The sequence below is a fragment of the Providencia sp. PROV236 genome (assembly GCF_033676985.1).
Lineage (GTDB): Bacteria > Pseudomonadota > Gammaproteobacteria > Enterobacterales > Enterobacteriaceae > Providencia > Providencia manganoxydans.
This window is the reverse complement of the sequence record NZ_CP096298.1, coordinates 1-112,477: the sequence shown is the minus strand read 5'-3', so window position 1 is coordinate 112,477 and position 112,477 is coordinate 1. Positions and strand designations below refer to the sequence as shown.

General features: G+C 46.3%; 120 protein-coding genes and 12 pseudogenes (1 of these 132 cut by a window edge). 46 read left to right on the top strand and 86 right to left on the bottom strand.

Features of this window, described 5'->3' with window-relative positions:
• Positions 1 to 307: the 5' end (the start) of a hypothetical protein gene (locus tag M1E96_RS21370; protein WP_023159925.1), read on the bottom strand. Its footprint begins 422 nt before the window's first position; the window shows 307 of its 729 coding nt (coding positions 1–307); the start codon lies at positions 305 to 307; its stop codon lies off the left edge, out of view.
• Positions 308 to 590: 283 nt separating this feature from the next.
• Here M1E96_RS21370 and M1E96_RS21365 point away from each other — a divergent pair, with 283 nt between their 5' ends.
• The gene (locus tag M1E96_RS21365) at positions 591 to 1,253 is read left to right on the top strand and encodes a hypothetical protein (protein ID WP_109927598.1); all 663 of its coding nucleotides are present in this window, start codon (positions 591 to 593) and stop codon (positions 1,251 to 1,253) included.
• 64 nt (positions 1,254 to 1,317) lie between these two features.
• Here M1E96_RS21365 and M1E96_RS21360 read toward each other — a convergent pair whose 3' ends face one another.
• From M1E96_RS21360 to mobH, 18 genes are all read right to left on the bottom strand, one after another.
• Entirely contained in the window at positions 1,318 to 1,953 is a 636-nt protein-coding gene (locus M1E96_RS21360) for a hypothetical protein (protein WP_023159927.1), read from the bottom strand.
• Positions 1,954 to 2,006: 53 nt separating this feature from the next.
• Positions 2,007 to 3,062, bottom strand: a complete 1,056-nt coding sequence (locus M1E96_RS21355) for a TraU family protein (RefSeq protein ID WP_023159928.1) — start codon at positions 3,060 to 3,062, stop codon at positions 2,007 to 2,009.
• On the bottom strand, positions 3,062 to 4,282 hold the full coding sequence (locus tag M1E96_RS21350) for a TrbC family F-type conjugative pilus assembly protein (RefSeq protein ID WP_023159929.1): 1,221 nt from the start codon (positions 4,280 to 4,282) through the stop codon (positions 3,062 to 3,064). Before M1E96_RS21350 ends, M1E96_RS21355 begins: the two co-directional genes overlap by 1 nt.
• Positions 4,276 to 4,791, bottom strand: coding sequence for a signal peptidase I (gene lepB / locus M1E96_RS21345; protein ID WP_072070769.1), 516 nt, complete (start codon positions 4,789 to 4,791; stop codon positions 4,276 to 4,278). Before lepB (M1E96_RS21345) ends, M1E96_RS21350 begins: the two co-directional genes overlap by 7 nt.
• A gap of 1 nt (position 4,792) precedes the next feature.
• Positions 4,793 to 5,071: a hypothetical protein gene (locus M1E96_RS21340; protein WP_141240700.1), complete on the bottom strand. Its 279-nt coding sequence runs from the start codon at positions 5,069 to 5,071 to the stop codon at positions 4,793 to 4,795.
• On the bottom strand, positions 5,055 to 7,541 hold the full coding sequence (traC, locus tag M1E96_RS21335; protein ID WP_023159930.1) for a type IV secretion system protein TraC: 2,487 nt from the start codon (positions 7,539 to 7,541) through the stop codon (positions 5,055 to 5,057). Before traC ends, M1E96_RS21340 begins: the two co-directional genes overlap by 17 nt.
• Positions 7,541 to 8,356, bottom strand: a complete 816-nt coding sequence (locus M1E96_RS21330) for a DsbC family protein (RefSeq protein WP_235906220.1) — start codon at positions 8,354 to 8,356, stop codon at positions 7,541 to 7,543. Before M1E96_RS21330 ends, traC begins: the two co-directional genes overlap by 1 nt.
• A 79-nt stretch (positions 8,357 to 8,435) precedes the next feature.
• Positions 8,436 to 8,948: a type IV conjugative transfer system lipoprotein TraV gene (traV, locus tag M1E96_RS21325; protein ID WP_023159932.1), complete on the bottom strand. Its 513-nt coding sequence runs from the start codon at positions 8,946 to 8,948 to the stop codon at positions 8,436 to 8,438.
• Between the two features lie 16 nt (positions 8,949 to 8,964).
• Complete coding sequence (locus M1E96_RS21320; protein WP_023159933.1) at positions 8,965 to 10,257, bottom strand: TraB/VirB10 family protein; 1,293 nt, start codon at positions 10,255 to 10,257, stop codon at positions 8,965 to 8,967.
• Between the two features lie 3 nt (positions 10,258 to 10,260).
• On the bottom strand, positions 10,261 to 11,262 hold the full coding sequence (locus M1E96_RS21315; RefSeq protein ID WP_023159934.1) for a type-F conjugative transfer system secretin TraK: 1,002 nt from the start codon (positions 11,260 to 11,262) through the stop codon (positions 10,261 to 10,263).
• Positions 11,255 to 11,908, bottom strand: coding sequence for a TraE/TraK family type IV conjugative transfer system protein (locus tag M1E96_RS21310; protein WP_023159935.1), 654 nt, complete (start codon positions 11,906 to 11,908; stop codon positions 11,255 to 11,257). Before M1E96_RS21310 ends, M1E96_RS21315 begins: the two co-directional genes overlap by 8 nt.
• Positions 11,908 to 12,192 carry a type IV conjugative transfer system protein TraL gene (traL, locus tag M1E96_RS21305; RefSeq protein WP_023159936.1) on the bottom strand — a complete coding sequence of 95 codons (285 nt, stop codon included), beginning with the start codon at positions 12,190 to 12,192 and terminating at the stop codon, positions 11,908 to 11,910. Before traL ends, M1E96_RS21310 begins: the two co-directional genes overlap by 1 nt.
• A 21-nt stretch (positions 12,193 to 12,213) precedes the next feature.
• The gene (locus M1E96_RS21300) at positions 12,214 to 13,005 is read right to left on the bottom strand and encodes a thioredoxin domain-containing protein (RefSeq protein ID WP_023159937.1); all 792 of its coding nucleotides are present in this window, start codon (positions 13,003 to 13,005) and stop codon (positions 12,214 to 12,216) included.
• On the bottom strand, positions 13,002 to 13,283 hold the full coding sequence (locus tag M1E96_RS21295; protein ID WP_072070772.1) for a hypothetical protein: 282 nt from the start codon (positions 13,281 to 13,283) through the stop codon (positions 13,002 to 13,004). The genes M1E96_RS21300 and M1E96_RS21295 overlap by 4 nt, the downstream gene beginning before the upstream one ends.
• Positions 13,284 to 13,365: 82 nt before the next feature.
• Positions 13,366 to 14,025, bottom strand: a complete 660-nt coding sequence (locus M1E96_RS21290; protein WP_023159938.1) for a DUF4400 domain-containing protein — start codon at positions 14,023 to 14,025, stop codon at positions 13,366 to 13,368.
• 11 nt (positions 14,026 to 14,036) lie between these two features.
• Positions 14,037 to 14,387, bottom strand: coding sequence for a hypothetical protein (locus M1E96_RS21285; RefSeq protein WP_072070773.1), 351 nt, complete (start codon positions 14,385 to 14,387; stop codon positions 14,037 to 14,039).
• Positions 14,388 to 16,301 carry a conjugative transfer system coupling protein TraD gene (gene traD, locus M1E96_RS21280; protein ID WP_023159939.1) on the bottom strand — a complete coding sequence of 638 codons (1,914 nt, stop codon included), beginning with the start codon at positions 16,299 to 16,301 and terminating at the stop codon, positions 14,388 to 14,390. It abuts the gene before it with no gap.
• Positions 16,298 to 18,799 (bottom strand): MobH family relaxase, encoded by a 2,502-nt coding sequence (gene mobH / locus M1E96_RS21275; protein ID WP_072070774.1) that lies wholly within the window; start codon positions 18,797 to 18,799, stop codon positions 16,298 to 16,300. The genes traD and mobH overlap by 4 nt, the downstream gene beginning before the upstream one ends.
• Before the next feature lie 30 nt (positions 18,800 to 18,829).
• Here mobH and M1E96_RS21270 point away from each other — a divergent pair, with 30 nt between their 5' ends.
• From M1E96_RS21270 to M1E96_RS21250, 5 genes are all read left to right on the top strand, one after another.
• Positions 18,830 to 19,471 carry a hypothetical protein gene (locus M1E96_RS21270; RefSeq protein WP_048607622.1) on the top strand — a complete coding sequence of 214 codons (642 nt, stop codon included), beginning with the start codon at positions 18,830 to 18,832 and terminating at the stop codon, positions 19,469 to 19,471.
• Between the two features lie 16 nt (positions 19,472 to 19,487).
• Entirely contained in the window at positions 19,488 to 20,294 is an 807-nt protein-coding gene (locus tag M1E96_RS21265) for a thioredoxin domain-containing protein (protein ID WP_048607623.1), read from the top strand.
• Between the two features lie 137 nt (positions 20,295 to 20,431).
• Positions 20,432 to 20,767: a TraA family conjugative transfer protein gene (traA, locus tag M1E96_RS21260; protein WP_048607694.1), complete on the top strand. Its 336-nt coding sequence runs from the start codon at positions 20,432 to 20,434 to the stop codon at positions 20,765 to 20,767.
• 151 nt (positions 20,768 to 20,918) lie between these two features.
• Complete coding sequence (locus M1E96_RS21255; protein ID WP_159242426.1) at positions 20,919 to 22,448, top strand: UvrD-helicase domain-containing protein; 1,530 nt, start codon at positions 20,919 to 20,921, stop codon at positions 22,446 to 22,448.
• Between the two features lie 61 nt (positions 22,449 to 22,509).
• A complete protein-coding gene (locus tag M1E96_RS21250; RefSeq protein ID WP_072070776.1) occupies positions 22,510 to 22,938 on the top strand; it encodes a hypothetical protein in 429 nt (142 codons plus the stop codon).
• Positions 22,939 to 22,989: 51 nt separating this feature from the next.
• Here the strand turns inward: M1E96_RS21250 and M1E96_RS21245 are convergent, their stop codons facing one another.
• From M1E96_RS21245 to M1E96_RS21205, 9 genes are all read right to left on the bottom strand, one after another.
• The gene (locus tag M1E96_RS21245) at positions 22,990 to 23,304 is read right to left on the bottom strand and encodes a hypothetical protein (protein WP_072070777.1); all 315 of its coding nucleotides are present in this window, start codon (positions 23,302 to 23,304) and stop codon (positions 22,990 to 22,992) included.
• A gap of 46 nt (positions 23,305 to 23,350) precedes the next feature.
• Entirely contained in the window at positions 23,351 to 23,908 is a 558-nt protein-coding gene (locus M1E96_RS21240; RefSeq protein WP_072070778.1) for a hypothetical protein, read from the bottom strand.
• A gap of 79 nt (positions 23,909 to 23,987) precedes the next feature.
• Entirely contained in the window at positions 23,988 to 24,926 is a 939-nt protein-coding gene (locus M1E96_RS21235) for a hypothetical protein (RefSeq protein WP_072070779.1), read from the bottom strand.
• Positions 24,927 to 25,037: 111 nt separating this feature from the next.
• Positions 25,038 to 25,973 (bottom strand): restriction endonuclease, encoded by a 936-nt coding sequence (locus M1E96_RS21230; protein ID WP_023159951.1) that lies wholly within the window; start codon positions 25,971 to 25,973, stop codon positions 25,038 to 25,040.
• A 17-nt stretch (positions 25,974 to 25,990) separates the two neighbouring features.
• Positions 25,991 to 26,560: a GDSL-type esterase/lipase family protein gene (locus M1E96_RS21225; protein WP_072070780.1), complete on the bottom strand. Its 570-nt coding sequence runs from the start codon at positions 26,558 to 26,560 to the stop codon at positions 25,991 to 25,993.
• Positions 26,547 to 26,900 (bottom strand): hypothetical protein, encoded by a 354-nt coding sequence (locus M1E96_RS21220; protein ID WP_135017213.1) that lies wholly within the window; start codon positions 26,898 to 26,900, stop codon positions 26,547 to 26,549. The genes M1E96_RS21225 and M1E96_RS21220 overlap by 14 nt, the downstream gene beginning before the upstream one ends.
• Positions 26,884 to 27,633: a signal peptidase I gene (lepB, locus tag M1E96_RS21215; RefSeq protein WP_071547986.1), complete on the bottom strand. Its 750-nt coding sequence runs from the start codon at positions 27,631 to 27,633 to the stop codon at positions 26,884 to 26,886. Before lepB (M1E96_RS21215) ends, M1E96_RS21220 begins: the two co-directional genes overlap by 17 nt.
• Before the next feature lie 492 nt (positions 27,634 to 28,125).
• Positions 28,126 to 29,133 carry a hypothetical protein gene (locus M1E96_RS21210; protein ID WP_159242424.1) on the bottom strand — a complete coding sequence of 336 codons (1,008 nt, stop codon included), beginning with the start codon at positions 29,131 to 29,133 and terminating at the stop codon, positions 28,126 to 28,128.
• A 20-nt stretch (positions 29,134 to 29,153) separates the two neighbouring features.
• Entirely contained in the window at positions 29,154 to 29,852 is a 699-nt protein-coding gene (locus M1E96_RS21205; protein WP_072070783.1) for a DUF4365 domain-containing protein, read from the bottom strand.
• A 509-nt stretch (positions 29,853 to 30,361) separates the two neighbouring features.
• Between M1E96_RS21205 and M1E96_RS21200 the strand changes: the two genes are divergently transcribed.
• Positions 30,362 to 30,601: a BrxA family protein gene (locus M1E96_RS21200; protein WP_001353740.1), complete on the top strand. Its 240-nt coding sequence runs from the start codon at positions 30,362 to 30,364 to the stop codon at positions 30,599 to 30,601.
• Between the two features lie 187 nt (positions 30,602 to 30,788).
• Here the strand turns inward: M1E96_RS21200 and intI2 are convergent.
• A pseudogene (gene intI2, locus M1E96_RS21195) lies at positions 30,789 to 31,766 on the bottom strand (class 2 integron integrase IntI2).
• Between the two features lie 385 nt (positions 31,767 to 32,151).
• Here intI2 and lnu(F) point away from each other — a divergent pair.
• From lnu(F) to chrA, 7 genes and pseudogenes are all read left to right on the top strand, one after another.
• Positions 32,152 to 32,997, top strand: a complete 846-nt coding sequence (gene lnu(F) / locus M1E96_RS21190) for a lincosamide nucleotidyltransferase Lnu(F) (protein ID WP_070342364.1) — start codon at positions 32,152 to 32,154, stop codon at positions 32,995 to 32,997.
• Positions 32,994 to 33,467, top strand: a complete 474-nt coding sequence (dfrA1, locus tag M1E96_RS21185) for a trimethoprim-resistant dihydrofolate reductase DfrA1 (protein ID WP_000777554.1) — start codon at positions 32,994 to 32,996, stop codon at positions 33,465 to 33,467. The genes lnu(F) and dfrA1 overlap by 4 nt, the downstream gene beginning before the upstream one ends.
• A 16-nt stretch (positions 33,468 to 33,483) precedes the next feature.
• Positions 33,484 to 34,322 (top strand): annotated as a pseudogene (aadA1, locus tag M1E96_RS21180) (ANT(3'')-Ia family aminoglycoside nucleotidyltransferase AadA1).
• Between the two features lie 116 nt (positions 34,323 to 34,438).
• On the top strand, positions 34,439 to 34,786 hold the full coding sequence (locus M1E96_RS21175) for a quaternary ammonium compound efflux SMR transporter QacE delta 1 (RefSeq protein WP_000679427.1): 348 nt from the start codon (positions 34,439 to 34,441) through the stop codon (positions 34,784 to 34,786).
• On the top strand, positions 34,780 to 35,619 hold the full coding sequence (sul1, locus tag M1E96_RS21170; protein ID WP_000259031.1) for a sulfonamide-resistant dihydropteroate synthase Sul1: 840 nt from the start codon (positions 34,780 to 34,782) through the stop codon (positions 35,617 to 35,619). Before M1E96_RS21175 ends, sul1 (M1E96_RS21170) begins: the two co-directional genes overlap by 7 nt.
• A 127-nt stretch (positions 35,620 to 35,746) precedes the next feature.
• Positions 35,747 to 35,950, top strand: coding sequence for a hypothetical protein (locus tag M1E96_RS21165; RefSeq protein ID WP_000376616.1), 204 nt, complete (start codon positions 35,747 to 35,749; stop codon positions 35,948 to 35,950).
• A 155-nt stretch (positions 35,951 to 36,105) separates the two neighbouring features.
• A complete protein-coding gene (gene chrA / locus M1E96_RS21160) occupies positions 36,106 to 37,311 on the top strand; it encodes a chromate efflux transporter (RefSeq protein ID WP_000184001.1) in 1,206 nt (401 codons plus the stop codon).
• A 105-nt stretch (positions 37,312 to 37,416) separates the two neighbouring features.
• On the opposite strand, the gene M1E96_RS21155 is transcribed toward chrA, so the two are convergent.
• On the bottom strand, positions 37,417 to 38,121 hold the full coding sequence (locus tag M1E96_RS21155) for an IS6-like element IS26 family transposase (protein WP_001067855.1): 705 nt from the start codon (positions 38,119 to 38,121) through the stop codon (positions 37,417 to 37,419).
• Between the two features lie 113 nt (positions 38,122 to 38,234).
• On the opposite strand from M1E96_RS21155, the gene aac(3)-IVa reads away from it, so the two are divergent.
• The 4 genes and pseudogenes from aac(3)-IVa to M1E96_RS21135 all read left to right on the top strand — a co-directional run.
• Entirely contained in the window at positions 38,235 to 39,011 is a 777-nt protein-coding gene (gene aac(3)-IVa, locus M1E96_RS21150; RefSeq protein WP_001199192.1) for an aminoglycoside N-acetyltransferase AAC(3)-IVa, read from the top strand.
• A gap of 20 nt (positions 39,012 to 39,031) precedes the next feature.
• Positions 39,032 to 39,253: a hypothetical protein gene (locus M1E96_RS21145; protein ID WP_000171321.1), complete on the top strand. Its 222-nt coding sequence runs from the start codon at positions 39,032 to 39,034 to the stop codon at positions 39,251 to 39,253.
• A complete protein-coding gene (gene aph(4)-Ia, locus M1E96_RS21140) occupies positions 39,240 to 40,265 on the top strand; it encodes an aminoglycoside O-phosphotransferase APH(4)-Ia (RefSeq protein ID WP_000742814.1) in 1,026 nt (341 codons plus the stop codon). Before M1E96_RS21145 ends, aph(4)-Ia begins: the two co-directional genes overlap by 14 nt.
• A 5-nt stretch (positions 40,266 to 40,270) precedes the next feature.
• Positions 40,271 to 40,624, top strand: a pseudogene (locus M1E96_RS21135) (AAC(3) family N-acetyltransferase); the annotation flags it as partial.
• Positions 40,625 to 40,686: 62 nt separating this feature from the next.
• On the opposite strand, the gene M1E96_RS21130 reads toward M1E96_RS21135, so the two are convergent.
• Positions 40,687 to 41,439, bottom strand: coding sequence for an IS6 family transposase (locus tag M1E96_RS21130; protein ID WP_000602738.1), 753 nt, complete (start codon positions 41,437 to 41,439; stop codon positions 40,687 to 40,689).
• Between the two features lie 61 nt (positions 41,440 to 41,500).
• Between M1E96_RS21130 and M1E96_RS21125 the strand changes: the two are divergent.
• From M1E96_RS21125 to M1E96_RS21115, 3 genes and pseudogenes are all read left to right on the top strand, one after another.
• Positions 41,501 to 43,024: pseudogene (locus tag M1E96_RS21125) on the top strand (Tn3 family transposase); the annotation flags it as partial.
• Between the two features lie 59 nt (positions 43,025 to 43,083).
• Entirely contained in the window at positions 43,084 to 43,212 is a 129-nt protein-coding gene (locus M1E96_RS21120) for a hypothetical protein (protein WP_032073144.1), read from the top strand.
• 37 nt (positions 43,213 to 43,249) lie between these two features.
• Positions 43,250 to 43,735: a hypothetical protein gene (locus M1E96_RS21115; protein WP_006581703.1), complete on the top strand. Its 486-nt coding sequence runs from the start codon at positions 43,250 to 43,252 to the stop codon at positions 43,733 to 43,735.
• A gap of 196 nt (positions 43,736 to 43,931) precedes the next feature.
• Here M1E96_RS21115 and M1E96_RS21110 read toward each other — a convergent pair.
• Positions 43,932 to 45,022, bottom strand: a protein-coding gene (locus M1E96_RS21110; protein ID WP_085940648.1) for an IS4-like element ISAba1 family transposase whose coding sequence is annotated in 2 segments (ribosomal slippage) — positions 43,932 to 44,482 and positions 44,482 to 45,022 — 1,092 coding nt in all. Because the reading frame shifts where the segments join, the coding sequence is not laid out codon by codon here.
• 89 nt (positions 45,023 to 45,111) lie between these two features.
• Here M1E96_RS21110 and sul2 point away from each other — a divergent pair.
• Complete coding sequence (gene sul2 / locus M1E96_RS21105) at positions 45,112 to 45,927, top strand: sulfonamide-resistant dihydropteroate synthase Sul2 (RefSeq protein WP_001043260.1); 816 nt, start codon at positions 45,112 to 45,114, stop codon at positions 45,925 to 45,927.
• 86 nt (positions 45,928 to 46,013) lie between these two features.
• Positions 46,014 to 46,256, top strand: a pseudogene (gene glmM / locus M1E96_RS21100) (phosphoglucosamine mutase); the annotation flags it as partial.
• Positions 46,257 to 46,491: 235 nt separating this feature from the next.
• Here glmM and M1E96_RS21095 read toward each other — a convergent pair.
• From M1E96_RS21095 to floR, 3 genes are all read right to left on the bottom strand, one after another.
• Complete coding sequence (locus M1E96_RS21095; protein WP_015344975.1) at positions 46,492 to 47,985, bottom strand: IS91-like element ISVsa3 family transposase; 1,494 nt, start codon at positions 47,983 to 47,985, stop codon at positions 46,492 to 46,494.
• Positions 47,986 to 48,096: 111 nt separating this feature from the next.
• Entirely contained in the window at positions 48,097 to 48,402 is a 306-nt protein-coding gene (locus tag M1E96_RS21090) for a LysR family transcriptional regulator (protein WP_001255015.1), read from the bottom strand.
• A 27-nt stretch (positions 48,403 to 48,429) separates the two neighbouring features.
• Entirely contained in the window at positions 48,430 to 49,644 is a 1,215-nt protein-coding gene (floR, locus tag M1E96_RS21085) for a chloramphenicol/florfenicol efflux MFS transporter FloR (RefSeq protein WP_000214122.1), read from the bottom strand.
• Between floR and M1E96_RS21080 the strand changes: the two genes are divergently transcribed.
• A complete protein-coding gene (locus M1E96_RS21080) occupies positions 49,643 to 49,771 on the top strand; it encodes a hypothetical protein (protein WP_262961194.1) in 129 nt (42 codons plus the stop codon). The two genes, floR and M1E96_RS21080, sit on opposite strands and share 2 nt — an antisense overlap.
• 95 nt (positions 49,772 to 49,866) lie before the next feature.
• Here M1E96_RS21080 and M1E96_RS21075 read toward each other — a convergent pair whose 3' ends face one another.
• Both M1E96_RS21075 and M1E96_RS21070 read right to left on the bottom strand, forming a co-directional pair.
• On the bottom strand, positions 49,867 to 50,751 hold the full coding sequence (locus M1E96_RS21075) for a DUF3363 domain-containing protein (protein ID WP_001447541.1): 885 nt from the start codon (positions 50,749 to 50,751) through the stop codon (positions 49,867 to 49,869).
• 30 nt (positions 50,752 to 50,781) lie between these two features.
• Positions 50,782 to 51,612: pseudogene (locus tag M1E96_RS21070) on the bottom strand (IS91-like element ISVsa3 family transposase); the annotation flags it as partial.
• 63 nt (positions 51,613 to 51,675) lie between these two features.
• On the opposite strand from M1E96_RS21070, the gene M1E96_RS21065 reads away from it, so the two are divergent.
• Entirely contained in the window at positions 51,676 to 52,380 is a 705-nt protein-coding gene (locus tag M1E96_RS21065) for an IS6-like element IS1006 family transposase (protein ID WP_001067784.1), read from the top strand.
• An 84-nt stretch (positions 52,381 to 52,464) separates the two neighbouring features.
• Here M1E96_RS21065 and M1E96_RS21060 read toward each other — a convergent pair whose 3' ends face one another.
• The 5 genes and pseudogenes from M1E96_RS21060 to intI1 (M1E96_RS21040) all read right to left on the bottom strand — a co-directional run bounded on the left by M1E96_RS21060 (position 52,465) and on the right by intI1 (M1E96_RS21040) (position 58,081).
• Complete coding sequence (locus tag M1E96_RS21060) at positions 52,465 to 52,941, bottom strand: hypothetical protein (RefSeq protein WP_369427545.1); 477 nt, start codon at positions 52,939 to 52,941, stop codon at positions 52,465 to 52,467.
• The gene (locus M1E96_RS21055; protein ID WP_369427544.1) at positions 52,875 to 55,826 is read right to left on the bottom strand and encodes a Tn3-like element TnAs3 family transposase; all 2,952 of its coding nucleotides are present in this window, start codon (positions 55,824 to 55,826) and stop codon (positions 52,875 to 52,877) included. The genes M1E96_RS21060 and M1E96_RS21055 overlap by 67 nt, the downstream gene beginning before the upstream one ends.
• A 2-nt stretch (positions 55,827 to 55,828) precedes the next feature.
• Complete coding sequence (locus M1E96_RS21050; RefSeq protein WP_000147567.1) at positions 55,829 to 56,389, bottom strand: recombinase family protein; 561 nt, start codon at positions 56,387 to 56,389, stop codon at positions 55,829 to 55,831.
• Between the two features lie 125 nt (positions 56,390 to 56,514).
• Positions 56,515 to 56,865, bottom strand: a pseudogene (locus tag M1E96_RS21045) (DUF3330 domain-containing protein); the annotation flags it as partial.
• Positions 56,866 to 57,067: 202 nt separating this feature from the next.
• Positions 57,068 to 58,081, bottom strand: a complete 1,014-nt coding sequence (intI1, locus tag M1E96_RS21040; protein WP_000845039.1) for a class 1 integron integrase IntI1 — start codon at positions 58,079 to 58,081, stop codon at positions 57,068 to 57,070.
• Between the two features lie 144 nt (positions 58,082 to 58,225).
• Here intI1 (M1E96_RS21040) and dfrA12 point away from each other — a divergent pair, with 144 nt between their 5' ends.
• The 6 genes and pseudogenes from dfrA12 to M1E96_RS21010 all read left to right on the top strand — a co-directional run bounded on the left by dfrA12 (position 58,226) and on the right by M1E96_RS21010 (position 63,215).
• On the top strand, positions 58,226 to 58,723 hold the full coding sequence (gene dfrA12, locus M1E96_RS21035; RefSeq protein ID WP_001083725.1) for a trimethoprim-resistant dihydrofolate reductase DfrA12: 498 nt from the start codon (positions 58,226 to 58,228) through the stop codon (positions 58,721 to 58,723).
• Between the two features lie 111 nt (positions 58,724 to 58,834).
• Positions 58,835 to 59,125, top strand: coding sequence for a DUF1010 domain-containing protein (locus tag M1E96_RS21030; protein WP_001336345.1), 291 nt, complete (start codon positions 58,835 to 58,837; stop codon positions 59,123 to 59,125).
• Positions 59,126 to 59,130: 5 nt separating this feature from the next.
• A pseudogene (locus tag M1E96_RS21025) lies at positions 59,131 to 59,969 on the top strand (AadA family aminoglycoside 3''-O-nucleotidyltransferase).
• A 116-nt stretch (positions 59,970 to 60,085) separates the two neighbouring features.
• Positions 60,086 to 60,433 carry a quaternary ammonium compound efflux SMR transporter QacE delta 1 gene (locus M1E96_RS21020; protein ID WP_000679427.1) on the top strand — a complete coding sequence of 116 codons (348 nt, stop codon included), beginning with the start codon at positions 60,086 to 60,088 and terminating at the stop codon, positions 60,431 to 60,433.
• Positions 60,427 to 61,266 (top strand): sulfonamide-resistant dihydropteroate synthase Sul1, encoded by an 840-nt coding sequence (gene sul1 / locus M1E96_RS21015; protein ID WP_000259031.1) that lies wholly within the window; start codon positions 60,427 to 60,429, stop codon positions 61,264 to 61,266. Before M1E96_RS21020 ends, sul1 (M1E96_RS21015) begins: the two co-directional genes overlap by 7 nt.
• 404 nt (positions 61,267 to 61,670) lie before the next feature.
• Positions 61,671 to 63,215, top strand: coding sequence for an IS91-like element ISCR1 family transposase (locus tag M1E96_RS21010; RefSeq protein WP_369427542.1), 1,545 nt, complete (start codon positions 61,671 to 61,673; stop codon positions 63,213 to 63,215).
• A 177-nt stretch (positions 63,216 to 63,392) separates the two neighbouring features.
• Here M1E96_RS21010 and M1E96_RS21005 read toward each other — a convergent pair whose 3' ends face one another.
• Positions 63,393 to 63,833 carry a hypothetical protein gene (locus M1E96_RS21005; RefSeq protein ID WP_223672965.1) on the bottom strand — a complete coding sequence of 147 codons (441 nt, stop codon included), beginning with the start codon at positions 63,831 to 63,833 and terminating at the stop codon, positions 63,393 to 63,395.
• Positions 63,834 to 64,027: 194 nt separating this feature from the next.
• Positions 64,028 to 65,167 (bottom strand): extended-spectrum class C beta-lactamase DHA-1, encoded by a 1,140-nt coding sequence (locus M1E96_RS21000; RefSeq protein WP_004236386.1) that lies wholly within the window; start codon positions 65,165 to 65,167, stop codon positions 64,028 to 64,030.
• A gap of 110 nt (positions 65,168 to 65,277) precedes the next feature.
• On the opposite strand from M1E96_RS21000, the gene ampR reads away from it, so the two are divergent.
• Positions 65,278 to 66,153 (top strand): LysR family transcriptional regulator AmpR, encoded by an 876-nt coding sequence (gene ampR, locus M1E96_RS20995; protein ID WP_004193231.1) that lies wholly within the window; start codon positions 65,278 to 65,280, stop codon positions 66,151 to 66,153.
• A 3-nt stretch (positions 66,154 to 66,156) separates the two neighbouring features.
• Here the strand turns inward: ampR and hypA are convergent, their stop codons facing one another.
• Positions 66,157 to 66,522, bottom strand: coding sequence for a hydrogenase maturation nickel metallochaperone HypA (hypA, locus tag M1E96_RS20990; protein WP_025999322.1), 366 nt, complete (start codon positions 66,520 to 66,522; stop codon positions 66,157 to 66,159).
• On the opposite strand from hypA, the gene M1E96_RS20985 reads away from it, so the two are divergent.
• The 3 genes from M1E96_RS20985 to M1E96_RS20975 all read left to right on the top strand — a co-directional run bounded on the left by M1E96_RS20985 (position 66,415) and on the right by M1E96_RS20975 (position 68,211).
• Positions 66,415 to 66,750: a multidrug efflux SMR transporter gene (locus M1E96_RS20985; RefSeq protein ID WP_052238321.1), complete on the top strand. Its 336-nt coding sequence runs from the start codon at positions 66,415 to 66,417 to the stop codon at positions 66,748 to 66,750. The genes hypA and M1E96_RS20985 overlap by 108 nt on opposite strands.
• Entirely contained in the window at positions 66,744 to 67,583 is an 840-nt protein-coding gene (gene sul1, locus M1E96_RS20980; protein WP_000259031.1) for a sulfonamide-resistant dihydropteroate synthase Sul1, read from the top strand. The genes M1E96_RS20985 and sul1 (M1E96_RS20980) overlap by 7 nt, the downstream gene beginning before the upstream one ends.
• A 127-nt stretch (positions 67,584 to 67,710) precedes the next feature.
• Positions 67,711 to 68,211 (top strand): GNAT family N-acetyltransferase, encoded by a 501-nt coding sequence (locus M1E96_RS20975; protein ID WP_000376623.1) that lies wholly within the window; start codon positions 67,711 to 67,713, stop codon positions 68,209 to 68,211.
• A gap of 534 nt (positions 68,212 to 68,745) precedes the next feature.
• Here the strand turns inward: M1E96_RS20975 and istB are convergent.
• Together istB and istA are read right to left on the bottom strand one after the other, a co-directional pair.
• Entirely contained in the window at positions 68,746 to 69,531 is a 786-nt protein-coding gene (istB, locus tag M1E96_RS20970) for an IS21-like element IS1326 family helper ATPase IstB (RefSeq protein ID WP_000983249.1), read from the bottom strand.
• A complete protein-coding gene (gene istA / locus M1E96_RS20965) occupies positions 69,518 to 71,041 on the bottom strand; it encodes an IS21-like element IS1326 family transposase (protein WP_001324342.1) in 1,524 nt (507 codons plus the stop codon). Before istA ends, istB begins: the two co-directional genes overlap by 14 nt.
• A 122-nt stretch (positions 71,042 to 71,163) precedes the next feature.
• Here istA and M1E96_RS20960 point away from each other — a divergent pair, with 122 nt between their 5' ends.
• Positions 71,164 to 72,708, top strand: a complete 1,545-nt coding sequence (locus M1E96_RS20960; RefSeq protein ID WP_000287615.1) for an IS3 family transposase — start codon at positions 71,164 to 71,166, stop codon at positions 72,706 to 72,708.
• A 50-nt stretch (positions 72,709 to 72,758) separates the two neighbouring features.
• Here the strand turns inward: M1E96_RS20960 and M1E96_RS20955 are convergent, their stop codons facing one another.
• From M1E96_RS20955 to M1E96_RS20945, 3 genes and pseudogenes are all read right to left on the bottom strand, one after another.
• Positions 72,759 to 73,619, bottom strand: coding sequence for a TniB family NTP-binding protein (locus M1E96_RS20955; RefSeq protein WP_000344784.1), 861 nt, complete (start codon positions 73,617 to 73,619; stop codon positions 72,759 to 72,761).
• 2 nt (positions 73,620 to 73,621) lie between these two features.
• Positions 73,622 to 74,056: pseudogene (locus M1E96_RS20950) on the bottom strand (Mu transposase C-terminal domain-containing protein); the annotation flags it as partial.
• A 53-nt stretch (positions 74,057 to 74,109) separates the two neighbouring features.
• Positions 74,110 to 74,814, bottom strand: a complete 705-nt coding sequence (locus M1E96_RS20945) for an IS6-like element IS26 family transposase (protein WP_001067855.1) — start codon at positions 74,812 to 74,814, stop codon at positions 74,110 to 74,112.
• 150 nt (positions 74,815 to 74,964) lie between these two features.
• Here M1E96_RS20945 and M1E96_RS20940 point away from each other — a divergent pair, with 150 nt between their 5' ends.
• Positions 74,965 to 75,780, top strand: coding sequence for an aminoglycoside O-phosphotransferase APH(3')-Ia (locus M1E96_RS20940; RefSeq protein WP_000018329.1), 816 nt, complete (start codon positions 74,965 to 74,967; stop codon positions 75,778 to 75,780).
• A gap of 189 nt (positions 75,781 to 75,969) precedes the next feature.
• Here M1E96_RS20940 and M1E96_RS20935 read toward each other — a convergent pair whose 3' ends face one another.
• On the bottom strand, positions 75,970 to 76,674 hold the full coding sequence (locus M1E96_RS20935) for an IS6-like element IS26 family transposase (protein ID WP_001067855.1): 705 nt from the start codon (positions 76,672 to 76,674) through the stop codon (positions 75,970 to 75,972).
• Between the two features lie 62 nt (positions 76,675 to 76,736).
• On the opposite strand from M1E96_RS20935, the pseudogene M1E96_RS20930 reads away from it, so the two are divergent.
• Positions 76,737 to 77,021 (top strand): annotated as a pseudogene (locus M1E96_RS20930) (helix-turn-helix domain-containing protein); the annotation flags it as partial.
• Positions 77,022 to 77,210: 189 nt separating this feature from the next.
• On the opposite strand, the gene M1E96_RS20925 reads toward M1E96_RS20930, so the two are convergent.
• From M1E96_RS20925 to M1E96_RS20885, 9 genes are all read right to left on the bottom strand, one after another.
• A complete protein-coding gene (locus M1E96_RS20925) occupies positions 77,211 to 78,095 on the bottom strand; it encodes an Mph(E) family macrolide 2'-phosphotransferase (RefSeq protein WP_000155092.1) in 885 nt (294 codons plus the stop codon).
• Between the two features lie 55 nt (positions 78,096 to 78,150).
• Complete coding sequence (gene msr(E), locus M1E96_RS20920) at positions 78,151 to 79,626, bottom strand: ABC-F type ribosomal protection protein Msr(E) (RefSeq protein ID WP_000052512.1); 1,476 nt, start codon at positions 79,624 to 79,626, stop codon at positions 78,151 to 78,153.
• Positions 79,627 to 80,075: 449 nt separating this feature from the next.
• Complete coding sequence (locus M1E96_RS20915) at positions 80,076 to 80,780, bottom strand: IS6-like element IS26 family transposase (RefSeq protein WP_001067855.1); 705 nt, start codon at positions 80,778 to 80,780, stop codon at positions 80,076 to 80,078.
• 124 nt (positions 80,781 to 80,904) lie between these two features.
• Positions 80,905 to 81,561, bottom strand: coding sequence for a quinolone resistance pentapeptide repeat protein QnrA1 (locus tag M1E96_RS20910; RefSeq protein ID WP_012579084.1), 657 nt, complete (start codon positions 81,559 to 81,561; stop codon positions 80,905 to 80,907).
• A 263-nt stretch (positions 81,562 to 81,824) separates the two neighbouring features.
• On the bottom strand, positions 81,825 to 83,366 hold the full coding sequence (locus M1E96_RS20905) for an IS91-like element ISCR1 family transposase (RefSeq protein ID WP_000050481.1): 1,542 nt from the start codon (positions 83,364 to 83,366) through the stop codon (positions 81,825 to 81,827).
• Between the two features lie 404 nt (positions 83,367 to 83,770).
• A complete protein-coding gene (sul1, locus tag M1E96_RS20900) occupies positions 83,771 to 84,610 on the bottom strand; it encodes a sulfonamide-resistant dihydropteroate synthase Sul1 (RefSeq protein ID WP_000259031.1) in 840 nt (279 codons plus the stop codon).
• On the bottom strand, positions 84,604 to 84,951 hold the full coding sequence (locus tag M1E96_RS20895; RefSeq protein WP_000679427.1) for a quaternary ammonium compound efflux SMR transporter QacE delta 1: 348 nt from the start codon (positions 84,949 to 84,951) through the stop codon (positions 84,604 to 84,606). Before M1E96_RS20895 ends, sul1 (M1E96_RS20900) begins: the two co-directional genes overlap by 7 nt.
• 222 nt (positions 84,952 to 85,173) lie before the next feature.
• The gene (locus M1E96_RS20890; protein WP_001749986.1) at positions 85,174 to 85,626 is read right to left on the bottom strand and encodes an NAD(+)--rifampin ADP-ribosyltransferase Arr-3; all 453 of its coding nucleotides are present in this window, start codon (positions 85,624 to 85,626) and stop codon (positions 85,174 to 85,176) included.
• A 96-nt stretch (positions 85,627 to 85,722) separates the two neighbouring features.
• Positions 85,723 to 86,277 carry a fluoroquinolone-acetylating aminoglycoside 6'-N-acetyltransferase AAC(6')-Ib-cr5 gene (locus M1E96_RS20885; RefSeq protein ID WP_063840321.1) on the bottom strand — a complete coding sequence of 185 codons (555 nt, stop codon included), beginning with the start codon at positions 86,275 to 86,277 and terminating at the stop codon, positions 85,723 to 85,725.
• A 291-nt stretch (positions 86,278 to 86,568) separates the two neighbouring features.
• Here M1E96_RS20885 and intI1 (M1E96_RS20880) point away from each other — a divergent pair.
• Positions 86,569 to 87,581, top strand: a pseudogene (gene intI1 / locus M1E96_RS20880) (class 1 integron integrase IntI1).
• Between the two features lie 274 nt (positions 87,582 to 87,855).
• On the opposite strand, the gene M1E96_RS20875 reads toward intI1 (M1E96_RS20880), so the two are convergent.
• A complete protein-coding gene (locus M1E96_RS20875; protein ID WP_001067855.1) occupies positions 87,856 to 88,560 on the bottom strand; it encodes an IS6-like element IS26 family transposase in 705 nt (234 codons plus the stop codon).
• Positions 88,561 to 88,584: 24 nt separating this feature from the next.
• On the opposite strand from M1E96_RS20875, the gene M1E96_RS20870 reads away from it, so the two are divergent.
• A complete protein-coding gene (locus M1E96_RS20870; protein ID WP_071538080.1) occupies positions 88,585 to 90,159 on the top strand; it encodes a PAS domain-containing methyl-accepting chemotaxis protein in 1,575 nt (524 codons plus the stop codon).
• Between the two features lie 150 nt (positions 90,160 to 90,309).
• Here the strand turns inward: M1E96_RS20870 and M1E96_RS20865 are convergent.
• The 6 genes and pseudogenes from M1E96_RS20865 to M1E96_RS20840 form a co-directional block, all read right to left on the bottom strand.
• Positions 90,310 to 90,959 (bottom strand): annotated as a pseudogene (locus M1E96_RS20865) (TniQ family protein); the annotation flags it as partial.
• 2 nt (positions 90,960 to 90,961) lie between these two features.
• Positions 90,962 to 92,629: an AAA family ATPase gene (locus tag M1E96_RS20860; RefSeq protein ID WP_001276994.1), complete on the bottom strand. Its 1,668-nt coding sequence runs from the start codon at positions 92,627 to 92,629 to the stop codon at positions 90,962 to 90,964.
• Complete coding sequence (locus M1E96_RS20855) at positions 92,626 to 94,734, bottom strand: DDE-type integrase/transposase/recombinase (RefSeq protein ID WP_000267723.1); 2,109 nt, start codon at positions 94,732 to 94,734, stop codon at positions 92,626 to 92,628. The genes M1E96_RS20860 and M1E96_RS20855 overlap by 4 nt, the downstream gene beginning before the upstream one ends.
• On the bottom strand, positions 94,721 to 95,542 hold the full coding sequence (locus M1E96_RS20850; RefSeq protein ID WP_001029679.1) for a TnsA endonuclease N-terminal domain-containing protein: 822 nt from the start codon (positions 95,540 to 95,542) through the stop codon (positions 94,721 to 94,723). Before M1E96_RS20850 ends, M1E96_RS20855 begins: the two co-directional genes overlap by 14 nt.
• 118 nt (positions 95,543 to 95,660) lie before the next feature.
• Positions 95,661 to 95,795 (bottom strand): hypothetical protein, encoded by a 135-nt coding sequence (locus tag M1E96_RS20845; RefSeq protein ID WP_256326490.1) that lies wholly within the window; start codon positions 95,793 to 95,795, stop codon positions 95,661 to 95,663.
• Positions 95,796 to 95,810: 15 nt separating this feature from the next.
• Positions 95,811 to 96,764 (bottom strand): site-specific integrase, encoded by a 954-nt coding sequence (locus M1E96_RS20840; protein WP_048821757.1) that lies wholly within the window; start codon positions 96,762 to 96,764, stop codon positions 95,811 to 95,813.
• Positions 96,765 to 97,057: 293 nt separating this feature from the next.
• Between M1E96_RS20840 and M1E96_RS20835 the strand changes: the two genes are divergently transcribed.
• From M1E96_RS20835 to M1E96_RS20820, 4 genes are all read left to right on the top strand, one after another.
• The gene (locus M1E96_RS20835; protein ID WP_048821758.1) at positions 97,058 to 97,327 is read left to right on the top strand and encodes a hypothetical protein; all 270 of its coding nucleotides are present in this window, start codon (positions 97,058 to 97,060) and stop codon (positions 97,325 to 97,327) included.
• A 38-nt stretch (positions 97,328 to 97,365) separates the two neighbouring features.
• Positions 97,366 to 97,620, top strand: a complete 255-nt coding sequence (locus M1E96_RS20830) for a hypothetical protein (protein ID WP_048821760.1) — start codon at positions 97,366 to 97,368, stop codon at positions 97,618 to 97,620.
• 98 nt (positions 97,621 to 97,718) lie between these two features.
• A complete protein-coding gene (locus tag M1E96_RS20825; RefSeq protein ID WP_048821762.1) occupies positions 97,719 to 98,177 on the top strand; it encodes a hypothetical protein in 459 nt (152 codons plus the stop codon).
• Positions 98,178 to 98,496: 319 nt separating this feature from the next.
• The gene (locus M1E96_RS20820) at positions 98,497 to 98,637 is read left to right on the top strand and encodes a Hok/Gef family protein (RefSeq protein WP_072022937.1); all 141 of its coding nucleotides are present in this window, start codon (positions 98,497 to 98,499) and stop codon (positions 98,635 to 98,637) included.
• An 88-nt stretch (positions 98,638 to 98,725) separates the two neighbouring features.
• Here the strand turns inward: M1E96_RS20820 and M1E96_RS20815 are convergent, their stop codons facing one another.
• The 3 genes from M1E96_RS20815 to M1E96_RS20805 are packed head-to-tail and all read right to left on the bottom strand — an operon-like array spanning position 98,726 to position 99,714.
• Positions 98,726 to 99,106: a hypothetical protein gene (locus M1E96_RS20815; RefSeq protein WP_048821763.1), complete on the bottom strand. Its 381-nt coding sequence runs from the start codon at positions 99,104 to 99,106 to the stop codon at positions 98,726 to 98,728.
• A 30-nt stretch (positions 99,107 to 99,136) separates the two neighbouring features.
• Positions 99,137 to 99,469, bottom strand: a complete 333-nt coding sequence (mazF, locus tag M1E96_RS20810; RefSeq protein ID WP_023159957.1) for an endoribonuclease MazF — start codon at positions 99,467 to 99,469, stop codon at positions 99,137 to 99,139.
• On the bottom strand, positions 99,469 to 99,714 hold the full coding sequence (locus M1E96_RS20805) for an AbrB/MazE/SpoVT family DNA-binding domain-containing protein (RefSeq protein WP_023159984.1): 246 nt from the start codon (positions 99,712 to 99,714) through the stop codon (positions 99,469 to 99,471). The genes mazF and M1E96_RS20805 overlap by 1 nt, the downstream gene beginning before the upstream one ends.
• Positions 99,715 to 100,006: 292 nt before the next feature.
• On the opposite strand from M1E96_RS20805, the gene M1E96_RS20800 reads away from it, so the two are divergent.
• Both M1E96_RS20800 and M1E96_RS20795 read left to right on the top strand, forming a co-directional pair.
• Entirely contained in the window at positions 100,007 to 100,630 is a 624-nt protein-coding gene (locus M1E96_RS20800) for an AAA family ATPase (RefSeq protein WP_023159958.1), read from the top strand.
• A 116-nt stretch (positions 100,631 to 100,746) separates the two neighbouring features.
• Positions 100,747 to 100,974, top strand: a complete 228-nt coding sequence (locus tag M1E96_RS20795) for a plasmid partition protein ParG (protein ID WP_048821767.1) — start codon at positions 100,747 to 100,749, stop codon at positions 100,972 to 100,974.
• Positions 100,975 to 101,071: 97 nt separating this feature from the next.
• On the opposite strand, the gene M1E96_RS20790 is transcribed toward M1E96_RS20795, so the two are convergent.
• From M1E96_RS20790 to M1E96_RS20715, 16 genes are all read right to left on the bottom strand, one after another.
• Positions 101,072 to 101,440 carry a hypothetical protein gene (locus M1E96_RS20790; protein WP_048821769.1) on the bottom strand — a complete coding sequence of 123 codons (369 nt, stop codon included), beginning with the start codon at positions 101,438 to 101,440 and terminating at the stop codon, positions 101,072 to 101,074.
• Positions 101,441 to 102,200: 760 nt separating this feature from the next.
• A complete protein-coding gene (locus M1E96_RS20785; RefSeq protein ID WP_048822182.1) occupies positions 102,201 to 102,779 on the bottom strand; it encodes a hypothetical protein in 579 nt (192 codons plus the stop codon).
• Positions 102,780 to 102,787: 8 nt separating this feature from the next.
• A complete protein-coding gene (locus tag M1E96_RS20780) occupies positions 102,788 to 103,267 on the bottom strand; it encodes an Hcp family type VI secretion system effector (RefSeq protein WP_159242433.1) in 480 nt (159 codons plus the stop codon).
• Between the two features lie 280 nt (positions 103,268 to 103,547).
• Entirely contained in the window at positions 103,548 to 103,940 is a 393-nt protein-coding gene (locus M1E96_RS20775) for a hypothetical protein (protein ID WP_048821774.1), read from the bottom strand.
• A gap of 9 nt (positions 103,941 to 103,949) precedes the next feature.
• Positions 103,950 to 104,372: a hypothetical protein gene (locus tag M1E96_RS20770; RefSeq protein ID WP_159242432.1), complete on the bottom strand. Its 423-nt coding sequence runs from the start codon at positions 104,370 to 104,372 to the stop codon at positions 103,950 to 103,952.
• Positions 104,365 to 104,709 (bottom strand): single-stranded DNA-binding protein, encoded by a 345-nt coding sequence (locus M1E96_RS20765; RefSeq protein ID WP_023159966.1) that lies wholly within the window; start codon positions 104,707 to 104,709, stop codon positions 104,365 to 104,367. The genes M1E96_RS20770 and M1E96_RS20765 overlap by 8 nt, the downstream gene beginning before the upstream one ends.
• Positions 104,710 to 104,711: 2 nt before the next feature.
• Positions 104,712 to 105,758 (bottom strand): ParB/RepB/Spo0J family partition protein, encoded by a 1,047-nt coding sequence (locus tag M1E96_RS20760; protein WP_072070749.1) that lies wholly within the window; start codon positions 105,756 to 105,758, stop codon positions 104,712 to 104,714.
• Positions 105,759 to 106,109: 351 nt separating this feature from the next.
• Complete coding sequence (umuC, locus tag M1E96_RS20755) at positions 106,110 to 107,372, bottom strand: translesion error-prone DNA polymerase V subunit UmuC (RefSeq protein WP_072070750.1); 1,263 nt, start codon at positions 107,370 to 107,372, stop codon at positions 106,110 to 106,112.
• Complete coding sequence (umuD, locus tag M1E96_RS20750) at positions 107,372 to 107,788, bottom strand: translesion error-prone DNA polymerase V autoproteolytic subunit (protein ID WP_072070751.1); 417 nt, start codon at positions 107,786 to 107,788, stop codon at positions 107,372 to 107,374. Before umuD ends, umuC begins: the two co-directional genes overlap by 1 nt.
• A gap of 223 nt (positions 107,789 to 108,011) precedes the next feature.
• Positions 108,012 to 109,064 (bottom strand): hypothetical protein, encoded by a 1,053-nt coding sequence (locus tag M1E96_RS20745; RefSeq protein WP_072070752.1) that lies wholly within the window; start codon positions 109,062 to 109,064, stop codon positions 108,012 to 108,014.
• 163 nt (positions 109,065 to 109,227) lie between these two features.
• The gene (locus M1E96_RS20740) at positions 109,228 to 109,584 is read right to left on the bottom strand and encodes a hypothetical protein (protein ID WP_072070753.1); all 357 of its coding nucleotides are present in this window, start codon (positions 109,582 to 109,584) and stop codon (positions 109,228 to 109,230) included.
• Between the two features lie 16 nt (positions 109,585 to 109,600).
• Positions 109,601 to 110,026 (bottom strand): hypothetical protein, encoded by a 426-nt coding sequence (locus tag M1E96_RS20735; RefSeq protein ID WP_072070754.1) that lies wholly within the window; start codon positions 110,024 to 110,026, stop codon positions 109,601 to 109,603.
• Complete coding sequence (locus M1E96_RS20730) at positions 110,023 to 110,316, bottom strand: hypothetical protein (protein ID WP_072070755.1); 294 nt, start codon at positions 110,314 to 110,316, stop codon at positions 110,023 to 110,025. Before M1E96_RS20730 ends, M1E96_RS20735 begins: the two co-directional genes overlap by 4 nt.
• A complete protein-coding gene (locus M1E96_RS20725) occupies positions 110,316 to 111,149 on the bottom strand; it encodes a DNA replication terminus site-binding protein (RefSeq protein WP_048609121.1) in 834 nt (277 codons plus the stop codon). The genes M1E96_RS20730 and M1E96_RS20725 overlap by 1 nt, the downstream gene beginning before the upstream one ends.
• A 261-nt stretch (positions 111,150 to 111,410) precedes the next feature.
• Entirely contained in the window at positions 111,411 to 111,638 is a 228-nt protein-coding gene (locus tag M1E96_RS20720) for a hypothetical protein (RefSeq protein WP_071547973.1), read from the bottom strand.
• A gap of 2 nt (positions 111,639 to 111,640) precedes the next feature.
• The gene (locus tag M1E96_RS20715; RefSeq protein ID WP_072070757.1) at positions 111,641 to 112,477 is read right to left on the bottom strand and encodes a replication initiation protein; all 837 of its coding nucleotides are present in this window, start codon (positions 112,475 to 112,477) and stop codon (positions 111,641 to 111,643) included.

The window sequence follows — 112,477 nt, the reverse complement described above, 5'->3', positions numbered from 1 at the left end:
TCATTAACTCGTGTGAAGTTGGAACTTCAGCGTTTGGATATAGGTTCACATCATCGGCATTGCGAAAATGTGCCTTTCGTCTATTAAGCTGATCTCTATTGCGTTTATTCAGATACAAAATCATGAAGATAGTTGTACTGATAGCAATCGAAACCAGATTTTTAGTGCTAAAACTTTCTACGTTTGGTAGTGATCCATCCCACAAAAACACAAGCGCAAACATTATTGAAGCGTATGCAACCGTGAATTTATAGTTCAGGCAGGCGTGAACAAGCACACCAATCACTAGTATTGATATGATTAACATATAATTTACCTTCGTAAACTTGGGTATTATTGGAGAGTTTAAAGCCGTTAGTAGTAAAAACTACTTCGGGGGAGAGAGGGATTATTGAGATCTCTCTGAATTGAACTATGAGTTAACATAGCTAGATGTAGTGTCAATCAGACACTTGTAACAGAACCATTTTGTTTCAAAAATAATAAGAATGCAAGTCCCTTTTTTGATTACAACTTTTATTGCTATCATGAAAAGTTCTTTTTTATTGGTACGTATAATGAAGGTCTTTGAAACCGGTTTTGGAGAAAACATGAGTCAGGATAAAGAAGTTGTCGATTCAGTAACTACACGAAAAACAAGACGGAAAAAAGTAACTTCTGTACCGTCGTCTGAATACCAAATGCATTTAGATACCACTATTGCGATTGATGCCTATCATCAACGGTTCTTTGTAGCAAGCCAAGCCGCCTATTTGTTGGAACAGCGCCTTGAACGCTGTCTTATGCATCGAGACAAAATTATGCGTGATCGAGCTGCTGCTATCATGAAGTCACTCAATCAGGCAGTTGATAGTAATTTTTCTGATATAGAAAACTATAAGCAGACATTGGCACAGGTCATAGCTGAAGTAGAGGCTGAACGGGGTACTAAATATGAGTTATTGAGTTACTCTACTCCCCGCGATATGACGATTGAAAACCGTACCTATCTGGCTACACGAATGTGCAGTGGTTTAGAAACACTGGATCTCATAATCAAGTACCTTGATGTTTGCCGACATTACTCGTTAGTACCATTGGCTGAAATACTGGAAACTCAAATCACTGCCGATAAGCGTATTCGCGGTATATTTAGTACGATTATTCGTCATGGCGAAACAATGAAGCGTTTAGAAATCGATCATTCGATAAATGCAAAAAATGCTAAAAATGAATTAAATAATAATGACAGCACTGGTGCTGAAGATAAATAATTTTTCTGTAAACTAAATGTATAAAGGTGGTCAGCTACGTGACCACCTAGTTAATATTTTAAATTTATAATTCATTACTATTTGGTGGAATAACTGTAAATTCTTTATCTTTTGCATTCGATTCTAGCAACATTATCTTTTCTCTCAACCTATAAATTTCAATATCTATTTTATATTGTTTATGTGCCTTTCTGTTAAGAATTGAGGGTTTTTTAGGCTCGGTATCTAAATTATAAATTGGATGTAGATACCAGTCTTTATTTCTAACCACAGTAGGGGATGGATTCCAGTCTACACCTTGAAAAATAAGCCCGCGAGTATTCGGATATACGACTGATTGCCAATGATTTAGTGTGCTAAATGTTGATATGTTATTTGGGTCATATTTTACTTCATCTGAAGTTATCAAGTGAAAAATACTATTTTCAAATTCTGGCGGGGGGAGGGGCTGATCAAATGTGTTACCAAATGCTAATTTATGAATCCCTTTAAACTTGAATATAAGTCGTATTTGCGCGTTTGTTTCGTAATCTTCTATTTTATCCTTTATGTGAAAATTAGCATGTCTGCCTACATCTTTATTACTATAAATATTTTCACTTTCTAAAATTGATATGGCTGATTTAATAGATGTCCAATGATATAACTTTTCAAATAAGTTTATTTTAATTTCAGGAACAGCATAAATTTTAGTTATCATATTACCCTTATTTTACGTAATGTACTCTCTGTTAAAGAGTACATTACATGCTTTTAAAGTATGATTCTACAACAATCCATCCACTGAAAGATCATATACGTACTTTCTTGTCCTGATCCCGTAGGGTATCTGAATGAGCCCCCCTGCCATTTGTAAGGTGTCTCACCAAGTACGTGTGAGCTTTTGGTCTCCGGTGTAGGAAACACCATATTGAACTTATATTGCTGTTTAGGGATAGTTGGGTAAACACGAGGCTTACAAGCCACTTCACGCCCCACGGTTAGACGTGCTAGCCCTCTGCGGTGTTCAAGTGATAATGATTTTGCTGCTGTCAGGCTGGTTGTCCGTGGTGTGTCTCTCGATGATGTAGAACCGGTTAATGGATATTGACCACCCCATGATCCGGCGCACCACCACAGCTTATTCATAGGCTTTCCTCCGCCAGTAATGGCAACGGATTCCATTGTACATGCTTGATGTGCAATTATATTTGCTACCGCAACAGACTCAGGATGTTGGAAAAAGGCTAGCGTGGCGCTATGCCAAGTTGGGTCAATCTCTGAAAAACTAATGATATCAAAGTCACTGTATGCGTCTGGTTGACAACCTTTTGGCAACCACAAATCTAATATACGTAACAGTGGAGCTGAGTAGTAATGATAGTGATAGAAACTGATACCAGAATTCGTGTCTATCTCATGACCTGTATCTGATACCTGTGTACCGTAACTGTATTTATTCCCCACATTGATTTTTAACCCGCCCATCGTAGAGAAGCAACCAGGAACTCGCGTAACTTCCATAATTTTGCGAGGTTCCCACACTCCAGTTAACAACCCTGCGTGATAAACCCCTAATCCGTCAGGACAGGCGCAGAATACGCCCTTTGCGGCATCATCAGGCATATCACCGCTAGGTCCAATATTAGCTCCTGATATCTTTATTGGAAAAATGCAACTCCAGCAAACATCAGTAAACATTTTGCCCTTTGTTAAAAATTCATTATCCTTGCATGTGAATGATGCAGTATTATTATTTTGTACACTTTCTGCATAGCTTAACGAAGTTAACAGGAGTGCAGATGATAATAACAATTTAAATTTGTTCATCAGTAATTCCTTTCTGCATATTCATTAACAATAAATTGCTTATCATCACCGGTTACAATGCTTGGAACATTACGAATCCCAAAACGTTCTTTCATACCTTCCTGTATAAAATATAAAGTGGCATTATCACCATACAAATTGCTATCTGAAAATGTTTCCCAACCATCCCCATATACGTCAGTTGCAATCAATGTAGGAATTAAATTTTCATCTTTGGCATTTTGATATTGTTGTTGTGCAAATATACGTTGCCATTCTGAAGCAGGATTGAAGAAAATTAACTTCAAGTTAAATGGGATAACGTCCATAGGGTTTACTCGCCCTTTTTTGGCAATTATGCGTCCATCTGGAGATAATATATCCTGTGGTATCACAACGCTTGGGTCTACATAGTGGGTGCTATCTTTTAGAGCTTCAGGGAATTTGTATATATCTTTATTCTTCCAGTATCGGTTATAGGCATCCTTTTTCATTTTTTCGAAATCTAGATTTTTAATACCTTCTTCAATTAAATCCAGCATATTACGTTCAATTACCTCAACAACTGGTCCTTGCACACCCATATTCCCTGTTTTGTTATCGAGATAATTAACATTGGAAATTCCATGTACCAGAGATACAAATTCACCGTCATTTTCATGAATGATAGTCGGAATGGTTCGCACACCATATTTAATAAAAATGTTCGGATCTATTGTGAAATTCACTTCTGACTTTGTATCGCGAATTAATTTATGCCAGTGATTTATTTCATCGACCAGTGAATCTTTATTTCTAACTCCCTGAACAACTAGGATTACATCATTACGACCTGATACTGACCGCATAATATCAATTACTTCAGTATCTTTAAGGCTTGCCGAAATCAATATGTAAAATACATTACCTTTTTGCTGTTGGTTGAAACTTTCACTTTCATTCTGGCTTTTGATCATCTCCTTTAGTATCTGCCCTTCATCAGTCGTTAGCTTGTTAATAGCCTGATTTGCCATAACGTTTTTATCTGCGATAAGCTGGCGCGTTGCCTCTCTGTGAACTTCAGCTTGTGCCGCTGCCACTGCTTTTAGTTTTTCCAAATCTGCCATGTCCGCATCAGTAGATCGTTCGACAGTAGGAATGGACTCTGTATATGGAGTAACCATATTTAATTTACTATTTGCACTGGATGTAATGGATAGTGTTAATAGAGAAATCAATAATGTAACTTTCTTTTTTACCATATCGGATATGCTCTCCCGATCACATTTTCTATGGGGAGTACGCCCCAATACCGTGAATCAAAACTGACCTTAGTGCGACCCATTAGCCAGATATGACCGGCAGGAATTATCCCCTCACGTTGTAATTCCTGCTCTGTATGACCAGATTCTCTTGCTAATAGAAGTCCTTCACCCACCATCAGATCATTGACCGTGGTTTCTTCAGGATTGACCCTAACCTTGTCACCAGCTACACCGTCTATAAATTTGATCGCAATGCTACTGATGTATTCAGACCGAAAAGCAAATGTTTTCCCTTTCTGAATATCTTTGTCCATTTTATCAATTAGATAAATTCGGTGTTCAGGGAGGCAGGGGTAATTTTGCGGATCAATCCCAATTGAAAAGCGATTAAGTACGTAATGGCTGGCAGGTGCGACAGTGACGACAATAACCAACATATAAAGAGATTGCCGCCCCCAACCTCGTTTTTTCCTTGAAATTCTTTTATAAAAATTCTTCAGGTGCATATCAGTTATCTTTTAGCTTTCCACTGATGTATACGCCGTCAGGAGCCGTATGAAGCGCTGATTGATTGAAAATGATGAATCCCTTATCTTTCAAAATATCAGCTCTATGCTGTATTACAGCGCGTTCTTGGGGCGACTTGATACTCCCGTCCGGATTGCTCATATTTATCACAGCAATTTGTGCCACTAGCGGTTTTGGTGGCTTTAAGTGCGAGTAAATACCCGCACCAATAAACCCGAACAAGATCGGTAATAAAACGGTTTTAATCATCGTTTCCATACCCTTGTTCTATTAAATATTGATCGATTGCATCAATGACGTCTTGTCCCTGTTTCAGACGATCCTCAATCGCCTGTACTTCAGAAGCTCTTGTTGTGTAAAGCATGTAAGAAAACTTATCAACGAGGAACCGGCAAATTCCGCCACCCATAGCACTCATAAAGTAGACTTCAGAATAGATCCCCGTTTGGCTTTTAACTGTTTTCAAAAATTCGTAACCGGCTTCGTCGAGCGGCAAACGTTCTTCCCTTCGTGCTTTATTCACCGCAGATTCGGTTTGTCCAAGCATGGCAAGAAATGCGGAATTATCAGTGATAGCAAGACCGACACGGTCCTTATACATATCATTGATAGATTGGGTAATCGTAATAGCACTGCCGTAATACTTACGGAACCGGCGGTAGCCTTTCTCAATAAATGCACCGATGTTCCCTGTCAGTAACGCCCATGCTTCATCTATGATCACAATTTTCATTTGATCACGATCACCAAGATACATATCTTGTTGAATCTGATAAATTAATTGCATCAAAATGATTTGTTTCAGGTGTTCGGATTTTTCAATACGACCCAACTCAAGTACAGTAAACGGATTATCAAAAGAGATGTTGTTTTTACCAGTAAAATATTTGCCGTATTGACCTTCTTTTGTGAAAGGATATAACTGCTCACCAATATCTTTAATGCGCTGATCAGGATCGCTTTTGCAGGAGTCTGCTACCATGTCGATAGTTGTTTCTTTACCGTGTTTCCTGACTAATTTGGCAACATGATTTTTCAAACGGGATGTTTCAAAATCCCCCAACCCGTCTTGTGGTGCAGCCATGACTGACAGCAAACCAATAACTAAATCTTCTTCACCGGTTCCTTCTTCAGCATCTTCATCCTCTCCAAAATAATCCTCAATAATTTCAAAGAAATTAAGACATGGTTTAGTCGATGGATGGAAATCTACATACGAACCATCAAACATCTGACACAATTTTTTATATGAGTCGCCAGCGTCAATTACCCATACCTTCGCGCCTAGTGAGCGGTATGCAGAGATAATATAGTTAGTTAAGAATGATTTACCTGAGCCGGATGATGCAGCAATACAAACGTTGTAGTTTGTATCGCTTTGGAAAAAGTCCATTGTCTGGACCTGACCATTTCGTGATGTAAGAGTTAGAACCGGATTACCAGTACCTTGCCAATCAGAGTAAAGTGGAGAAAGAACGAGAGCTTCCTCTACCGCAAGAGTTTTAGAACGACCTAAAACTTTGTCAGCATTTGCTTCATAAAATAATGGCAGCGTTCCTAAAAATATCGGTGCAACAAAATTGACATCGGGAATCATTTTGAAAGATAGATTGTTGAGGTAACTGGTTGCCTCTTGTACTGATTGATTAAGTTGTTGCACAGAGTTGGCAAAAATTGAAACAGTAAAAGCAGCTTTATAAATTGGCTGTCCATCATCAATTTTCTGTGCCAACACATCAAATCCCGCACTCGTAGTTTTCATTGATGGAACCCATCTGGAAGATGGTCCATCAGCGTTGCGCGTAGCAACTGTACGTTTTGATGTAAATGTACTTTTAGCATTCTGCTGGTCCGGATAAACCAGTGTCATTGTGATAATGCAAGGGTTTTTAATACCAGTTGCACCGTTCATCAAATCGCCTAAAAAATACTGAGCAGAACCTTCTTGAAATCTACGAGGTAACTTTTTAGCTGAAATTGTTCTTGCAAAAGTAGTGTTTGTCTCTGCCTTACTACTCTCATCTTCCGGATTGCCAAAACCGACATAATTAGAGCGAACGAAAAACAAACTATCCAGTTCTAGTAGCTGTTCCGAAATCATTTTGTCTTCATCAACTTCAATCGGCATTCTGTCGCGCCATGTCGCATTACTGCCTTGATTTATCATTGAAGTGATAGCGGTAAGATATATTTCTCTTGTTAGTTGCTGAGGTGCGAAACCCGTCATTCTAAGTGTGGTTTCAAAGTTACCCTGCATCTCTCTAACAGTGTTTAATTCATTCAGAGAAGGAGAAAGATCATTTTTAATAGGCACTTTAACTGTAAAGTATAATTCACAGTTACGAGCCTTTGTATTTGTGCCGTTAAACGCTTTCGATGTGTGAGCCAACAGAAAACGCGAGCGTTTTAAGCTCGTCGTTTTCATAACCTGATTCTGACAATTCATGCGTAAGAAATCAGATCTATTTGCAATGTGGCTGATATTTGGAGAGGCAAATAAAGATATCTGAATAACGGTACTATTTGGGAAATACCCAGATAAAAGTGTTTTTAATTGAGAGAGCTCTTTTCCGGTTGTACCAGACAAGGGAATACATTTAAATCCAAAACCAATATAGTTATTTTCACAAATAAAAATGTTTTCATCGTCATGAATAGCTAAAACTGGACATAAAGATGAAAAACGCTTAAAGGTTTGCATTTTTTTTAAGATAGAAGCTGTTGCCATTATTTACCACTCTCCAAAAATGACTTTAACCCTTCAACTGGTTTACCAACGTTGTAAGTACCATCGTCACGAATAATGAATGGAATCATGCTCACACCAAAAACTTGTGCGGTAATTTCCCTTTTCATCAAAGCCTCACGGTCACAGTTTTCAATTTGCTCGAAACGAACACTGTTATTCCCAGTAATGATTGCCCTGTCAGCTCTGTATCTGTCTTTTGCACAATACAATTCAAAATTGCGTTGCTGGCTATTACTGTTTAAAACGCCTACGGAAAGTACATGAACAGTGTATTTCTCAGGGTCAAGATCATTTAGTTGTTGTAAAGTTTCATGGCACTGAACGCAGAACGGGTCAGTGAAAATAATGGTCTGCTTTGGACCTTTTCCCCATGTTGCAGACTGCAAATCATCCATTTTAATATTGAGGTTCTTTACAGGAATAATTGAGCCGTACTTTTGAATTTCTTCAAACGAGGTTAAATCTTTTTTCGCCCATGTATCATATAAAGTTCCCTTGATAACAAAGCGCCCATTCGAGGTAAGAAGCTGTAAACTACCATTGTTATTTAGCGCAATTATCCCATTGCTTGGTAATAGAAATTTGGGAATATCAGGCGTTTTTGTGGGATGTGCTTTTAATGCTTCTTGATTGAAAACAGTCTGAGTATTTGTTTTTTCGATATCAGCATAGTTCGCATGAGCGTGTGCGGTTGTGAATGCTAAAGCTAATGAGATTAAACTAAGGTGTATCTTATTTTTCATTTTGAATCCTGCACCATCTGCGTATTTATCTGTGGATTGTGATTCTTTCACATCTGAAAAATTTCTTTTCTTGTCTGGTAATAAAAAAAGGACTTAAAAAGTCCTTTTTAAAATTGTTGCTGACCACTAGCTATTTTCGGTTATCTGGTGTTTGTAGTGGTTTGAGAACCGCATTGTGCTTGCGATCTGGACGAGAAACACCGACTTCCCATTTACGAGGCGATATCTCTGTGTAGACATACCCTGTGATGATAAGATCTCCATCTGTGTTTTCGTATGGGTCGATTAAAACACGCATTACCATCGACTCGCTTCTAATGGGTTGTGGGTTTGCCGCAGGTTTTGGCACAGGCACATATTGTCCAGACTCCGTACCAACCCATTTACTATTTTCTGATTTGAGTATGTTATCCATATCGCTTTTGCTTACTACTTCTCCGTTGAGCTGCATTTGAGAAACCGTATCAATTTTTTCTTGATAGTTTTCACCATCAGTCAATTTGTGTACGTCACGAACACTCATACACGTTACTGAATTAGGCATACCTTTACAGCCAAACTCTGTTTCACCGACCATAAGAGATGAACAGGCGGTTAATGAAAGGGTAGTTAAAACCATCAGTGGCAATAGTAAAAATTTCATAGAGTAAGTCCGTATTTTAATTAGTTTGTCTGAATTGAAGTTGAACGCCTTTTGTGACAACAAAATCTATTGATCTGGCAGGGTCAATTTCAATTACAGGGAACAGGTCTTGTGCCATATCCATGTAAAAGTCAGCTAACCGATTGAGTGCGCTGCCTACGCCTTTCATTGCTGCACCTTGTACCTTATTGCTGTTAATTTGTTGATAAGGTGACTGTGTTGGTCCTATTCCGTCCTGTGTTAACGTGATAGACGGAATTTGCTGAACACTGAACATTTCCGAGCCAGCTTGAAGAAATCCTGCAATAAGCGCTTTCGCAAGATATTGCCCCTGTTTTGTTACTAAGCGCCCACGAATACCGATTTTCCCATCCTCTCCGACGGCATACGAATCAAAGGTTGCTTCAATAACTGCCCCATCTTCTCTGATGCAGGAGATCGTGTTACTGCGTAAGTAGGCACGTTCTGATGATAGCTCGCCATAGCCACTGCTAATAATTGCACAATCACGAATATCCGCAGTGTAGTTATTAGGTAAAATGGCTTCTCTTTTCACTCGCACTAACATTGGATAAGGGTGTTCTCTTGCCGCTTTCGCTGTGGGTGCATCCATCCCTGACAAAGCAACTGTGGAAATAATAGAGCCAGCCGGTAAGTACGTTCCTTCCAGCTCAGGGCTCACATTTGCATCCGTTTCGGATTTTGATAATGTATTATTCGCTTTGGATTCTGAGTCGTGATTATTTGTACCATCATAGGTCGTCAGCTCAGGGTATTCTTCATCTGATCCGGACGTATTTGCTTCCTGTGTTGTGTTCGGACTGTACGGTATATCATTTTCATAAACATCATTCAGATTACGACCACCTCCCACCTGATTTGATGATCTGCCGGTATTGGAGAAACTATTCGTATAATCCGGTGTGTTCATCTTCTCTTTTACTTGCTTATCAAGCTGTTCTTTTAGCTCAGTAGCAAGATCATTTTTTTGATTCTCTAATATTTTTTGTTGAGCATACAGTTGTGTAACTTCCTTTTTATACGATTCTTGTACTGATAACAGGCTATCAATTCTGTCATCAATTCGTCGCAAATCAGCGGCGATTGATTCTTGGCTAACGCCCTGCGTGTCAGCATTAGTGAGTAAATTTGTCACTGGTTTATTATTCACAGCCGATACAGCAGTTGGATAATCAGGTTCACTGGTTAAAAAATACAAAGCAGTTACCAGTAATAACCCTCCCCCACCCCATAAGACTATTTTTTTCTGTTTGGGGCTCAGGTTTTCGTATTGGTCTTTGATAGACATGCATTACTCCGCTAAACGAGGGCGAGAATTTTCAGAACGTGTTTCCTCTGCCGTATTAGATTTACGAATTACAAAATAAGCCTCAGTAGATTGCTGTGGTTCTAACGTGTTATTACTCCAAAGTGCTCTTGCCGCTAATCTTGGGTGCGTACACAGTGACTCATCAACAGTGACAGTTGTGTTACCAACGTTTTTCGCTACACCAATTATTACGCCGAAATTACTGCCGGACAGATACTGCCCTTCGCTGAAGGTGTATTTGATATTATCTTGTGGGCTATTTGTTCTGAACGCGCAATTAGGTATAGAAATGCCAGCATTATTGATCCCCATAATTTCATAGCCAGCGGGTACATCACCTAATGCAACACTCCTGAGTAATTTAGTAATGGTACGAGTGTATGAGTCACTTTTTTCCCATTTATCCGCCACGTCCTTATTACCCGAGGCTGTGGGGGTGTAATACTTACCGCTGTTATATACAGCCATGTTTCCATCATCTTTTTCTAAAAGAAGGGTTGCTTCAACAGGTGGTCTTTTTTGTGGGTGAAGGGATAATGAGATTGCTTTACTTTCATCACCTTTATTCGTGATGTACATAGCAACAGGGTTATCTTTGAATGCAGTAAAGTAAATTACATTACCCTCCTGTCTTATTTTTATTTCATTCTTTTTTATCGTTTGAACAACCGGTTCTGAAAACGGTGTAACAATTCTGTTAGGTTGTCCTAACGAGACTGGAATTAACGTGTTTTCACCTGAACGAATTGTGTATGTCATACGGGAATTAGTTTTAGCTTTTGATGAAATGACAGACGATGGCACCGGTTGAATATTTAGGTCGTCTGAAGCAATCTCTTTAATCGAGCTGGATTGATTCTCAGCACCGCCTGAAGGTTGTTGATCCTGACCATAGACAGAAATAGTTTTCGCTGAAGCGAATGAGCTCAAAGCTAGTGAAAGAAGCAAAACCTTACAATTGAACTTCGCCTGATAATTAATCATTTATTCTACTTCCTTCGATAATTTCTTTAGACTGTGAATCATCTGGTAACACACCGCCGTTTGCTTCCTGCTCATAAGTCGGCAAATATGCATCCCCATTCTTTAATTGAATATCTTCGATAACGGGCTTATAGCCACGAATATAAACTGTGACAATGTAATGAACTGTCTTAGTCGTAGTTCTCCCTGTCACACTTTTAACTTCTTGTGAACCCTCGACAAAGTAGACGCCCTTCGCTTTCGGGTCTGTTGAAATGCGAGTTGGTGTAAATGACAGTGATACACGGTCACGATTTATCTGACTGATTGCATCATCAATACTTAGCATGATCCGTTGGTAGCTATTGGGAGAAAGAAACGGCGCTAATGAGGATTTAACGAAATTTACTGATGAGGGATTAGTGTTGCCAAGTAACGTTGCGATATAACTCGCCCACGATTGCATATATGCCGTAGAACCTTCATTTTCATCAATCCAGCCAGTTGTTTGTAAGTTAGGCGGAACAATAATGATCTTTTCATTCTTTCCGTACAGAAGTAACAGTAACCCAATCGCAATGAAGCCAGTGCATAAATTAGATAGTGATAGGACTTTTGATGTTTCCTGTAATCTGGAAACTGTTTTTGTCATTTTGAAAAATTTCATCAGTAGAATTCTCTGTCAAATGAATCAGGAATAAATGTAATTTTGTTGTCACCGATGCCAAATCGCCAGTAGACCAAATGGGCTAAATATTTATCAGATGCTTTATCAAGAAAACGTCCATATATCTTGCTAAGAACAACGCCAACCGCGATCATGGTTAATAATTTTCCAGTAAAAACTCCAATACCGATCATGACCATGAATGGAAATAGCTCGTCAACGGTCCAGAAAAATAGCTTAGGTGGATCATCAACACTGTGAGATATATTTACTACCTTACTCATTTTAAATACCTTATATATCAACTAATTGACTTGTGTTAACTGTCCCATTACTGCTTTGATTTCGTTTAATGGAACTGCGCCTTGTAACGGAACCGCTTTTTCTTGATATGAAACGATAGTGCTTGGAGTTCGGTCAAAGTTAAGACCAATGGCTTCTTGTGTATCGAATAAAATTTTCGCGTTGCTGCTATTGCTGTTTACGCAGCTCTGAAACACTGTCTCATCGAGACTATAACTACTTGCTAATTGAGCAATAGGCGTGCTAAATCCGCCACTTCGTTGAGAATCGAAAATGAATTTCGCAACTTCAAAAAAACCATAATTACCCTTTTGCGCATATGCACACTCTGTCAACGTTGATAGATACAGCGAGCGTTGACCATGACCAAGTGTGTGTTTGAACACAAGAGCTACGTTACCGCCGGATGAATCAACGAAATCGAGTAATTCAGGAAACTCCTGACCGCAATACGGACACTCAAAATCAGAATAGTGAATCAATAAAAATGGTGCATTTATGTTCCCGTAAACGCGATCATTCGTTGGTGACGGTTGTTCGAGTGTACTTTTATTGCTCTCTGAGATTTGTTCAGGTGTTTTTAGAGTTGTTGGTTTATAACCAGTTGCAGCGATATACGTGCTAAAAAAGTTCGCCAAATCATCATCATTGGCTATTTTAGGTATTTCAATACTGTCAACTGCTATCTGAATTTCATTCATATCAGCATTTAAAAAGTATGTTTTCGTACCCGTAAAAGCAGTTAATGCTGCAAGAGCAACAACACTGACGTGTGTAAAAGTTATTTTTTTCATTTCTTCTGACCAAGTTCTATTAAATCGCTACGAGAAATCATTTTCCTTTGTGGCATTTGATTAGTCGCTTCGAGTTCATCTTTAGTGAGCTCAAATAACTTCAATACAAGTTCGCTTTCATCTTCAAGATAGACAGAGCTCAATGTGACTTTTGAAATATCGCTATTAAATGTTCTAAGCGTGTTAGACAAATGAAAATTGACAGCCAACGTAATGATATTGAAAACAAAAATACTCGCTAAAACTGACGTAATTAAATGACTGGATTTATTAAGCATAGGACCCCCCGACAGAGGCATAATGTACCAATCTATCGGGGTTTTTTTTGGCAGAAGGGTATTAAAACAATGATGATTGTTTTTAGATTTGCTTAGGGAGGTTACTGATCATTAAAATAATGGAAGTCGGTATAACAAATAATGTCATGACTGCATTTATAACTGGTGGTACGGGCAGTGGTATCAAAATTGATACTGCAACCAAGAAAACAGTCAACCCTATGAGCTTCATACTACGTCTGTTTAAAAAGGGTGATACATATGAGAAGTCGTATTGCTTCCGCTTCCATCTGCAAACACCGGCAATGAGTGAGGGTACTAAAATGATACAAAAGAACGGCAACCAAAATGATAAAAGAGCCATACGATATACAATCATATAGTTATGGTAATTTATCATTTTCGCTAAGTTAATGAAAAATGGATAGAAAATCCCACTTATATTGTTAAACGTTTGCTCCAGCGGATCAGCTGACACTGGCAATGGTGCATAGTAATTTGTTAACGCAGAGTTGATACCGGTTTGAACAAAAAAGTCATTATATAACTCATTGGCAAATGGGAGAATCTGGCTATGAAAACCACTTTTACCAGTAATCAATTCGCCCATTTTTAACTCGCTAACCATGTTTGATTTATACCATTCAGCAGGGATAAACAATGACATGATAATGAGTAAAACTGTTACCGTAAGTAACAGTTTTTTAATTGAGCTACCGTTAGATTGTGTATCGGCTGACATTAATAACCTCTTTAGAAACTGGAAATAACGCTATTATCTAACCTTTCAGGGAATTTATACTTGTGATATTCATCTAAAGGCGAAGTGTTATTTAACTTTGAAAGAAAAATTATGGATTTTGAAATGACTATTGCTAGATTGTCCCAATCTGAAATCTTCAAATCAGTTTTTTTTCTTTGATAATATTTCTCAATTTGTTCGTTGAAGTAGTCACAGAAAATGGTTTCAAATTCAGTGTCCTTCATAGATAGAAGCATCAATATGATCTGACGGCTACAAATATTCCACTGGAGAAGAAAACGAGCAAAATATATGTCGCTTGCATTGGATCTAAACTCATACTCTGGGACAATATTATCCATTTAACGTGCCTTATTAAATTCTTTGATTAGCATCTTTAACTTTAATACTTCTTTTTCGCTGGTTGGTAATTGTACAATTGGAATTTGACCTTTACATATATTCCCCGCTTTTAAAATAGCGCAAAACTCTAGATTTGGGAGGTTTCCTAATAGTTGTGGAGGAAATAACTCACTCTCAACCTCCATCAATCGCTCACCAATACTTCCGGTGATTTTTTCTGGATCTTCCCCCGAACTCGTACCATGCCCTCTTTGGATGTACTTGAAATTTGTAGTTGGTATTCTTTCTATTAAATCTTTTTGACCTTGAATATTGATAGTCCGTAATGCAATGTTATGGTTCGCATTTATACTAACTTGTTCTTTTTTCGCTTCAGAGCCAAGGGTAGCAACGTAGTCAGTGGTAGACTGTGAGGCAATGAATAACTTAAACCCTGCCCCTCTCCCTTTATTTTGAAGCCGAATAACCTGATCGTTGATAACTTCAGCAGCTTCATCAATAAGAATATTTGTATCGCGTTTCTTTTCACCGCGCGGTTTTGCATAGTTATAAATATCAGCCGCAACAGCAGTGATATCGCTTAGAAATATTGAGCCAACAGCGTTTCCTTTATCACCATCAGCAAGAGAATTAAGCCCTAAATACATCATCCCGTTTGTATTGATGATATCTTTCATATTAGTAATGACTCTTTCATCATCAATATTCTCACTGGACGGTGACAATACTTCATCTAACCCATCACTAGTTAACATGCTTAATACAGGTAGTGCCGTTAATATCATCTTTTGGAAATGTTCACGATTATGCTGAAATAGGTCAATTCCACTTTTAATGAATGTATATTCCTTAATTTTTGCAATATCATTCAGATAGATAGTGATTCTTATTCCGGCATGGTTCTCGATAGTTCCTGTCGTTCTAGTCATTGATTGATGTTCTAGTCTACGATCAAGAAGTGAGTCGTATACATCAGGAAATAGCTCATATCCTAATTTGTCGATTGCTTTAACAAGTAATTCAGCAAAATTACCCAAATTAGTACCAAGCTGTGCTTTTATATTTACAAGAGTAGGCTTTACGTTTGCGAAATTCATCAACTGCACAATAGTTGTCAACGTCATTGTCGCAAATGAAATAAATGGATCAGTTGTGTTATCAGCCTTCTGGATAACGGAAATAATACGGCTGGCTACTTCAGTTGAGTTGGAATAATTTGATATTGGTGAAATCCGGTTGGATTTATCCAAGTGTGCAATGGAAAGATAATAAAAATCATCTTCTCGTTCCATTAGTTTCATGCACTTGTACATATAATCAGCAAGTTCCTCATCATTTTTAGGGTCAATTAGAATAAGAGGTTGCCGTTTTAAAGCAGCTTGCAGAATAAGTAATTTGTAAAGAGTCGTTTTACCGGAACCCGTAGTACCAGTTAATGACGTATGTAGCGTCATTAAGTCGTCAGGTACGCTGATCCACTCATTTGAATTCCCTAATTTATGAATCCAACCGTGCCCCATGCTTTCATGATCATTAGGTAAAAACCTGTCAGCAACACCACTTTTTAAAATTTCATATGCCCGTTGTCCATGCTCATGCCGCCATGTAAAGCCTTTACCTATCAATGTCGTGTCGCGATTGTTCATCATTTCTTTGACAACATCATAGGCTGAAGTAAACGTAGGAGCCGGTCTGGTTTTTAGGTTTTTATGCAAGACTGCAATTTTAATTGCATTTGGCAATGATTTCATAGCGAAAATGCTTTGTATCGCAGCAGCAGATAGCGTAGCAGTTAGAGGCATTGATAGATATGTACCAACACCGACCGTAGCTAATACACCGGTTCCCCAACCACAAACTTCATACATCTCGTAGTTAGTACGAAATGGCATTAAATGTTTCCAATCACTCATTGTTTTTCTCGCATAAATTGAAGTCCAAAATGGCTGTTGTAGCTTTCAAACCTAACAGCCATGATTTGTTTGAATGTCGTTTGAGACACCCCCAACTTAGCAGATATTTCAATAAGTTCTGTCCGACTCAACTCTATATATTGAATCGTTTTAAATTGGTTTTCTGAAATGTCGTTTTCATTGTGAATAGAAAATATGACATCTTCAATTAATGAAGTTGCTAAGTCAGGAATGACTGGATTTAACATTTGTTCAATTTCAGAAAATCCAGTGATGATAAATACATCAATGAGTAATTCTTTTTTCAAAACAAGATAGAAATTTGATCTTAAAAGCACCAGCGCTTCATCATCTTTAGAACGCGATGCTTGAGGGCTTCTGGCTTTCCATGCCGAGGGTATTTCGAGTTTATCATCAACCAGTAAGTGATTTTGATTTATGTTGCTAATTAACTGTTTTTTTGAAAGCCCTAATAGATATATTTCAAAAGCCTCTCTGATATGAAGATCAGCTGTAATATAGATATCACTATGCATACCCTTTTGAGTTGTAATCTCTACGGAGTCGGTGTCATCAAGTTTCACGTCTGCAAACAATGATTTCTGCTCAGATAATTGAGTAGCTACTGGTATATCAGTCAGTGATTTCATTGGTAGTGCTACTGACGGTTTACTCATGGCAATAATCCGTTCTTTTAACCCTAGGCTGTGTTTATGGGTTATCTCAGAAGCAGGATTGCCTACTGGCAGTGTATCACCACCCTGTATCTTGAGATCACATGCTGCTATAACTTGAACTTCAGGTACTTCAACGGCTTGTTCATTACATACCGGCTCGATAATGGCTAGTTCTTCAAGCGTTTCCATTATGCTAGTTACATTATCAGATTCTGGAGGTGTATCATTTATTATTTTATCTACAATATCAATCGGTTGATGCTTAAAATCATTGTTTACGATAGTTGGTTCAGTTTTTTCACCTGTGATTTCTACATTAGTTCCTGTTTTTGGTTCAAAACTAACCCAACTCGTTTCGTTTTTGACATAAACAGATGCATGTGTTGGCTTTATATTTTCGCCAAATAGTAATTCGTCTGAAGCTAATTTCACGCAGTAAAAGAACGTGTCTGGATCTTTTATAAACGACGCTGATTTGAGTAACTTTTTTGGTGCAATCTTCCAATAGAGTGAACCTCTTGGCGCTTCAATGATTACATCATGAGCTAATAGTATCTCACCTAAACTATCTGCTGATTGTGGGATAAAAATTCCAAGGTTTTTTATCTCTTTGCATAATTCTTCAGCGGCACTAGCCCAAATAATGTAGACCCCATCTGGCGTTGACCAAATCGGACTAGGAGGAACGTTTGGGGTCCAACGACCTGATGATATAAATTGGCGCATAGTATCAACCAGACGCTGAATAGTTGATACACCAGAACCGGCAGCGCGTATCGCATCACCTGATGTCAATTTAAGGTCATTTGCAACAGAGGCTCGGTCTGCGAGTAACAGAATATTAAACAACTGATTGCCATTGATTGTTTTTTTATCCGCCAGTTCCATGTTATCGCTGTTAGAAATTGCCTCTATAACTTTGAAATATAGGTTTTTACTATTTTGCTGAAGTAGTTCTATCACTTTCGCAGGAACAATTTTTTCAATAAGCGAAGGTGCTATAATTCTATGATTGTTATGCCTTTTCTTGTTCCACTGTAAAAAATATCTTTCTATATCGTGTTCAACAGCCCAATGAAACAGGTTTTTTCCACTCGGTTTCCACTGATATACACCAGTCTGATCCCAAATTTCATAGTCAGACACTGGTTTACCAATGTCGTGCAGTAATGCTGTTACAGCCACTGCAAGACGCCATTTCAAAGCGTTAGCAGACCGTTCTTCAGGGGTTTCATTGCTATCAAAGTCAGTGGTCTTTGTGTGCTTAACTGCGATGTAACAGACTTCTAAACTGTGTCGTAAAAGCCCTCCTTGAGCTCTGTGGTGATGTGCTTCAGAAGCCGGTAGTAAGTGTATAAAATCAGCAGTATTACATAGTAGTGGCATGACCAATTCATCAAATAGCTCACCGATTTGCATTTCTCTTTTGATTTTTGTGATCATTTCCGCTTGGGTTTTAATCAGCAATTGTTTTCCGCTGATTCTTGCAGGATATCCTTCAATTTTTGGCGGATATCCAATCGGCATTTTGAATGTTTCTATTTGAGATTTAATATCATCCGGAATTTCAATCTCACCTTTTTGAAGTATGGAATGCTGTGAGTCCTGCATATCTGGCAATGTTGACACATCTACCGAGAAGGGATCTTTCCCTGATTTCAGTATGGATTTTAACCAATTTATAAACATTCGGTGAACCTGCTTCTCTAAATTTTTAGGATTTTTTGATGCAACAATGTTACCTGTTTTTAAATTTGCAATTTCATAATTAGAACCGTTTTGCATTGTTATATCGGGAAAAACTGCACCTAAATAGTTCATACTCACCACGATTTTCAGTGAGGAACTTAGATGAAAAAGTCATTTATATTTTGTTGTCTGCTTGCGACATCCTTATCAGGTTGCAGTAGCGCAGATAAGCCCATATTTGGGTGCGGAAATTATGTAAAAACATCCACAATTAGCATTGAATCGGGTTATGGCGGTACAGCCAATGACGTAATTGATAAGCGAATTGCCCGAAAAGCAGTAACAGCTACTTATCCTGCTGACTATACCTATCGTGAAAATTGGAAAGATACGAATAGGGGGGGAGCATCATTGCGACAACAAGGGTACAGGCACGTTATTGCATCACCATACGAGATCTACGACCAAGGCAAAAAGCATATTCCTGTGGACCGTAGCTTTCATACAGACCTATTAATAAGTAGTTTGGCTCGCAGTAGTTCATCGCACATATATGCCAAACCCGAATTACCATCGTTTTGCGGAGAAAATTCACGAAGCTATTTTCTGAAGGAAACACCTGAAAATAGAAATTCTCGAAATGAATATATTCGTATTAAAGAAAAATACTGTTCAGATCCGGAGCATAAATTAACTAATGAAGAATTGGCTATTTTGCAAAATGGAGAACCCGATTCTCTCAAAAACTACCGGATGAAAATCTATATTAATAACCAAAACGAACCATCACCTGCAATAAAGTAGAAAGGTATTTTTCATTATGAATAAATTATCAACGTATCAAAAATCAGTGATTGCGCTTTTAACTACAATGGTTGGCGTAGGAATAACCAGTACCTATTTAACCACAAGTGAGTTAAAGGAAACGAATGCACTATTGGCTTCGTCAATTACTATTCAAAATCATATAAAAACAGAAAGTGCGGGTGTAAATCAGTCTTTAAGCAAAATTTTGTCTCTGTCCGAAAATACTGAGCCGGTGCAACAGCCTGAAGCGCAACCTGAAGAACCAGATCTCAATCTTTCTCAGGTCCAGCTTGATTCCAACACACTAACGTATGGCAATGAAAACGCAAGATTTTCGCTTGTAACATATATGGATTTCCAATGTCCATATTGCCAACGTTTCGCGTCTACTCCTAAAACATTAGTTGATAAGGCGAACGGTGGCTTAGTCAATTGGAAATGGAAAAACAGCCCTCTACCATTCCACGAGCCGAATGCTACGGATTATGCCGTGAAAATGCTCTGCGCTGGCGCTCAAAACACTGACAATCACTGGAAGATCATTTCAATGTGGGGGAATCATGAAATTGATTTTGCTACCGCAGATATGGTCGGAATGTTTGAGTTAGACCCTGTTGCGTATAACACATGCCTTAAAACTGATTCTGTAAAGTTAACTTTAGATAAAGACAAGGCAGAAAGTCGAGCTCTTGGTGTTTCAGGCACTCCTACAACGGTAATAGTTGATAATAAAACAGGAGAAAAACGTGTGATAGAAGGTGCTGTACCAATGGATATGTTTGTAAACACCATCGAAGTCATGATGAAAAAATCACAATAAAACCAATTCGTTTTAGCAACCTTTCAAAAGATAAATATTAATTAGTAAATGTAAAATCCACGTTGATAGTAGTTTGCTGTCAATTTAATACTGTAAATATAGAAGGGTTAGATATGCAATTAGTAAAAACATGTGCCATGCCTAAAATTGATACCAAAAAACTGCTTTTCGTAGTTTTAGCTGTGTTGTGTGTAGCGGCATTGGCAGTTATGTTCGCCTATGGCAAAGGAACCGAACAGTCCGGTTTCAAAGAAGTATGGATGCAAATCACTGCATATATGCAGGGGTCATTAGGACGTGTGTTAGTGGGTCTGATTGTCGTTGTTGGTATTGCGGCGGCGGTTGTTCGTCAGTCGTTAATGACCTTTGCAGTGGCGGTTGGTGCGGCAATTGGTCTGTACTACGCACCGGATATCATCAACGGTATCATGACTTCATCAGTAGCAGTGACCACTGCACTGCCAGTTTTATAATTGGCAAATAAAATCTCGTTATACAGAAAGCCGTATTTATATACGGCTTTATTATTATAAATTTCGCTCCCTTAAGAATTTCATTACCCTCTAAAGTCGCTTCATTTCTATGATATTCTCCATTCCTGCGAATAGTAATGGATTGAAAGGTATGCCAAAAATCACTCTTTCTCAAGAACAAGAAGCAATTTTAGCCTCAGAAGAAAAGTATATTTGTTGTCAGGCTTATGCAGGTTCTGGAAAAACCTTCATATTGACTCAATTGGCAAAGCGTAATCCGGATAAACGTATTTTGTACTTAGCCTACAACAAAGGCATACAGACAGAAGCATCACAAAAATTTCCTTCTAATACCAAAGTGATCACCACTCATGCAATGGCATATCGGTATTTGAAGAATTTGAAATACAAAATGAAGTTTAATTTCAATGGATTCGATGTGGCAAGGCTACTAAACATTACATCTGTTCAATTGCAATTTCTCATAATCGAGACTTTAAATAAATTTTATAGGTCTGATGATTATTCTTTACAGATACATCACGTTCCAACAGAGAACACAAGCAATGGTAAAAAACATGCTGATAATGTTCGGAAAAGCGCTTTAGAAAATGCAAAACTCATTTTTGAATTACAGGCTGACCCTCAAAGTGATTTTCCTGCCCCCCCTGACTTTTACATAAAATATTTCCAGTTGGTCGCCCCTCCCCTGCATACATGGTTCGACATAATTTTGTTTGATGAAGCACAGGATGCCAACTTAGTAACGAAGGCAATGCTTGATAAATGTGAGTGCAAACGAATCTTTGTTGGTGATACGCACCAGATGATCAACCGGTGGCGTGGGGCAAATGATGCCCTAGATGCATCTGTACGTGATGGAGCTCAGATATTGCGTTTAACTACGTCCTATCGGTTTGGACGATGTGTAGCTGCTATAGCAAATGCCATACTGATGTTAAAAGGGGAGACTGTTAGCCTTAAAACGACCGGTATTACTGATAGGCTCATAAGTAAAGCTGAAGTCAAGAATATCTTCCCTAGAACAGTGATTTCACGCACCAATCTATCTGTGTTGATCAATGCAATTGAAGCTGGAAGATGTGGTAAAAAAGTGTTCTTCGTAGGTGGTATTGATAGGTATGCTTTAGACGATATTGCTGATTTTTACTATCTGTATATCGGCAATACTAAAATGATAAAGAGAAAAGCATTTTTATATGACTACCCCAATTGGAATCGCGTTGTAAGCGTTGCAGAGAACTCAGGCGACAATACATTGAAAAGGACGATACATCTAATTGAAAATGAGCCTGATATTCTAGAGCTGGTTGATAAAATTAAAGAAGCAGCAGTTAATAATTACAATGATGCTGATTTAACGCTTGTAACTGCACATTCATCGAAAGGACTTGAATGGGAATATATTGAGATTGATGATGATTATGTTTCATTAGTTGAATATATTGAGAAAACACCAAAACAAAAACAGAATCTAATATTTATTAATGATGAATTAAATTTGTTATATGTTGCAGTAACAAGAGCCACGAAAGCCTTATCTGTATCAATGGTAATTATGGAAATAATCTCATTAATAAAGTACAGAAAGGATAAAAAAAGAACTATTCCAATAGTTACACCGGATGAACTTCATTTGTTTTTAACTCAGACCAAGTAAATCTGACAACTATTTGATGATAATAAATCATAGCGAATCAAAACTAATAAAGGAGAGTATTATGTCAAAAACAAAGAAATCAAGCCTTATGCAGATTCAACGGTGCTTTGAACAAGATGAGGTGCAAGTTAATCGTGAATTGGCTAATTTAACATTTAGACCGGCTATTGCAGTATTTTTTATATTTCTGCTAGTTTTATCTATTAAGTTTGAGATAAGTTTATTTTTTTCTTTTCCTTTGTCAATTCTGGCTGGATATATTATTTATAGAATATATGGGGTAAGAGTTGCAAATAATAAAACGGAATATTTAGACCAACTCCTAACCAATTACACACCATATAATCAAGAGGCTTATGATTTATTAAAGGAAACGGTTAAAAAGAATCCGGAGGAATTTTATACCTTTTTAAGTGAGTTTATAGAGCAAGAAAAGAAGAAAATTATAAAAAAGGAAAGAAAAAATATTAATTTTAAATTTACAAAATAAATAATCAAATGCAGATATATTACACATATCTGCATGTAATCTCACGAGTAGTTATTTTATATATCCTGTTAGGCAGGACAAATGATTTTCGTTGTAATTAATCATTCTATCTTGGTTTACTTTTTCAGTTGTTGATATTTTACAAATATGCACATTTCGCCCCGAGTTAATTGCAATTTCAGCGGATTTTAATATTTCATCTCTTGAGTTCCAATATAATAAACTAATGTTTTTCTTGGGCGGAAAAGCACTCCAACGACCATTAGTATTCAAATATCGGTCTAACATTCTACCTGAATTTGCATGTTCATTTTCTACGCCTTTGTGTGAAGCAGGGGAAAGTAAGTAGTATTCTAAATCTGGCATGATTTACTCTTATATTGTTTTATTTTGCACGTGAACAAAGTCACAATTATTCGTTTATTAGGATTGATGTTAATTTGTGTTTAATAAAAAAATTCAAAATAATTCTATCATACCCTAGGTAATTGCACGTATGATAATTTGCTATATAAGCCGCTTCAGTCATTGTGATCCCATTGGGGTTTTGTTCTAGACCTAAAATTCGCCTCATAGCCTCTGATTCAGCTCCTCTCATGAGTGTAAACACTTCATCAGAGCAACGATGTTTTGGAAGTAATTCCTTCGTAATTTTCAAGGGATTTACGCCAGCATGATAATTTGCAGTTTTGCTTCTTTCGTTAAGGTTAACCGCTTGGTTTCCGGCGCGGAAATCAATTAAAGGGTCTATGATGGTATGAGCCTTTGTCTCGATCCATGAGTATTGCAAAATACTGTTCGTGTAAGCTAATTCTGTCTCCGGAGTTTGGACCAGTTCTTTCTTATAGATACCAATCACAGCCTCGCCCTCGATGTATTCCTCTTTTAATAATTGACGGCATAAAAGATATGAATATGGGTACATCTGAATATCGTCAGCTATTGTTCTCAGACTCGTGTATTTTTCCATTTTGAATCCAAAAAGCCCCAAAAGGGGCTGTAAGGTGGTTTTGGGAGAGTTAACGATCATTTACTGGTGGTGTGCGCGCTTACTTTTCATAGTGAATAGAATCAGTTCTTTCATCTGGGTTTTTCGCGCTCAGTAATATAAATGTATAATTTTGCTTACCGTGAGTGATGAATAAGTCTGTGCCGCCCCACACTTCAGAACTTGGTTTTTTCGATAAAAGCAAAATATTATTTGGTAATAATTTGATATCGAAATGATCGTCATGGTCAGAGCCATTGATGAAATAATTAAGCTCTTTCACGGCTTCGGGTTGTGCAGGTAGGAAAATTTTCACCGAAAAATTACGGTATAGATAAACTTTAGTTTGTGAATTTGGAGCGTAGGGGATCGTTAATTGCTTCCCTACATAGTCGAGGTTTTGGTCAATTTCAAGACGTTTGTTTCTTTCTTCCAACGCTGCATCGAATACGTTTTTAAAGTCTTGTTGCTGAGTAGGAGCCTGATTGCTGTAATACACATCACTGAGTTCCTGAGCTGCCGGTGCAGGTGGTTGACCTGTAAAATTGGTACTTAATGCCTGAGTGTGTTCCACTACTGAAGTAGCTGCTTCGCTAACATGCTCAAGCATGTCATTAATGCTTTGTTCGCTATCAGATGGATTCTGTTTTTCTGTATCGCCAGAATGTTCCTCTACTGCTTCTGAAAGCGTTTTAGCTACGTCACCTGTAACAGTGTCGGATTTAGCTTCAGATGTCGGAGAATCGGTTTTAGCTACGTTCTCGGCACTGTTCGATTCTGGTTCTGCCTCTTTTGGATTGTTAAAAACAGGAATAGAGGTTTCAACGTCACTATAATAATTAACATCAATTTCTGTCGCGTCTGTTGCTGGTTTTAGTAAAACAAATGCTGCTATTGCACCCGCTGAAACTGCAACTGCAATCATGGATTTTTTATTCAGAAGAAAACCAAGTCCTTTTTTACTTTCATTTTTTTTAGTATTGGAAGAAACATCCGTCATTTTGAGCCTCAATAATCTGTGTTACGTGTATCTGCTATATGTTATAGAATTACGCCCTACGAATAGGGCGCAATGGTTCTAAAAGCGGATTACTTTCTTAACAGCAATAAATTACTTTCTTAACAGCAATAATTTATCGGCTATCATTTTTCCATCCATGAGTGTCAGACGGTCGGATGTTCTGTGACTGTATAGAACTGCATCGTTAGAAAACTTACCTGATGTGACTAGAAATACATGCTTAAATTCGGGTTCTGCTTCTAGTACACCAACCATTTCACGAGCGATAGCAACACCTACATTGTCAGATTTCCAGTGTTTGCATTGAGCGAAAACTTTGATTCCATCACGTTCCATAATGATATCTTTCCCACCATCTGGACCATAATTAGTTACAGTAGCTCTGTACCCAAGGCTGTTGAATAACTCTCTTATAAATTCCTCAAATTCTCTCCATGATAGTTCTCGGATAAATTGCAATGCATCTTCATGATAGGTGGCGTTAAAAAGTACCTTTTTAAACATAGTTTGTTGTTTATAACGAAAATAGACACTTGCAGAATAAGCCACGAGCAGAAATGCAACGCACGAGCGTAATATATGGAATGTATAATATGTACAAACTGGGATATTCCTCAGAGAGAATAATTTATTCGCACTGCTTTTCCCGAAAATATCAGCATATGCTGTTTTAATATCTCCCCATATCAGTTGTATGATTTTCGTTGTTATCACATGATCATAACGAAGAAAAAATACAGTTATTGCGGTAACAGCAATTATCACTAATGCAACTTGAGGGTTTAATAGAGGGGCATTTCTTTTGATTCCCACTGAAGCCCATTCAGGTTTCTTTTTCTTGTGTAACCGCAATATTTTGCTGCTAGGTGACAATATATAAACAGCAAATAAAGGTATTACTAAAGTTAAAACTCTCGCAATAGAATCAAATCTAAGAAATACCAGAGTGGTCATATAGAATATAAAAGCAATATTCATATTAGTTACATAGGGATTTCGTTTCTTAAATCTACGCTTTCTTCTCATTACAACATTCCAATTTACTAAAATAGTAGCTGTGTCACAGTAAGTAAGGCTCCGTTCGGAGTGATATGTATTCCATCCTTTGTGCGAACTGTTGTCCCATCTATGACATCCTTGTATGTTTCACCAAGAACCGTTCGTGTATCTACGGTGGTGATCCCCTCTATCTGCGAAGCCGTCATTATGGCTTGCCGAGTGTTATCTAATAGTCTGTTTTTGGCGGGGTCTTTAAGGGTTGGAGGAAGTAACCAGATCACATTTTGGTTTCTGGCTTTTATGGTTTGGATAAAATGCCGAACTTTAGAGGTGTACTTTTCTTTTTCTGATATTTGAACATGGTCGTTAGTACCGAGAATCACATAAACGGTATCGTATTTTTCAAAACTGAATTGCTCTGCGTATCTCTGCCAATCAAGGATCTTCTTTGTGGATAATCCGCTACCTACTTTGTATCGAGCATCAACAGCTTGGATTGTGCTGTACCCTTTAGCTATCTCATAGGTAAGTGAATCTCCTATAAAAACAGGTTTGCTGTATGACATAGAAGAAAATAAAAGGGAGCTGATTACTGAGATTTTATAAATATTCATTGCAACCCATATCAGTTATAAGCCAAATCTCACTACTTTGACTTGTGTTCTTTTTAAGCAATATCGAGCATGGTATAGATGCCATATCAATTTTTATTAATGTGTTGCCACTCCCCTTCACCTCATAGAGTTGCTTTATTTCGTTGGATTCAAGACCAGTAATCTCTCTTGCCAGTACATAGGTATCAGCTACTCTGTCGAAGCCACCAGAACTGACATGCTTATCTTGTGCGGCTTGCGTCACAAGATGCTCGTGTGTAGTGATCGCCCCTGTGGTAGAACCACAAGAGGACAAGAAAAAGCAAACTAATGCGATACAGCTTCTATTTATCCCCATCATTCCCCTCTGCCGTTTGAGCTTCAGAAATTACTTTTAAGCTATTCTCCCCTATATCAAAATCGCTTTTCATAAACTCAAGTGTAAAAGCCGTGGCTAAATACCGGCTTATCAAAAGTTCCTTTTTAACAAGCCCTCGCAAATGCCGTGGAGTTCCAACCGCATTTTCAAAAAACCGTGAATCCCATGAGTGATCCCTGTTATCGCCAAGAACAAAAACATATCCATCAGGGATTACCCATTGTGTATAAATTGGCTTAACGAATGGTTTACGGTTATCAATGACGTACTCATATTGTTGCGCATTACGTTCCTGAAGCGCCTGATAGGTACTCGTATGGTCATTATGAAGGTTTAGCTGCCCGATCATCCTTCCGTTGATCTGGACCGACTTATCATCGGTATAAGTGACAGTATCGCCAGCCAATCCGATAATGCGTTTTACATAAATGAATGAAGGGAATGCAGGAGCTCGGAAAATCACGATATCCCCACGCATCAATTGCTCTTTTTGCGCATCAACCGGCTTTGCAAAAATGAGATCACCAGCTTTCAATGTCGGTGCCATAGAGGATGTAGGGATAATGTAATAGTCCAATAGGTAGGATTTAACGGACCATACAATAAGTGAAATTATTACCAAACTGACAGTATAAAAACTAGGCTTACGTTTACGATATACGAGGTAAAGAATTCGTAGGATAAGTGCAATAATAAGGGTACTTATGAAGTTCATGACCTTCAGCCTTCAGAAATCAAAAAGGCAATGTACCCGTTATGTAGTATCTTTTTTCTTAGTAAACAGTCATAAAAGTATCACTTTCTATTTTGGTGGTGCATGGTTATGGCTCTCAAATATCCATAAAACCATAACATATTAAAGTGGCTACTTATTTTTAAAGGCAAAAAATAACATATAGTGTCACTGGAAAAAACAAGATGTCCTATCTTATTATTAACTGTTTTAAAGCTGATTGAATCAATATGATTTTTAGAGTGTTCAAAATAGATATGATAGCAATATACATAAATTGTAAGAAGAAAGAATGATGCGAATACCTTAGACAATTCAATTAACGGAATAGATTCAACAAAATCGCCTACTAATGCAATTAAAACAGTTAATATTAATACTGAAATATCAATTATATTTCTTTTTCGAATTAACATATATGCTGGATATACACAAATGACGGTTAAAAAAATGATCCGAATGAATGTAGTGTATTTATTCTTCATTAGACCACCATTCAGGAGCTGCTAATGAATCCTCTGAAACTTTCCAACCAAAGTTAATCAACATTTTCTTTATATTATAAGGTTTATCCATAAAATAACTCATGTGGGTTTTATTGTTCCTTGTGAGCTGCCCTGCCCTAACTGAAGTAATACCAATGTAGGTTGTTAAGTCTGACAGTGTATAACCCAAATACGTGACATCTGACAATTCGTCGATACGCTTATTTTCATGAATAGTGTTTAGGATACCCTCTAATTCAGTTTTAACAAACATATACAATTGTCTGCTGTCACTACCGGTTATTTTTTCACTTTCATTGCAGTGGATATTATGGACATTCTCATTATCCTTGTTGTTTTCAAGCCACCAATTAGGCGCATGTAAATTATTGCTAGTAACAACCCATCCATGATTAATAAGAACAAGCGCATTATTAAATGTATACTTTGAAAGTTTCACTTCATTAACTTCAGACAAAAATATTTCTTGCTTGTCAATGCATTCCAAAATACCAAGATCCATTAACATTGTAGTTATAGATGATTGATTTCTATGTATCTTATCTGCGATTGAGCTTAGGTTCATCTTGTTTTGTATCATGGAGATAACTGTATGAATTTCTTCATTAACCCATACTGTTTCATTACGATTCAAATCGTTAGTGTTGCTCATAGGGAATTGATCATTACTTACCCACCACTTGGGGGCTTTAAGAGATTCCTCCCTGTTTGATAACTCATATATCCAACCAAGTTCTAATAATTTAGGAATAAATGATGAATGAGGAATGAGGTGATTTAAATTAGTATTCCTAGCCGTAGATATCTTATTATCCTTATAGTTTATTTCACACAACCCCATGTTCAATAATTTTGAGAGGACATCATTTACACTACGTCCGGTAAATCTGCATATCTTTTCGATGAAAAACGGCTCATTAATGGTTCCGAATAGTTTTGTTATTTCAGATAATGTCCATACCGTTAGATTTCGCATGTTTATTTCACTTGATGTAATTAAAATGGGAATAAACCGTAATTTTCACAGCCTAGTTCTTCTCTTGATTCTGTTGATATAATAATTTGTTTCAATTCGCTCAATAATTTTAATTGTTCAGTAATTACGTTCCTGTTTTCATTGTCAATAATATTTGTACTTGCAATTTCTTCAAATGCATCTTTCATATTGAAAATACTCATTCTTTCGATATTCACACAAGTATTAGATGCTAGATAATTAATTAACCAATTTAATTTTACTAATTTATAACAGTAAATAACACAAGTATGACCCACTCCAAATTCACCAGATAAAACATTTCTAGCGTGAAACACTAATTCTTCATATACTTTTAGAAATGCTAAACTTTGTGACGTTGCGCGGTGATTCGTTAATAGTTCATTTACTTTTTCAATATTCGAGGATAGATCATTTTCTTCAGGGAATGTGATTGTCACTGATTCTTGTTGCTGCCATTTTTGATTTTTATTATTAAGGTGTATTTCCACATACTTTTGTAACCATATGTATTTAGTTTCATTTGATGGTATGGATGTATAAAATATAAAAAAAGGAACGTTAAATAATAATGCGTATTTTATTGTTTTAACAGGAAAACTTAGTTTTACAGTTTCATCAAATGAACTGACAGTTCCTTTAGATTGTACAAAAAAACAATCACCCGTTGGATTACTGTTTTCAAATATTTCAATCATTGTGGGCGGACAAAATAGTTGGGAACTGGGAGGGGTGGAAATGGAGTTTTTAAGGATTATTTAGGGAAGAGTGACAAAATAGATGGGAACTGGGTGTAGCGTCGTAAGCTAATACGAAAATTAAAAATGACAAAATAGTTTGGAACTAGATTTCACTTATCTGGTTAACTAATCTAGCTAACCTGCCGCTCAGCTTAGTACGATCCTATATCCAACTGATCATAATCCTTTCATCAGTATCCCAAATTAAATCCCCCTCCTAGACTGCCTCACCAACACTTTACAGTGATCCCGTATTTCCGGACAGGTGATTGATTTTTTTCGCTTGTACAGGTGTTAAGCCACAGTTATCTTGATGTGGACATTATGCATTGTAATAGCCCATTAACATGCGCTAAGAGCATAAATTAATATACAGTAACAAGCATTACGAGGTGCTAATGTTTGGAAAGCAGCCTCTTCCAACTACAATAATAAGTTAACTATCCTCCACCCACAAATAATTACAAATGACCCCTTTCCGCTATAACTCCGATCTCACCAGCGGCTCGCTACAAACCCGAGAGTGTCGCATTATTACTGGCTTGTTACTCCAAGAGCTTGATGAAGCTGCCTGGGATAAAGCCATGTATAAGGAAAATGTGCTTCAGAAACGCACGCAATCTACGGTAAGACGTATTTCTTCAGCGCTTAGAAAACGCCTAGAACACCTAAGCTCTGACTTTTGGGCTTTTGCGTTTTTATGTTAGGCATTGTCTGGCAACTGGAGGAAGTGTAATGACCATGAATGGTCACTGTGATTGACAGTATCTTGCTTAAACTTATCTGAACAATGGTAGAACTGGCTCATATTTATCCCCTCTATGATTGTTTATCTTTTTCACCATAAAAAGTATCAGGGGCTACTCAGGGCTACATAAAGATATTTATCTACTTTTACTGATTGATAAGTAGCATCAGTCCATCCGCAGGACTGGTGGTGCCGGCAAAATGCTGACCCAACACATGCGTATAGATTTGCGTGGTCTTAACATCGTTATGCCCTAAGAGTTCTTGCACAGTGCGAATATCACGCCCCGCTTGTAATAGATGCGTAGCAAACGAGTGACGAAATGTATGACAAGTGACACGCTTGCTAACGATGCCTGCTTTTTGTACGGCTGCCTTCAATGCCTTTCGCGCAACGGAGTCATGCAGATGATGGCGGCATAATTTGCCGTTATACGGGTGGTTGCAGAGCGTGCTGGAGGGAAAGACAAACATCCACGCCGCTTGTCGATAAGCAGAAGGGTATTTGTGATCTAAAGCAAAAGGCAGCGATGGCCCTACGCCTTGTAAGTTGTCGTCTTGCTGAATAAGCCGCGCTTGCTCAATGAGTTATTTTATTGCTGGGATTAGGCGCGTGGGCAGTAGGCTGTTTCTGCTTTTCCCACCCTTACCGTCATGCACAGTGATGCAGCCATTATCAAAATCAAAATCTTTAACCCGCAAACGCAAGCATTCATTAATGCGCAAACCTGCACCATACAGCAGCGTAAAAATAACTTGGTTGCGAGTATCCATAACCTGCAAAATGCGTTGCACTTCATTTGCAGAGATAACAGAGGGTAGCCGTCTAGGCTTGCTTGCAGGGATATAATCAATATCGCCCAACGGCTGTTGTAAAAACCTGTTGTACAAAAAAGCTAGGGCATTTAAAGCGATTTTCTGCGTGTTTATGGCTACATGTCTGCTGTTTGCTAAGCTGGATAAAAACAGCCTGACCTCTTCACTGCCCATGGTCTGAGGATGACGTTTTTTGTGAAACAGAATAAAACGCTTAATCCAGTGCAGGTAAGTTTTTTCAGTTTTCAGCGCATAACCTTTTTGTCGCATATCCGTGCGTATAGAATTTAAAAATGGACTGTTAGACATAAAACGCTCCTTGTCTTGCAACTGTCTGCCTATACAGCCTATTCTAGCTGGGATTTAAAAAAGTGCCTGTTTTTTACGCCTAGAGATGCTTGTTTACCGGTAGAGTTTTAATTTAATGCTAAATAAATTAAAATGTTATGAGTTCTTTGGGTGAGATAATGTGCATCGTGCAAGCAGGATAGACGGCATGCACGATTTGTAATAACAGAGTGTCTTGTATTTTTAAAGAAAGTCTATTTAATACAAGTGATTATATTAATTAACGGTAAGCATCAGCGGGTGACAAAACGAGCATGCTTACTAATAAAATGTTGTGCGTAAGAATAAAACAAAAGCTGCGTATACCTTTCCGCAGAATCAGTGGCTTCAACAAAAGGATGTTTCAATGCTTCAGCAGAAAATGATCGAACGCTTCAAGGAAGCTTGCCATGAGGATGCACGAATAATCGCGGCGCTGATGTTCGGCTCATTTGCTATCGGAGAGGGTGACGAGTTCTCTGATATCGAATTTGCAGTGTTCATCCAGGATGATCATTTTGAAAATTTCGATCAGCGCTCGTGGCTTAATGCTGTAAGTCCGGTTGCAGCTTACTTTCCGGATGACTTCGGCCACCACACCGCGCTTTTTGAAAACGGCATTCGCGGTGAATTCCATTTCATGCGAAAATCGGACATACCGGTCATTTCCACTTGGCAAGGCTACGGGTGGTTTCCCTCGCTTGAGGAGGCTGTTTTGTTGGACCGATCAGGAGAGTTGTCAAGGTACGCGAGTGCTCTCGTGGGCAGTCCCCCGAAACGTGAAGGCGCGCCGCTGGTGGAAGGACTTGTATTGAACCTCATCAGCCTGATGCTCTTTGGGGCAAATCTTTTAAATCGGGGAGAGTATGCTCGCGCCTGGGCTTTGCTCAGCAAAGCACATGAAAACTTACTCAAGTTGGTTCGCCTCCATGAAGGGGCAACAGACCACTGGCCGACACCTTCACGCGCGCTCGAAAAGGATGTCTCGGAGGACTCGTATAATCGCTACCTGGCATGCACAGGCAGCGCGGAACCAAAAGCACTATGTGTAGCCTATCATGAAACGTGGAAGTGGAGTCTCGAATTGTTCAGGAGTGTGGCTGGACCTCTGAATATCGAGCTTCCGAGAATTGTAATTGCGCAGACAAAAAGGTTGCTAAATGAATCTGCGACGCCGCACAATAAAATGTTAACCTCTGAGGAAGAATTGTGAAACTATCACTAATGGTAGCTATATCGAAGAATGGAGTTATCGGGAATGGCCCTGATATTCCATGGAGTGCCAAAGGTGAACAGCTCCTGTTTAAAGCTATTACCTATAACCAATGGCTGTTGGTTGGACGCAAGACTTTTGAATCAATGGGAGCATTACCCAACCGAAAGTATGCGGTCGTAACACGTTCAAGTTTTACATCTGACAATGAGAACGTATTGATCTTTCCATCAATTAAAGATGCTTTAACCAACCTAAAGAAAATAACGGATCATGTCATTGTTTCAGGTGGTGGGGAGATATACAAAAGCCTGATCGATCAAGTAGATACACTACATATATCTACAATAGACATCGAGCCGGAAGGTGATGTTTACTTTCCTGAAATCCCCAGCAATTTTAGGCCAGTTTTTACCCAAGACTTCGCCTCTAACATAAATTATAGTTACCAAATCTGGCAAAAGGGTTAATAAAATGTTAAACATCATGAGGGAAGCGGTGATCGCCGAAGTATCGACTCAACTATCAGAGGTAGTTGGCGTCATCGAGCGCCATCTCGAACCGACGTTGCTGGCCGTACATTTGTACGGCTCCGCAGTGGATGGCGGCCTGAAGCCACACAGTGATATTGATTTGCTGGTTACGGTGACCGTAAGGCTTGATGAAACAACGCGGCGAGCTTTGATCAACGACCTTTTGGAAACTTCGGCTTCCCCTGGAGAGAGCGAGATTCTCCGCGCTGTAGAAGTCACCATTGTTGTGCACGACGACATCATTCCGTGGCGTTATCCAGCTAAGCGCGAACTGCAATTTGGAGAATGGCAGCGCAATGACATTCTTGCAGGTATCTTCGAGCCAGCCACGATCGACATTGATCTGGCTATCTTGCTGACAAAAGCAAGAGAACATAGCGTTGCCTTGGTAGGTCCAGCGGCGGAGGAACTCTTTGATCCGGTTCCTGAACAGGATCTATTTGAGGCGCTAAATGAAACCTTAACGCTATGGAACTCGCCGCCCGACTGGGCTGGCGATGAGCGAAATGTAGTGCTTACGTTGTCCCGCATTTGGTACAGCGCAGTAACCGGCAAAATCGCGCCGAAGGATGTCGCTGCCGACTGGGCAATGGAGCGCCTGCCGGCCCAGTATCAGCCCGTCATACTTGAAGCTAGACAGGCTTATCTTGGACAAGAAGAAGATCGCTTGGCCTCGCGCGCAGATCAGTTGGAAGAATTTGTCCACTACGTGAAAGGCGAGATCACCAAGGTAGTCGGCAAATAATGTCTAACAATTCGTTCAAGCCGACGCCGCTTCGCGGCGCGGCTTAACTCAAGCGTTAGATGCACTAAGCACATAATTGCTCACAGCCAAACTATCAGGTCAAGTCTGCTTTTATTATTTTTAAGCGTGCATAATAAGCCCTACACAAATTGGGAGATATATCATGAAAGGCTGGCTTTTTCTTGTTATCGCAATAGTTGGCGAAGTAATCGCAACATCCGCATTAAAATCTAGCGAGGGCTTTACTAAGCTTGCCCCTTCCGCCGTTGTCATAATCGGTTATGGCATCGCATTTTATTTTCTTTCTCTGGTTCTGAAATCCATCCCTGTCGGTGTTGCTTATGCAGTCTGGTCGGGACTCGGCGTCGTCATAATTACAGCCATTGCCTGGTTGCTTCATGGGCAAAAGCTTGATGCGTGGGGCTTTGTAGGTATGGGGCTCATAATTGCTGCCTTTTTGCTCGCCCGATCCCCATCGTGGAAGTCGCTGCGGAGGCCGACGCCATGGTGACGGTGTTCGGCATTCTGAATCTCACCGAGGACTCCTTCTTCGATGAGAGCCGGCGGCTAGACCCCGCCGGCGCTGTCACCGCGGCGATCGAAATGCTGCGAGTCGGATCAGACGTCGTGGATGTCGGACCGGCCGCCAGCCATCCGGACGCGAGGCCTGTATCGCCGGCCGATGAGATCAGACGTATTGCGCCGCTCTTAGACGCCCTGTCCGATCAGATGCACCGTGTTTCAATCGACAGCTTCCAACCGGAAACCCAGCGCTATGCGCTCAAGCGCGGCGTGGGCTACCTGAACGATATCCAAGGATTTCCTGACCCTGCGCTCTATCCCGATATTGCTGAGGCGGACTGCAGGCTGGTGGTTATGCACTCAGCGCAGCGGGATGGCATCGCCACCCGCACCGGTCACCTTCGACCCGAAGACGCGCTCGACGAGATTGTGCGGTTCTTCGAGGCGCGGGTTTCCGCCTTGCGACGGAGCGGGGTCGCTGCCGACCGGCTCATCCTCGATCCGGGGATGGGATTTTTCTTGAGCCCCGCACCGGAAACATCGCTGCACGTGCTGTCGAACCTTCAAAAGCTGAAGTCGGCGTTGGGGCTTCCGCTATTGGTCTCGGTGTCGCGGAAATCCTTCTTGGGCGCCACCGTTGGCCTTCCTGTAAAGGATCTGGGTCCAGCGAGCCTTGCGGCGGAACTTCACGCGATCGGCAATGGCGCTGACTACGTCCGCACCCACGCGCCTGGAGATCTGCGAAGCGCAATCACCTTCTCGGAAACCCTCGCGAAATTTCGCAGTCGCGACGCCAGAGACCGAGGGTTAGATCATGCCTAGCATTCACCTTCCGGCCGCCCGCTAGCGGACCCTGGTCAGGTTCCGCGAAGGTGGGCGCAGACATGCTGGGCTCGTCAGGATCAAACTGCACTATGAGGCGGCGGTTCATACCGCGCCAGGGGAGCGAATGGACAGCGAGGAGCCTCCGAACGTTCGGGTCGCCTGCTCGGGTGATATCGACGAGGTTGTGCGGCTGATGCACGACGCTGCGGCGTGGATGTCCGCCAAGGGAACGCCCGCCTGGGACGTCGCGCGGATCGACCGGACATTCGCGGAGACCTTCGTCCTGAGATCCGAGCTCCTAGGGATCGCCTCAGAAAACGGAAAATAAAGCACGCTAAGCCGTAAGTAAGCGTGCTCCTGTGAAAGCCACAGCTAAAACTGCGTAGTACACATAGAGGTATTTTTTTCTAGATTTATATCGAATTTCGTTATCGAATTTCGCTTATTATTGATCAACTCGTTGCAGATCATGAAGGCGAAAGTATGACGAATAACCCTACCGATGACAGCAGACCATGGTCGGTCTTTCTTATTTTTCTGCGGCTTGGATTGACATCTTTTGGCGGCCCCATTGCGCACTTGGGCTACTTCCGCGCCGAATTTGTCACACGGCGGCGCTGGCTCTCCGAACGGAGCTATGCTGACTTGGTCGCGCTTTGTCAGTTCTTGCCAGGGCCTGCAAGCAGCCAGGTCGGCATAGCGGTAGGACTGTCTCGGGCTGGATACAGCGGGGCGCTGGCTGCTTGGGCTGGCTTCACGCTGCCGTCTGCCATAGCCTTGATCCTTTTTGCGCTCGGCATCTCCAGCTATGGCGATTACGTCTCGCAGGGCGCGTTGCATGGCTTAAAAGTGGTGGCTGTGGCCGTGGTCGCTCAAGCAGTATGGGGCATGGCGCGTAACCTATGCACGGATGGGCTGCGAGTCACCATCATGGCAATTGCTACCTGCGTCGTTTTACTTGTGCCGTCCGCGTGGGGACAGGTTGGCGTGATTGCTATCGCAGGCATCGCAGGCCGGTTATTGTTCAAGCCAGCGAAAGTTGTTGAGCATGACCCCCTACCTATCACGGTCAGTCACCGGGCCGGCGTGCTTTGGCTCTCGCTGTTCTTTGTCTTGCTGATTGGCCTGCCGGTGTTGGCCGAACTGATGCCAAGTCAAACCATGGCAATGGTGGATTCCTTCTATCGTGTCGGATCACTGGTGTTCGGCGGTGGTCACGTTGTGCTGCCATTACTGCAAGCCGAAGTGGTGCCCTCCGGCTGGGTCAACAATGAATCCTTTCTCGCGGGGTACGGGGCAGCTCAAGCGGTGCCCGGCCCTTTGTTCACGTTCGCCGCGTTTCTTGGTGCCTCGATGAACACCGCCCCGTCGGGCTGGATCGGCGGCATTGTGTGTCTGCTGGCTATCTTCGCGCCCTCGTTCTTGCTGGTCGTCGGATCAATGCCATTTTGGGAGCGTTTGCGCCGCAATACAGGCATCCAAGCTGCGCTGGCCGGGATCAATGCCGCTGTAGTCGGCTTGCTGCTGGCCGCGCTGTATCAGCCTGTATGGACTAGCGCCATCTTTCAGCCGCAAGACTTCGGCTTGGCATTAGTTGCCCTTGTCGCACTTATGTTCTGGAAGCTCCCGCCGTGGCTGGTTGTCCTCGGTAGCGGTGCAGCTGGGTGGCTGTTGAGCGTCGCTCTGTGAGGCACAAAAAATGACTGACAAAGACCTCTACGGCGGTTTGATCCGCCTGCACAGGCACTGTTGCAAAGTTAGCGATGAGGCAGCCTTTTGTCTTATTCAAAGGCCTTACATTTCAAAAACTCTGCTTACCAGGCGCATTTCGCCCAGGGGATCACCATAATAAAATGCTGAGGCCTGGCCTTTGCGTAGTGCACGCATCACCTCAATACCTTTGATGGTGGCGTAAGCCGTCTTCATGGATTTAAATCCCAGCGTGGCGCCGATTATCCGTTTCAGTTTGCCATGATCGCATTCAATCACGTTGTTCCGGTACTTAATCTGTCGGTGTTCAACGTCAGACGGGCACCGGCCTTCGCGTTTGAGCAGAGCAAGCGCGCGACCATAGGCGGGCGCTTTATCCGTGTTGATGAATCGCGGGATCTGCCACTTCTTCACGTTGTTGAGGATTTTACCCAGAAACCGGTATGCAGCTTTGCTGTTACGACGGGAGGAGAGATAAAAATCGACAGTGCGGCCCCGGCTGTCGACGGCCCGGTACAGATACGCCCAGCGGCCATTGACCTTCACGTAGGTTTCATCCATGTGCCACGGGCAAAGATCGGAAGGGTTACGCCAGTACCAGCGCAGCCGTTTTTCCATTTCAGGCGCATAACGCTGAACCCAGCGGTAAATCGTGGAGTGATCGACATTCACTCCGCGTTCAGCCAGCATCTCCTGCAGCTCACGGTAACTGATGCCGTATTTGCAGTACCAGCGTACGGCCCACAGAATGATGTCACGCTGAAAATGCCGGCCTTTGAATGGGTTCATGTGCAGCTCCATCAGCAAAAGGGGATGATAAGTTTATCACCACCGACTATTTGCAACAGTGCCGTTGATCGTGCTATGATCGACTGATGTCATCAGCGGTGGAGTGCAATGTCGTGCAATACGAATGGCGAAAAGCCGAGCTCATCGGTCAGCTTCTCAACCTTGGGGTTACCCCCGGCGGTGTGCTGCTGGTCCACAGCTCCTTCCGTAGCGTCCGGCCCCTCGAAGATGGGCCACTTGGACTGATCGAGGCCCTGCGTGCTGCGCTGGGTCCGGGAGGGACGCTCGTCATGCCCTCGTGGTCAGGTCTGGACGACGAGCCGTTCGATCCTGCCACGTCGCCCGTTACACCGGACCTTGGAGTTGTCTCTGACACATTCTGGCGCCTGCCAAATGTAAAGCGCAGCGCCCATCCATTTGCCTTTGCGGCAGCGGGGCCACAGGCAGAGCAGATCATCTCTGATCCATTGCCCCTGCCACCTCACTCGCCTGCAAGCCCGGTCGCCCGTGTCCATGAACTCGATGGGCAGGTACTTCTCCTCGGCGTGGGACACGATGCCAACACGACGCTGCATCTTGCCGAGTTGATGGCAAAGGTTCCCTATGGGGTGCCGAGACACTGCACCATTCTTCAGGATGGCAAGTTGGTACGCGTCGATTATCTCGAGAATGACCACTGCTGTGAGCGCTTTGCCTTGGCGGACAGGTGGCTCAAGGAGAAGAGCCTTCAGAAGGAAGGTCCAGTCGGTCATGCCTTTGCTCGGTTGATTCGCTCCCGCGACATTGTGGCGACAGCCCTGGGTCAACTGGGCCGAGATCCGTTGATCTTCCTGCATCCGCCAGAGGCGGGATGCGAAGAATGCGATGCCGCTCGCCAGTCGATTGGCTGAGCTCATGAGCGGAGAACGAGATGACGTTGGAGGGGCAAGGTCGCGCTGATTGCTGGGGCAACACGTGGAGCGGATCGGGGATTGTCTTTCTTCAGCTCGCTGATGATATGCTGACGCTCAATGCCGTTTGGCCTCCGACTAACGAAAATCCCGCATTTGGACGGCTGATCCGATTGGCACGGCGGACGGCGAATGGCGGAGCAGACGCTCGTCCGGGGGCAATGAGATATGAAAAAGCCTGAACTCACCGCGACGTCTGTCGAGAAGTTTCTGATCGAAAAGTTCGACAGCGTCTCCGACCTGATGCAGCTCTCGGAGGGCGAAGAATCTCGCGCTTTCAGCTTCGATGTAGGAGGGCGTGGATATGTCCTGCGGGTAAATAGCTGCGCCGATGGTTTCTACAAAGATCGTTATGTTTATCGGCACTTTGCATCGGCCGCGCTCCCGATTCCGGAAGTGCTTGACATTGGGGAATTCAGCGAGAGCCTGACCTATTGCATCTCCCGCCGTGCACAGGGTGTCACGTTGCAAGACCTGCCTGAAACCGAACTGCCCGCTGTTCTGCAGCCGGTCGCGGAGGCCATGGATGCGATCGCTGCGGCCGATCTTAGCCAGACGAGCGGGTTCGGCCCATTCGGACCGCAAGGAATCGGTCAATACACTACATGGCGTGATTTCATATGCGCGATTGCTGATCCCCATGTGTATCACTGGCAAACTGTGATGGACGACACCGTCAGTGCGTCCGTCGCGCAGGCTCTCGATGAGCTGATGCTTTGGGCCGAGGACTGCCCCGAAGTCCGGCACCTCGTGCACGCGGATTTCGGCTCCAACAATGTCCTGACGGACAATGGCCGCATAACAGCGGTCATTGACTGGAGCGAGGCGATGTTCGGGGATTCCCAATACGAGGTCGCCAACATCTTCTTCTGGAGGCCGTGGTTGGCTTGTATGGAGCAGCAGACGCGCTACTTCGAGCGGAGGCATCCGGAGCTTGCAGGATCGCCGCGGCTCCGGGCGTATATGCTCCGCATTGGTCTTGACCAACTCTATCAGAGCTTGGTTGACGGCAATTTCGATGATGCAGCTTGGGCGCAGGGTCGATGCGACGCAATCGTCCGATCCGGAGCCGGGACTGTCGGGCGTACACAAATCGCCCGCAGAAGCGCGGCCGTCTGGACCGATGGCTGTGTAGAAGTACTCGCCGATAGTGGAAACCGACGCCCCAGCACTCGTCCGAGGGCAAAGGAATAGAGTAGATGCCGACCGAACAAGAGCTGATTTCGAGAACGCCTCAGCCAGCAACTCGCGCGAGCCTAGCAAGGCAAATGCGAGAGAACGGCCTTACGCTTGGTGGCACAGTTCTCGTCCACAGTTCGCTAAGCTCGCTCGGCTGGGTCGCGGGAGGGCCGGTCGCAGTGATTCAGGCCCTTCTGGATTGTGTTGGTCCCCAGGGCACGATTGTCATGCCCACGCACTCGGGTGATCTGACTGATCCCGCAGATTGGAGATCGCCGCCCGTGCCTGCCGATTGGGTGCAGATCTTGCGCAACGAGATGCCGGCATACGATCCGCAAACCACACCAACTCGGAACATGGGTGCAGTGGCTGAATTGTTCCGGGCGTGTCGCAAACACTTTTGGAGGCAGCTATCACCCAGCCAAGGCCGGTATTTTCATGCTTTGTTAACCTTTTGCAGTCCGAAGAGGCGCGCAAGCAAATCATTCTGGTCATTGACGGTCCAGCCGCCTGAAAAGCCAAAGCCCTTCCGCAGCCACAGCATCGCCTCGAAACCCGCGATGGTTCGCCGCGCCGTGTTAAAGGATTGGAAACCGCCGATCTTCGGCATGTTCTTCTTCACCCGGAAATGGTCGCTCTCAATCCCCTGCTGGAGATGTTTGGTCACATAATGCACGGGATCGGGATGGAGAAGCCCATCATCAACCGACGTTTTGATCGTTGACGGGAAGGTGTTGGCCCCGTCCGTCCCAATCCTGTTCGGCGACAACAAGGGTTCATCTTTAAGCATCTTTCGGAAGAACCGCTTGGCAGCGTCGAGATCGCGCTTAGCGGTCAGCAGGAAATCCACCGGATTGCCATGCTTATCGATGGCTCGGTACAGATAGCGCCATTTGCCGCGGATCTTGACATAGGTCTCATCAATCCGGACCGAGCCGCAATGGGGTCGACGAAACTGCCGCAGCCGTTTCTCGATGACAGGTGCATAAGCCAATACCCAGCGGTTGATCGTGCTATGATCGACCTCGAAGCCCCGCTCGCGAAACATCTCTTCCAAGTCACGATAGCTGAGCGGGTAGCGCAAGTACCAGGCAACCGCCTGTACAATCAGCCAGGCCTCGAAATGCCTGCCCTTGAAATCATCCTTCGACTGGCGCTTCAGCTTTTCGGCAATGGTATTCAAAATCATCGGCTCGCTCCGCAATATCAGGAGCGGCAACTTCTCTCCCCATGGTCAACATCGAGTTAACCTGAAGAATTTGCGACAAGGCCATGCGTTCCGCTCCGGAGATGTCTGGCTTACTAGGTCCCGGCGCTATGGCGATCTGAAACACGCACTCGTTCCGGCACAATCCATCGCGGAAGGCGGTCGTCTCGCTGTGCCATTGCGGCCGGAGGAATGGCTGGCAGACCGGCAAGCTCGCCTCGACATGCGGTTGCGCGAGCTTGGCCGTGCCGCTCGCGCAGGCACGATCCCGGGCGGGTCGATTGAAAACGGCGTTCTGCATATCGAGAAACTCGAAGCCGCCGCGCCGACAGGCGCCGAAGATCTGGTGCTCGATCTCTACAAGCAGATCCCGCCCACGCGCATCACCGATCTCCTGCTGGAGGTGGATGCGGCGACCGGCTTCACCGAAGCGTTCACCCATCTGCGCACAGGAGCACCCTGCGCTGACCGGATCGGGCTAATGAACGTTATCTTGGCGGAAGGGATCAACCTCGGCTTGCGCAAAATGGCGGATGCGACAAACACCCACACCTTCTGGGAATTGATCCGCATTGGACGGTGGCATGTCGAGGGCGAAGCCTATGACCGGGCGCTGGCCATGGTGGTCGAGGCACAGGCAGCGTTACCCATGGCCCGGTTCTGGGGCATGGGCACGTCGGCTTCGAGCGACGGACAGTTCTTCGTCGCTACAGAGCAAGGTGAGGCCATGAACCTGGTCAACGCGAAATATGGCAATACCCCGGGCCTGAAAGCCTATAGCCACGTCTCCGACCAATATGCGCCGTTCGCAACCCAGGTGATTCCTGCAACGGCAAGCGAAGCGCCTTACATCCTCGATGGCCTGCTGATGAACGATGCTGGACGCCATATCCGCGAGCAGTTCACCGACACGGGCGGCTTCACCGATCACGTCTTTGCCGCATGTGCCATTCTCGGCTACCGGTTCGCTCCGCGCATCCGCGACCTGCCATCCAAACGGCTCTACGCGTTCAATCCGTCGGCCGCCCCGGCGCACCTGCGAGCGTTGATCGGCGGAAAGGTCAACCAAGCCATGATCGAGCGCAATTGGCCCGACATCCTGCGCATCGCCGCCACCATTGCTGCCGGGACCGTCGCGCCAAGCCAGATTCTGCGGAAACTCGCCTCCTATCCGCGGCAGAACGAGCTCGCGACAGCCCTGCGGGAAGTCGGTCGCGTCGAGCGCACCCTGTTCATGATCGACTGGATTCTGGATGCCGAACTCCAACGGCGTGCCCAGATCGGGCTCAACAAAGGCGAAGCTCATCATGCGCTGAAGCGGGCAATCAGCTTCCACCGCCGCGGTGAAATCCGCGACCGTTCCGCCGAAGGCCAGCATTACCGCATCGCCGGCATGAATCTGCTCGCCGCCATCATCATCTTCTGGAACACCATGAAGCTCGGCGAGGTCGTTGCAAACCAGAAACGCGATGGAAAGCTGCTATCGCCCGATCTCTTGGCCCATGTTTCGCCGCTCGGATGGGAACACATCAATCTCACCGGAGAATATCGCTGGCCAAAGCCTTAGCGTAGGATTCCGCCCCCTCCCGCAAACGACCCCATCCAGAGTTAGCTGTAGAAATGATTATGCCAGTCAAGGCTTTTGAAGAATTCTGCGCACACCATCAAGTACAGCACCTAAGTACGGATGATTTTGCAAAGATTGAATATGACCGCATGAAGTGGCGATTTGGACAGGCCGGTATTAGAGAATAAAAACTCTAGTCTTTATTAAAAAATCAGGAAGATTTATATGCAAATTGATATTAAAACATCTTCAGTTAAGCCTTTAAGAAATACTTATGCTTATATTGAAAAAAGATTTGGTGATAAACCAGCTTCACGTTATCAAGAAGCGACCTACGATATTCAGGAAGAAATTAATTTTCATTACAAACCTTTATGGCAGCCTGAATTTGATCTTTACGATAAGGGCCGTACTGTAATCCAAATGAAAGATTGGTACGTGCTTAAAGATCCTCGTCAATTTTATTATGGGGCTTATACCCAAACTCGAGCTAAACAACAAGAGATTTTAGAAAGTAATTTTACGCTTGTTGAAAAACACGATTTATTAAGAAATATTTCTGAAGAAATTCTAAACAAAGTAACGAAATTACTACTCCCACTTTATTGTAAACAAGACATTTTTATCTTTTATATTCAATGGCTTATTTTCCTGCTAATTGGTAATACCATGAAAAATACCATGCTCAGAAAAGGCTTAACAATATTTTGAAAAATTGCCTACTGAGCGCTGCCGCACAGCTCCATAGGCCGCTTTCCTGGCTTTGCTTCCAGATGTATGCTCTTCTGCTCCTGCAGCTAATGGATCACCGCAAACAGGTTACTCGCCTGGGGATTCCCTTTCGACCCGAGCATCCGTATGAGACTCATGCTCGATTATTATTATTATACTCTGTACACGACAAATTTCACAGAACCCTTATCCTATCAGGATTCTGCTTTCTTAAAATTGCCAAAATTTCCTTAAACTCTTCTTTTTTCCCAAAACCAATTAAACGCTGAATCGCCATTTGAACATAGTCTAAACCATAGCGAAATAAACTCATTGAGAGTCGTCCATGCTTCTTTATTTTTATCGCTTTTTTTTGATTATGTTGCCATTCACCCGTTAAGTAACACCAACAGAAGCTTATAGCTAACACCGCAATCAATTTTTTCACTCGTCTAGGGTCTGTCAAGCGCGTATTTTCAAGATTAAACCCGCGTCCTTTGAGACAACTGAATAAGGTTTCAATTTCCCAGCGTAATGCATAATCCTGAATAGCATTGGCATTAAACTGAGGAGAAACGACGAGTAAAAGCTCTCCATTTTCTAACTGTAGTGCACTTATATATAGTTTCACCCGACCAACCAAAATCCGTCGTTTACGACATTCAATTTGACCAACTTTAAGATGGCGAAATAAATCACTAATTTTATGATTCTTTCCTAAATGATTGGTGACAATGAAGTTTTTTTAACACGAATGCAGAAGTTGATGTCTTGTTCAATTAACCATGTAAACCACTGCTCACCGATAAACTCTCTGTCTGCGAACACATTCACAATACGGTCTTTACCAAAAATGGCTATAAAGCGTTGAATCAAAGCAATACGCTCTTTCGTATCTGAATTTCCACGTTTATTAAGCAATGTCCAAAGGATAGGTATCGCTATTCCACGATAAACGATTGCGAGCATCAGGATATTAATATTTCGTTTTCCCCATTTCCAATTGGTTCTATCTAAAGTCAGTTGCACTTGGTCGAATGAAAACATATTGAAAATCAACTGAGAAATTTGACGATAATCAAAATACTGACCTGCAAAGAAGCGCTGCATACGTCGATAAAATGATTGTGGTAAACACTTGATGGGCAAGGCTTTAGATGCAGAAGAAAGATTACATGTTTGCTTTAAAATAATCACAAGCATGATGAGCGCAAAGCACTTTAAATGTGACTTGTTCCATTTTAGAGATTTGTTTAAGATAAGATATAACTCATTGAGATGTGTCATAGTATTCGTCGTTAGAAAACAATTATTGTGACATTATTTCAATGAGTTATCTATTTTTGTCGTGTACAGAGATTATTATAGAAGCCCCCATGAATAAATCGCTCATCATTTTCGGCATCGTCAACATAACCTCGGACAGTTTCTCCGATGGAGGCCGGTATCTGGCGCCAGACGCAGCCATTGCGCAGGCGCGTAAGCTGATGGCCGAGGGGGCAGATGTGATCGACCTCGGTCCGGCATCCAGCAATCCCGACGCCGCGCCTGTTTCGTCCGACACAGAAATCGCGCGTATCGCGCCGGTGCTGGACGCGCTCAAGGCAGATGGCATTCCCGTCTCGCTCGACAGTTATCAACCCGCGACGCAAGCCTATGCCTTGTCGCGTGGTGTGGCCTATCTCAATGATATTCGCGGTTTTCCAGACGCTGCGTTCTATCCGCAATTGGCGAAATCATCTGCCAAACTCGTCGTTATGCATTCGGTGCAAGACGGGCAGGCAGATCGGCGCGAGGCACCCGCTGGCGACATCATGGATCACATTGCGGCGTTCTTTGACGCGCGCATCGCGGCGCTGACGGGTGCCGGTATCAAACGCAACCGCCTTGTCCTTGATCCCGGCATGGGGTTTTTTCTGGGGGCTGCTCCCGAAACCTCGCTCTCGGTGCTGGCGCGGTTCGATGAATTGCGGCTGCGCTTCGATTTGCCGGTGCTTCTGTCTGTTTCGCGCAAATCCTTTCTGCGCGCGCTCACAGGCCGTGGTCCGGGGGATGTCGGGGCCGCGACACTCGCTGCAGAGCTTGCCGCCGCCGCAGGTGGAGCTGACTTCATCCGCACACACGAGCCGCGCCCCTTGCGCGACGGGCTGGCGGTATTGGCGGCGCTGAAAGAAACCGCAAGAATTCGTTAACTGCACATTCGGGATATTTCTCTATATTCGCGGTTCAGCAGGCATGTCCCCTTTGAGGGCGACCCGACGACAGGATAATCGACCTTATGGTGCGCAAATATTTCGGCACAGACGGTATTCGTGGCAAAGCCAACGAAGGCGCGATGACGGCGGAAACCGCCTTGCGCGTCGGCATGGCGGCTGGCCGTGTCTTTCGTCGCGGTGACCACCGCCATCGTGTCGTGATCGGCAAGGATACGCGCCTGTCGGGCTATATGCTTGAACCCGCGCTCACAGCCGGTTTCACCTCGATGGGCATGGACGTATTCCTTTTTGGCCCGCTGCCGACAACGTATAGGAAGAATAAACGCCCTTTTCACCCAAGTCCAACAGCTTTGGACCGCAGTTGACTCTTTCGACACCCCTGCGATGCAACCCAATCCGGCTGACGGGGAGCCAGCAACGCTGAAAATTTACCCTCCTCTTTCCCACTAGCGGCTCCTTTTCCGACAACCAGCACGGCGGATCCCTGCCGCGGCGCTGTGAACGCAGCATTTTGATTGGTATCGTTGGCCTTCAGGCTCGTCAGTCAAACAGACCCAGGAGCAGCTCAGCCGGTGGCGCCCGGCTTTCGGGTAACGCCCTGGTCCCGCTGGTTTCGGCTTTGTGCTTCAGGTGATCAAGGATCTGCTTGATCACTATAGGGTCTTCAATGCAGGCGATGACTTTCATGGCGCCGCCGCAGCCGCTGCAGGTCTCGATGTCGATATTGAAAACACGCTTGAGCCGTTGCGCCCATGTCATCGACGCTCGCCGTTGTGCTGGTGTTGCCGGTTCATCAGCCACCCTGACCTTGTTGCCCCTGCCCCGTTTTGCCGGCGTGACCAACGCCCGGTGCCGACTGTTGGGTGCGAACACCCCGTGGAAGCGGGTTAGGTTGACTCTGGGCTTCGGTACCAGGGCGGCCAGCCTTGCAATGAAATCCAATGGTTCGAAAATGACGTGCGTGGTGCCGTCCCGGTACGGCGTCTTGAGCTGGTAGCGCACGTTGCCGCCTCGTGTTAACGACAGCCGCTTCTCGGATACCGCCGGGCGGCTGATGTACCGGCACAGCCGTTCGAGCTTCTTGCGTTCATCGGCCCTGGCCGCCACGCCGGCGTGCAGGCTGAACCCGGCTACCTTGCCAATCCCGTCACCGAACGGATCACCACTGGTCGGCAGAGTTTGCAAAGTGAACACCTTTCGCCCCGCCTGTGAACCGACAGCGATACGGTAAGTGATCGAGTGCCCCAGCAGGGGTGTCATCGGGTCGTCATCCACCGCATCCGAGGCCAGATAGCTGTTTTCGACATCCCGTTCCAGCAGGCCTTGCCGTTCCAGATAGCGACCCACCCGGTGGGCGATGGTGTGCGTCAGCTGGGTGAGCTCTGGGCTGGTCGGCGCCTTGACCCAGCGGAAACGCGCTGAGCCGTGGGATTGCTCGACATACACACCGTCGAGAAACAGCATGTGGAAGTGAACATTCAGATTGAGCGCCGATCCAAAACGCTGGATCAGGGTGACCGCGCCCGTCTTGGCCACTTGGTGGGTATGGCCCGCTTTCTTGACCAGGTGCGTGGCAATGACGCGGTAAACGATGCCCAGCACCCACCCCATGATCTCGGGCCGGCTGGCAAACAGGAAACGCAGCTGAAACGGGAAGCTCAACACCCACTGACGCATGGGTTGTTCAGGCAGTACTTCATCAACCAGCAAGGCGGCACTTTCGGCCATCCGCCGCGCCCCACAGCTCGGGCAGAAACCGCGACGCTTACAGCTGAAAGCGACCAGGTGCTCGGCGTGGCAAGACTCGCAGCGAACCCGTAGAAAGCCATGCTCCAGCCGCCCGCATTGGAGAAATTCTTCAAATTCCCGTTGCACATAGCCCGGCAATTCCTTTCCCTGCTCTGCCATAAGCGCAGCGAATGCCGGGTAATACTCGTCAACGATCTGATAGAGAAGGGTTTGCTCGGGTCGGTGGCTCTGGTAACGACCAGTATCCCGATCCCGGCTGGCCGTCCTGGCCGCCACATGAGGCATGTTCCGCGTCCTTGCAATACTGTGTTTACATACAGTCTATCGCTTAGCGGAAAGTTCTTTTACCCTCAGCCGAAATGCCTGCCGTTGCTAGACATTGCCAGCCAGTGCCCGTCACTCCGCGGTCTTCACTGCGTGATCGAGTTGATCGACACCCGCCGTGACACGCTCCATGAAGTGCCTGCCTGCGTCTGTTAGCCGAACGCCCCGCGCATGGCGCTCAAATAGCAGGACACCAAGGTTATCCTCCAGCGCTTTCACACGCGCGCTGACGCTCGACTGGCTGATACCAAGTGCCTTGGCCGCATGCCGAAAATTCAGATGCTCGGCGACGGCGATGAACTGAACAAGGGAAATGAGCGGTATCCTGCCAGACAGGATACCGACATTCACGAGGTTTCGATGGTTAGTGCGCCGCATCGGAGCGGGCCTGCTACCAGTCGTCGGTTAGACGACTGGCGACTTCTCGGTGGCAGCCCCACGGAGCCGAAGGAGCACCAGCCCCAACGAAACCAGTACCGCCATCGCCGTGGCGTAACAGATCACGGGCCACGCTGTGTCACCGTTTAAAAGTGCCACCGCCAATGTCCCGACAATGCTGACTATCAGGCTTTGAACGCAGAAGTAGAACGCGACCGCTGATCCCGCGATGTCGTCGAACTCTGCCAAAGCGCCGTTCGCGGTAACGGACACCGTGAAGACAATACCGACCGCGACAACCCACATCGGTAGGATGAAGGTGAGGAATGACGGCGAGCCGTAAAGTTCGCCGATCCCCAACAGGACCGCTCCGCAAACAAGCAACGCCATCCCACGCGCCACGCATCCTGCGATGCCCCATCTGGCGACAAAGGACTTCGCGAAACGGGTTGTCACGATCATTACAAGCGCGACAGTGGCGAAGGCAAAGCTGAATCCGATCTCGGAATATTCCGCTTGGCCTATGAGCACACGGGGAGCCGTCGAGAAGAAGACGAAGTAGGTGCCCATACCGGCGCTAAAGCCGACAGTGTAAACCCAAAAAGCCGGACTCGCGAAGATCGGCAAGACAGATCGGCGCGTCTTGACTTGATCCAGAGGGCGGGTTTCGTGCCACCTGAAACCCGCATTTAGGAGTGCGAGCATCGCCAGTATAGCCAAAGTAATGAATATCGCCTGCCATCCCAAGAACTCGCCGATCAATACTCCGGCGATAGGGCCGAGCGCAGGCACGAACGCCAGCATCGAACTGAAAAGGCCGTAGATGACGACACCCTCAGGACGGTTGGCATAAACGTCGCGAACCGTCGCGAACGTCGCCACCAGCATGGCCGACGCGCCCACTGCTTGAAGTAGACGGAAAGCGACAAAGGCCGGTGCAGTTGAAGACCAAGCTGCTCCCAGAGACGCAATGACGAAAGCCGTTGCGCCCGCAAGTAGAATTGGCCGTCGCCCGATTCTGTCTGAGAGCGGACCAAAAATCACCTGGCCCACGCCGAGCATCACCATATAGAGGCTCAACGTGAGTTGGATCATAGCGGGCGTCGTGTTCAGGATGCCGGGCATCGCTGGAACGACAGGGAGATAAATATCCATCGCCAGTGAAGCGAGGATGTCGAAAGGAGCCATCAGCAGCAGTGCTGCCGGCAGCGTATAGGCCCACGCGGGGCGTGTGGTGGTCATGACGAATCAACCCTCGATTAAGATTAAGGAATACCGGGCGACGTCTGCTCGTCAGCAATCAGATGAGACTAGCCTTACAGAGCGCCGCAACAACAATACTGGTTGTTGCGGCTTACTTGTCTGCTGACTTGGAATTTCCCATCTGATTACTCCACGCTTACGAATATGAATTGCTACATTTTATCAGATTATCTTTTGCTTCGCAATGCGGCATGGGCGCACTCAGCGTTCCAGCCCCCTCTGCCGCCCTAACTGCCACGACACCGACCCGCCCTGCACGATGCCCATAACCTCGCGGCCGAGTTGGCGGTCGATGATCGGCCGCCACGGGACAAGGGTGAACTCATGGGATTTCTCGACCACGGCGAACTTGCCGCTCGATAGATGCACGGTTCCGGTAAACTTGCCGCTGACGCTCTCGCCGTCCGTGGCGGCGCGGAACGGCAGGCCCTTACTCAAAGCCATATCCGATCCGACGCCGGCTACCTCGCGCTCCCGCAGGATGGCGAGAAGGTTGCGCCGGTAGAAGACGCGGCTGTCCCGGCTGCGGGTGGCGTCGCCCTGTTCGATATGGTGCTCGCGGCGCTGGTCCATGGCTTCGCGGACTTGTTGCCCGAAGCCGGTTGGCGCAAGGTCGGCCGTCTCGCCGTGGATCAGCCGCCGGTCCAGCCAGGTCGCGCCGTCCGATCCGATCTGTTTGTTCAGATCGACCGGGGAAAGGACGCGAACGCTGGCCTGACTGTCTCGGCCGGCGTCATGGGCGGCGGCACGGCTGACCAGATCATCGGGGATGCGCCATTGGTCGGCGTCGATCCGCTCGACGATACCGGCCCGGCGTAGCGCCTCCAGCCGGCGCACATGGGCATCGACATAGCCCTCATAGTCGCCGCCTGGAACGCGGCACGTATAGGAAGAATAAACGCCCTTTTCACCCAAGTCCAACAGCTTTGGACCGCAGTTGACTCTTTCGACACCCCTGCGATGCAACCCAATCCGGCTGACGGGGAGCCAGCAACGCTGAAAATTTACCCTCCTCTTTCCCACTAGCGGCTCCTTTTCCGACAACCAGCACGGCGGATCCCTGCCGCGGCGCTGTGAACGCAGCATTTTGATTGGTATCGTTGGCCTTCAGGCTCGTCAGTCAAACAGACCCAGGAGCAGCTCAGCCGGTGGCGCCCGGCTTTCGGGTAACGCCCTGGTCCCGCTGGTTTCGGCTTTGTGCTTCAGGTGATCAAGGATCTGCTTGATCACTATAGGGTCTTCAATGCAGGCGATGACTTTCATGGCGCCGCCGCAGCCGCTGCAGGTCTCGATGTCGATATTGAAAACACGCTTGAGCCGTTGCGCCCATGTCATCGACGCTCGCCGTTGTGCTGGTGTTGCCGGTTCATCAGCCACCCTGACCTTGTTGCCCCTGCCCCGTTTTGCCGGCGTGACCAACGCCCGGTGCCGACTGTTGGGTGCGAACACCCCGTGGAAGCGGGTTAGGTTGACTCTGGGCTTCGGTACCAGGGCGGCCAGCCTTGCAATGAAATCCAATGGTTCGAAAATGACGTGCGTGGTGCCGTCCCGGTACGGCGTCTTGAGCTGGTAGCGCACGTTGCCGCCTCGTGTTAACGACAGCCGCTTCTCGGATACCGCCGGGCGGCTGATGTACCGGCACAGCCGTTCGAGCTTCTTGCGTTCATCGGCCCTGGCCGCCACGCCGGCGTGCAGGCTGGACCCGGCTACCTTGCCAATCCCGTCACCGAACGGATCACCACTGGTCGGCAGAGTTTGCAAAGTGAACACCTTTCGCCCCGCCTGTGAACCGACAGCGATACGGTAAGTGATCGAGTGCCCCAGCAGGGGTGTCATCGGGTCGTCATCCACCGCATCCGAGGCCAGATAGCTGTTTTCGACATCCCGTTCCAGCAGGCCTTGCCGTTCCAGATAGCGACCCACCCGGTGGGCGATGGTGTGCGTCAGCGGCACTGTTGCAAATAACCACGAATGGTAAGCTGAAGACTGTTTTAGCTAAAGGTGCAGCATATGAATCCTTTCCATGGTCGGCATTTTCAGGGCGAAATCATTCTTTGGGCTGTGCGCTGGTATTGTAAATATGGCATTAGCTATCGTGAACTGCAGGAAATGCTGGCCGAACGGGGTGTGAATGTTGATCACACGACTATTTACCGTTGGGTTCAACGTTATGCTCCTGAAATAGAAAAACGTTTACGCTGGTATTGGCGTAATCCTACAGATCTGAGCTCGTGGCATATTGATGAAACCTATGTAAAAGTGAATGGACGATGGTCTTATCTGTATCGTGCAGTCGATCAACGTGGCGATACCATTGATTTTTATCTTTCTTCTAGACGTAATACCAAATCAGCATATTGTTTTCTTGGAAAAATTTTAAATAATGTGAAGAAGTGGCAAATTCCACAAGTGATCAACACGGATAAAGCACCCACATATGGACGTGCTTTATCACGGTTAAAACGGGAAGGTAAATGTCCACCAGACCTTGAGCACAGGCAGATTAAGTATAAAAATAACGTGATTGAATGTGATCATGGCAAGCTAAAGCGGATCATCAGGGCCACATTAGGATTCAAATCTATGAAGACGGCTTATGCCACAATTAAAGGTATTGAAGTCATGCGTGCACTACGTAAAGGACAAGCATCGTCATTTTATTATGGTCAGCCTCAGGGTGAAGTGTGTCTAATCAACAGGGTTTTCGGTCTCTAAGTACTTTTTAAAGGGAACATCATCGACTCAAATCTCTATTTGCAACAGTGCCAAAAAAACCAACTTCAAGTTGGTTTTTCTTTTTTAATCATCAGTGGCGACCTTAACACCATATCCAATTAAACCTGCAAGGCTAGCATAGGCTATTTTGGCATAAATCGAACCCCACCAGACCGTAATTTTACTGGCACCAAATTCCCGAACCGTTTGCCCCATAAAATTAGTGGTTTCATAGAAATTTTTAGCAGAATAACCTAACGCAATATGATCAAGGACAGGGAATAAACTAAAAGCTAAACCTACTGCTGCTGCGGGGAAAGTAAACTCTCTTGATAGACCGAATTTTCCAGTAATAAATACAAGCGATACCACGATAATTAATCTAATGATAGTCCATAGCATCACTGTGAAAGGCAAGTTAAAGATGCCTGCTCCCTGCCACGCAAGACCGCAAACAACTAGGGGTCGTCTCAGAAAACGGAAAATAAAGCACGCTAAGCCGGTTGCAGAGGCCGTAGCGGCCTGAACTTCCTCGCGCCGATCTTGGCGCTGCTGCGCCATAGGTAATCACCGGTCAGGTTGATGTGCTCCCAGCCGAGTGGCGACAGGTACTGCAATAGCGAGTCATCGACGGCATGACCATTGCCGCGCAACGCATGCGCCGCACGCTCCAGGTAGACCGTGTTCCACAGCACGATGGCCGCCGTCACCAGGTTGAGGCCGCTGGCCCGGTAGCGCTGCTGCTCGAAACTGCGGTCACGGATTTCACCAAGGCGGTTGAAGAACACGGCACGGGCCAGCGCATTGCGCGCCTCGCCCTTGTTCAGCCCGGCATGCACGCGGCGGCGTAGCTCGACGCTTTGCAGCCAGTCGAGGATGAACAGCGTGCGCTCGATGCGGCCCAACTCGCGCAGCGCGACGGCCAAGCCGTTCTGGCGCGGGTAGCTGCCGAGTTTCCTGAGCATCAGCGAGGCCGTCACCGTGCCCTGCTTGATCGAGGTGGCCAGCCGCAGGATTTCGTCCCAATGGGCGCGGACGTGCTTGATGTTGAGCGTGCCGCCGATCATCGGCTTGAGCGCGTCATAGGCGGCATCGCCCTTCGGGATGTAGAGCTTGGTGTCGCCCAGGTCGCGGATGCGCGGCGCGAAGCGGAAGCCCAAGAGGTGCATCAGGGCGAAGACGTGATCGGTGAAGCCCGCCGTGTCGGTGTAGTGCTCCTCGATCCGCAGGTCGGATTCGTGGTACAGCAGGCCGTCGAGCACGTAGGTTGAGTCGCGCAGGCCGACATTGACCACCTTGGTGTGGAATGGCGCGTATTGGTCGGAGATGTGGGTGTAGAAAGTCCGTCCTGGGCTGCTGCCATATTTTGGGTTGATGTGCCCCGTGCTCTTTGCCTTGCTAGCGGTTCGGAAATTCTGTCCGTCCGATGATGATGTGGTGCCATCGCCCCAGTGCCCGGCAAAGGGATGCCGAAACTGAGCGTTGACCAGTTCAGCCAACGCTGTCGAGTACGTTTCGTCGCGGGTATGCCAGGCTTGCAGCCAAGCGAGCTTCGCGTAGGTCGTGCCGGGGCAGGACTCGGCCATCTTGGTCAGGCCCAGGTTGATCGCGTCGGCCAGGATCGTGGTCAACAACAGGTTCTTGTCCTTGGCCAGATCGCCCGATTTCAAGTGCGTGAAGTGCCGGGTGAAGCCCGTCCACTCATCGACTTCGAGCAGCAGTTCGGTGATCTTGACGTGCGGCAGGACCATGGCTGTCTGGTCTATCAGCGCCTGCGCGGTGTCGGGCACCGCCGCATCCAGCGGCGTGATCTTCAAGCCCGACTCGGTGATGATGGCATCCGGCAGGTCGTTGGCTGCCGCCATGCGGTTGACGGTGGCAAGTTGTGCTTCCAGCAGCGTCAGCCGCTCATGCAGATATTGTTCGCAGTCGGTGGCCACGGCCAGCGGCAATTCGCTGGACTGCTTGAGGCTGGTGAACTTCTCGGGCGGTACCAGGTAGTCCTCGAAGTCCTTGAACTGGCGTGAACCCTGCACCCAGATGTCGCCCGAGCGCAGGGAGTTCTTCAACTCGGACAGCGCGCACAGTTCGTAGTAGCGCCGGTCGATGCCGGCGTCGGTCATCACCAGTTTCTGCCAGCGCGGCTTGATGAAGCCGGTCGGTGCATCGGCTGGCAGCTTGCGGGCGTTGTCGGTGTTCATGCCGCGCAGCACCTCAATGGCATCAAGCACGTTTTTGGCGGCGGGCGCGGCCCGCAGCTTGAGCACGGCAAGGAATTCCGGTGCATAGCGGCGCAGGGTGGCGTAGCTCTCGCCGATGCGATGCAGGAAATCGAAGTCATCGGGTTGCGCGAGCTTCTGCGCCTCGGTGACGCTCTCGGCAAAGGAATCCCAGGACATGACGGCCTCGATGGCGGCAAACGCATCGCGGCCTGATTGCTTGGCGTCGATCAGCGCCTGACCGATGCGCCCGTACAGACGTACCTTGGCGTTGATGGCCTTGCCTGACGCCTGGAACTGCTGCTGATGCTTATTCTTGGCAGCGTTAAACAGCTTACCCAGGATGCGGTCGTGCAGGTCGATGATTTCGTCGGTGACGGTGGCCAGCGCCACGAGAGTGGCGTAGCGCCGTTGCGGCTCGAATTTGGCCAGGTCGGCGGGTGTCATCTGGCCGCCCTCGCGGGCAATCTTGAGCAGGCGGTTCTGGTGAACCAGCCGCTCGATGCCGGTAGGCAGATCGAGTGCCTGCCATGCCTTGAGGCGTTCGATGTGTTCCAGCATATGCCGCGAATTTGGCTTGGCCGGAGACTGGCGCAACCAAGCCAACCAGGTCGTCTTGCCGTTGTCCCGGCGCTTGAGCAGATCGTCGAGGCGGCGGCGATGCGCGTCCGCCAGTGGTTCGGCCAAGGCGTCGTAGATGCGCCGGTTAGCACGGGTGATCGCCTCGGCACTCGCCCGCTCGACGGCGTTGAGGGCGGGCAGAATGACCGACTGCCGCCGCAGGTGCCCGATCAAGGCGCTGGCCAGCACGATGCCTTTGTCGGTTTGCATCGCCAGCTCGGTCAGCATCTGGACGGCCTGCCGGTAATGGCTCATGGTGAAGGGCCGGAAACCGAACACGGTTTGCAGCTCGCTCAGGTGCTCGCGCCGGGTCTGCTCCCGCTGGCCGTACTCGTTCCAGCTTTCGACGCCGACCTTGAGCTGGTCGGCGACCAGCTTCAACAAGGGCGGGAACGGTAGTTCATCGACGCCCAGGATGACGCCGGGAAAGCGCAGGTAACAGAGCTGCACCGCGAAGCCCAGCCGATTGGCTGGCCCGCGCCGCTGTCGGATGATCGAGAGGTCGGTATCGTTGAATGTGTAATGTCGGATCAGGTCGTCCTTGGAGTCCGGCAACGCCAGCAGGCTTTCCCGCTCGGCGGCGGACAGGATGGAACGACGTGGCATATTTACTGATCCGTTCTCAAGTATTGATACAGGGTTTCGCGACTGATTCCGAATTCACGAGCAAGCTTGGTCTTTTGCTCGCCAGCCTCGACACGTTGGCGCAGTTCGGCAATACGCTCAGACGACAGGGATTTCTTCCTGCCACGGTAAGCCCCGCGTTGCTTGGCGAGCGCAATACCCTCGCGCTGACGCTCGCGGATCAGGGCGCGCTCGAACTCGGCGAACGCGCCCATCACCGAGAGCATCAGGTTCGCCATCGGAGAGTCTTCGCCAGTAAAACTGAGGTGTTCCTTGACGAATTCGATATGCACGCCGCGTTGTGTCAGCGTTTGCACGATCCGGCGCAAATCATCGAGATTGCGCGCCAGGCGATCCATGCTATGCACCACCACGGTGTCGCCGGTGCGGGCGAAGCTTATCAGCGCTTCCAGTTGCGGACGCTTGACATCCTTGCCGGATGCCTTGTCGCTAAAAGCGCGATCAACCTTGACGCCTTCCAGTTGCCGTTCCGGGTTCTGGTCGAAGGTGCTGACCCTGATATACCCAATGCGCTGTCCAGTCATGGAATTCCCTGCAAAATGTCAGGGAAGACTCTATGACCTTCAACGAGATATGTCAATAAATTCAAAATTCAATCCTATCCTGACGCAATTTACACATGGCATCTGACATCAGGTTAGGGTATGCCTCAACCTGACGGCGGCGAATCACAAGCGTCCGGTTTGACGCTGGTTTCGGTCGCAGTGCTGGCCCGCGCCTGGAAGCGCTGATAGCACTCCAGCCCGCAGAAATGCTCCACGTACTCGGCCCCTTCCGGCGTGAAGGCGGCATCGAGCGGGATTTCCTTGCAGCACACGCAGCAACTGGTGCTCGGTTCATTGGCGTTCATGGTGGTGTTCCTCCATTGGTTGACGAAGCCGACGAAGGCCGCCGCCGGCATCGGCCTGGCGAACAGGAAACCCTGCACCGTGTCGCAACCCGCCTGCCGCAACCACGCAAGGCAGTCGGGTGTTTCCACACCCTCGGCTACCACCTCCATTGTCGTTTTCAGAAGACGGCTGCACTGAACGTCAGAAGCCGACTGCACTATAGCAGCGGAGGGGTTGGATCCATCAGGCAACGACGGGCTGCTGCCGGCCATCAGCGGACGCAGGGAGGACTTTCCGCAACCGGCCGTTCGATGCGGCACCGATGGCCTTCGCGCAGGGGTAGTGAATCCGCCAGGATTGACTTGCGCTGCCCTACCTCTCACTAGTGAGGGGCGGCAGCGCATCAAGCGGTGAGCGCACTCCGGCACCGCCAACTTTCAGCACATGCGTGTAAATCATCGTCGTAGAGACGTCGGAATGGCCGAGCAGATCCTGCACGGTTCGAATGTCGTAACCGCTGCGGAGCAAGGCCGTCGCGAACGAGTGGCGGAGGGTGTGCGGTGTGGCGGGCTTCGTGATGCCTGCTTGTTCTACGGCACGTTTGAAGGCGCGCTGAAAGGTCTGGTCATACATGTGATGGCGACGCACGACACCGCTCCGTGGATCGGTCGAATGCGTGTGCTGCGCAAAAACCCAGAACCACGGCCAGGAATGCCCGGCGCGCGGATACTTCCGCTCAAGGGCGTCGGGAAGCGCAACGCCGCTGCGGCCCTCGGCCTGGTCCTTCAGCCACCATGCCCGTGCACGCGACAGCTGCTCGCGCAGGCTGGGTGCCAAGCTCTCGGGTAACATCAAGGCCCGATCCTTGGAGCCCTTGCCCTCCCGCACGATGATCGTGCCGTGATCGAAATCCAGATCCTTGACCCGCAGTTGCAAACCCTCACTGATCCGCATGCCCGTTCCATACAGAAGCTGGGCGAACAAACGATGCTCGCCTTCCAGAAAACCGAGGATGCGAACCACTTCATCCGGGGTCAGCACCACCGGCAAGCGCCGCGACGGCCGAGGTCTTCCGATCTCCTGAAGCCAGGGCAGATCCGTGCACAGCACCTTGCCGTAGAAGAACAGCAAGGCCGCCAATGCCTGACGATGCGTGGAGACCGAAACCTTGCGCTCGTTCGCCAGCCAGGACAGAAATGCCTCGACTTCGCTGCTGCCCAAGGTTGCCGGGTGACGCACACCGTGGAAACGGATGAAGGCACGAACCCAGTGGACATAAGCCTGTTCGGTTGGTAAGCTGTAATGCAAGTAGCGTATGCGCTCACGCAACTGGTCCAGAACCTTGACCGAACGCAGCGGTGGTAACGGCGCAGTGGCGGTTTTCATGGCTTGTTATGACTGTTTTTTTGTACAGTCTATGCCTCGGGCATCCAAGCAGCAAGCGCGTTACGCCGTGGGTCGATGTTTGATGTTATGGAGCAGCAACGATGTTACGCAGCAGGGCAGTCGCCCTAAAACAAAGTTAGCCATATGAACTCGGAATCAGTACGCATTTATCTCGTTGCTGCGATGGGAGCCAATCGGGTTATTGGCAATGGTCCTAATATCCCCTGGAAAATTCCGGGTGAGCAGAAGATTTTTCGCAGACTCACTGAGGGAAAAGTCGTTGTCATGGGGCGAAAGACCTTTGAGTCTATCGGCAAGCCTCTACCGAACCGTCACACATTGGTAATCTCACGCCAAGCTAACTACCGCGCCACTGGCTGCGTAGTTGTTTCAACGCTGTCGCACGCTATCGCTTTGGCATCCGAACTCGGCAATGAACTCTACGTCGCGGGCGGAGCTGAGATATACACTCTGGCACTACCTCACGCCCACGGCGTGTTTCTATCTGAGGTACATCAAACCTTCGAGGGTGACGCCTTCTTCCCAATGCTCAACGAAACAGAATTCGAGCTTGTCTCAACCGAAACCATTCAAGCTGTAATTCCGTACACCCACTCCGTTTATGCGCGTCGAAACGGCTAACCATTCCGTCAACGGGACGCCAAAATGCTGCGCATTTTGGTTCCCTCCGCTGCGCTCCGGCTCTCGTTACGTCCAACGTTAGCACCACTGAAACCCAGCTTTATTTAGCTCATGTTTATTCAAACGGCATTTAGCTTTTCAGGCGTTATTCAGTGCCTGTTTTGCCTTTTTTCCGGGCTTCGCCTGCATGGGCTGCGCAGGTTTTCAGTCTTTTTGGCCTCTAGCCCTTGCGTAGCAAGCGCAAGCAGCTATCGTTTTTGCAGTGCTGTGCCGCCTCGGTGGCGCAGCGTTTTTTCACGGTTAGCGCCCGTCGCCAAATTCAAGTTATCCGTTTTGGCTTCTGGTTCTAACATTTCGGTCAAGCCGACCCGCATTCTGCGGTCGGCTTACCTCGCCCGTTAGACATCATGAGGGAAGCGGTGACCATCGAAATTTCGAACCAACTATCAGAGGTGCTAAGCGTCATTGAGCGCCATCTGGAATCAACGTTGCTGGCCGTGCATTTGTACGGCTCCGCAGTGGATGGCGGCCTGAAGCCATACAGCGATATTGATTTGTTGGTTACTGTGGCCGTAAAGCTTGATGAAACGACGCGGCGAGCATTGCTCAATGATCTTATGGAGGCTTCGGCTTTCCCTGGCGAGAGCGAGACGCTCCGCGCTATAGAAGTCACCCTTGTCGTGCATGACGACATCATCCCGTGGCGTTATCCGGCTAAGCGCGAGCTGCAATTTGGAGAATGGCAGCGCAATGACATTCTTGCGGGTATCTTCGAGCCAGCCATGATCGACATTGATCTAGCTATCCTGCTTACAAAAGCAAGAGAACATAGCGTTGCCTTGGTAGGTCCGGCAGCGGAGGAATTCTTTGACCCGGTTCCTGAACAGGATCTATTCGAGGCGCTGAGGGAAACCTTGAAGCTATGGAACTCGCAGCCCGACTGGGCCGGCGATGAGCGAAATGTAGTGCTTACGTTGTCCCGCATTTGGTACAGCGCAATAACCGGCAAAATCGCGCCGAAGGATGTCGCTGCCGACTGGGCAATAAAACGCCTACCTGCCCAGTATCAGCCCGTCTTACTTGAAGCTAAGCAAGCTTATCTGGGACAAAAAGAAGATCACTTGGCCTCACGCGCAGATCACTTGGAAGAATTTATTCGCTTTGTGAAAGGCGAGATCATCAAGTCAGTTGGTAAATGATGTCTAACAATTCGTTCAAGCCGACCGCGCTACGCGCGGCGGCTTAACTCCGGCGTTAGATGCACTAAGCACATAATTGCTCACAGCCAAACTATCAGGTCAAGTCTGCTTTTATTATTTTTAAGCGTGCATAATAAGCCCTACACAAATTGGGAGATATATCATGAAAGGCTGGCTTTTTCTTGTTATCGCAATAGTTGGCGAAGTAATCGCAACATCCGCATTAAAATCTAGCGAGGGCTTTACTAAGCTTGCCCCTTCCGCCGTTGTCATAATCGGTTATGGCATCGCATTTTATTTTCTTTCTCTGGTTCTGAAATCCATCCCTGTCGGTGTTGCTTATGCAGTCTGGTCGGGACTCGGCGTCGTCATAATTACAGCCATTGCCTGGTTGCTTCATGGGCAAAAGCTTGATGCGTGGGGCTTTGTAGGTATGGGGCTCATAATTGCTGCCTTTTTGCTCGCCCGATCCCCATCGTGGAAGTCGCTGCGGAGGCCGACGCCATGGTGACGGTGTTCGGCATTCTGAATCTCACCGAGGACTCCTTCTTCGATGAGAGCCGGCGGCTAGACCCCGCCGGCGCTGTCACCGCGGCGATCGAAATGCTGCGAGTCGGATCAGACGTCGTGGATGTCGGACCGGCCGCCAGCCATCCGGACGCGAGGCCTGTATCGCCGGCCGATGAGATCAGACGTATTGCGCCGCTCTTAGACGCCCTGTCCGATCAGATGCACCGTGTTTCAATCGACAGCTTCCAACCGGAAACCCAGCGCTATGCGCTCAAGCGCGGCGTGGGCTACCTGAACGATATCCAAGGATTTCCTGACCCTGCGCTCTATCCCGATATTGCTGAGGCGGACTGCAGGCTGGTGGTTATGCACTCAGCGCAGCGGGATGGCATCGCCACCCGCACCGGTCACCTTCGACCCGAAGACGCGCTCGACGAGATTGTGCGGTTCTTCGAGGCGCGGGTTTCCGCCTTGCGACGGAGCGGGGTCGCTGCCGACCGGCTCATCCTCGATCCGGGGATGGGATTTTTCTTGAGCCCCGCACCGGAAACATCGCTGCACGTGCTGTCGAACCTTCAAAAGCTGAAGTCGGCGTTGGGGCTTCCGCTATTGGTCTCGGTGTCGCGGAAATCCTTCTTGGGCGCCACCGTTGGCCTTCCTGTAAAGGATCTGGGTCCAGCGAGCCTTGCGGCGGAACTTCACGCGATCGGCAATGGCGCTGACTACGTCCGCACCCACGCGCCTGGAGATCTGCGAAGCGCAATCACCTTCTCGGAAACCCTCGCGAAATTTCGCAGTCGCGACGCCAGAGACCGAGGGTTAGATCATGCCTAGCATTCACCTTCCGGCCGCCCGCTAAATATCTCCTTTTGGGTTGTTAATAAAACATCCAATAAGTTGACTGTGCGTGAAAAAGAAAGTTTTGTGTGATGGCGTTGAAGATCGCACCGTTAAGCTCTTATGTGGGATGGTGCAGAGCTCGACGACTACCGATAAAACGCAACCGCCGCAAACAGACAAGAAAAAGCCCCAACTGATAACAGTTGGGGCTTCAGTATTGTGATTGGTGGAGCAATAGCACCCTGAACCCAAAACCTTCTCGCTCAACCGGTAGTGGCTGATAACAACTCGTGAGGGCTATTGCGGGTTAAGCATTTAGCGATGTCTAGGGCCAGACTGGACGTCTGAACGCAAGCCGCTGATACTGTACATAACCACAGTATCAGCGGAGGATACCCATGTCGCTGGCAAGGAACGCCACGGCGAGTCAATCGCCCACTCAAACAAACGGTTACGAACGCCACCAACCCGACCAGACGCTGCTCTACCAGCTGGTTGAGCAGCACTACCCAGCCTTCAAAGCCTCACTCGAAGCCCAAGGTCAACACCTGCCTCGCTACATCCAACAAGAATTCAACGACCTCCTCCAATGTGGCCGTCTGGAGTATGGTTTCATGCGGGTTCGCTGCGAGGATTGTCATCACGAGCGTCTGGTCGCCTTCAGCTGTAAACGACGCGGCTTTTGCCCTAGCTGCGGTGCCCGCCGGATGGCCGAGAGTGCGGCGCTGCTGATAGACGAAGTCTTCCCCAAGGAGCCCATTCGCCAGTGGGTGCTCAGCTTTCCTTTCCAGCTACGCTTTTTGCTGGCTCGCCATCCCCAGCTGATGGGCCAGGTCTTGAGTATCGTCTATCGTACACTCTCAACTCATCATCTGATCAAAAAAGCCGGTTACACCAAAGCCTCTGCACAAACTGGCTCAGTGACTCTTATCCAACGCTTTGGCTCCGCGCTAAATCTCAATGTCCACTACCACATGCTGTTTCTCGATGGTGTCTATGCCGAAGATGACTATGGCAAGCAACGCTTCCATCGTGTCAAGGCACCCACTTACGATGAGCTGAATACGCTCGCTCACACCCTCAGCCATCGCATCGCTCGCTGCATGGAAAAGCGTGGGATTTTGGAGCGTGATGCCGAGAATACGTGGTTGACACTGGAAGAGGGCGAAGACGATACGCTGACTCAATTACATGGTGCTTCGGTTACGTATCGCATTGCCGTCGGCCCCCAGCAAGGGCGCAAAGTCTTCACCCTGCAAACCTTGCCAGGGCGTGAGGATAAAGCCGACTCAAGCAGTCGAGTAGCCAACCATGCTGGTTTCTCGCTACACGCCGGTGTGATGGCCGAAGCGCATCAGCGGGATAAGCTTGAGCGCTTGTGTCGCTACATTAGTCGGCCAGCGGTTTCAGAAAAACGTCTGGCATTAACCGCCAATGGGCAGGTGCGTTACGAGCTCAAAACTCCGTACCGCAATGGCACCACCCATGTGATCTTCGAGCCGCTGGACTTCATCGCCAAACTCGCTGCGTTGGTACCTAAGCCGCGAGTCAACCTCACACGCTTCCACGGCGTCTTTGCACCGAACAGCAAACACCGAGTTCAAGTAACACCCGCCAAGCGGGGCAAGAAGCCCGACAAATCGGAAGGTCTCGATACTAACTGGCGTGACAAGAGTCCTGCAGAGCGCCACCGCGCCATGACCTGGATGCAACGCCTCAAGCGAGTCTTCAATATTGATATTGAAGTCTGCGAACACTGCGGCGGTCACGTCAAAGTGATTGCCAGCATCGAAGATCCGAAGGTCATTGAGCAGATTCTCAAGCATCTGAAACAGAAAACAGCCAAGGCGAATGCCGCCAAGCAGCGTGAGCTGCCACCAGAACGAGCGCCGCCACTGACTCCCAGCCTGTTCGATCCATCACAGAGTCGTCTCTTTGACTGACGACCCCAAATCCAACACTGCTCAACACTGCCAACTTTTAAACGGGGCGGTGGGGCAGTTTGTATCTCTCGAGCTATCAGGCTAGAGATTTTACCGCCAAATCGAACCTTATTAGAGCGGTTTAGGCTGGACCGGCAGTTAAAATTGGGGCTTGAGCGGTAAACGAGTGAGGGAATTTCAGGTAAGATACTTCGGATGAGGAGCAAAAAGGTGGTTTATACTTCCTATACCCACAATCTGCGCTGAATTATCATCACGGTTATAATTAACCGCCGAAGGGCGCTGCACAGACGCGGAAATATCCTGCACCACCAGCGGCGCAACATCCACCGGCTTCGGTTTGTTCTGATACCAGTGCCAGGTGTAATAACTGCCCGCTGCCACCGCAGCAGTCAGTAATAATAAGGCAGATATGGTTTTCGGATAGCGGTTGCCCCCCCGCTCCAGCCGGGCAAGCTGATTACCGGCAAAGGTCACCCAGCCCGGCACCGCCCAGCGGATCCGTCCGGTGAACGGGCGCAGCAGAAAACCCAGCAGAGTAAAGAGATAAACAAGACTGCGAGCCGCCAGACGCAGCAAAATAAAAGGTAAGCGGAGGATAAAACGCAGAACGTCCATGACAACATTTTCCTCTGTGTGTTGAGACTGACATCAGTTTGCCGCAGCACACAGTGAAATCCGGTTCAGCCGGAAGCTGTCAGTGCCCGATACTCTCATCCTCCATAAAACAGCCCATAAAGCAAATTATTGCATAAGGAATAATCTTAAATTACGGCCCCGGCGTATCCGCAGGGGCCTGTTCAGGAAAAAAATTATTCCAGTGCACTCAAAATAGCCTGTGCAGCTTTGACTCTTTCGGTATTCGGGTAGTTTTTATTCGCCAGAATCACAATCGCCACCTGTTTTTCCGGAATAAAGGCGACATAGGCGCCGAAACCAGTTGTTGCGCCCGTTTTATGCACCCAGGAAGCACGGTTATACGGCTGAACCTGGTTGTCTGTTACCGGATGCGGCTGCAATGCGACCTCGTTGGTCACACCGTTAATGATCATATCTTTCTGCTGCGGCCAGTCATACATTTCCCAGCCCAGCCCCTGGTTAATCGCGGCGGTTTTATAGTAGCGGGTCTGGGCGAGATACATTGCCATTTCCAGATCCGCATTACCGGCCCGTGACGGCTCCATATTCATTTCCGCCCAGCGCAGCATATCTTTTGAGGCGGATTTCACGCCGTAAGATTCCGCATCAAGCTGTCCCGGCGACACGCGGACCGGTTTTTTGTTTTTATAACCGTACGCATACTGGCTTTGCGCACTTTCCGGCACAGTAATAAAGGTGTGAGATAACCCCAGCGGTGCCAGGATCCGTGCAGTCAGCAACTGCTCATACGGCATCCCCGCCGCGTTTGCGGTCAGAGCACCAAACAGGCCGATACTGCTGTTTGCATACAGACGCATATCGCCCGGTTTCCGGGACGGCTGCCACTGCTGATAGAAATTCAGCAGATCCGCACGGCTTTTTACCGCATCCGGCACCTGTAACGGCAGTCCGCCTGCGGTATAGGTAGCCAGATCCAGCAATGTGATCCCCTTCCACTGCGGCAGAGCCAGCTCCGGCTGGTATTTTGCCGCCGGATCATTCAGCGCCATCTCTTTTTTCGCCACAGAAACCGCACCCAGCACACCTGTGAAAGTTTTACTTACAGATCCGAGCTCAAATAGTGTATTTTCAGTGACCGGCTGTTTTGCCTGAATATCGGCAAAACCATAATTGAAATAATAGGGCTTACCCTTTACGGAGACGGCAACCGCCATCCCGGGAATATCCTGCTGTGCCATCAGCGGTTTAATGGTGCTGTCCACCACCGCCGCGACATTATCAGCGGCAGAAAACCCCGGGGCGGAAAACGCCAGCAGAGCGGAAATCAGTGTTGCAGATAACGATTTTTTCATCAGAATTAACCTTCCGTGTGTGAGTAACGGCGGCAAGTATAGTCAGATTCACCGGACAGAACAAACGGTTATTTATAACAAGAGCCTAAAGAAAAACTTACAGGTGGATTATGGTCAGACGTTATCTCCCCCTTAACCCGCTGCGCGCCTTTGAGGCCGCCGCCCGTCATCTCAGTTTTACCCGCGCGGCGATTGAGCTGAATGTCACCCATGCCGCCGTCAGCCAGCAGGTCAGGGCGCTGGAAGAACAACTCGGCTGTGTGCTGTTTACCCGCGTCTCGCGCGGGCTGGTGCTGACCCATGAAGGTGAGGGATTACTGCCGGTGCTCAATGAGGCGTTTGACCGGATTGCGGATACTCTGGAGTGTTTTTCTCACGGGCAGTTCCGTGAGCGGGTGAAAGTCGGTGCGGTGGGAACATTTGCCGCAGGCTGGCTGCTGCCGCGTCTGGCCGGATTCTATGACAGCCATCCGCATATTGATCTGCATATCTCCACCCATAACAATCATGTGGACCCGGCGGCGGAAGGGCATGATTATACGATCCGTTTCGGTAACGGCGCGTGGCATGAGTCAGATGCGGAACTGATTTTCAGTGCACCACACGCTCCGCTGTGCTCACCGGCCATTGCAGAACAGTTACAGCAGCCGGATGATGTTCACCGCTTTACCCTGCTGCGCTCATTCCGCCGGGATGAATGGAGCCGCTGGCTGGATTGTGCGGGCGGCACACCGCCTTCCCCGTCACAGCCGGTAATGGTGTTCGATACCTCACTGGCCATGGCCGAGGCGGCACAACTGGGTGCCGGGGTAGCGATCGCACCGGTATGTATGTTCAGCCGCCTGTTACAGTCAGGCGCACTGGTACAGCCGTTTGCCGCAGAAATCACCCTCGGCGGCTACTGGCTGACGCGGTTACAGTCCCGTACGGAAACCCCGGCCATGCAGCAATTCGCCCGCTGGCTGCTGAATACGGCGGCGGCGTAAAACTCACTCACCTTCCAGGCTTTTTACCCGCAAATCATCACCTTCACTGATGCGCAGCCGTTCACTGCCGCAGTGCGGACAGCATCCGGCGTGCTGCATGATTTCGGCCTCACGGCTGCAATCCCAGCACCATGCCTGTGCCGGGATAACATCAATATGCAGTGTGCAGCCCTGCGCCACGGTATCACGGCAGGCGATATCAAAACAGAAATGCAGTGCACTCTCCTCAACATCCGCCAGTGCGCCGACTTCCAGCCAGACATCCGTTACCCGCGCAATGCCGTGCTGTTCAGCCTGTTCGCGGATAATGTCCGCCGCACCGAGGGCTTTACTAAGCTTGCCCCTTCCGCCGTTGTCATAATCGGTTATGGCATCGCATTTTATTTTCTTTCTCTGGTTCTGAAATCCATCCCTGTCGGTGTTGCTTATGCAGTCTGGTCGGGACTCGGCGTCGTCATAATTACAGCCATTGCCTGGTTGCTTCATGGGCAAAAGCTTGATGCGTGGGGCTTTGTAGGTATGGGGCTCATAATTGCTGCCTTTTTGCTCGCCCGATCCCCATCGTGGAAGTCGCTGCGGAGGCCGACGCCATGGTGACGGTGTTCGGCATTCTGAATCTCACCGAGGACTCCTTCTTCGATGAGAGCCGGCGGCTAGACCCCGCCGGCGCTGTCACCGCGGCGATCGAAATGCTGCGAGTCGGATCAGACGTCGTGGATGTCGGACCGGCCGCCAGCCATCCGGACGCGAGGCCTGTATCGCCGGCCGATGAGATCAGACGTATTGCGCCGCTCTTAGACGCCCTGTCCGATCAGATGCACCGTGTTTCAATCGACAGCTTCCAACCGGAAACCCAGCGCTATGCGCTCAAGCGCGGCGTGGGCTACCTGAACGATATCCAAGGATTTCCTGACCCTGCGCTCTATCCCGATATTGCTGAGGCGGACTGCAGGCTGGTGGTTATGCACTCAGCGCAGCGGGATGGCATCGCCACCCGCACCGGTCACCTTCGACCCGAAGACGCGCTCGACGAGATTGTGCGGTTCTTCGAGGCGCGGGTTTCCGCCTTGCGACGGAGCGGGGTCGCTGCCGACCGGCTCATCCTCGATCCGGGGATGGGATTTTTCTTGAGCCCCGCACCGGAAACATCGCTGCACGTGCTGTCGAACCTTCAAAAGCTGAAGTCGGCGTTGGGGCTTCCGCTATTGGTCTCGGTGTCGCGGAAATCCTTCTTGGGCGCCACCGTTGGCCTTCCTGTAAAGGATCTGGGTCCAGCGAGCCTTGCGGCGGAACTTCACGCGATCGGCAATGGCGCTGACTACGTCCGCACCCACGCGCCTGGAGATCTGCGAAGCGCAATCACCTTCTCGGAAACCCTCGCGAAATTTCGCAGTCGCGACGCCAGAGACCGAGGGTTAGATCATGCCTAGCATTCACCTTCCGGCCGCCCGCTAGCGGACCCTGGTCAGGTTCCGCGAAGGTGGGCGCAGACATGCTGGGCTCGTCAGGATCAAACTGCACTATGAGGCGGCGGTTCATACCGCGCCAGGGGAGCGAATGGACAGCGAGGAGCCTCCGAACGTTCGGGTCGCCTGCTCGGGTGATATCGACGAGGTTGTGCGGCTGATGCACGACGCTGCGGCGTGGATGTCCGCCAAGGGAACGCCCGCCTGGGACGTCGCGCGGATCGACCGGACATTCGCGGAGACCTTCGTCCTGAGATCCGAGCTCCTAGTCGCGAGTTGCAGCGACGGCATCGTCGGCTGTTGCACCTTGTCGGCCGAGGATCCCGAGTTCTGGCCCGACGCCCTCAAGGGGGAGGCCGCATATCTGCACAAGCTCGCGGTGCGACGGACACATGCGGGCCGGGGTGTCAGCTCCGCGCTGATCGAGGCTTGCCGCCATGCCGCGCGAACGCAGGGGTGCGCCAAGCTGCGGCTCGACTGCCACCCGAACCTGCGTGGCCTATACGAGCGGCTCGGATTCACCCACGTCGACACTTTCAATCCCGGCTGGGATCCAACCTTCATCGCAGAACGCCTAGAACTCGAAATCTAACGTCCGTTCGGGCATCGAGGTCCATGTCGGGGTGGGACGGGCCCGTGGCTTCAAGATCACTTGCAGTCCGACCGCGATGTCTTGGTTGCGCGAGAGGTTGTCGATATCCTCCACTTCCATCATCAACCCTGGATAATGCCGCCGCCGTCATCGCCGCCGACGCCCGTGCCGGGCTTTTCGGGCCTGTCAGGCTTGCTCGGCCTTCAGCCTGCCTGGGCGAGATCTCCGGCGGACGGATTAACGGCGGAGCTTCGCCGCCTTTCGTGCGTGTGAAGGCCGAAGATAGTTCTCTCAAAAACATCCGTTTATGAGAGATACCAAAGCCGACAGTCTGCCGAAGGTTGAAGGTCTCTCAAAACTGCCTCTCGCTTCCGATCTCTCACCGATCTACGTTTCTAAGTGTTTTGAGAGGAGAACAGCATGTTGGTGGGGTACGCCAGGGTTTCGACACGTGATCAAACCCACGCTGTTGATTTGCACCCAAATTTGACCCGGGATTTGCATTGAATTTTGACCCACCCCTTGTTGTCAGAATTATGTCTCGATTTTCAGTTTGCGGGTCTGTTTTTCCTCCTGCTTATTCTGAGTTGAACTGTGTTTGAAGCGGTAACTTTCATTGCCGGTTTCCAGGATGTGGCAGTGGTGGGTTAGTCGGTCCAACAACGCTGTTGTCATCTTTTCATCGCCAAACACTCGGCTCCATTCCGAGAAGCTCAAGTTGGTGGTCAGTATCACGCTGGTTTTTTCGTACAGCTTTGAGAGCAGGTGAAACAGCAGTGCCCCACCGGTTTGGCTAAAAGGCAAATATCCCAGCTCATCCAGAATCACCAAATCGGCATACAACAGACGGTTTGCGATTTGTCCCTGACGCCCAGATGATTTCTCTTGCTCCAGTGCATTGACCAAATCCACGGTGGAGAAGAAACGCACCCGTCGGTTCAAGTGCATCACTGCTTGTGTACCAATGGCTGTGGCCAGGTGAGTCTTGCCTGTGCCTGGCCCACCAATCAGCACCACGTTCTGGGCTTGTTCCATGAAGTCGCACCGGTGCAATTGTTTGACCGTGGCCTCATTAACCAGGCTTTGACTGAAGTCAAAGCCCACCAAGTCCCGATACACGGGGAACTTGGCCACCCGCAATTGATAGTTCACCGAACGTACTTCACGCTCTGCCACTTCAGCTTTAATCAAGCTGTCCAGCATGGGCAAGGCTTGATTAAATGCTGGTGAATTCTGATTGCCCAACTCCTCAATGGCGTGTGCCATGCCAAAGAGTTTCAAGGATTTGAGGATTCTCACATGGCCTTCATGCTGCATCATGGGCTCTCCTTAAACTGTCATAGCGGTTCACGTTGGCCTGTGGTTCCAATGTCAGCCTTAACCCCTTGGGAATTGGAATCGGTTTGGGTGGAGGTTCTTCGGTCAAACGTCCCAACAGATTAAGCACATGCTCCTTCGATGGCTTGCCACACTCCAATGCCAATTCCACAGCACTGAGTACCGCACCTTCATCGTGGTGCAATACAAGGGCCAGAATTTCCACCATGTCACGGTCACCGCCGGGGCGTTGCAGCAAGATGGATTGAAGCTTCTTGAACGCGGGTGGCAATTCAGCAAATGGCGCACCATTGCGCAACGCCCCAGGTTTCTTCTGAAGCACAGACAAGTAATGGTGCCAGTCGTATTGTGTGTGGCCACGCCGAGCGTGGCCACTGCCAAACAATCTTGGATGCTCGGCAATGTGTTGGCCTTCGGCAGCCATCACCAGCTTGTCTGCATAAATCCGAAGGCTGATGGCCCTGTTGGCGTAACTGGCAGGAACGCTGTAGCGATTGCCCTCGTGGTGAACAAGGCAGGTTGAAGTGACTCGCTTGGTTTGCTCCACGAATGCATCAAAGGCATTGGGTAGCGCCATCAACTCGCCTTGTTCATCGGCAAAGGCCTCTTGCACGGTTTGGTCCAATTCGGGGTGGCGCAGCTCAGACCACAGCGCTTTGCAGCGATGCTCAAGCCACACATTCAAATCAGCAAGGCTTTGAAAGTCTGGTGCCCCTTGCCACAGGCGTTGGCGGGAATCCTGCACGTTCTTCTCAATCTGGCCTTTCTCCCAACCCGATGCTGGATTACAGAACTGCGCATCAAACAGGTAGTGGCTGACCATGGCAGTGAACCGCTGATTGACCCTGCGCTCTTTGCCACGCCCCACCGAATCCACAGCGGTCTTCATGTTGTCGTAGATGCCGCGCTTGGGAATGCCACCGAAGATTTGAAAGGCATGCCAGTGGGCATCAAACAGCATTTCATGTTTTTGCTGGTAGTAAGCCCGAAGCACAAAGGCCCGGCTGTGGGCCAACTTAAACTGGGCAATCTGAAGTTTGACCTGTTTGCCCGCTATGCGGGCAAAGTCCTCACTCCAATCGAATTGGAAGGCTTCGCCACAAGCAAAGCGCAAGGGGATGAAACAACCCTTGCCCGAGGTTTGCGCCTTGAACTGTTCGGAATCTTTCCACTGTCGGGCAAAGGCACACACTCGGTCATAAGACCCGGTAAAGCCCAAAGCGACCAAATCCCGGTACATGCTGCGCAGGTTTCTGCGCAGCTTCTTTGTCTTTTTGTGCTCGGTGGAGAGCCACTGCCTTAACTTGGGCTCAAAAGGACTTAACTTGCCAACGCTGTCTCGCGCTGGGTACTGCGGTTCAACCACCTTGCTTTGCAAATACTTGCGAACGGTGTTCCTGGACAGGCCGCTTCGTCGGGCTATTTCCCGAATCGACGCACCATCGCGAAAATGCCAGCGTCGAATTGCGCTCAATATCGCCACGTTTATCACTCCTTGATTTCTCCCGCCATATCCAGACGGGAAACAGTGTCATACGTGGGTCAAATTTCGACGCAAATCTTTACCCTAAGTTGGGGTGCGGACAAAATCTTGGACTACTTTAGGAGTAGTTCATGTATTCGTATGAAGATCGCCTTCGAGCCGTGAGGTTGTACCTGAAGCTTGGGCGCCGGATGAGCGCCACACTACGGCAGCTGGGATACCCCACCAAGAACTCGCTGAAGGCCTGGTTGGCAGAATTCGAACGGAATCAGGATCTTCGCCGAGGCTATCAACGGATAAAACGGCAGTACACCGATGAGCAAAAGCAACGGGCAGTAGATCACTATATCGAACAAGGCTACTGCCTGAGTCACACAATCCGAAGCCTGGGCTACCCAAGCCGCGAGGCCTTGCGTGCCTGGATCCGTGATTTACGCCCTGAATTCGCTAGGACGGTCGTCGGCAGCAGCGCTCCCACAGTCGCCCGCTCTCGCCTCGAGAAGCAGCAAGCCGTCATTGCACTGAACCTGCGCGTAGGTTCGGCAAAGGATGTGGCCGACACTGTCGGTGTATCGCGACCAACGTTGTATAACTGGCAGCATCGATTACTTGGCAAAGTGCCCCTAAAACCCATGACAAAGAAGAAAGGTGACACCTCGCTCGAGCAGCGGCATGAGGCACTACTCAGGGAACTGGCCGAACTGGAGAGCCAGAACCAGCGGCTTCGCATGGAGAATGCAATTCTGGAGAAGGCGAGTGAATTGATAAAAAAAGACATGGGCATCAACCCCCTCGAACTGACAAGCCGAGAAAAAACGAAGGTGGTTGATGCCCTCAGAGTCACGTTTCCATTAGCCAATCTGTTGTGCGGCCTGAAGCTGGCGCGCAGCACATACTTCTATCAACGCCTGCGGCAGACGCGGCCCGACAAGTACACGCAGGTGCGTGAGGTCATTCGGACTATCTTCGAGGACAACTACCGCTGCTATGGCTATCGACGCATTGATAGTGCCTTGCGCCTTGGTGGCATGCGTGTGTCCGAGAAGGTCGTGCGTCGCTTGATGGCGCAAGAGCGTCTGGTCGTGAGAACACCGCGCCGCCGGCGCTTCTCGGCGTATGCTGGCGACCCGACACCAGCGGTCCCGAATCTGCTGAATCGCGACTTTCACGCGTCGGCGCCGAATACGAAATGGTTGACCGATCTGACGGAAATACACATTCCGGCAGGGAAGGTCTACGTCTCGCCGATCGTCGATTGCTTCGATGGGCTGGTGGTGGCCTGGAATATCGGCACCAGCCCGGATGCGAACCTGGTCAATACCATGCTGGATCACGCGGTACGGACACTGCGACCCGGTGAGCATCCGGTTATCCATTCGGACAGGGGCTCGCATTATCGCTGGCCTGCGTGGATCCGCCGCACTGAAAATGCCCAATTAACGCGGTCGATGTCCAAAAAGGGCTGCTCGCCAGACAATGCTGCATGCGAGGGCTTTTTCGGACGATTGAAGACCGAACTAATCTACCCGAGGAATTGGCAGCACGTGACGCTGAAAGACCTCATGACGCGAATCGATGCCTATATCCACTGGTACAACGAGCGCCGCATCAAAGTGTCGCTTGGCGGGCGTAGTCCCATCGAGTATCGTCATGCGGTCGGATTGATGTCCGTATAAACCGTCCAAGAAATCGTCCGCACCCCCAGTGGGTCAATTTTAGATGCAACTCAACAGGCCATGCTGAGTGTGCGATGGTTGATCGCTTCCTCGCCGCTCTCCACGGCGACGATGGCCGCCGCCATCAGCAAGTGCGCCAGTTCCCCTATGGTGCCCTCGCTGCGTGTGAGCAGGTAGCGAGCCATGTCCAGCGTGGCAATTGGGGAAGGCCGGCGCAGCGGGAGCGAAGCGGCGAAGCTGGCCAGCAGTGAGCAGCAATCGTCGTTGGCCTCCCATACCGGCAGCATCATCGGCTCGAAGCGATTTTCCAACTGGTCATCGGAGCGGATGGCTAGGTAGGCGTCGCGCGTGCCTACCCCAACCAACGGGATGCGCAGTTCGTTGCCGAGGAAGCGCAGCAGGTTGAGGAATTCCCGGCGGTTGACGCTGTTGCCGGCCAGCACGTTGTGCAGCTCGTCGATCACCAGCATGCGCACGCCGACCTTGCGCAGCAGTGCCAGAGCCAGTTGCTCCATTTCCGGCAACCGTGGGCGTGGGCGCAGCGGCGCGCCCATCGCGGCGAGCAGCGCGACGTAGAAGCGGATCACGGACGGCTCGGACGGCATCTGCACGACCAACACCGGGATGTGCTCCTGGTCGGCGTCGGAGCTGGCCGGGTGGGTGCGGCGGAACTTCTCGACGATCATCGACTTGCCATTGTTGGTCGGGCCAACCAGCAGCAGGTTGGGCATGCGTTGCTTGTTTGGCCACGCATAAAGGGCTTCCAGCCGGTTCAGCGCCTCGACTGCGCGCGGATAGCCGATCCAGCGGTCGGCGCGAAGGCGCTGGATGCGCTCGTCCGCCGGAAGACGGGCCAAGCCCTGGGCCGCCGGCAGCAGGTGGGACAGGTCGATGATGGGATATTCGTCCACGGCTACCACTCCTCAATCTGGTCGAACGGTTTGGCGGGTGGCAAGTTGTCTGCCTGCGGGTCGGCAATATCCGTATCCGGCGGAACGGGCTTGTCCGGCCGAGCTGATGTCTTGAGGTGCTGGCGGCGATCCGCGTCACGCCGCGCCTTGCGTGTGGCCTTCTGCGCGCTGGTCACAATCTCACGCATCTGGCCGATCATGCGGAACAGCGCCGACTCATCCACCTGTTCGCGCCCTTGCTGCCGCAGTTTCGCCAGCGCCTGCCGTTGTTCCCAGAGGGTGACAGCCGGATGCGACAAGGTACGGTAGGGAATTTCCAGGTAATGCTGTCCCTCCGGTTCCAGGACCCAGATACGGCTGATGTCGCGCGGATCGCGCCGGATCAGAAAGGACGGCCAGCGTTCACGCCGCGCAATCCACGGCTTGAGCGCATCGGCGGGCACTGTTGCAAAGTTAGCGATGAGGCAGCCTTTTGTCTTATTCAAAGGCCTTACATTTCAAAAACTCTGCTTACCAGGCGCATTTCGCCCAGGGGATCACCATAATAAAATGCTGAGGCCTGGCCTTTGCGTAGTGCACGCATCACCTCAATACCTTTGATGGTGGCGTAAGCCGTCTTCATGGATTTAAATCCCAGCGTGGCGCCGATTATCCGTTTCAGTTTGCCATGATCGCATTCAATCACGTTGTTCCGGTACTTAATCTGTCGGTGTTCAACGTCAGACGGGCACCGGCCTTCGCGTTTGAGCAGAGCAAGCGCGCGACCATAGGCGGGCGCTTTATCCGTGTTGATGAATCGCGGGATCTGCCACTTCTTCACGTTGTTGAGGATTTTACCCAGAAACCGGTATGCAGCTTTGCTGTTACGACGGGAGGAGAGATAAAAATCGACAGTGCGGCCCCGGCTGTCGACGGCCCGGTACAGATACGCCCAGCGGCCATTGACCTTCACGTAGGTTTCATCCATGTGCCACGGGCAAAGATCGGAAGGGTTACGCCAGTACCAGCGCAGCCGTTTTTCCATTTCAGGCGCATAACGCTGAACCCAGCGGTAAATCGTGGAGTGATCGACATTCACTCCGCGTTCAGCCAGCATCTCCTGCAGCTCACGGTAACTGATGCCGTATTTGCAGTACCAGCGTACGGCCCACAGAATGATGTCACGCTGAAAATGCCGGCCTTTGAATGGGTTCATGTGCAGCTCCATCAGCAAAAGGGGATGATAAGTTTATCACCACCGACTATTTGCAACAGTGCCCTCTGATGTTACATTGCACAAGATAAAAATATATCATCATGAACAATAAAACTGTCTGCTTACATAAACAGTAATACAAGGGGTGTTATGAGCCATATTCAACGGGAAACGTCTTGCTCGAGGCCGCGATTAAATTCCAACATGGATGCTGATTTATATGGGTATAAATGGGCTCGCGATAATGTCGGGCAATCAGGTGCGACAATCTATCGATTGTATGGGAAGCCCGATGCGCCAGAGTTGTTTCTGAAACATGGCAAAGGTAGCGTTGCCAATGATGTTACAGATGAGATGGTCAGACTAAACTGGCTGACGGAATTTATGCCTCTTCCGACCATCAAGCATTTTATCCGTACTCCTGATGATGCATGGTTACTCACCACTGCGATCCCCGGGAAAACAGCATTCCAGGTATTAGAAGAATATCCTGATTCAGGTGAAAATATTGTTGATGCGCTGGCAGTGTTCCTGCGCCGGTTGCATTCGATTCCTGTTTGTAATTGTCCTTTTAACAGCGATCGCGTATTTCGTCTCGCTCAGGCGCAATCACGAATGAATAACGGTTTGGTTGATGCGAGTGATTTTGATGACGAGCGTAATGGCTGGCCTGTTGAACAAGTCTGGAAAGAAATGCATAAGCTTTTGCCATTCTCACCGGATTCAGTCGTCACTCATGGTGATTTCTCACTTGATAACCTTATTTTTGACGAGGGGAAATTAATAGGTTGTATTGATGTTGGACGAGTCGGAATCGCAGACCGATACCAGGATCTTGCCATCCTATGGAACTGCCTCGGTGAGTTTTCTCCTTCATTACAGAAACGGCTTTTTCAAAAATATGGTATTGATAATCCTGATATGAATAAATTGCAGTTTCATTTGATGCTCGATGAGTTTTTCTAATCAGAATTGGTTAATTGGTTGTAACACTGGCAGAGCATTACGCTGACTTGACGGGACGGCGCTTCCCTACCCTCATGGCCGCCTCCCAGGAATCGACCCAGGTGCTTATCGTGGACATAATCCTTTACTCATAAATTGGCACTGTTGCAAAGTTAGCGATGAGGCAGCCTTTTGTCTTATTCAAAGGCCTTACATTTCAAAAACTCTGCTTACCAGGCGCATTTCGCCCAGGGGATCACCATAATAAAATGCTGAGGCCTGGCCTTTGCGTAGTGCACGCATCACCTCAATACCTTTGATGGTGGCGTAAGCCGTCTTCATGGATTTAAATCCCAGCGTGGCGCCGATTATCCGTTTCAGTTTGCCATGATCGCATTCAATCACGTTGTTCCGGTACTTAATCTGTCGGTGTTCAACGTCAGACGGGCACCGGCCTTCGCGTTTGAGCAGAGCAAGCGCGCGACCATAGGCGGGCGCTTTATCCGTGTTGATGAATCGCGGGATCTGCCACTTCTTCACGTTGTTGAGGATTTTACCCAGAAACCGGTATGCAGCTTTGCTGTTACGACGGGAGGAGAGATAAAAATCGACAGTGCGGCCCCGGCTGTCGACGGCCCGGTACAGATACGCCCAGCGGCCATTGACCTTCACGTAGGTTTCATCCATGTGCCACGGGCAAAGATCGGAAGGGTTACGCCAGTACCAGCGCAGCCGTTTTTCCATTTCAGGCGCATAACGCTGAACCCAGCGGTAAATCGTGGAGTGATCGACATTCACTCCGCGTTCAGCCAGCATCTCCTGCAGCTCACGGTAACTGATGCCGTATTTGCAGTACCAGCGTACGGCCCACAGAATGATGTCACGCTGAAAATGCCGGCCTTTGAATGGGTTCATGTGCAGCTCCATCAGCAAAAGGGGATGATAAGTTTATCACCACCGACTATTTGCAACAGTGCCTTCAAACCAGTGACAGCATTACTCATTCAATCTTGGAACTCATCAACAATATGTTGATTGATCTTCTGGCAACAATGGCCCGCCTAGACAATGAGAAACGTATAGAACGTATTAAGCAGGGCCTGGCACGTTCGGGTTACAAACCAACAGGCAAGAAGGCAAATGAGGCTAAACATAAACGAATAAAAGAATTGCTAGTAGTTGGCAATATGACTAAGGAAGAAATTGCCAAAGCAGTGAATTGTGGAGTTGCAACTGTCTATCGAGTTGCTAAAGTTATCTAAAAGAGGCTTATCTCAACGCGCCCCCAATGGGGCACCGCTGCATTCAGGTTACTTCACATAAGAAATTTTATGTTAAATGATTGTTAGAAATGCCCCTTGATCGAGGCATTTTCTATAAAGAATACTAAAAACTAATTAAAGCCAACCAAGTTTCAAAACAAGGCAGTTCTCAGCAATCATATTTTTAAATTATATAACTCCCAACTGAGCTTTTGCTCCAACGATAAGGCTTTCATTTTGAGTTTCTAAGGCAAATAAACCATACATCAAAGGAGAGGCCGCTGCTCTTTCTAAAGTCTGTTCATATAGTTTATTCCAAACTTTACCCCCTAGTTTTTCATACTCGATGATTAGAGTTTTGAGGCTTTCTTCTCCAAACAAAGTTACATGCCCAGCAAAATCAATCGCTGGGTCATCTATATGGGCTGTTGACCAATCAATAACGCCTGAAACAGCTCCATCCTTTGAAGCTAGTACATGCCCAGCATATAAATCGCCATGTATAAATTGGGTGAAATCTGCCCATAGAACATCATTATCCAACCATTTTCTGTAGCGGGTTTCCAATTGCTCACTTATACCAATTTCAGATTTTACTAACTGCAAATTGTTTGCTATTTCAGGTCTTAAATCTGAAGGTTTCATAATTTTCAAATCATTTTCCCGAACTTCTTTTTCAGGAATACTATGGATTTCAAATAAGGTTTTTGCCAAAGATGTTATGTATTTCGGGCTATCTTTGTCCATATTCCAAATTATTTCATAGGTTTCAGCATCCAAATTTAAAACAGGATTATCTTTAAGTATGGGATAAGCCACTAATTCTGTAGATGAAATTCTCCAATCAGGAACCTCTACAGAAAGATGTTTTTTTACCAATTCTAAAATGCGTTTTTCTTTCTTGATTTGTTCCCTCATGCCATCACGACGAGGAATACGCAGCAACCATTGTTGCCCCTTTGTATCAAGAGCAAAAACGACCTTAAAATCAATGCCCATTTCATTGAAATTCATTTTGTCCGTAAGCAACAAGCCGTGTGCTTCAGCAAGTGATTGAATATCTTGAATTGTCATTTTTAATTTCCTTTAAAGAGTTCAATAATTAATGTTCGGATTAGATTGGCTATCATTAACAATCTCTCTCAAAAGTCTTGATGATTTTGTGGTCTTTGATCTCGTAGATAATGTCAGCAATATTATCGACCAATTGCTTGTCATGAGATACGAAGATAATAGTTCCTGCATAGGACTTCATCATTGTTTCTAATGCGGCAATACTTTTTAGGTCAAGATAGTTTCCTGGTTCATCCATAAGCAAAATATTATATTTTCCTAAAAGCATTTTGGATAAAAGCAGTTTGATGATTTCACCTCCCGATAAGTCGGATAAGTTTTTTTGAATATCATTCGCTCCGATCCCCATTGAAGCCAATACTGCACGAATTTCCGCAACTGTGTACTCGCACTCTTCCTGCATAAAGGAGAGCACAGATTTATGCGTGTTAAATTTATATCCTGTTTGTGTAAAGTAGCCAATTTCAGCTTTTGGAGATATGGTTAATCCATCAGCACGTTCTGATATCATTTTTAACAAGGACGTTTTCCCTGTTCCATTCGATCCAGTTATAGCGACTTTAGCGCCAAGCGGTATTATAAAGTTAGCGTCATCAAAGATAGTACGGCTACCAAATTTTAAGCTCAGACCATCTGCCGTAATCGGGAACTTATTGTGCAGTTCTAGGGCTGAACTTTGACGAAAACGAATAGAACGCAAATGCTCTGGTGCTTGAATATCTTCTAATGCAGCCAAACGCTTTTCCATACTCTTAGCTGCCTGATACAGTTTTCTTTGCTTGGTGCCAGTCATTTTTGCATGCCCAAGTCGTCCAGCACTTTCGGTAGAGTTTTTGGATTTTTCTCCTTTTTTCTTATTGTCTAATCGATTAGCTTGCTGGCGTTTTTCTTGCACAGCAGATTCTAATCGCTCCCGTTCCTTCATCATCAGCTCATATTCTACGGCTTGGTGTTGTCGCTCTTCTTCTTTTTGACGCAAGTAATCCGAGTAACCACCCCAATATTCCGTAATTTTACCGTCTTTTAACTCCCATATCTTGTCTACAACCATATCAAGAAAATATCGGTCATGACTGATAACAAGTAATGCTCCATCAAATGCTTTAAGTTGACCAATAAGTAGATCTATTCCATTGAGATCAAGGTGGCTGGTTGGTTCATCCGCTAGAATGCCATGTACTTGTTGGGAAAATGCGGCAGCAATTTTTGCACGAGTTTCCTCTCCGCCACTCATTGTGTCGTTTTGTACATTGGAAACACCAAGGCGAGATAACATTGCCCGGTCTTCGACCGTTTCTATTTCGATTCCGCCCAGTTGGCTGATATGTGCAAAATCACCAAAACGCTGTAATGTCGCTTCGGCTAAAACAATTTCGCCATTAAGTACTTTGAGTAAACTACTCTTTCCTGCTCCGTTATCACCCACAAGACCAATACGGTCATAAGAGTGAATTTCCAATTCATCAATATCCAAAACATCACGCCCAGCATAATCCAAGCGTATGTTTCTCGCTTTAATAATTAAACTCATTTTTATTTACTCCTGTTTAGCTCTTGAAATTTTTTATGCAGCAAACAGGATTTAGGTGAAAACAAAAGCTAGCATCACAGTGTCCTCCCAAAAAAAAAGCTATTCATCCACAGGGTGGACAAATAGCTAGTCAATTAAGTTATAACTGGAAACTATGCACTAAAAGCATACTTATAAATTAAGCATACTTTTACTTTATATATCCGCATATATTCTTAAAGACACAACAAAAGCCCACCATTATAAAATAGTGTCACTATGCAAATAGTTGTGTCTTAACGAATGCGGATAGAATGCATAAACTTACCTAAAAAATAAAATTCAGTTTTATGATAACTTTACTGTTAAAAGAAGTCTAGACAACCTTGTTTTATGCTTGGATATAAGGCTTATTTTAGGCACTGTTGCAAAGTTAGCGATGAGGCAGCCTTTTGTCTTATTCAAAGGCCTTACATTTCAAAAACTCTGCTTACCAGGCGCATTTCGCCCAGGGGATCACCATAATAAAATGCTGAGGCCTGGCCTTTGCGTAGTGCACGCATCACCTCAATACCTTTGATGGTGGCGTAAGCCGTCTTCATGGATTTAAATCCCAGCGTGGCGCCGATTATCCGTTTCAGTTTGCCATGATCGCATTCAATCACGTTGTTCCGGTACTTAATCTGTCGGTGTTCAACGTCAGACGGGCACCGGCCTTCGCGTTTGAGCAGAGCAAGCGCGCGACCATAGGCGGGCGCTTTATCCGTGTTGATGAATCGCGGGATCTGCCACTTCTTCACGTTGTTGAGGATTTTACCCAGAAACCGGTATGCAGCTTTGCTGTTACGACGGGAGGAGAGATAAAAATCGACAGTGCGGCCCCGGCTGTCGACGGCCCGGTACAGATACGCCCAGCGGCCATTGACCTTCACGTAGGTTTCATCCATGTGCCACGGGCAAAGATCGGAAGGGTTACGCCAGTACCAGCGCAGCCGTTTTTCCATTTCAGGCGCATAACGCTGAACCCAGCGGTAAATCGTGGAGTGATCGACATTCACTCCGCGTTCAGCCAGCATCTCCTGCAGCTCACGGTAACTGATGCCGTATTTGCAGTACCAGCGTACGGCCCACAGAATGATGTCACGCTGAAAATGCCGGCCTTTGAATGGGTTCATGTGCAGCTCCATCAGCAAAAGGGGATGATAAGTTTATCACCACCGACTATTTGCAACAGTGCCGAATCTGCCTTGTTGTAGCGCGGAACTCAAGTGATATTTGCCTCTTGTGTTTGCATTCGAGCTAATCCGGCAGCACTATTACTCCCAAGGGTTCCAGCAGTTGCTCCTGTTGCCAGGCACAGATCTTGACTCCTTCGAGGTTGACCCGTCTGGGGTCGAGCCCATCCAGATCGGCAAAGGTCAGGTCACAGCCCCGCAGATTGACCTGTTGCCAACAGTCGCGGGAGAAGGTGCCGCGGCTGAGATCTGAGCCCATCAAGGAAGCGCCGCTGAGATTGGCATTGCTCCAGTTGTTTTCAAACAGCTCGCATTTTTCCAGGCATTGGCCACTCAAGTTGGTATAGGCCAGGTTGCAACCTGAGATATAAGCCGAGCAGAAGTACATCTTATGGCTGACTTGATTGTAGAAGCGGGCCCGGGAAAAGTTGGCGCCCTTGAGATCGCACTCCCTGAACTCTATGCCAAAGCAGTTGGCACCGCTGAAGTTGGCCAAAGACAGACGGCAGGCCTTGAAACTGGCATCGCGCAGATCGGCATAGCTGAAGTGACACCCTTCAACGGCGCCGCTTTCAATGAAACTGCAATCCTCGAAACTGGCATCCTGCAGCTGACAGTGGCTGAAGTCACACTGATAAAAGCGGCAGCGGCGAAAACGGCTGTCACTCAAATCCTGGCGTGAGAAATCCTCTTGCTGAAAAACTTTATCAATAATATCCATACGGCTTCCTTTAATCAGGGAGGGTGCTAACGGGTATAGGAAGTATAAACCACCTTTTTGCTCCTCATCCGAAGTATCTTACCTGAAATTCCCTCACTCGTTTACCGCTCAAGCCCCAATTTTAACTGCCGGTCCAGCCTAAACCGCTCTAATAAGGTTCGATTTGGCGGTAAAATCTCTAGCCTGATAGCTCGAGAGATACAAACTGCCCCACCGCCCCGTTTAAAAGTTGGCAGTGTTGAGCAGTGTTGGATTTGGGGTCGTCAGTCAAAGAGACGACTCTGTGATGGATCGAACAGGCTGGGAGTCAGTGGCGGCGCTCGTTCTGGTGGCAGCTCACGCTGCTTGGCGGCATTCGCCTTGGCTGTTTTCTGTTTCAGATGCTTGAGAATCTGCTCAATGACCTTCGGATCTTCGATGCTGGCAATCACTTTGACGTGACCGCCGCAGTGTTCGCAGACTTCAATATCAATATTGAAGACTCGCTTGAGGCGTTGCATCCAGGTCATGGCGCGGTGGCGCTCTGCAGGACTCTTGTCACGCCAGTTAGTATCGAGACCTTCCGATTTGTCGGGCTTCTTGCCCCGCTTGGCGGGTGTTACTTGAACTCGGTGTTTGCTGTTCGGTGCAAAGACGCCGTGGAAGCGTGTGAGGTTGACTCGCGGCTTAGGTACCAACGCAGCGAGTTTGGCGATGAAGTCCAGCGGCTCGAAGATCACATGGGTGGTGCCATTGCGGTACGGAGTTTTGAGCTCGTAACGCACCTGCCCATTGGCGGTTAATGCCAGACGTTTTTCTGAAACCGCTGGCCGACTAATGTAGCGACACAAGCGCTCAAGCTTATCCCGCTGATGCGCTTCGGCCATCACACCGGCGTGTAGCGAGAAACCAGCATGGTTGGCTACTCGACTGCTTGAGTCGGCTTTATCCTCACGCCCTGGCAAGGTTTGCAGGGTGAAGACTTTGCGCCCTTGCTGGGGGCCGACGGCAATGCGATACGTAACCGAAGCACCATGTAATTGAGTCAGCGTATCGTCTTCGCCCTCTTCCAGTGTCAACCACGTATTCTCGGCATCACGCTCCAAAATCCCACGCTTTTCCATGCAGCGAGCGATGCGATGGCTGAGGGTGTGAGCGAGCGTATTCAGCTCATCGTAAGTGGGTGCCTTGACACGATGGAAGCGTTGCTTGCCATAGTCATCTTCGGCATAGACACCATCGAGAAACAGCATGTGGTAGTGGACATTGAGATTTAGCGCGGAGCCAAAGCGTTGGATAAGAGTCACTGAGCCAGTTTGTGCAGAGGCTTTGGTGTAACCGGCTTTTTTGATCAGATGAGTTGAGAGTGTACGATAGACGATACTCAAGACCTGGCCCATCAGCTGGGGATGGCGAGCCAGCAAAAAGCGTAGCTGGAAAGGAAAGCTGAGCACCCACTGGCGAATGGGCTCCTTGGGGAAGACTTCGTCTATCAGCAGCGCCGCACTCTCGGCCATCCGGCGGGCACCGCAGCTAGGGCAAAAGCCGCGTCGTTTACAGCTGAAGGCGACCAGACGCTCGTGATGACAATCCTCGCAGCGAACCCGCATGAAACCATACTCCAGACGGCCACATTGGAGGAGGTCGTTGAATTCTTGTTGGATGTAGCGAGGCAGGTGTTGACCTTGGGCTTCGAGTGAGGCTTTGAAGGCTGGGTAGTGCTGCTCAACCAGCTGGTAGAGCAGCGTCTGGTCGGGTTGGTGGCGTTCGTAACCGTTTGTTTGAGTGGGCGATTGACTCGCCGTGGCGTTCCTTGCCAGCGACATGGGTATCCTCCGCTGATACTGTGGTTATGTACAGTATCAGCGGCTTGCGTTCAGACGTCCAGTCTGGCCCTAGACATCGCTAAATGCTTAACCCGCAATAGCCCTCACGAGTTGTTATCAGCCACTACCGGTTGAGCGAGAAGGTTTTGGGTTCAGGGTGCTATTGCTCCACCAATCACAATACTGAAGCCCCAACTGTTATCAGTTGGGGCTTTTTCTTGTCTGTTTGCGGCGGTTGCGTTTTATCGGTAGTCGTCGAGCTCTGCACCATCCCACATAAGAGCTTAACGGTGCGATCTTCAACGCCATCACACAAAACTTTCTTTTTCACGCACAGTCAACTTATTGGATGTTTTATTAACAACCCAAAAGGAGATATTTAGCGGGCGGCCGGAAGGTGAATGCTAGGCATGATCTAACCCTCGGTCTCTGGCGTCGCGACTGCGAAATTTCGCGAGGGTTTCCGAGAAGGTGATTGCGCTTCGCAGATCTCCAGGCGCGTGGGTGCGGACGTAGTCAGCGCCATTGCCGATCGCGTGAAGTTCCGCCGCAAGGCTCGCTGGACCCAGATCCTTTACAGGAAGGCCAACGGTGGCGCCCAAGAAGGATTTCCGCGACACCGAGACCAATAGCGGAAGCCCCAACGCCGACTTCAGCTTTTGAAGGTTCGACAGCACGTGCAGCGATGTTTCCGGTGCGGGGCTCAAGAAAAATCCCATCCCCGGATCGAGGATGAGCCGGTCGGCAGCGACCCCGCTCCGTCGCAAGGCGGAAACCCGCGCCTCGAAGAACCGCACAATCTCGTCGAGCGCGTCTTCGGGTCGAAGGTGACCGGTGCGGGTGGCGATGCCATCCCGCTGCGCTGAGTGCATAACCACCAGCCTGCAGTCCGCCTCAGCAATATCGGGATAGAGCGCAGGGTCAGGAAATCCTTGGATATCGTTCAGGTAGCCCACGCCGCGCTTGAGCGCATAGCGCTGGGTTTCCGGTTGGAAGCTGTCGATTGAAACACGGTGCATCTGATCGGACAGGGCGTCTAAGAGCGGCGCAATACGTCTGATCTCATCGGCCGGCGATACAGGCCTCGCGTCCGGATGGCTGGCGGCCGGTCCGACATCCACGACGTCTGATCCGACTCGCAGCATTTCGATCGCCGCGGTGACAGCGCCGGCGGGGTCTAGCCGCCGGCTCTCATCGAAGAAGGAGTCCTCGGTGAGATTCAGAATGCCGAACACCGTCACCATGGCGTCGGCCTCCGCAGCGACTTCCACGATGGGGATCGGGCGAGCAAAAAGGCAGCAATTATGAGCCCCATACCTACAAAGCCCCACGCATCAAGCTTTTGCCCATGAAGCAACCAGGCAATGGCTGTAATTATGACGACGCCGAGTCCCGACCAGACTGCATAAGCAACACCGACAGGGATGGATTTCAGAACCAGAGAAAGAAAATAAAATGCGATGCCATAACCGATTATGACAACGGCGGAAGGGGCAAGCTTAGTAAAGCCCTCGCTAGATTTTAATGCGGATGTTGCGATTACTTCGCCAACTATTGCGATAACAAGAAAAAGCCAGCCTTTCATGATATATCTCCCAATTTGTGTAGGGCTTATTATGCACGCTTAAAAATAATAAAAGCAGACTTGACCTGATAGTTTGGCTGTGAGCAATTATGTGCTTAGTGCATCTAACGCCGCCATAAACGGCGACAGGGTGGCGCGCCTATTGCGCATAAAATGGCGAAGCCATGCGCAACAGGCGCGGAATCTCTGGCGTCCGGTTTGATGGCTTTGTTATGCAAAGGACTAGTCTTCAATGACGTGTAAACCACGGCGCTTTAAGTCCTCCAACGAATCCAACATTCCCCTTATTAATTCAACAGGATGCCCCTCCCAGTCTTCAACAACGCCAACAATTCTCAAGGGTTCGCAGGTTCTATAGGACTGTGTTGGATTACCGGGAAATCTTTTGTTCGTAAGATTCGGATCGTCTTCGAACGGTCCTGTTGGCTCAACTATGTATATGTAGCCGCGACCCTCGAGGCCAGACAGTGACATAGCAAGTTCAGCTCCCCAAACTGCTGGCTCCATCAAGGCTGAAAAGTAGATGTGCTTAAGAATACGACCGTCCTCGAAATGAGAGATGAACCCTGTGGTTAGCAAGTCACCAATCGCCAAATTGGCTTTGGTTCCATGATAGAACGGTCCTTGCACCTGCTTGTAATTATCATGAGAGATGGGAATCCAATCTTTTACCATTTTAAGACCCTTAATTGTTGGGATTTGGCTGCATAACGTTTGACATGAGGGGCGGCCAAGGGCGCCAGCCCTTGGACGTCCCCCTCGATGGAAGGGTTAGGCATCACTGCGTGTTCGCTCGAATGCCTGGCGTGTTTGAACCATGTACACGGCTGGACCATATGGGGTGGTTACGGTACCTTGCCTCTCAAACCCCGCTTTCTCGTAGCATCGGATCGCTCGCAAGTTGCTCGGCGACGGGTCCGTTTGGATCTTGGTGACCTCGGGATCATTGAACAGCAACTCAACCAGAGCTCGAACCAGCTTGGTTCCCAAGCCTTTGCCCAGTTGTGATGCATTCGCCAGTAACTGGTCTATTCCGCGTACTCCTGGATCGGTTTCTTCTTCCCACCTTCCGTCCCCGCTTCCAAGAGCAACGTACGACTGGGCATACCCAATCGGCTCTCCATTCAGCATTGCAATGTATGGAGTGACGGACTCTTGCGCTAAAACGCTTGGCAAGTACTGTTCCTGTACGTCAGCAAGTGTCGGGCGTGCTTCTTCTCCGCCCCACCACTCGACGATATGAGATCGATTTAGCCACTCATAGAGCATCGCAAGGTCATGCTCAGTCATGAGGCGCAGTGTGACGGAATCGTTGCTGTTGGTCACGATGCTGTACTTTGTGATGCCTAACTTTGTTTTTGCGTTGCTCATGATGTCTAACTCCCAATTTGTGTAGGGCTTATTATGCACGCTTAAAAATAATAAAAGCAGACTTGACCTGATAGTTTGGCTGTGAGCAATTATGTGCTTAGTGCATCTAACTTTGTTTTAGGGCGACTGCCCTGCTGCGTAACATCGTTGCTGCTCCATAACATCAAACATCGACCCACGGCGTAACGCGCTTGCTGCTTGGATGCCCGAGGCATAGACTGTACAAAAAAACAGTCATAACAAGCCATGAAAACCGCCACTGCGCCGTTACCACCGCTGCGTTCGGTCAAGGTTCTGGACCAGTTGCGTGAGCGCATACGCTACTTGCATTACAGCTTACCAACCGAACAGGCTTATGTCCACTGGGTTCGTGCCTTCATCCGTTTCCACGGTGTGCGTCACCCGGCAACCTTGGGCAGCAGCGAAGTCGAGGCATTTCTGTCCTGGCTGGCGAACGAGCGCAAGGTTTCGGTCTCCACGCATCGTCAGGCATTGGCGGCCTTGCTGTTCTTCTACGGCAAGGTGCTGTGCACGGATCTGCCCTGGCTTCAGGAGATCGGAAGACCTCGGCCGTCGCGGCGCTTGCCGGTGGTGCTGACCCCGGATGAAGTGGTTCGCATCCTCGGTTTTCTGGAAGGCGAGCATCGTTTGTTCGCCCAGCTTCTGTATGGAACGGGCATGCGGATCAGTGAGGGTTTGCAACTGCGGGTCAAGGATCTGGATTTCGATCACGGCACGATCATCGTGCGGGAGGCAAGGGCTCCAAGGATCGGGCCTTGATGTTACCCGAGAGCTTGGCACCCAGCCTGCGCGAGCAGCTGTCGCGTGCACGGGCATGGTGGCTGAAGGACCAGGCCGAGGGCCGCAGCGGCGTTGCGCTTCCCGACGCCCTTGAGCGGAAGTATCCGCGCGCCGGGCATTCCTGGCCGTGGTTCTGGGTTTTTGCGCAGCACACGCATTCGACCGATCCACGGAGCGGTGTCGTGCGTCGCCATCACATGTATGACCAGACCTTTCAGCGCGCCTTCAAACGTGCCGTAGAACAAGCAGGCATCACGAAGCCCGCCACACCGCACACCCTCCGCCACTCGTTCGCGACGGCCTTGCTCCGCAGCGGTTACGACATTCGAACCGTGCAGGATCTGCTCGGCCATTCCGACGTCTCTACGACGATGATTTACACGCATGTGCTGAAAGTTGGCGGTGCCGGAGTGCGCTCACCGCTTGATGCGCTGCCGCCCCTCACTAGTGAGAGGTAGGGCAGCGCAAGTCAATCCTGGCGGATTCACTACCCCTGCGCGAAGGCCATCGGTGCCGCATCGAACGGCCGGTTGCGGAAAGTCCTCCCTGCGTCCGCTGATGGCCGGCAGCAGCCCGTCGTTGCCTGATGGATCCAACCCCTCCGCTGCTATAGTGCAGTCGGCTTCTGACGTTCAGTGCAGCCGTCTTCTGAAAACGACAATGGAGGTGGTAGCCGAGGGGGCACTGTTGCAAAGTTAGCGATGAGGCAGCCTTTTGTCTTATTCAAAGGCCTTACATTTCAAAAACTCTGCTTACCAGGCGCATTTCGCCCAGGGGATCACCATAATAAAATGCTGAGGCCTGGCCTTTGCGTAGTGCACGCATCACCTCAATACCTTTGATGGTGGCGTAAGCCGTCTTCATGGATTTAAATCCCAGCGTGGCGCCGATTATCCGTTTCAGTTTGCCATGATCGCATTCAATCACGTTGTTCCGGTACTTAATCTGTCGGTGTTCAACGTCAGACGGGCACCGGCCTTCGCGTTTGAGCAGAGCAAGCGCGCGACCATAGGCGGGCGCTTTATCCGTGTTGATGAATCGCGGGATCTGCCACTTCTTCACGTTGTTGAGGATTTTACCCAGAAACCGGTATGCAGCTTTGCTGTTACGACGGGAGGAGAGATAAAAATCGACAGTGCGGCCCCGGCTGTCGACGGCCCGGTACAGATACGCCCAGCGGCCATTGACCTTCACGTAGGTTTCATCCATGTGCCACGGGCAAAGATCGGAAGGGTTACGCCAGTACCAGCGCAGCCGTTTTTCCATTTCAGGCGCATAACGCTGAACCCAGCGGTAAATCGTGGAGTGATCGACATTCACTCCGCGTTCAGCCAGCATCTCCTGCAGCTCACGGTAACTGATGCCGTATTTGCAGTACCAGCGTACGGCCCACAGAATGATGTCACGCTGAAAATGCCGGCCTTTGAATGGGTTCATGTGCAGCTCCATCAGCAAAAGGGGATGATAAGTTTATCACCACCGACTATTTGCAACAGTGCCCCAAAAGATGCCAATATTCTTTCGACTACCTCCCCTCAAAGCCATATCACGTACGTTAATCCTGACTTCATTAAAATCAGTGGTTTCACTGAGGAAGAACTATTAGGCCAGCCTCACAACATCGTAAGACACCCAGATATGCCGCCTGCTGCATTTGAGCATATGTGGAGTACATTAAAATCTGGCCGCTCATGGATGGGGCTAGTAAAAAATCGCTGTAAAAATGGCGACCACTATTGGGTAAGTGCTTATGTAACGCCAATAGCTAAGAATGGTTCGATTGTTGAATACCAGTCTGTAAGGACCAAGCCTGAACCTGAGCAGGTTTTGGCTGCGGAAAAATTATATGCTCAATTGAGAAGCGGGAAGGCCGCGAGGCCGAAATTGGCTGCTAGCTTTTCCGTGAAAATACTCTTGCTCATATGGGGTAGTATTATATCAAGCGCAATGGCTGCCGGCATGCTTACTGATACATCAATAAGCAGCTTATTGTTAGCCACTTTAATGTCAGGAAGCTTAAGCTCTGTTAGTGTTTTGGCTATTCTCTCTCCTCTTGGAAGACTGGTTGAAAGAGCCAGGAATATTTCCAATAACCCATTAAGTCAATCCCTCTACACTGGGCGCACCGATGAGTTTGGCCAAATAGAGTTTGCTTTACGAATGATGCAAGCTGAAACAGGCGCCATAGTAGGTCGCATAGGTGATGCATCAAATCGGCTTAGCGAACACACCCGAGGCCTACTAAAGGATATTGAGTCAAGCAATGTACTTACAGTTGAGCAGCAGGCAGAGACAGATCAAATAGCAACGGCAGTAAACCAAATGGTGGCAAGCATTCAAGAGGTTGCGAGCAATGCACAGCATGCTGCAGATGCGGCCGGAAGAGCAGACACTGAGACGGCATCTGGCCAGCGTCTGGTAGCCCACACAAGCCAGTCAATCACTGCCCTTGAAGGTGAAATTAGGCAAGCCACTCAGGTTATTCATGAGCTTGAAGGTCAAAGTAACGAGATATCAAAAGTTCTTGACGTTATACGAGGGATCGCCGAGCAAACGAATTTGTTGGCACTCAACGCAGCAATTGAGGCCGCGCGTGCTGGTGAGCAGGGGCGTGGTTTTGCTGTTGTCGCCGATGAGGTTCGCAGTCTTGCTGCTCGCACACAGCAATCGACAACGGATATTCAAAGCATGATCAGCGCTCTACAAGAGCGAGCGCAATCCGCTGTTACAGTCATGGAGCAAAGTAGTCGGCAAGCGCACACGAGTGTAGCTCACGCAGAGGAAGCAGCTACAGCTCTTGATGGAATTGGCCAACGCGTTAACGAAATTACCGACATGAACGCGCAAATAGCGACTGCGGTCGAGCAGCAGGGAGCAGTAAGTGAAGACATAAACCGCAGTATTATCAATATACGCGATGCTGCTGATACCAATGTACAGACCGGGCAGAATAATTTGCAAAGTGCGAAATCTGTCGCTCAGTTAACTAGCGCTCTGAGCGAACTGGCAAAACAGTTTTGGGAAAAACGAGGATAACGCTTTTCAGTATCTCGACAGGGATAACTTACTTTACCATCGGTTATCCCTTTTAGCCGCACAAATTTTAGCCATGGCTTTTCAGGAAGTCAGGGCTATCAGAATGGCCTTAGAAAGCCTAGTCAAAGAGCTGTCACGAGAACACCGTTAGCTTAGCGTACGATTTTTTCCGAATTCTGCGGTTCCCCCTCTAACAGAGGGGCTATATAAGCAGCTAGTGCTGTTAATTGAGATAGGGAGTCTTTGGGGTAGTCTGAAAGCAGCTCAGTATGACCCAAAGCCCAAAATTGATGTCGGTGATCATCTACAGCTCTATCAAAGAAGACTAAAGCACCGTGTTTTGGACAATATGGCAAAGCGGGCAAATACCAATCTCGTTGCCAAAAGGCTTCCCCATACCTATTTAGCTGAAGAGCAACGCAATCAGGGCAGTATCTAAAGCGGTTATCGCTCTTAACTCTAGAAGCAGCGACTCCTAGCATTAAATGCACCGCACCTTGCGCTTGGTACTCCATTAACCGAATAGCTTCGTCTCGGCGCTCCTTGCCTACAAACGGAGCATATAAAGGGAATAAGGTATGCTCATAAATAAGCTGCTGAACAGCGTAACGTCCTGTTTGATGTAGATGTCTTGCTATCACACCTAAATGCGAGGGCAGACCTAAGGTAGCGACCACCTTGCGGTTGCCATACACCTCATCCAACAGCTGCTTAGGACTAACAATCCCTTGATAAACGCCTGCCCGTGCAATAGTGCTATAAATCAGCTCATTCGAGTACGGAACAGGAAAGTTTCTCATGGCTAACCTGCTTGTTTAAATAAGCTCGCCATATCCACTATTACCCCTTTCCCTTTTAACCGTTCATGCATGGTTTTTTCAGGTTGGCGTTGTGAATAGATATAACGTAAATCCGTATCAGGCAAGCTATCCCAGTCGCTGGGCTTGACTACCTTTATAGCCGAAACCTTTTTACTCTTGGAGGGCTTTTCTAGTTCTGACACTACCGTTTCGCCTTCCATCAACCACTGCAAAACAAGAGGCAGTAACTTTTGTCTTGTCATCGTTGGATTCTGGCTAAACGCTTTTTTAATAGTGGGAATTAACAGGCTTGAATCGTAATCCTCTTTCAGCATCAGATATAAATGACGCTGATCTTCGGTATCTAACTCTTGAAGGGCTTTTTCTTCTGGTGTTTGTTCTTGTATCGCTGCGATATCTAGCTGAAGTTGGATTAACCGTTTATCAATCTCGGGAACGACTAGATCAGAATAACGAGCAATGCGTTCTGGGATACCCGAGCGTAATGCCTCTAGCATGGGGTGCACAGGCTTTAACTCATCTTGATACACTTGCCGCAATAAACCAGCGGTAATACGCTCATTGCCTAAAGCTAGCGCACGGAGCTGAGCGAGTACAAAAAGTTTTACTACAATGTCCATCACTCCTTGGCTTAGCTCATACCACACATCACGGACCTCATCCGATAACAGCGCATCTTTGCGTTGTAAAAGCTGTAATTGCCAAAGATTATCCGTAAAAGCGATCCACTCTTGATTGGGCTTTCCACGTTGCGTTTGTTGTATAGGATCCCAGAATATAGCTCCAAACCCTGCCCCTCTACGTGCAGACCGCAAATCAGCCTCAAAAATCTCTCGTGCTTTAGGGGTACCAATCAACATCACTGGTACGCCAATAATATTCACCATCGTCACAAAAAAGTTCAGCATCTCTTGAGATCCACCCGAACGAGAGCGGCTTAAATGCTGAATTTCATCAATAACCAACAACCCTAAAGCATGTGCATTGGCTATTTGCGACATCAAAGCCAACATGGTTTCTATACCATGACGTTTTAAGCCATAACGACGCTCATAGTTCGAGCCCAAGGCTCGATCCAACGCTCTGAAAAAATTCAAGCAGATTTCTTTTAGCGAACCATTATGCGAGCAGTCTATTTTCAAATACACCACCTGCTCTACATTGAGTTCACGATGGTAAATCACCTGAGGATACGTGGCTAGAATACGATGAAGAGAGGTCGTCTTCCCACTACCAGAACAACCAATTAACAATAAGCTTTGTGCCGTAGATCGTGCCTCCTCAAAGCGAAATGTCTCCAACTCTCCCGTTTGAACACGCTCATAACCATTTTGTAAATGCTTTTGTAAATCTCCTGTTTTAGGATTTCTGCCTACGTAGCCACCTCGAATCATGACCGAAATACGCTCACTTAGTAGCAAATGCGTACCTAATGGCTGAAAATAGTCATCTGGAATACGACAAATGGTATGAGCTCTGATAACACGGGACTTTTGCAAGTCAGAGGAAGTAAGCTGTAAAGAGGATTTCAGTGATGCAGCACTATTCACTGACTCTTGTAATGGTGGTAAGGCCTCGATAAAAGGATTATCACGATAAGCCTCTACCCCCGTATCACGATAAACTGCTTGAATCCGGGTAGCACTCATGACTCATCCTTTTCTGGTGGATCCTGAAATAATTCAGGCACGTATGTGGGTAGGCTGTAATCTTCTTGATCATCCGCTTCCACTGCGTTGAAAGGAATAACTTTAGCCTCATCACCTGAAGAGCTTGGCTTCAAATGCTCCGCACGTTTTTTACGCTCCGAGGTCACGGCTTCTTTTTTATTAGTTTTAATCTGCTTAATGCGTGTTGATTTGGGCTCAGTAGTACTGGGCGTTAACTTATTCGCTTTCTGAATGGTTTGCTGAATAAACGCCTCAAGCTCCCTGCGTTTAGTTAACTCATCCTGCTTCGCATTGGCTTTATTGTGTTTTTCTTGTGCTTGTATATCCCAAACCTCCCAAAATGAGAGACCTTTAAACTGCCGACTACGTTCCGTCAGATTACAGCGCCAAAATACACGGCTGCCAACTTGCGGAAACAAATAAATCGTATCAACCAGCACTGGGTCATAAGCCGCTTCTAAATGTTGAGGTCTAGCTATATCAGTGCTCCGCTGCAACCAACCCTCACGCAGAATCTCTGACCCCGAGTAATACAAACCCCACAAATTAACGCCAAATGAAGAAATAGAGACCTTTCGGCGAGGCAGTAACGCTACTCGCAACTGCTCTTGCTCCACAGCCCTTAAACTACCTGTACGATGCTGCATACCCCATTGCCATAGCTGGACAGGAATAGACGGTAAATCTGTAGGAAAATCAGCATCTCGATCGTATTTATCCATCACCAGATGGTTATTTCTGAATAAGATCGTACGCAAAATAATTTGTGTGAACTCAAATACCGACAGAGATGCATCTAACCTATAGTCTGTTTCACCATGGCTTTTGATCCGACTGCCCTCTACAATGCCAGGTGCAAAGGACTTAAACTCGGCTTGTAGTGTTCTAAAAGTGCTTTCCACTATGCCTTTAGCATCGCCACGTCTAGGTGGAGCACTTTCCACTCGCACATTAAAACTAGAAACTAAGGCTTCGACCTGATGACTCATTAATTCGCCACGGTCCGCTAGCAACACATCTGGCAAACCTACACACGGCCAGTCTGAGCTACTAATCTCAATATCATGCTGGGCACAAATGGCCGTTTTGTCAGAGCAAGCATTTACAAAAGCCTGCATCGCCACCACATAAGACGGATTTTCAAAGCCGATATAAAAGCCCGTGATCATCCGACTAAACACATCAATCACAATGTAAAGCGTTGGTCTTCCTATGATTTTTTGGCGATCATGATGATCCACTAAATAAATATCAGCAATCGTGGCATCAATCTCATAACGACTCCCAGGGCCTAACGCCTGAGAAGTGGCTGTACTACTTAAGGGTCGTACGTCTTTTTTATATACCCCTGCTTTAACTCTAGACTTTAAGCGCTGAGCTTTAGGGTATTCTCGATCATAAAAATAACGAAACTGACGTAGTGTTGGGTAATCCTCTTGGGGAATGCGAGGAAAATACTGAGCAAACAAGTCCACAAATCGTCTATAGGCAACGGTGGTCTTTGTACCTTTTTGATTTAACAGGTGCTTTTCTATGGTCAACCTAAAAAGGCGTTCAATCTCGGGCGTTACCTTGGTTCCTTCACCCTTACCATATTCTCTGGCTCGGCCAATCTTTGCTGTTCCTGTCGCTGAACGTCTTTCCCCTGGTGCACCGCTGTTTTTGTAGTCAGGAATTAATGCATTAGGCGTTTGACCACGCTGCCAGTAACGGCGTAACAACTTATAAACTGTAGCCTTAGTAACCTTATGTTCTTGGACCACATGCTCAACGAGTTCGCTTCTGACTTTAGGGTCGAAACGATCCTTACTATTAATAATAGGAAGAATTTTTCGATAATCCTCCTCGCGCTTCTGGAAGCTGACAGAATCTACAGACGGCTCTTCTAAATCAAGATGTACATAAGGGTCATCAGTTCTAACTAAGCGGCCTTCATCTAAATACTGCATTAGCAACAACTCAGCCCTAGCTTGTGGAACTCCTTTATCAGCGCTTATTTGCATCCAGACAACTTGGCCATCCTCTATAGCCAAAATGCGATACGGATCATTATCAAATAGCACAACCTCATTAATTTGCCACATAGCGCAACTCCTCCATATTCACTACTTGGCTAATACAGAGATCTGCACACTTATTTGCCCTGAAAGACTTATAAATATTGAACTTAATAAAACCATTTGCGGTTAAGGCTCGTATCTCACTCAATGTTTTGCCTAACTCCAAATCATAAGCAATATCAACCTGCTTACAGACATTGATAATGTTTTCATCTCCTTTTTCTTGCAGGATATGGGCCAATGGGGATAGTTGTGCTAAAAGCTCCGCAGAAACTTCTTCTGTTTTCACTGAATAAAGCCATTCAATATTTTCTTTTACTACGGGATTTATTTCTTTATCAGTAAAAATGAACCAAGGAATTTGCTTTTGCTGCCAATAGCGACGCTCTAGTTCTAGTTTTTCTAAGGTACGCTCGTCTTGTAAGGCTGCTGCAGGTTTGACTTGAATAGCAAACTGCTCAAAAGGACCATCTTTGCAGTCCACTAAAAAATCAGTAGACATAACCTGATCTACACCACGAATAACAGGATGCTTAATACCACTATCTATTGCAATCTGCCTGGTATCACTAGGTAATAAGGGGAACTGCTCGCGTATATCTAGCACGCTGCTCTCCCACTCAAGACTGAGAAAAACAGCAAGCTCTAAGTCAGATAGCAAATGATGGACTCGTCCCGTCTTATGAGAATAAATACGGTGGGAACGACCTGAAGAAGGAACTTCTTGTACTGTTAGCCATGGAATATAGTCTTTACCATGCCCTTGGCCACGCCCCTCTTTAATACGACGGGCAATTTGCACTTCAGAAAATGAAGAGTTTGCTTTAGCCATAACAAAAGTCCAGTATGCTTTTTCACAGCATAACTGGACTGATTTCAGTTTACAACTATTCTGTCTAGTTTAAGACTTTATTGTCATAGTTTAGATCTATTTTGTTCAGTTTAAGACTTTATTGTCCGCCCACAATGAAGTCTGTCCCATAGTCACGTTCATCAATTGAACGTAACACCCACTTATCGCTAGGTATCTGGTTATTAACAATTTTTTTTGCTTCTGTTTCGGTAATGTGCGTTTCAGATCTCATTTTTCCATCCTATCATTAGTATATAAGATTCCTTGCAGCAGCTTCTAAGCGTGTTACACCTCGTTTGTCATACCGCTGTGTGGTTGCTACGCTACTGTGCCCCATAGCCTCCCTGACAGTAAGTAGGTCCTCACCGAGTTCTAACAGCTTAGTAGCATAGGTTCGTCGGCAGTCATGGGGGGTAAATGAATCAGAGGCTGAATCTTTCACCAGTTTATCAATAATATACCGTAAACCATCGGTTGTTATTCTATCGCAAGTCACATCATCATTTTTACGTATGCGGGTAAAAACTGCACCGGTATGATCCCCTCTTACAGTTTCTATCCATAAACGAATACGACGGAGCGTGTCACTTGGCATGAAGTTAGTTCTTTCTTTGTTTCCTTTACCCATGATTTTAATGGAGTAATTATCAAAATTGATATCTTCCATATCCAATAAAGTGACTTCAGCACGGCGCAAACCACAGCCAAGCATTAATGATACAATCGCCGCATCACGTACCGAGACTGCGGTATTTAGGCTATCAAGGTGTTGATAAATAGCAGTTATTTCACTACTACTCAGTGAACGCCCTCGACCGATACGGTTCCCACGAATCCGGCGTATGCTTCTAATATCTTGATATGTATCACTGTCTATAATTCGTGATGCTCTGGCTTCTTCAGCCACCCCTTTAATAGCACTCAGAATTAGGTTTATACTATTAGGTGTCTTTTTCTCCAGTATTAATTTCTGAAGTACCAATTGAACGGCATCTCGATCTATGATTGACCAATCGAAAGTAAATGGGTCCATAGCACGAAACAATTTAACCACTGACACTAGGCAGGAGCGCATTGTCTTTTGGCTTTGTTTGGAACGCAGCCGTAGCAAGTAGCTGGTTGCTGGATTGTTGGTGTTTTTCGTCATGTTATTTACATCAACAATTTCTGTTACGTTGTCACGTAAAATTAACTCTCCCATCGGTGCCTCCTTGGTGCTGAAAATCGGTGTGAAAATTGTGGTGAATTCTGGTGCATCAAATAGCATCACTAACCATAAATCATAAAATAAAAAAAGTTACTACATTAAACGTATATTTAACCGAGTAAAGGGTAGCACAGGTATTTATCATCGAATAGCTAAAATATCGGTATTAGTACGCATTAAAAGGCTTGCAATCTTTAAATTGTTGTATAATGAAATTACGTTGTAAGTTCATAAAACTAATAATGATTTTTACATTACTAATTACCTAACTGTTTCGGAGAGGGATAATGTCAGCGGTAAATGACTTGGGCTTTGGTTTGGTTATTACATTTTGGATCTGTCTAGCATTCGTCATGTTATTAGTTTACATATTCAAATCCGATTTTAATAAGAAAGCCGTGAAAGATGGAAAGCGATATAGCCAGTTAAAAATTTATCGAACCATCGAGCGAGATTATAAAATTCTCTACGTACTAGGTGATGAAAGTTACAGTATTGAAGTAGATAAGGATTATTACGATGCGGCTATTGATAGATATAATCAGTCGATGAAGTGATATTCTTGTAAACTCTACAATTAATTAAAGAGGTTGTGATGAATTTAAAAAAACTAGAAATGGTAATCAGTCTTGTATTTTCAATAATGGTTTTTATTTTATTTGGTATGTTTCTATTTGAAGGTTCAATTCGATTAAATGGATTCTTCTTTGTTCTATTATATATTCTATCTGGTGCAAATATCTTTTTGATTACCTATAACCAAAATGGAGCAACAAGCAAAGTTATTGCCTACTTAGTAGCTTCAATTTTGTTGTTAATCCTGATTTTTGCTTTGATATTCGTTCTTTAAATTTCTACAAGTTTGTCATAAGTAACTAAATTTAATGTATTTCGTTTTTTTAGTTTAATTCTGAAATATATTTGAAATTCAAAGAGAGATAGATATACATGATTAAACAAATCTTTCGGTTTATAATTGGGGATAGATTTATCCCTTTGAAAAATATAGATAAAAACGATTTTAATCGACTTTCAGATTTTGAGTCAGTAGAGTGGCGAGTCAGAGTTATCCAAAATGGGGGGATTTATAAAAGGGAATGGCAGAAACGCCTTGATAATGAAAGGAAAGGAATAAAAACAAAACCGAAAATCAAACCTGAAAAGATTAAAATATCAAGGAAAGATTACGAGATAATATCTAAAATCACTGATGCAGGATATATTATTTTAAATTTTCCGGCAGAGGACAAAATAGGTCGATTATCTAATGTTGATAGGATTCTGTTAGACCATCTTTCAAATGAAATTAAAATTGAATTATTAAATTCAAAATTAAGTCTTACTAACCTTGATGAAATCGAATATCTACATTTGGCTGTTTTTTTAGATAATGTGGTAATTCAATAAAATATTTTTCCTTAGAGGCTGTTGTTAATTATAGGTTGATTTGTTTGTTATATTGATATTAATAACCGTTTTATTGGATAAATTCTTTATTAAGAAAGCAAAAAACATAATTAAAATATAGTATTATAATTTTCAATTAACAGTATGTCTCTTAATAATAATCTGCTAATATTGCCTTGGGTGCTTGAATCGTTTTGGTTCGAGCATAGCCAAGAGCCAAAAAGACGAAAGCCCCGAATTAGGAATATTCCTTAACTCGAGGCAGTCTACAAACGTTGCAATTTGATTCTGTCTCCTTTTACTCAAGGAGTCAAGAGAAATGAGCAAATTTGCCCTGATAGGGCTGATTACTGTGTGTATCACAGTTCTGTGCTTCTCTTTGTTAATGCGTGATCGTTTATGTTCACTCAATTTTACAAGCGGAGGTACGGTGGTTCAGGCAACACTATCATGTAATTAGTAGTGTTGCTTTTGTGGGGGGAAACCCCCACATTTTCTCTTTTACAGATTACGATGGGTTGGTGATACAAGCACCCTTTTTCGGTTAGCTATGGCTCACTCTTTTTGCTATCAATCATACCACTTTCGTTGAATAGATAGATAAGCCAGTATATTAAATATAATGCTGTTGTAATCATGCCGATATTGATCATCAATAATCCGAATCGCGGTGTATTATTAATATCAAACAGTAAATCATCCCTGAGAAAATAACTAGAGAGTAAAAATACAACTGATATACCAGAATAACCAAAAGCCAATTTGAATAGTCTTGACTTCGATTTAGCGAAAATTATTATTAAAATTATAAAAAATAAAACATAATCATTTACTGTGAAAATAACATCTAAAATAGAGTTTAATGACGATACGGCATTATCTAAAGGAGTTTGATTACCTGTTGCTGTGTGTAGTGTCTCATTTTCCATTCTATCCCATAACCCTTATAAGTATTATATCTATCCTATTAACGCCTTTGCTTTAGCTTTTATCTCTGCCAGTTCTGATGCCTCCACTTTGCCCTTTTTAGTAACTTTACGAGCTCTCCAGTCAACACATGTAACTTGATCCGCTAATGCGTAGCTGTCTCTTTCGTTCGAGAGTTCGCATTCAAATGGATAGCCTTTGCCTTTAGTTGTACATGGTACGCATAGTAAGAGCCCTACTTTATTATTGTATGCAAAAGGGCTAAGGACAACTGCTGGACGATGACCGCCCTGCTCATGTCCTTCAACTGGATCAAAGTCAATCCAAATCAAATCGCCAGAATCAGGTACGTATCGAGATACCATTAAATTAATTCCTTACCTGTTCGAGCTCCGAAGTCTACTTTCTCATGGATATTCTCCGGTGTGATACCGGCTAACAAATTATCTAATGAGTATTCTACCGCTTTAACTGGCGTAATGATGATACGACCTTCTTCTACCGCTATTTCAACCGTATCATCAACGCTAAGTGCCGCTTTTTGCATGATTGCAACAGGAAGCCGTACAGACGGGCTATTGCCCCATTTTTTTACTGTGACCTGAGCCATTTATCACCTCTACAATTCAACGTCCGAGTTTTAATAGTAGCACCCCTATTTAAATGTATCAACATTGTTGATTACAATAAACACATAAACACATAAACACATAAACACATAAACACATAAACGCATAAACATATTAGCGCATGTGTAACTAACTGATTTCACAAGTTAGGTATGTTTTTCTTATGATTTAATGTGTTTTTGCTTAAATACACATTAACACAAATACACATTGATTATTTTTTGGCTTCCTTAGATAATGAAAAAAACACAAACAAACATATGAGGTTTTCCAGTGAAAGTAATTTCTTTTTTAAATCCGAAAGGCGGCTCTGGAAAAACAACCACCGTCATAAATGTTGCTACTGCTATGCAGAAAGCAGGTTATTCATTAGCAGTTGTAGATACAGATCCTCAAATGAGCCTATCTAACTGGTCTAAAGAAGGGAACTGTGATTATGATGTTTTCACCGCCGCCAGTGAGAAAGACGTTTATAGTATCCGTAAAGATCTAAGTGATTATGATTTTGTCATCGTAGATGGAGCTGGTTCACTTTCTGTCATTACATCAGCAGCGGTTATGGTTAGTGATCTAGTTATAATTCCAGTCTCGCCAAGCCCTCTTGATTTTTCCGCAGCCGGTAGTGTTACATCGGTCCTCGAAGCTCAAGCATACAGCCGTAAAGTAGAAGCTAGATTTCTGATTACTCGTAAAATTGACCAAACAACTATGTTGCAAGTATTAAAAGACAACCTCAAAGATACTGGCTTGCCTTCTTTCAAAACAGCTATTTCTCAACGGCAGAGCTATATCAAATCTATTCTAGATGGTAAGAGTATTTTTGAAACTAATGATGGAAATGCAAAAGGCGAGATAGAAATACTAACCAGAGAAATTTTGACTATTTTTGAGTCATAATGTGTATTAACACATTAACACATTAACACATTGACACATTAACACGAATATATATTTACACAAATGCGCAAAAACACATAAGCGTATTTGTGTTTTGAAATTAAAAGAGATACTTTATGGCACTTAAAAAAGTAAACGAATCAGCAAATTCACAGAAAATGAAATTCGGTAAAAACAGAGACTTAGATAAAATTCTTGATAAAAGTACAAAAACCAAACGCATTAATGTAGATCTTGACGAAGATACTCAAATTCGATTCAAAGCTGCATGTGTCAAACGAAACACCACAATGAAAGAAGTAATATCAGATTATGTTCATCAGTGGCTAAAGGAAAATGAATAGGTAGTGGTTTTATAGGGATGATATTTCATCCCTTTTTATTGCACTTTTATCTCAATTTCACTAGGTAACATTCAAAATAAAAGTGCCTCATGCTCAATTATTCGAGCCAATCTGGTAGTTTTGGCAATGGTTGTTTTTTCCACGGCTCTTGCTCTCCAAGATCCCAAATTTCAGTGTTGTATGTCCCTGTTCCACCAAAATCAAAGCATGGTCGTAACTGCGATATGTAGCAGTATGCGAGAAAGCCGTTCTCTCTCTTGCGTACCAATTCAGTCCAACCGACCGCGTATATATCTTGCAGATATCCTTCCCAAGCAAACAGTACACCGGTATTGCTCCAATGTTCTAACTCAGGATAAAACTTTCTTATTTCCTTTATAAAATCAATCACGTCACTATTGAATTCATTATCTGGACATGGATTATTGGGGTTCCGTTGGAACGTATCTTCTTTAAAAACAAACATGATCCGGTCCTCTACTCTAACTGGCAGTGTTTTTGCCTTTCATTATTGTTTGTGTAATTTAATCTTCACCTAGATATTAGGCTAATGGTCTATAAAAACCTAAAACATCCTCACTCGTGTAAATACACATAAACACATACGTGTTTTTGTGATTAACTCCACACAAACACACATTATACACATACACACATAGGTGTGTATGTGTATAATTGTTTTTGCCATACGTTATATGATTATAATAAGTACCAACACTAGGGTTATAACGCCACATTGTGGCGTTTTTTTTATTGGTGTGGTAGAGGGATTTTTGATTTAGATGTAGTGAGATTGTATTCACTTTTGTATTTTAAAACTAAAAGTGTAATCCAGTATGTATGCAATGATAGGAATTACAAAAACGAAGTGTAAGATATAAGACGTAAATAAAAAATCAGATATCATTACTGAATTATTTCTGTAATTAATAGCTTGATATCCATTAAAATACCAAACAATAATATTAATTATGTAGGGTATTACAAAGTATAAGATAAAACGGTGTTTTTTGTTAAATTTAACATTTTTAATGAAAAATGTCGTTGCCAATGTAAGAAGAATTAGATAACAAAAAAATGAATATGATAGCAATTTCTGTATTTCAATAACTATTTTAGAATTTACAGAATGGGGGTAAAGTTTAAAAAAGTATTCATGCACCGTTTCTAAGTAAAAAAGAACAATACTTATAAACAGTGATATTAACGGGATAAAAAAATTAGATTTAATAAGCACCTGATATGACCCCCCCGCGTTTTGGGTAATGTAGGTCAATTAATTTCTCTCTGAAATTCCAAGGATCTTCGCGGAAGAAAATCTTTTTATCCAAAGAGTTAAATATACCGCCACTGTCTTTAAGTATATAAAACACTGTTTCTGAACACATAGCCCATCCAGCTCCGCCATGTTCAAATATTAACTCTTTTATTTTTTCTGCTTGAACTCTAGGCACTACAAATTCAATTATCTGAACGTCTGGACCATCCCACAACTGAAAAGAAAGGTAATCATCCCAATTAAACTCAGGATATTGGAAAAATTCACCTGAACTACGTGGCGCTCGTAATTCTTCAATATTATTATAGCACTCTCTGGAAGGGCACTCAGAGTATCCCCCTGATGGGTCATACAAAAGAGCATCTTCACCTTCTCCAACCACTATACCTGTATGCCCAATCCCCCAATTGTAATTAACAACTATAAAGATTTTAACTGGATCATCTATTAATGAATCACGGTAAGGGTCTGGTGAACTTACGATGGGAACGTTGAATCGATTAAAGTACACATCATTTATTTTCATTGTCATACCTACATGACTGATTCATTTCTGATGCTATATCCTGAAGTGTTAGCAGTATTATGTTTGCAAGTAATGCTTTCATATATTATTGAAACTTTTTCAAATGGTTGCATTTCATTTTCAGTTAATGAGTTCGGCGACTCATTTGTAAGACGGATGATTGATGCTTTAGTAAGCAAAATCTTTTTGTAAGGAATCATTACCCCGCTTTTATCTACGCGATAATATTCAAAAAGGCACTCTAAAATCTCATTGTTTGACATTGCAGTTAACAGAAGGGGGGAGGATTTGTCATCGGCTTTTATCAAGATGAATGGCGCGTGAGATACATTTTGTTTTCGTGCTAGATCATAGGTTGTTGAGTAGACAAGTATCTGATCTTTATGACCATCTTGATATTTATTACCAATTGAATCATAGCTCGAACAACCCGCAGAGATAAGCCCTTGCTTGTTTCCCTTTAGCGTTAAGTAAATCATTTCTGACATAGATATTCCTTTCCATATGTTAAATTTACCTTGATTAATGCATTTTTTCCTAAAATTTGCAATAGGGATAGCTGTCACGTTGAATCAAAATCGACTACTTTTTGTTCTTAACTAAATTGTTGTTGAGATGTTATCTGATATATACAATAAATTCATATTTTGGTGATAACGCCGCTATACGGCGTTATTTGTTACGAAAAGGTTCGTAAATAATGCTTATGAAGAAAAATAGCGACTGTTTAACGATATTGTACCGCTGGGAGTTATGGGCTTACACTTACTAAATTGGCTTATTTACCAATGATTCAATTTTTAAGTTGGCTCGTTCAAGCCAATTTAAGCTATCAATACAGTCCTTCTCATTAATAACGATAGACAATACTTGATTATACAAATCATTATTTAGCATAAATTTCATACTATTCAAATAGCCATATAATGGGTCCCTAATTATCACATCATCTGTCGTGACTGATTGTGCACATGCCCGATAGCGGATATCTTTAATGTTTTGTACAACACTCATACAAGCTGGACAGTTGGCTTTGTATTTCTCTAAATCAGAATATCGCTGTCCTTCAATCCCTTCCATTGCAGAATAACTATTACCCAACGCTGGCACTGAGATCAGCGTAGTTATCAGAATGAAAGGCAAGGATATTGTCAGTTTCATTTTGGATTCTTAGTTTAGGTTGTTCTGCTGTTCACATAGCAGTTGCAACTCAGTCCATACCTCATTTTCCGAGGCTTTTAAAACCTCATCCAACTGATCTGGTGTCGTTGCTTCTAATACGGCTTGTCTATTCTCACCACTTAACTTACCGGACATGATTTGTACACCAGACATGATCATAGAGTGATATAAGTTCTGACGTTCCTTTTCATCTGATGAAAATATGCTATCCAGCATCTCCAAAACCCCGTTATAGCGCAAAATTTCACTTTCACTGCACTGTGACGTATTCATTAGGTGTTTGAGCTCGTGTAGCTCCTCACGCGCTTTAAATAGGGCATAGTTTAGAACTGTTTGATCTCGTTTCATTTCTGCCATCACATAATTAGGATTTTGAACGTTACAATTTGAAATTTGGTCTGCCTTAGCCATTCTGCTCTCCTGCATTTGTATTTTTACTATTAGGTAATACTCTAAACACACCTGTCTGGTAATTCATTATTATAGAACAGGAATTATTAGTCGGTTGTAGCCTTGCTTCGATGTAAACAAGTTGTCCTTTCTGACCAAAATTAGCTGCTATTTCTGCTATTTTTCCGTATGCACTAATGTTAAACCAATCTGTTATCGGGTTTCCTTTAGAGTCATGCCGGTTAATTGCAACAGAGAAGTAGGTCATTGCCTCACCGTTACGTTCTGAATACTTCAGATTATCTTTCGGGGACGAACCTAATCGTGCGATCAGTTGCACCTTGTTAAGTAATTCCATAGTTAAGCCTGAATAGCTTCAGTGTTGGATTCGGTTTTGCTCGGTTCGTTCTCATCATCATTAGATGCGGCGGATTCATCATTCGCAAACTTCTGAAGAACATCATTAAGCAGGGTCACAATTGTTACCGGCATTTCGACAGTCACTGTTTCATCATTTTCTTGAATATCAGCAACTTTGTCGTGAATTGTTGTGCGGATTTCACTTAATTGTGAAAACACGGAATGTATTTCTTTTTTTGAAAAAGGTACTTTCTTCGCTGAAGGTACAAATTTCCGTGTGACTTTATTTTTGCCGCTGTCAGTCGCCTTCTGCAATCCTGCAATGATCACATCATATGCCTCTTGATTAGTTTCTTCACACTCAAGCAGTATTTCTATGGCTAAATCTGAAGTAATCAGGTTCTTTCTGACAAGATCAGTGATTCTGTAATCTGCTCGGAACAAGCGTAATAATCTGTTGATCGTAACAACACTTGTGTTCGTATATCGTGCAATTTCCTTTTTTTCCCATCCCATACTAAGTAAACGATGGAAACCATCAGCTTTTTCTAACGGAGCTAAAGGTTTTCCTTCTGAAGATGTCAGCATATTGACGATCTCAAGTTGCTGACTGCCTGAGAACTCCGTGACGTATACGCCTTTAATCGTGCATCCTTCTTCCATTGCCATGCGTAGAGCGCAATATCTGTGGTGTCCATCAATAATCTGTAAGCGTGGCAGATTATCAACCGTTATAACTTTCACAACGATAGGTGGAACATAAACACCTGATACATACGAATTCTTGATTCGTCCAGCATGTTCAGTATCAATCTCCCGAAGATTGAAACCTTCCTGTACGTACAGTAACTCAACGTTAACGCGATAAATATCACCACGCGAACACACCTTTTCCTCAAAGGCATCAGACATTTTGCGTAATGTTGAGATATTGTGCGCTTCAGTATTTTTCTTCAGAGTAGGGTAGGGTAGGTCATTGAGAAGTACCTTGCTCATATTCGAATTTTGTTGACTGCTATTCGTTGAAATTGCTGCGTTAGTATTCATAGTCCTCGCCTTGTCATTGTGTAACTAGGTATTATTTTTATTCGACGTAAGGCTATCACACAGGATTTTCTATTTTCCTTAGTTACATAAGGAAAACGGCATCATTTCGATTTATGTGCATTGCTATCAATTAGTTAAAGGCGAACAACTCCAGAGGGTAAAAGTGTTAAAGATAATCATATCAATGACATATCGCAACAATCATAAATTGATAATGATTGTTTCATTATCTTAATAATGTTCAGAAATATGAATATAATTCTAAACGAAAGACGTTCTCAATTTAGGTATACTGGTTGAAGCAATTGTAGGATTGCGGTGAATCCTGCTGAATACGCTGGTGGATTTCCTCTAAATCTTCACTACGGGAAGATCTGAAATTCTCGTAGTGTATGCCGGTGAAAGCATTTCTCGCTTCATGCGCCAGTTTGTGTCCATTCCCTTTCCAGCGAACCATATTTTGCTAACACCTCGATTATTTATCTGGTCCAAGGTTTTCATCAATTGTTCACTTCCTTTGTAGGGTTTACTATCAGAAAATAAATTAAGTTGAGTAACTGATGGATCAGAAAAATCAGTGAGCATGATGCCAGCTTTGTGATATTTAACTCCCGATTTCCAGATGGTCTTTAACAGACGCACTGCTGCATTGATAATGTCTCTTGTATCAGCACTTGGATATTCTAACCGTTCAGAACGGTGGTTGTAGTATTGAGGTCCGCTGGCGTAATGGCTGGTTTGGATAAAAACAGAAACAAAGGAACAGACTCGTTTTTCAGCTCGAAGTTTCTCTGCTGCTCTCTCTGAATACTCGCAGATAGCCTGATGCATATGCTCATAGAGCTCAATTTTTTTTCCAAATGAACGTGAACAAATGATTTGCTCTTTAGTTTTTGCTACTTCTTCAAGCTCGATGCAAGATTCACCGTTCAGCTCTCTCACAGTGCGTTCTACAACCACACCGAATGTTTTACGGATCATGGTTGTTTCAGCCCTAGCCAAATCAAGCGCTGTAACTATCCCCATAGCATTTAGCCGGTTACTTATTTTTCTACCCACACCCCATACTTCATTAACAGGCACAAGGGACATGAGCCGTTTCTGGCGTGAAGTAGCACTCAAATCGACTACACCGCCTGTTTTGGTCCATGTTTTAGCAGCATGGTTTGCCAGTTTAGCCAGTGTTTTAGTTTGAGCAAAACCAACACCGACCGGTACATGAGCTATCTGCAAAATTCGTTGTTGTATCTTGCGACCGTAATCTTCTAATGGAAAGTTTCTAGACATGCCGGTCATATCTAGATACTGCTCGTCGATACTATACGTTTCTACTCTTGGGGCAAAATCAGATAGTGTGTCCATGACTCGGTTGCTGATGTCAGCATAAAGGGCGTAGTTACTACTAAACACCTGAATATCATGCTTTTTAATCAGAGACTGAATCTCAAAGTATAGAGCCCCCATTTTGATCCCAAGCAACTTCACTTCCTTTGAACGTGCAATAACACAACCATCGTTGTTTGATAAAACAATAACTGGCTTATTGGCAATATCAGGGCGAAAAATGCGCTCACAACTGGCGTAGAAACTGTTTACATCAACTAAGGCAAACATTATCTCGCCTTGTGAATAATGTAGGTCACAGTGCCGAATATACTTAATTCTTCACCATCACTGATGTATATCGGTGAGTAGCTGCTGTTCATGGGTATAAGAGCAGTAACAGGGCTGGTTTGTAGCCGTTTTATCGTAAACTCTCCATCGAGTGAAGCAATAACGATATCTCCGTGTTTTGCATCAATCGAACTATCTACTATGACGATATCTCCATCTAGAATTTGTGCGTCCATCATAGAAGTACCAGATACTCGTAAAAAGTATGTGCCTGAAGGGTGCTTGATTAGCAAAGAGTTTAAATCAATGCGGTCCTCTAAGTAGTCACTCGCCGGTGACGGGAAACCGGCTTGTACTTGATCAGCGAATAAAGGAAGCGGAAGTGTTTTCTCAACGTTGCATAAGGTTAATTTCATGAAAGCCTCAATACTGTACGGATATACAGCATTGTATGCAACAGAGTTAGGAAATTGCAAGCTAAGGATTATGTTGTTTGTCTACGCCATACCCGATGAAATTTCCTAAACACCCCTCATATTGCTCATTGTTCATAATACTTTATTTATCGAAAACAGAGGTTTAACGTAAAAAATATATTTTTTTGAGCGGCAAACCTCTCATTGGATGAATCTATATCTGTTATTCTTTTACTTGATGTAAGCAATATGAGTTTTCTAATGCCAGCATATTCGGTTTAAAAGAGAGCTTATTGGTTTCAGGGTCCAATAGGTTATATAATGTTGATGCATGACTATAAGCGTAAATTACATGTTGGTTCAGTAATTCAATTATATATCCGCTTGGTTTATCCCAATTTTTCATTATTATATCAGTGATATATGCGTGACCTTTATCCTCTATGCTAAGATGTTTTGTTTGTCCATTGAAAAATAGCTCCATATTATTAACCGCTTTAACATAATCAACAGCAAAGGCTGAGAAATTTGAGTAGTTCAATATTTGCCTATTCATTTCATCACTAAAAATTACTGTGTTGTGACTAAGTTGGTGTTTTTCGGCACCTATTTTCAGTGTGTTTTTACTGGAAATCCCTATTGCAAAAGTTGCATAATCACCTTTTCCTTTTGACCAGTAGCTATTTCTAAACAATTGTTGTCCATTTTTACCTTCTATTTCACCTAAAAAACCATAGGTATGATTTTTTCCATCAGAAACAATAAGTAGCAAGTCAGAATATGGAAAATTTTCAAAAGCTGTATGAATAGGAAAGGTAAACGCCTGATAATTTGTTTTTGAGCAAGCTAGAAGATTAGGATTTTTAGGTGTTATGACCTTTATATCAAATGAATTTTTTAATTGTAATTTATGGTGAATACTATCCTTACCCATTTTATATATATTAAGATACTTGTATTCAAAATCAGTTATGCCATACAGAGATAAAAGTCTGGTAACTAAAATATCTCGTGTAATATCTCCATATTCTGACCGCAACAAATCCATCATTAAATATTCAAATGCATGATTCCTTAAATGATCACTAATCCCTGCCAAGTAGTTTGACGGTGTAGAGAGATTCCCTCTGTGAGACTGAGGGGACTGTTCTCCAAGTGGGTGTTGCATATTGGTTTGATAAGATAGAGCTTTAAAAATAGCCGCATAGAACATAGCCCAATAGGAGGTAGTATTATTGATAAGTTTAGGTTCTATAAAAACTAGTAATTTGCTCACGTAACATTCTCGTATTTAAGATTTTTAAATTTAGTAGTAAACACCTGTCATTTCATAATCACAGTTTATATTAATCATACTGGCGAAAAGAAGAATGTATTTTTCATCAGTTATAGTGCATGAACGTATGTATTCACTCCAGAAACAAAAACTACCACCAGTATCACGCTTCTTTTACGTCCACCCCTTCAATTTGACCACCTTCAGCAACTATTTCCATCAGTGCGCAGTAACGTTGGAATCCATCCATAACAGCCAGTTTAGGGAGCCCATCGACAATGACGACTGAAACCAATAGTGGTGAAACCTTTTCGCCATGTGTATAGGAATGTTTTAGACTCGCTATTTTACTTTCATCTTTAAAGTGATTGTTAGGGGTCATAATATGCAGCAGTGCTAGATCTACGGTATAGATATCACCGGTCACAACTGGCGGGGTTACAAATATTTCAGTAAGGGCATACAAACGTAATACTTTAAGGGTGTAGTTTTCTTTGGTGCGTGGGTAGGCTAATTTCATAATGATTTCTCTGTGATTAATAGTATAGATTTTGGCTGTCAGGATGTTTGTCTAAACCGTTAAATTTTATCAGGAACGGCAAATAATTTTGGTTCTTCAGATATGCTTTTGCTTTAAGCGCGAGATAGTAACTCTCAATCCCCTCTACCAATACAAACAAAGCAGTAGCAGACTCATACCCTATCCCATATGCATAGTTTGTACAGTCGGGCAATATATCGTCACTGTGGCTATGTATTGCGGAATGAGGCTCACCGGTCAAAGTATTGATGATAATAGGCAGGGGGTTTTCGAGTAATTCAAGCAGATCCGATGGTGACAGTTCATTAATGAATGTTTCATCACCTGCACTAATTTTATCAAATGCCGGTTTCGCAGGAACTCCTGAATGGGCTATAAATTCAGAGGCTATGTGCTGTAACAACGCTGTGTTGTTCATCATTTTTTATAGGTCCTCCCATACTGTTTGAAATATTCATTGAGCTCTTTGTCTCGCTCATACGTAGCCGCATCTGCCGCTTGTCTGGCTTCATCAACCTGCTTTCTTTGTAGTTCTTCAGCCAGCTTCAGATAAGATTGAATATTCTCTTGGTTTGGTTCATTTGTTACGAGTTCAAACGCAACTCTTTCACGTTCCTCCAATGAGACGCACCCCATCAACGAAAACATGGCAACTGAAGCACAAAAGTAAAAACGAGCGGTTGAGAATTCCCGTTGTGTTTTTTTCTTCATCATTTTTCCAACTTAATTATCTGTTGCCCCCTAAACACGCCAAGGAGAGTCGTTTTGTGTTTGTCAGAACGCTCCTGTCTGTCTGCTTCAGCAGTAAACAATGGCAGGGGACTTACTTTAAAATCCTGATCCTGCACTATCAAAAACGGCACAGGAGCGTTTATGCAGCGTTTTTTCCCACTGGCAAAGGTTAGGTTGCAGATCGGCTGCGGCGTAACGCTACGCTTTATTCTGAGCCTATTAGCAGGGCACTCTTGGATTTTATCCATTAAGTCCTGTAACTCAGCGTTGCCTTTTGCTATGTCAGCTATGAGCTGATAAAGCTTAACAGGGTCTGTTTTCTGCATGAGTCCTTTTAAGCCCCACGTATATGAAGCATGAGTGATCACATCGTCAGAGTTAAATACAGGAATGTTCCGGTACAAATGCAGTGTCATTACGTTACTCAGATGTTTACGCAAAATTCTGAAACGCTCAGATTTCGGCAGTGCGACAACCGAGCTTCTGATATTGTTTTTTACGGTATTGATTTTGATTAGATGATCAGCAAGTTCCATAGCCGCAGTTGATAACTGTACATATCCGGCTGTTCGCCTCGCAAACTTTTGTGAGTACAACGGAGAAATGTATAAGTCCTGCCAACATGAGATAACCGATGTATAGGCATGAGGACCCCAATTCACAACCGGCTCAATGCATTTACCGATATCATCACAACCATTTTCTACCGGTGGAATGACACAGGTAAGGGCTGAAATTACCTTTGTATCTCGAAAAAGAGAGTCAAGCTGGTGGAGGTACTTCAGCAATGAACCAATATAGCTATCAAGCATCACATGAAACTCCTGTTCTTAGAAAGAAAGAATCATAACCAAATATGCCAACATACAAATAAGCGTTCAACAAATACAGGAGCGAAACTTAGACATCTGCGCCCCTGACTCGCGCTTTTTTCTCTCTTTTTCTCTTTTTTTCTCCCCCTTTTCTCTAGGCGCGGCTGTTCAAGGTGGAACGCCCATGTAACTACACCATCTTTTGTATGTTGGCATATTTCATGGCGACTTTTACAAAATGAAATATGACCGATCATGCTATTATTCTTGTTCTCTGGATTTCTTCAAAAATTTTTTAAAACTGCTATCACTGACCATCAAGCCGTAAGCCGGTAAAGCATCCATAATCGCATTCCAAGACATGCCTGATGATTTCATTTCAAATAAATCATCCTGAATATGGTTCAACATAGCATTTTTTTTATAATTCGGGTTCTGCAAACTGAACTGAGTAATTTTTTCTTGTAATCGTTTATTTTTATACATCATTACTATAATAAACCTATCTGCTTTTCGAGCTCGTCCAGTTCCTTATCGGTAGGCATAGAACCACCCACTTTTTCATTGTGAATAACATAGGATATGCGTAACACAGAAGCCTTGCGTCCTTTACGTGACTCAATCGCAATTGAAACATCCTTGATATTCGTTTGTTCACCCAAACTAACCGCCAGCCGCTTTAAAAACTGACCAAAATACTTATAGCTTTGATAGAGATATTCCTTATTGCCTTTCTTATCTATATTGAACAGCCACATTTCGTCCTTAAGTTCGTCAACTCCAATTGTGAAAGACGTTTTATATTCGGCAATAGTATTACGTTTAGAGTACCGTTTCATAATTAGCTGATATAGATTTGCCAAACTAGCATCCGATAATCTAGCTACATAAAAAAGGTTTTGTGTCGTGAATTTTTTTGATAATTCAAAGAAATAGGGAAATACCCTACGGTTAAAGAATATTTTGCAGTAGCCTTCGTCAAAGTAATATGTAGCACTCGTTGTAATGTTGGTTTTTGAAGCTCGTTTAAAACCTTCCTCACTTAGATCTTCATATATGTGAGAGCTCAACAGAGTATCTACGGCGAGTGGAAGGGATTTATACGCAGTTGAAAGGTCCACGTCACAAATTTCAGCATACTCCTTAGCTTTAACCTCAAAGCATATTTCATCTTCATCAACAGATTCTCTAGGATCAGATATCTGAGCGAGAATAAGAAACAGCACTCTTTTCGCCGGTATAGGTAAGCTGGCGAGAGAAAGATTGAAATCATCAGAATGACGAACATTAGTATAAAGTGTTAAGTTACTGATTTGCTTCTTTTTCAT

Bases quoted from the DNA above. Each gene is read 5' to 3' on its own strand.
- M1E96_RS21005 (WP_223672965.1), bottom strand. From the start codon at position 63,833: ATGGACGTTCTGCGTTTTATCCTCCGCTTACCTTTTATTTTGCTGCGT.
- M1E96_RS20795 (WP_048821767.1), top strand. From the start codon at position 100,747: ATGGCACTTAAAAAAGTAAACGAATCAGCAAATTCACAGAAAATGAAA.
- M1E96_RS21290 (WP_023159938.1), bottom strand. From the start codon at position 14,025: ATGTCAGCCGATACACAATCTAACGGTAGCTCAATTAAAAAACTGTTA.
- M1E96_RS21175 (WP_000679427.1), top strand. From the start codon at position 34,439: ATGAAAGGCTGGCTTTTTCTTGTTATCGCAATAGTTGGCGAAGTAATC.
- sul1 (WP_000259031.1), top strand. From the start codon at position 60,427: ATGGTGACGGTGTTCGGCATTCTGAATCTCACCGAGGACTCCTTCTTC.
- M1E96_RS21050 (WP_000147567.1), bottom strand. From the start codon at position 56,389: ATGACTGGACAGCGCATTGGGTATATCAGGGTCAGCACCTTCGACCAG.
- ampR (WP_004193231.1), top strand. From the start codon at position 65,278: ATGGTCAGACGTTATCTCCCCCTTAACCCGCTGCGCGCCTTTGAGGCC.
- M1E96_RS21265 (WP_048607623.1), top strand. From the start codon at position 19,488: ATGAATAAATTATCAACGTATCAAAAATCAGTGATTGCGCTTTTAACT.
- M1E96_RS21120 (WP_032073144.1), top strand. From the start codon at position 43,084: ATGCCAGTCAAGGCTTTTGAAGAATTCTGCGCACACCATCAAGTACAG.
- M1E96_RS21130 (WP_000602738.1), bottom strand. From the start codon at position 41,439: ATGATTTTGAATACCATTGCCGAAAAGCTGAAGCGCCAGTCGAAGGAT.
- traD (WP_023159939.1), bottom strand. From the start codon at position 16,301: ATGAGTGATTGGAAACATTTAATGCCATTTCGTACTAACTACGAGATG.
- M1E96_RS20870 (WP_071538080.1), top strand. From the start codon at position 88,585: ATGATAAGTTTATCACCACCGACTATTTGCAACAGTGCCCCAAAAGAT.
- M1E96_RS21235 (WP_072070779.1), bottom strand. From the start codon at position 24,926: ATGACGGATGTTTCTTCCAATACTAAAAAAAATGAAAGTAAAAAAGGA.
- M1E96_RS21010 (WP_369427542.1), top strand. From the start codon at position 61,671: ATGTCGCTGGCAAGGAACGCCACGGCGAGTCAATCGCCCACTCAAACA.
- M1E96_RS20725 (WP_048609121.1), bottom strand. From the start codon at position 111,149: ATGCTTGATAGCTATATTGGTTCATTGCTGAAGTACCTCCACCAGCTT.
- M1E96_RS21355 (WP_023159928.1), bottom strand. From the start codon at position 3,062: ATGAACAAATTTAAATTGTTATTATCATCTGCACTCCTGTTAACTTCG.
- intI1 (WP_000845039.1), bottom strand. From the start codon at position 58,081: ATGAAAACCGCCACTGCGCCGTTACCACCGCTGCGTTCGGTCAAGGTT.
- M1E96_RS21300 (WP_023159937.1), bottom strand. From the start codon at position 13,005: ATGAAAAAAATAACTTTTACACACGTCAGTGTTGTTGCTCTTGCAGCA.
- traA (WP_048607694.1), top strand. From the start codon at position 20,432: ATGCCTAAAATTGATACCAAAAAACTGCTTTTCGTAGTTTTAGCTGTG.
- M1E96_RS20925 (WP_000155092.1), bottom strand. From the start codon at position 78,095: ATGACAATTCAAGATATTCAATCACTTGCTGAAGCACACGGCTTGTTG.
- M1E96_RS21250 (WP_072070776.1), top strand. From the start codon at position 22,510: ATGTCAAAAACAAAGAAATCAAGCCTTATGCAGATTCAACGGTGCTTT.
- M1E96_RS21295 (WP_072070772.1), bottom strand. From the start codon at position 13,283: ATGCTTAATAAATCCAGTCATTTAATTACGTCAGTTTTAGCGAGTATT.
- M1E96_RS21020 (WP_000679427.1), top strand. From the start codon at position 60,086: ATGAAAGGCTGGCTTTTTCTTGTTATCGCAATAGTTGGCGAAGTAATC.
- M1E96_RS21095 (WP_015344975.1), bottom strand. From the start codon at position 47,985: ATGCCTCATGTGGCGGCCAGGACGGCCAGCCGGGATCGGGATACTGGT.
- M1E96_RS20875 (WP_001067855.1), bottom strand. From the start codon at position 88,560: ATGAACCCATTCAAAGGCCGGCATTTTCAGCGTGACATCATTCTGTGG.
- M1E96_RS20960 (WP_000287615.1), top strand. From the start codon at position 71,164: ATGTATTCGTATGAAGATCGCCTTCGAGCCGTGAGGTTGTACCTGAAG.
- M1E96_RS20735 (WP_072070754.1), bottom strand. From the start codon at position 110,026: ATGATGAACAACACAGCGTTGTTACAGCACATAGCCTCTGAATTTATA.
- M1E96_RS21030 (WP_001336345.1), top strand. From the start codon at position 58,835: ATGTTTATTCAAACGGCATTTAGCTTTTCAGGCGTTATTCAGTGCCTG.
- M1E96_RS21205 (WP_072070783.1), bottom strand. From the start codon at position 29,852: ATGATTGAAATATTTGAAAACAGTAATCCAACGGGTGATTGTTTTTTT.
- M1E96_RS20915 (WP_001067855.1), bottom strand. From the start codon at position 80,780: ATGAACCCATTCAAAGGCCGGCATTTTCAGCGTGACATCATTCTGTGG.
- M1E96_RS21320 (WP_023159933.1), bottom strand. From the start codon at position 10,257: ATGTCTATCAAAGACCAATACGAAAACCTGAGCCCCAAACAGAAAAAA.
- M1E96_RS20765 (WP_023159966.1), bottom strand. From the start codon at position 104,709: ATGGAATTACTTAACAAGGTGCAACTGATCGCACGATTAGGTTCGTCC.
- M1E96_RS20770 (WP_159242432.1), bottom strand. From the start codon at position 104,372: ATGGCTAAGGCAGACCAAATTTCAAATTGTAACGTTCAAAATCCTAAT.
- istB (WP_000983249.1), bottom strand. From the start codon at position 69,531: ATGATGCAGCATGAAGGCCATGTGAGAATCCTCAAATCCTTGAAACTC.
- chrA (WP_000184001.1), top strand. From the start codon at position 36,106: ATGACGAATAACCCTACCGATGACAGCAGACCATGGTCGGTCTTTCTT.
- sul1 (WP_000259031.1), top strand. From the start codon at position 66,744: ATGGTGACGGTGTTCGGCATTCTGAATCTCACCGAGGACTCCTTCTTC.
- M1E96_RS21245 (WP_072070777.1), bottom strand. From the start codon at position 23,304: ATGCCAGATTTAGAATACTACTTACTTTCCCCTGCTTCACACAAAGGC.
- lepB (WP_072070769.1), bottom strand. From the start codon at position 4,791: ATGCACCTGAAGAATTTTTATAAAAGAATTTCAAGGAAAAAACGAGGT.
- M1E96_RS20830 (WP_048821760.1), top strand. From the start codon at position 97,366: ATGAATTTAAAAAAACTAGAAATGGTAATCAGTCTTGTATTTTCAATA.
- M1E96_RS21210 (WP_159242424.1), bottom strand. From the start codon at position 29,133: ATGCGAAATCTAACGGTATGGACATTATCTGAAATAACAAAACTATTC.
- M1E96_RS21075 (WP_001447541.1), bottom strand. From the start codon at position 50,751: ATGCTGCGTTCACAGCGCCGCGGCAGGGATCCGCCGTGCTGGTTGTCG.
- M1E96_RS21350 (WP_023159929.1), bottom strand. From the start codon at position 4,282: ATGGTAAAAAAGAAAGTTACATTATTGATTTCTCTATTAACACTATCC.
- M1E96_RS20820 (WP_072022937.1), top strand. From the start codon at position 98,497: ATGAGCAAATTTGCCCTGATAGGGCTGATTACTGTGTGTATCACAGTT.
- M1E96_RS21115 (WP_006581703.1), top strand. From the start codon at position 43,250: ATGCAAATTGATATTAAAACATCTTCAGTTAAGCCTTTAAGAAATACT.
- M1E96_RS21225 (WP_072070780.1), bottom strand. From the start codon at position 26,560: ATGAATATTTATAAAATCTCAGTAATCAGCTCCCTTTTATTTTCTTCT.
- floR (WP_000214122.1), bottom strand. From the start codon at position 49,644: ATGACCACCACACGCCCCGCGTGGGCCTATACGCTGCCGGCAGCACTG.
- M1E96_RS21060 (WP_369427545.1), bottom strand. From the start codon at position 52,941: ATGGCGCAGCAGCGCCAAGATCGGCGCGAGGAAGTTCAGGCCGCTACG.
- M1E96_RS21285 (WP_072070773.1), bottom strand. From the start codon at position 14,387: ATGGATAATATTGTCCCAGAGTATGAGTTTAGATCCAATGCAAGCGAC.
- M1E96_RS20790 (WP_048821769.1), bottom strand. From the start codon at position 101,440: ATGTTTGTTTTTAAAGAAGATACGTTCCAACGGAACCCCAATAATCCA.
- M1E96_RS20940 (WP_000018329.1), top strand. From the start codon at position 74,965: ATGAGCCATATTCAACGGGAAACGTCTTGCTCGAGGCCGCGATTAAAT.
- M1E96_RS21365 (WP_109927598.1), top strand. From the start codon at position 591: ATGAGTCAGGATAAAGAAGTTGTCGATTCAGTAACTACACGAAAAACA.
- mazF (WP_023159957.1), bottom strand. From the start codon at position 99,469: ATGGTATCTCGATACGTACCTGATTCTGGCGATTTGATTTGGATTGAC.
- M1E96_RS20835 (WP_048821758.1), top strand. From the start codon at position 97,058: ATGTCAGCGGTAAATGACTTGGGCTTTGGTTTGGTTATTACATTTTGG.
- M1E96_RS20780 (WP_159242433.1), bottom strand. From the start codon at position 103,267: ATGTCAGAAATGATTTACTTAACGCTAAAGGGAAACAAGCAAGGGCTT.
- mobH (WP_072070774.1), bottom strand. From the start codon at position 18,799: ATGAACTATTTAGGTGCAGTTTTTCCCGATATAACAATGCAAAACGGT.
- M1E96_RS20910 (WP_012579084.1), bottom strand. From the start codon at position 81,561: ATGGATATTATTGATAAAGTTTTTCAGCAAGAGGATTTCTCACGCCAG.
- M1E96_RS20855 (WP_000267723.1), bottom strand. From the start codon at position 94,734: ATGTGGCAAATTAATGAGGTTGTGCTATTTGATAATGATCCGTATCGC.
- M1E96_RS21080 (WP_262961194.1), top strand. From the start codon at position 49,643: ATGACGAATCAACCCTCGATTAAGATTAAGGAATACCGGGCGACGTCT.
- M1E96_RS21230 (WP_023159951.1), bottom strand. From the start codon at position 25,973: ATGAGAAGAAAGCGTAGATTTAAGAAACGAAATCCCTATGTAACTAAT.
- M1E96_RS20975 (WP_000376623.1), top strand. From the start codon at position 67,711: ATGGACAGCGAGGAGCCTCCGAACGTTCGGGTCGCCTGCTCGGGTGAT.
- M1E96_RS21000 (WP_004236386.1), bottom strand. From the start codon at position 65,167: ATGAAAAAATCGTTATCTGCAACACTGATTTCCGCTCTGCTGGCGTTT.
- M1E96_RS20850 (WP_001029679.1), bottom strand. From the start codon at position 95,542: ATGGCTAAAGCAAACTCTTCATTTTCTGAAGTGCAAATTGCCCGTCGT.
- M1E96_RS21155 (WP_001067855.1), bottom strand. From the start codon at position 38,121: ATGAACCCATTCAAAGGCCGGCATTTTCAGCGTGACATCATTCTGTGG.
- M1E96_RS21240 (WP_072070778.1), bottom strand. From the start codon at position 23,908: ATGGAAAAATACACGAGTCTGAGAACAATAGCTGACGATATTCAGATG.
- M1E96_RS20845 (WP_256326490.1), bottom strand. From the start codon at position 95,795: ATGAGATCTGAAACGCACATTACCGAAACAGAAGCAAAAAAAATTGTT.
- M1E96_RS20775 (WP_048821774.1), bottom strand. From the start codon at position 103,940: ATGAAACTGACAATATCCTTGCCTTTCATTCTGATAACTACGCTGATC.
- traL (WP_023159936.1), bottom strand. From the start codon at position 12,192: ATGAGTAAGGTAGTAAATATATCTCACAGTGTTGATGATCCACCTAAG.
- M1E96_RS21145 (WP_000171321.1), top strand. From the start codon at position 39,032: ATGACGTTGGAGGGGCAAGGTCGCGCTGATTGCTGGGGCAACACGTGG.
- M1E96_RS20740 (WP_072070753.1), bottom strand. From the start codon at position 109,584: ATGAAATTAGCCTACCCACGCACCAAAGAAAACTACACCCTTAAAGTA.
- M1E96_RS20860 (WP_001276994.1), bottom strand. From the start codon at position 92,629: ATGAGTGCTACCCGGATTCAAGCAGTTTATCGTGATACGGGGGTAGAG.
- M1E96_RS21255 (WP_159242426.1), top strand. From the start codon at position 20,919: ATGCCAAAAATCACTCTTTCTCAAGAACAAGAAGCAATTTTAGCCTCA.
- M1E96_RS21165 (WP_000376616.1), top strand. From the start codon at position 35,747: ATGGACAGCGAGGAGCCTCCGAACGTTCGGGTCGCCTGCTCGGGTGAT.
- sul1 (WP_000259031.1), top strand. From the start codon at position 34,780: ATGGTGACGGTGTTCGGCATTCTGAATCTCACCGAGGACTCCTTCTTC.
- M1E96_RS21090 (WP_001255015.1), bottom strand. From the start codon at position 48,402: ATGCGGCGCACTAACCATCGAAACCTCGTGAATGTCGGTATCCTGTCT.
- M1E96_RS21055 (WP_369427544.1), bottom strand. From the start codon at position 55,826: ATGCCACGTCGTTCCATCCTGTCCGCCGCCGAGCGGGAAAGCCTGCTG.
- M1E96_RS20935 (WP_001067855.1), bottom strand. From the start codon at position 76,674: ATGAACCCATTCAAAGGCCGGCATTTTCAGCGTGACATCATTCTGTGG.
- M1E96_RS20805 (WP_023159984.1), bottom strand. From the start codon at position 99,714: ATGGCTCAGGTCACAGTAAAAAAATGGGGCAATAGCCCGTCTGTACGG.
- M1E96_RS21200 (WP_001353740.1), top strand. From the start codon at position 30,362: ATGACCCCTTTCCGCTATAACTCCGATCTCACCAGCGGCTCGCTACAA.
- M1E96_RS21270 (WP_048607622.1), top strand. From the start codon at position 18,830: ATGAAAAAGTCATTTATATTTTGTTGTCTGCTTGCGACATCCTTATCA.
- traV (WP_023159932.1), bottom strand. From the start codon at position 8,948: ATGAAATTTTTACTATTGCCACTGATGGTTTTAACTACCCTTTCATTA.
- M1E96_RS21360 (WP_023159927.1), bottom strand. From the start codon at position 1,953: ATGATAACTAAAATTTATGCTGTTCCTGAAATTAAAATAAACTTATTT.
- sul1 (WP_000259031.1), bottom strand. From the start codon at position 84,610: ATGGTGACGGTGTTCGGCATTCTGAATCTCACCGAGGACTCCTTCTTC.
- M1E96_RS21065 (WP_001067784.1), top strand. From the start codon at position 51,676: ATGAATCCTTTCCATGGTCGGCATTTTCAGGGCGAAATCATTCTTTGG.
- M1E96_RS20760 (WP_072070749.1), bottom strand. From the start codon at position 105,758: ATGAATACTAACGCAGCAATTTCAACGAATAGCAGTCAACAAAATTCG.
- M1E96_RS20895 (WP_000679427.1), bottom strand. From the start codon at position 84,951: ATGAAAGGCTGGCTTTTTCTTGTTATCGCAATAGTTGGCGAAGTAATC.
- lepB (WP_071547986.1), bottom strand. From the start codon at position 27,633: ATGAACTTCATAAGTACCCTTATTATTGCACTTATCCTACGAATTCTT.
- traC (WP_023159930.1), bottom strand. From the start codon at position 7,541: ATGGCAACAGCTTCTATCTTAAAAAAAATGCAAACCTTTAAGCGTTTT.
- sul2 (WP_001043260.1), top strand. From the start codon at position 45,112: ATGAATAAATCGCTCATCATTTTCGGCATCGTCAACATAACCTCGGAC.
- M1E96_RS20890 (WP_001749986.1), bottom strand. From the start codon at position 85,626: ATGGTAAAAGATTGGATTCCCATCTCTCATGATAATTACAAGCAGGTG.
- dfrA12 (WP_001083725.1), top strand. From the start codon at position 58,226: ATGAACTCGGAATCAGTACGCATTTATCTCGTTGCTGCGATGGGAGCC.
- M1E96_RS20785 (WP_048822182.1), bottom strand. From the start codon at position 102,779: ATGAAAATAAATGATGTGTACTTTAATCGATTCAACGTTCCCATCGTA.
- umuC (WP_072070750.1), bottom strand. From the start codon at position 107,372: ATGTTTGCCTTAGTTGATGTAAACAGTTTCTACGCCAGTTGTGAGCGC.
- M1E96_RS20945 (WP_001067855.1), bottom strand. From the start codon at position 74,814: ATGAACCCATTCAAAGGCCGGCATTTTCAGCGTGACATCATTCTGTGG.
- M1E96_RS20840 (WP_048821757.1), bottom strand. From the start codon at position 96,764: ATGGGAGAGTTAATTTTACGTGACAACGTAACAGAAATTGTTGATGTA.
- M1E96_RS20825 (WP_048821762.1), top strand. From the start codon at position 97,719: ATGATTAAACAAATCTTTCGGTTTATAATTGGGGATAGATTTATCCCT.
- M1E96_RS20730 (WP_072070755.1), bottom strand. From the start codon at position 110,316: ATGAAGAAAAAAACACAACGGGAATTCTCAACCGCTCGTTTTTACTTT.
- M1E96_RS20905 (WP_000050481.1), bottom strand. From the start codon at position 83,366: ATGTCGCTGGCAAGGAACGCCACGGCGAGTCAATCGCCCACTCAAACA.
- M1E96_RS21220 (WP_135017213.1), bottom strand. From the start codon at position 26,900: ATGATGGGGATAAATAGAAGCTGTATCGCATTAGTTTGCTTTTTCTTG.
- M1E96_RS20720 (WP_071547973.1), bottom strand. From the start codon at position 111,638: ATGATGTATAAAAATAAACGATTACAAGAAAAAATTACTCAGTTCAGT.
- M1E96_RS21315 (WP_023159934.1), bottom strand. From the start codon at position 11,262: ATGATTAATTATCAGGCGAAGTTCAATTGTAAGGTTTTGCTTCTTTCA.
- M1E96_RS21310 (WP_023159935.1), bottom strand. From the start codon at position 11,908: ATGAAATTTTTCAAAATGACAAAAACAGTTTCCAGATTACAGGAAACA.
- M1E96_RS20715 (WP_072070757.1), bottom strand. From the start codon at position 112,477: ATGAAAAAGAAGCAAATCAGTAACTTAACACTTTATACTAATGTTCGT.
- M1E96_RS20815 (WP_048821763.1), bottom strand. From the start codon at position 99,106: ATGGAAAATGAGACACTACACACAGCAACAGGTAATCAAACTCCTTTA.
- M1E96_RS21340 (WP_141240700.1), bottom strand. From the start codon at position 5,071: ATGGAAACGATGATTAAAACCGTTTTATTACCGATCTTGTTCGGGTTT.
- umuD (WP_072070751.1), bottom strand. From the start codon at position 107,788: ATGAAATTAACCTTATGCAACGTTGAGAAAACACTTCCGCTTCCTTTA.